General features: G+C 63.6%; 88 protein-coding genes, 2 pseudogenes and 1 riboswitch (1 of these 91 only partly in view). Of the genes and pseudogenes, 61 read left to right on the top strand and 29 right to left on the bottom strand.

Going from position 1 to position 115,343, the window contains the following annotated elements:
* Window positions 1–215: 215 nt before the first annotated feature.
* From GEV38_RS15020 to GEV38_RS15110, 19 genes are all read left to right on the top strand, one after another.
* Window positions 216–965 (top strand): hypothetical protein, encoded by a 750-nt coding sequence (locus GEV38_RS15020; protein ID WP_043936170.1) that lies wholly within the window; start codon window positions 216–218, stop codon window positions 963–965.
* A gap of 64 nt (window positions 966–1,029) precedes the next feature.
* Entirely contained in the window at window positions 1,030–1,569 is a 540-nt protein-coding gene (gene tssB, locus GEV38_RS15025) for a type VI secretion system contractile sheath small subunit (RefSeq protein WP_012272397.1), read from the top strand.
* Between the two features lie 14 nt (window positions 1,570–1,583).
* Window positions 1,584–3,086 carry a type VI secretion system contractile sheath large subunit gene (tssC, locus tag GEV38_RS15030; RefSeq protein ID WP_015270492.1) on the top strand — a complete coding sequence of 501 codons (1,503 nt, stop codon included), beginning with the start codon at window positions 1,584–1,586 and terminating at the stop codon, window positions 3,084–3,086.
* 26 nt (window positions 3,087–3,112) lie between these two features.
* On the top strand, window positions 3,113–3,595 hold the full coding sequence (gene tssE, locus GEV38_RS15035) for a type VI secretion system baseplate subunit TssE (protein WP_013972749.1): 483 nt from the start codon (window positions 3,113–3,115) through the stop codon (window positions 3,593–3,595).
* On the top strand, window positions 3,595–5,415 hold the full coding sequence (gene tssF / locus GEV38_RS15040) for a type VI secretion system baseplate subunit TssF (protein WP_061304500.1): 1,821 nt from the start codon (window positions 3,595–3,597) through the stop codon (window positions 5,413–5,415). Before tssE ends, tssF begins: the two co-directional genes overlap by 1 nt.
* Entirely contained in the window at window positions 5,379–6,449 is a 1,071-nt protein-coding gene (gene tssG / locus GEV38_RS15045) for a type VI secretion system baseplate subunit TssG (protein WP_015270493.1), read from the top strand. Before tssF ends, tssG begins: the two co-directional genes overlap by 37 nt.
* Window positions 6,446–9,043, top strand: a complete 2,598-nt coding sequence (tssH, locus tag GEV38_RS15050; protein ID WP_015270494.1) for a type VI secretion system ATPase TssH — start codon at window positions 6,446–6,448, stop codon at window positions 9,041–9,043. The genes tssG and tssH overlap by 4 nt, the downstream gene beginning before the upstream one ends.
* A gap of 24 nt (window positions 9,044–9,067) precedes the next feature.
* Window positions 9,068–9,790, top strand: coding sequence for a type VI secretion system lipoprotein TssJ (tssJ, locus tag GEV38_RS15055; RefSeq protein WP_015270495.1), 723 nt, complete (start codon window positions 9,068–9,070; stop codon window positions 9,788–9,790).
* Window positions 9,787–11,130, top strand: coding sequence for a type VI secretion system baseplate subunit TssK (tssK, locus tag GEV38_RS15060; protein ID WP_013972754.1), 1,344 nt, complete (start codon window positions 9,787–9,789; stop codon window positions 11,128–11,130). The genes tssJ and tssK overlap by 4 nt, the downstream gene beginning before the upstream one ends.
* Window positions 11,127–11,843 carry a type IVB secretion system protein IcmH/DotU gene (gene icmH, locus GEV38_RS15065; protein ID WP_013972755.1) on the top strand — a complete coding sequence of 239 codons (717 nt, stop codon included), beginning with the start codon at window positions 11,127–11,129 and terminating at the stop codon, window positions 11,841–11,843. Before tssK ends, icmH (GEV38_RS15065) begins: the two co-directional genes overlap by 4 nt.
* 30 nt (window positions 11,844–11,873) lie before the next feature.
* Window positions 11,874–15,677 carry a type VI secretion protein IcmF/TssM N-terminal domain-containing protein gene (locus GEV38_RS15070; RefSeq protein WP_054573235.1) on the top strand — a complete coding sequence of 1,268 codons (3,804 nt, stop codon included), beginning with the start codon at window positions 11,874–11,876 and terminating at the stop codon, window positions 15,675–15,677.
* Window positions 15,674–16,582, top strand: coding sequence for a type VI secretion system-associated protein TagF (tagF, locus tag GEV38_RS15075; RefSeq protein ID WP_039613677.1), 909 nt, complete (start codon window positions 15,674–15,676; stop codon window positions 16,580–16,582). Before GEV38_RS15070 ends, tagF begins: the two co-directional genes overlap by 4 nt.
* Window positions 16,579–19,074 (top strand): type VI secretion system membrane subunit TssM, encoded by a 2,496-nt coding sequence (gene tssM, locus GEV38_RS15080; protein WP_054573234.1) that lies wholly within the window; start codon window positions 16,579–16,581, stop codon window positions 19,072–19,074. Before tagF ends, tssM begins: the two co-directional genes overlap by 4 nt.
* Before the next feature lie 143 nt (window positions 19,075–19,217).
* Window positions 19,218–19,736 carry a type VI secretion system tube protein Hcp gene (locus GEV38_RS15085; protein WP_013972759.1) on the top strand — a complete coding sequence of 173 codons (519 nt, stop codon included), beginning with the start codon at window positions 19,218–19,220 and terminating at the stop codon, window positions 19,734–19,736.
* 95 nt (window positions 19,737–19,831) lie between these two features.
* A complete protein-coding gene (tssA, locus tag GEV38_RS15090; RefSeq protein WP_054573233.1) occupies window positions 19,832–20,929 on the top strand; it encodes a type VI secretion system protein TssA in 1,098 nt (365 codons plus the stop codon).
* Between the two features lie 87 nt (window positions 20,930–21,016).
* Window positions 21,017–23,533: an excinuclease ABC subunit UvrA gene (gene uvrA, locus GEV38_RS15095; RefSeq protein WP_038409691.1), complete on the top strand. Its 2,517-nt coding sequence runs from the start codon at window positions 21,017–21,019 to the stop codon at window positions 23,531–23,533.
* A 159-nt stretch (window positions 23,534–23,692) separates the two neighbouring features.
* Complete coding sequence (locus GEV38_RS15100; protein WP_054573232.1) at window positions 23,693–25,342, top strand: MFS transporter; 1,650 nt, start codon at window positions 23,693–23,695, stop codon at window positions 25,340–25,342.
* Window positions 25,339–26,472, top strand: coding sequence for an HlyD family secretion protein (locus tag GEV38_RS15105; RefSeq protein ID WP_015270502.1), 1,134 nt, complete (start codon window positions 25,339–25,341; stop codon window positions 26,470–26,472). The genes GEV38_RS15100 and GEV38_RS15105 overlap by 4 nt, the downstream gene beginning before the upstream one ends.
* A gap of 415 nt (window positions 26,473–26,887) precedes the next feature.
* Complete coding sequence (locus tag GEV38_RS15110) at window positions 26,888–27,481, top strand: hypothetical protein (protein WP_015270503.1); 594 nt, start codon at window positions 26,888–26,890, stop codon at window positions 27,479–27,481.
* 120 nt (window positions 27,482–27,601) lie between these two features.
* Here the strand turns inward: GEV38_RS15110 and GEV38_RS15115 are convergent, their stop codons facing one another.
* Window positions 27,602–28,477, bottom strand: a complete 876-nt coding sequence (locus GEV38_RS15115; RefSeq protein ID WP_013972763.1) for an AEC family transporter — start codon at window positions 28,475–28,477, stop codon at window positions 27,602–27,604.
* Window positions 28,478–28,997: 520 nt separating this feature from the next.
* Here GEV38_RS15115 and GEV38_RS15120 point away from each other — a divergent pair.
* Window positions 28,998–30,302, top strand: coding sequence for an MFS transporter (locus GEV38_RS15120; protein WP_015270504.1), 1,305 nt, complete (start codon window positions 28,998–29,000; stop codon window positions 30,300–30,302).
* Between the two features lie 76 nt (window positions 30,303–30,378).
* On the opposite strand, the gene GEV38_RS15125 is transcribed toward GEV38_RS15120, so the two are convergent.
* The 8 genes from GEV38_RS15125 to GEV38_RS15160 all read right to left on the bottom strand — a co-directional run bounded on the left by GEV38_RS15125 (window position 30,379) and on the right by GEV38_RS15160 (window position 39,580).
* Entirely contained in the window at window positions 30,379–31,341 is a 963-nt protein-coding gene (locus GEV38_RS15125; protein ID WP_054571846.1) for a D-glycerate dehydrogenase, read from the bottom strand.
* Between the two features lie 11 nt (window positions 31,342–31,352).
* Window positions 31,353–32,645 (bottom strand): MFS transporter, encoded by a 1,293-nt coding sequence (locus GEV38_RS15130; RefSeq protein ID WP_054571847.1) that lies wholly within the window; start codon window positions 32,643–32,645, stop codon window positions 31,353–31,355.
* 58 nt (window positions 32,646–32,703) lie between these two features.
* A complete protein-coding gene (locus GEV38_RS15135; protein WP_054571848.1) occupies window positions 32,704–33,654 on the bottom strand; it encodes a sugar kinase in 951 nt (316 codons plus the stop codon).
* A complete protein-coding gene (locus GEV38_RS15140) occupies window positions 33,647–34,435 on the bottom strand; it encodes a TIM barrel protein (protein WP_054571849.1) in 789 nt (262 codons plus the stop codon). The genes GEV38_RS15135 and GEV38_RS15140 overlap by 8 nt, the downstream gene beginning before the upstream one ends.
* Window positions 34,436–34,502: 67 nt before the next feature.
* Window positions 34,503–35,522: a transcriptional regulator PtxS gene (gene ptxS / locus GEV38_RS15145; RefSeq protein WP_054571850.1), complete on the bottom strand. Its 1,020-nt coding sequence runs from the start codon at window positions 35,520–35,522 to the stop codon at window positions 34,503–34,505.
* A gap of 272 nt (window positions 35,523–35,794) precedes the next feature.
* The gene (locus GEV38_RS15150; protein ID WP_015270509.1) at window positions 35,795–37,039 is read right to left on the bottom strand and encodes a cytochrome c; all 1,245 of its coding nucleotides are present in this window, start codon (window positions 37,037–37,039) and stop codon (window positions 35,795–35,797) included.
* A 12-nt stretch (window positions 37,040–37,051) separates the two neighbouring features.
* Window positions 37,052–38,836, bottom strand: coding sequence for a GMC family oxidoreductase (locus GEV38_RS15155; protein ID WP_054571851.1), 1,785 nt, complete (start codon window positions 38,834–38,836; stop codon window positions 37,052–37,054).
* A gap of 3 nt (window positions 38,837–38,839) precedes the next feature.
* The gene (locus tag GEV38_RS15160) at window positions 38,840–39,580 is read right to left on the bottom strand and encodes a gluconate 2-dehydrogenase subunit 3 family protein (protein WP_054571852.1); all 741 of its coding nucleotides are present in this window, start codon (window positions 39,578–39,580) and stop codon (window positions 38,840–38,842) included.
* 400 nt (window positions 39,581–39,980) lie between these two features.
* On the opposite strand from GEV38_RS15160, the gene icmH (GEV38_RS15165) reads away from it, so the two are divergent.
* The 12 genes and pseudogenes from icmH (GEV38_RS15165) (at window position 39,981) to GEV38_RS15220 (ending at window position 55,441) form a co-directional block, all read left to right on the top strand.
* Window positions 39,981–40,829 (top strand): type IVB secretion system protein IcmH/DotU, encoded by an 849-nt coding sequence (gene icmH / locus GEV38_RS15165; RefSeq protein WP_173895873.1) that lies wholly within the window; start codon window positions 39,981–39,983, stop codon window positions 40,827–40,829.
* Between the two features lie 14 nt (window positions 40,830–40,843).
* Window positions 40,844–43,023, top strand: a pseudogene (locus tag GEV38_RS15170) (type VI secretion system Vgr family protein).
* Window positions 43,023–43,901: a DUF4123 domain-containing protein gene (locus GEV38_RS15175; RefSeq protein WP_054572879.1), complete on the top strand. Its 879-nt coding sequence runs from the start codon at window positions 43,023–43,025 to the stop codon at window positions 43,899–43,901. The pseudogene GEV38_RS15170 and the gene GEV38_RS15175 overlap by 1 nt, the downstream one beginning before the upstream one ends.
* A gap of 11 nt (window positions 43,902–43,912) precedes the next feature.
* Complete coding sequence (locus GEV38_RS15180) at window positions 43,913–46,567, top strand: T6SS effector BTH_I2691 family protein (protein WP_054572882.1); 2,655 nt, start codon at window positions 43,913–43,915, stop codon at window positions 46,565–46,567.
* Complete coding sequence (locus GEV38_RS15185; protein ID WP_054572878.1) at window positions 46,567–47,709, top strand: DUF6708 domain-containing protein; 1,143 nt, start codon at window positions 46,567–46,569, stop codon at window positions 47,707–47,709. Before GEV38_RS15180 ends, GEV38_RS15185 begins: the two co-directional genes overlap by 1 nt.
* 209 nt (window positions 47,710–47,918) lie before the next feature.
* Window positions 47,919–49,247 carry a hypothetical protein gene (locus GEV38_RS15190; RefSeq protein WP_054572877.1) on the top strand — a complete coding sequence of 443 codons (1,329 nt, stop codon included), beginning with the start codon at window positions 47,919–47,921 and terminating at the stop codon, window positions 49,245–49,247.
* A 32-nt stretch (window positions 49,248–49,279) separates the two neighbouring features.
* A complete protein-coding gene (locus GEV38_RS15195; RefSeq protein WP_015270513.1) occupies window positions 49,280–51,511 on the top strand; it encodes an Ig-like domain-containing protein in 2,232 nt (743 codons plus the stop codon).
* 15 nt (window positions 51,512–51,526) lie between these two features.
* Entirely contained in the window at window positions 51,527–52,000 is a 474-nt protein-coding gene (locus tag GEV38_RS15200) for a curlin-associated protein (RefSeq protein ID WP_015270514.1), read from the top strand.
* Window positions 52,001–52,016: 16 nt separating this feature from the next.
* Complete coding sequence (locus GEV38_RS15205; RefSeq protein ID WP_054572876.1) at window positions 52,017–53,462, top strand: curlin; 1,446 nt, start codon at window positions 52,017–52,019, stop codon at window positions 53,460–53,462.
* A gap of 165 nt (window positions 53,463–53,627) precedes the next feature.
* On the top strand, window positions 53,628–54,275 hold the full coding sequence (gene alkB, locus GEV38_RS15210) for a DNA oxidative demethylase AlkB (RefSeq protein WP_054572875.1): 648 nt from the start codon (window positions 53,628–53,630) through the stop codon (window positions 54,273–54,275).
* Between the two features lie 167 nt (window positions 54,276–54,442).
* Window positions 54,443–54,730 carry a hypothetical protein gene (locus tag GEV38_RS15215; RefSeq protein ID WP_013972780.1) on the top strand — a complete coding sequence of 96 codons (288 nt, stop codon included), beginning with the start codon at window positions 54,443–54,445 and terminating at the stop codon, window positions 54,728–54,730.
* A gap of 96 nt (window positions 54,731–54,826) precedes the next feature.
* On the top strand, window positions 54,827–55,441 hold the full coding sequence (locus GEV38_RS15220) for a Yip1 family protein (RefSeq protein ID WP_015270517.1): 615 nt from the start codon (window positions 54,827–54,829) through the stop codon (window positions 55,439–55,441).
* Between the two features lie 19 nt (window positions 55,442–55,460).
* On the opposite strand, the gene GEV38_RS15225 is transcribed toward GEV38_RS15220, so the two are convergent.
* The 5 genes from GEV38_RS15225 to GEV38_RS15245 all read right to left on the bottom strand — a co-directional run bounded on the left by GEV38_RS15225 (window position 55,461) and on the right by GEV38_RS15245 (window position 59,524).
* Window positions 55,461–55,721, bottom strand: coding sequence for a DUF1652 domain-containing protein (locus GEV38_RS15225; RefSeq protein ID WP_043935665.1), 261 nt, complete (start codon window positions 55,719–55,721; stop codon window positions 55,461–55,463).
* 184 nt (window positions 55,722–55,905) lie between these two features.
* The gene (locus GEV38_RS15230) at window positions 55,906–56,835 is read right to left on the bottom strand and encodes a DNA-3-methyladenine glycosylase (protein ID WP_054572874.1); all 930 of its coding nucleotides are present in this window, start codon (window positions 56,833–56,835) and stop codon (window positions 55,906–55,908) included.
* Between the two features lie 154 nt (window positions 56,836–56,989).
* Window positions 56,990–57,877, bottom strand: coding sequence for a pirin family protein (locus GEV38_RS15235; protein WP_054572873.1), 888 nt, complete (start codon window positions 57,875–57,877; stop codon window positions 56,990–56,992).
* Between the two features lie 120 nt (window positions 57,878–57,997).
* Entirely contained in the window at window positions 57,998–58,882 is an 885-nt protein-coding gene (locus GEV38_RS15240) for an alpha/beta fold hydrolase (protein ID WP_015270521.1), read from the bottom strand.
* Window positions 58,883–58,903: 21 nt separating this feature from the next.
* On the bottom strand, window positions 58,904–59,524 hold the full coding sequence (locus GEV38_RS15245) for a LysE family translocator (protein WP_015270522.1): 621 nt from the start codon (window positions 59,522–59,524) through the stop codon (window positions 58,904–58,906).
* A 132-nt stretch (window positions 59,525–59,656) separates the two neighbouring features.
* Between GEV38_RS15245 and GEV38_RS15250 the strand changes: the two genes are divergently transcribed.
* From GEV38_RS15250 to GEV38_RS15285, 8 genes are all read left to right on the top strand, one after another.
* Complete coding sequence (locus GEV38_RS15250) at window positions 59,657–60,136, top strand: GNAT family N-acetyltransferase (RefSeq protein WP_054572872.1); 480 nt, start codon at window positions 59,657–59,659, stop codon at window positions 60,134–60,136.
* Window positions 60,137–60,325: 189 nt separating this feature from the next.
* Window positions 60,326–60,549, top strand: a riboswitch (cobalamin riboswitch).
* A gap of 92 nt (window positions 60,550–60,641) precedes the next feature.
* Window positions 60,642–60,830, top strand: a complete 189-nt coding sequence (locus tag GEV38_RS15255; protein ID WP_003258255.1) for a CbtB domain-containing protein — start codon at window positions 60,642–60,644, stop codon at window positions 60,828–60,830.
* A gap of 10 nt (window positions 60,831–60,840) precedes the next feature.
* The gene (locus GEV38_RS15260) at window positions 60,841–61,527 is read left to right on the top strand and encodes a CbtA family protein (protein ID WP_039613698.1); all 687 of its coding nucleotides are present in this window, start codon (window positions 60,841–60,843) and stop codon (window positions 61,525–61,527) included.
* The gene (locus tag GEV38_RS15265) at window positions 61,527–61,913 is read left to right on the top strand and encodes a cobalamin biosynthesis protein (protein ID WP_054572871.1); all 387 of its coding nucleotides are present in this window, start codon (window positions 61,527–61,529) and stop codon (window positions 61,911–61,913) included. Before GEV38_RS15260 ends, GEV38_RS15265 begins: the two co-directional genes overlap by 1 nt.
* 33 nt (window positions 61,914–61,946) lie before the next feature.
* A complete protein-coding gene (gene cobM / locus GEV38_RS15270) occupies window positions 61,947–62,699 on the top strand; it encodes a precorrin-4 C(11)-methyltransferase (RefSeq protein WP_013972791.1) in 753 nt (250 codons plus the stop codon).
* 66 nt (window positions 62,700–62,765) lie between these two features.
* Complete coding sequence (locus tag GEV38_RS15275) at window positions 62,766–63,008, top strand: DUF1272 domain-containing protein (RefSeq protein WP_013972792.1); 243 nt, start codon at window positions 62,766–62,768, stop codon at window positions 63,006–63,008.
* Window positions 63,009–63,227: 219 nt separating this feature from the next.
* Window positions 63,228–63,842: a response regulator transcription factor gene (locus tag GEV38_RS15280; protein WP_015270527.1), complete on the top strand. Its 615-nt coding sequence runs from the start codon at window positions 63,228–63,230 to the stop codon at window positions 63,840–63,842.
* Window positions 63,843–63,855: 13 nt separating this feature from the next.
* Window positions 63,856–67,128, top strand: coding sequence for a transporter substrate-binding domain-containing protein (locus GEV38_RS15285; RefSeq protein ID WP_054572870.1), 3,273 nt, complete (start codon window positions 63,856–63,858; stop codon window positions 67,126–67,128).
* On the opposite strand, the gene GEV38_RS28040 is transcribed toward GEV38_RS15285, so the two are convergent.
* From GEV38_RS28040 to GEV38_RS15295, 3 genes and pseudogenes are all read right to left on the bottom strand, one after another.
* Window positions 67,103–67,540 carry a methyl-accepting chemotaxis protein gene (locus GEV38_RS28040; RefSeq protein ID WP_239688284.1) on the bottom strand — a complete coding sequence of 146 codons (438 nt, stop codon included), beginning with the start codon at window positions 67,538–67,540 and terminating at the stop codon, window positions 67,103–67,105. The genes GEV38_RS15285 and GEV38_RS28040 overlap by 26 nt on opposite strands.
* Before the next feature lie 99 nt (window positions 67,541–67,639).
* Window positions 67,640–68,458 (bottom strand): annotated as a pseudogene (locus GEV38_RS28045) (PAS domain-containing protein); the annotation flags it as partial.
* Window positions 68,459–68,558: 100 nt separating this feature from the next.
* Window positions 68,559–69,578 carry a LacI family DNA-binding transcriptional regulator gene (locus tag GEV38_RS15295; protein ID WP_054572869.1) on the bottom strand — a complete coding sequence of 340 codons (1,020 nt, stop codon included), beginning with the start codon at window positions 69,576–69,578 and terminating at the stop codon, window positions 68,559–68,561.
* Between the two features lie 206 nt (window positions 69,579–69,784).
* On the opposite strand from GEV38_RS15295, the gene GEV38_RS15300 reads away from it, so the two are divergent.
* The 3 genes from GEV38_RS15300 to GEV38_RS15310 all read left to right on the top strand — a co-directional run bounded on the left by GEV38_RS15300 (window position 69,785) and on the right by GEV38_RS15310 (window position 72,166).
* Window positions 69,785–70,324: a gluconokinase gene (locus GEV38_RS15300; protein ID WP_015270531.1), complete on the top strand. Its 540-nt coding sequence runs from the start codon at window positions 69,785–69,787 to the stop codon at window positions 70,322–70,324.
* A 111-nt stretch (window positions 70,325–70,435) separates the two neighbouring features.
* Entirely contained in the window at window positions 70,436–71,788 is a 1,353-nt protein-coding gene (locus GEV38_RS15305) for a GntP family permease (protein WP_015270532.1), read from the top strand.
* A gap of 84 nt (window positions 71,789–71,872) precedes the next feature.
* A complete protein-coding gene (locus GEV38_RS15310; RefSeq protein WP_015270533.1) occupies window positions 71,873–72,166 on the top strand; it encodes a hypothetical protein in 294 nt (97 codons plus the stop codon).
* A gap of 219 nt (window positions 72,167–72,385) precedes the next feature.
* Here GEV38_RS15310 and GEV38_RS15315 read toward each other — a convergent pair whose 3' ends face one another.
* The 4 genes from GEV38_RS15315 to GEV38_RS15330 all read right to left on the bottom strand — a co-directional run bounded on the left by GEV38_RS15315 (window position 72,386) and on the right by GEV38_RS15330 (window position 77,973).
* Window positions 72,386–73,813, bottom strand: a complete 1,428-nt coding sequence (locus GEV38_RS15315; RefSeq protein WP_015270534.1) for a sigma-54 dependent transcriptional regulator — start codon at window positions 73,811–73,813, stop codon at window positions 72,386–72,388.
* A complete protein-coding gene (locus GEV38_RS15320) occupies window positions 73,782–75,275 on the bottom strand; it encodes a HAMP domain-containing sensor histidine kinase (protein WP_054572881.1) in 1,494 nt (497 codons plus the stop codon). The genes GEV38_RS15315 and GEV38_RS15320 overlap by 32 nt, the downstream gene beginning before the upstream one ends.
* A 297-nt stretch (window positions 75,276–75,572) precedes the next feature.
* Window positions 75,573–77,033 carry a HAMP domain-containing sensor histidine kinase gene (locus tag GEV38_RS15325; protein WP_054572868.1) on the bottom strand — a complete coding sequence of 487 codons (1,461 nt, stop codon included), beginning with the start codon at window positions 77,031–77,033 and terminating at the stop codon, window positions 75,573–75,575.
* Between the two features lie 355 nt (window positions 77,034–77,388).
* Window positions 77,389–77,973 (bottom strand): lytic transglycosylase domain-containing protein, encoded by a 585-nt coding sequence (locus tag GEV38_RS15330; protein ID WP_015270537.1) that lies wholly within the window; start codon window positions 77,971–77,973, stop codon window positions 77,389–77,391.
* Between the two features lie 186 nt (window positions 77,974–78,159).
* Here GEV38_RS15330 and gspG point away from each other — a divergent pair, with 186 nt between their 5' ends.
* The 7 genes from gspG to GEV38_RS15365 all read left to right on the top strand — a co-directional run bounded on the left by gspG (window position 78,160) and on the right by GEV38_RS15365 (window position 88,827).
* Window positions 78,160–78,585, top strand: a complete 426-nt coding sequence (gspG, locus tag GEV38_RS15335) for a type II secretion system major pseudopilin GspG (RefSeq protein ID WP_015270538.1) — start codon at window positions 78,160–78,162, stop codon at window positions 78,583–78,585.
* Between the two features lie 11 nt (window positions 78,586–78,596).
* Window positions 78,597–79,787, top strand: coding sequence for a type II secretion system F family protein (locus tag GEV38_RS15340; RefSeq protein ID WP_015270539.1), 1,191 nt, complete (start codon window positions 78,597–78,599; stop codon window positions 79,785–79,787).
* Window positions 79,788–79,956: 169 nt separating this feature from the next.
* Window positions 79,957–81,198, top strand: coding sequence for a multidrug efflux RND transporter periplasmic adaptor subunit MexE (gene mexE, locus GEV38_RS15345; protein WP_015270540.1), 1,242 nt, complete (start codon window positions 79,957–79,959; stop codon window positions 81,196–81,198).
* Between the two features lie 12 nt (window positions 81,199–81,210).
* Window positions 81,211–84,390, top strand: a complete 3,180-nt coding sequence (locus tag GEV38_RS15350) for an efflux RND transporter permease subunit (protein WP_039614707.1) — start codon at window positions 81,211–81,213, stop codon at window positions 84,388–84,390.
* Window positions 84,387–85,802, top strand: coding sequence for an efflux transporter outer membrane subunit (locus tag GEV38_RS15355; RefSeq protein WP_054572558.1), 1,416 nt, complete (start codon window positions 84,387–84,389; stop codon window positions 85,800–85,802). The genes GEV38_RS15350 and GEV38_RS15355 overlap by 4 nt, the downstream gene beginning before the upstream one ends.
* A 272-nt stretch (window positions 85,803–86,074) precedes the next feature.
* A complete protein-coding gene (locus GEV38_RS15360) occupies window positions 86,075–87,130 on the top strand; it encodes a tetratricopeptide repeat protein (protein ID WP_015270543.1) in 1,056 nt (351 codons plus the stop codon).
* A gap of 80 nt (window positions 87,131–87,210) precedes the next feature.
* Window positions 87,211–88,827, top strand: coding sequence for a response regulator (locus tag GEV38_RS15365; RefSeq protein WP_015270544.1), 1,617 nt, complete (start codon window positions 87,211–87,213; stop codon window positions 88,825–88,827).
* A gap of 6 nt (window positions 88,828–88,833) precedes the next feature.
* Here GEV38_RS15365 and GEV38_RS15370 read toward each other — a convergent pair whose 3' ends face one another.
* Window positions 88,834–90,864, bottom strand: coding sequence for a PAS domain-containing sensor histidine kinase (locus tag GEV38_RS15370; RefSeq protein ID WP_081013951.1), 2,031 nt, complete (start codon window positions 90,862–90,864; stop codon window positions 88,834–88,836).
* Between the two features lie 211 nt (window positions 90,865–91,075).
* Between GEV38_RS15370 and GEV38_RS15375 the strand changes: the two genes are divergently transcribed.
* Both GEV38_RS15375 and GEV38_RS15380 read left to right on the top strand, forming a co-directional pair.
* On the top strand, window positions 91,076–91,762 hold the full coding sequence (locus GEV38_RS15375; protein WP_015270546.1) for a type 1 glutamine amidotransferase domain-containing protein: 687 nt from the start codon (window positions 91,076–91,078) through the stop codon (window positions 91,760–91,762).
* 126 nt (window positions 91,763–91,888) lie between these two features.
* On the top strand, window positions 91,889–92,695 hold the full coding sequence (locus tag GEV38_RS15380) for a CSS-motif domain-containing protein (protein WP_054572560.1): 807 nt from the start codon (window positions 91,889–91,891) through the stop codon (window positions 92,693–92,695).
* A 16-nt stretch (window positions 92,696–92,711) separates the two neighbouring features.
* On the opposite strand, the gene hppD is transcribed toward GEV38_RS15380, so the two are convergent.
* Window positions 92,712–93,788: a 4-hydroxyphenylpyruvate dioxygenase gene (gene hppD / locus GEV38_RS15385; protein ID WP_013972820.1), complete on the bottom strand. Its 1,077-nt coding sequence runs from the start codon at window positions 93,786–93,788 to the stop codon at window positions 92,712–92,714.
* Between the two features lie 300 nt (window positions 93,789–94,088).
* Between hppD and GEV38_RS15390 the strand changes: the two genes are divergently transcribed.
* Both GEV38_RS15390 and rarD read left to right on the top strand, forming a co-directional pair.
* Window positions 94,089–95,675 (top strand): cyclic diguanylate phosphodiesterase, encoded by a 1,587-nt coding sequence (locus GEV38_RS15390; RefSeq protein WP_015270548.1) that lies wholly within the window; start codon window positions 94,089–94,091, stop codon window positions 95,673–95,675.
* 32 nt (window positions 95,676–95,707) lie between these two features.
* Window positions 95,708–96,595 carry an EamA family transporter RarD gene (gene rarD / locus GEV38_RS15395; protein WP_015270549.1) on the top strand — a complete coding sequence of 296 codons (888 nt, stop codon included), beginning with the start codon at window positions 95,708–95,710 and terminating at the stop codon, window positions 96,593–96,595.
* Here rarD and GEV38_RS15400 read toward each other — a convergent pair.
* Window positions 96,558–98,129, bottom strand: coding sequence for a TerC family protein (locus tag GEV38_RS15400; protein ID WP_054572561.1), 1,572 nt, complete (start codon window positions 98,127–98,129; stop codon window positions 96,558–96,560). The two genes, rarD and GEV38_RS15400, sit on opposite strands and share 38 nt — an antisense overlap.
* Window positions 98,130–98,524: 395 nt before the next feature.
* Here GEV38_RS15400 and GEV38_RS15405 point away from each other — a divergent pair, with 395 nt between their 5' ends.
* On the top strand, window positions 98,525–99,106 hold the full coding sequence (locus GEV38_RS15405; RefSeq protein ID WP_015270551.1) for a LysE family translocator: 582 nt from the start codon (window positions 98,525–98,527) through the stop codon (window positions 99,104–99,106).
* A 99-nt stretch (window positions 99,107–99,205) separates the two neighbouring features.
* On the opposite strand, the gene GEV38_RS15410 is transcribed toward GEV38_RS15405, so the two are convergent.
* From GEV38_RS15410 to GEV38_RS15420, 3 genes are all read right to left on the bottom strand, one after another.
* Window positions 99,206–99,988: an AraC family transcriptional regulator gene (locus GEV38_RS15410; protein WP_013972825.1), complete on the bottom strand. Its 783-nt coding sequence runs from the start codon at window positions 99,986–99,988 to the stop codon at window positions 99,206–99,208.
* Window positions 99,989–100,032: 44 nt separating this feature from the next.
* Entirely contained in the window at window positions 100,033–101,151 is a 1,119-nt protein-coding gene (locus GEV38_RS15415) for a glycosyltransferase family 61 protein (protein WP_015270552.1), read from the bottom strand.
* Between the two features lie 72 nt (window positions 101,152–101,223).
* Window positions 101,224–102,378, bottom strand: a complete 1,155-nt coding sequence (locus GEV38_RS15420) for a hypothetical protein (protein ID WP_054572562.1) — start codon at window positions 102,376–102,378, stop codon at window positions 101,224–101,226.
* A 339-nt stretch (window positions 102,379–102,717) separates the two neighbouring features.
* Here GEV38_RS15420 and GEV38_RS15425 point away from each other — a divergent pair, with 339 nt between their 5' ends.
* From GEV38_RS15425 to GEV38_RS15440, 4 genes are all read left to right on the top strand, one after another.
* A complete protein-coding gene (locus GEV38_RS15425; protein WP_054572563.1) occupies window positions 102,718–106,545 on the top strand; it encodes a leucine-rich repeat domain-containing protein in 3,828 nt (1,275 codons plus the stop codon).
* Between the two features lie 148 nt (window positions 106,546–106,693).
* Complete coding sequence (locus GEV38_RS15430; RefSeq protein WP_015270555.1) at window positions 106,694–108,313, top strand: NADP-dependent glyceraldehyde-3-phosphate dehydrogenase; 1,620 nt, start codon at window positions 106,694–106,696, stop codon at window positions 108,311–108,313.
* Between the two features lie 110 nt (window positions 108,314–108,423).
* Entirely contained in the window at window positions 108,424–108,897 is a 474-nt protein-coding gene (locus GEV38_RS15435) for a VOC family protein (protein WP_054572564.1), read from the top strand.
* A 56-nt stretch (window positions 108,898–108,953) separates the two neighbouring features.
* Window positions 108,954–110,135, top strand: a complete 1,182-nt coding sequence (locus tag GEV38_RS15440) for a hypothetical protein (RefSeq protein WP_039614693.1) — start codon at window positions 108,954–108,956, stop codon at window positions 110,133–110,135.
* Between the two features lie 232 nt (window positions 110,136–110,367).
* On the opposite strand, the gene ilvA is transcribed toward GEV38_RS15440, so the two are convergent.
* Both ilvA and GEV38_RS15450 read right to left on the bottom strand, forming a co-directional pair.
* Entirely contained in the window at window positions 110,368–111,927 is a 1,560-nt protein-coding gene (gene ilvA / locus GEV38_RS15445; protein ID WP_081013950.1) for a threonine ammonia-lyase, biosynthetic, read from the bottom strand.
* A 181-nt stretch (window positions 111,928–112,108) separates the two neighbouring features.
* Window positions 112,109–112,540: a PACE efflux transporter gene (locus GEV38_RS15450; protein WP_003259966.1), complete on the bottom strand. Its 432-nt coding sequence runs from the start codon at window positions 112,538–112,540 to the stop codon at window positions 112,109–112,111.
* Window positions 112,541–112,733: 193 nt separating this feature from the next.
* Here GEV38_RS15450 and nrfB point away from each other — a divergent pair, with 193 nt between their 5' ends.
* Window positions 112,734–114,908, top strand: a complete 2,175-nt coding sequence (gene nrfB, locus GEV38_RS15455; protein WP_013972834.1) for a cyclic di-3',5'-guanylate-activated glycosyltransferase NrfB — start codon at window positions 112,734–112,736, stop codon at window positions 114,906–114,908.
* Window positions 114,905–115,343, top strand: the start of a protein-coding gene (locus GEV38_RS15460; RefSeq protein ID WP_015270559.1) for a phage receptor. The gene runs 2,567 nt beyond the window's last position; only the first 439 of its 3,006 coding nucleotides appear in the window; it begins with the start codon at window positions 114,905–114,907; its stop codon lies off the right edge, out of view. The genes nrfB and GEV38_RS15460 overlap by 4 nt, the downstream gene beginning before the upstream one ends.

Genomic DNA, 115,343 nt, shown 5'->3' on the forward strand with positions numbered 1-115,343 from the left:
ATGGCATGGCGCCATCATTGCGTCACATCACAAAACAGGGAAAAAATCGCCCCCCTCGCGGGAACTTCTTCCGCAGCGAGGTGCCCTACTCGGCATTGCTGGCAACACGATATTCATGTGCCAGCACTCAAGTTTGCCGCCGTCGAGAGGCGCAATTTCAGGTCCACGCCATTGGCGTTTCAGGACGATCAAGCAGGCACATGGACGATGCACCGATGACACAGACATTCGATGTCGAAGCACTGATCAAGCTGCGTAGCCAGACGCGGGCGATCTCCGATGCGCTGAAGGCGCAGGCGGCGGATTACCTCGCCACCGTGGCACCGCTGATCCGTCCGCAAACCCTGTTTGGCGAATACCTGCAAGGCGCCCAGCGCAGCAGCGGGCGCGAAACCCAGGGCCACTTCCAGGCCCTGGTCGAACTCTACGAACGTATCGGCTCGGCCGCGCCGTTCCAGCTGGTCACCGAGCTGGAAGTACCGCTGAACCTGATCAGCACCACCCCCGAACTGTTCCCGCTGGAATACGACAAGGCCCTGGAGCACAGCGGCCAGGTCATCCGCATCACCAGCCCGACCCGCTGGGTGGTGGGCTTCCACGCCTTCGACCTGGCGCGGTTTCGCAACGTCATCAAAGACCCCAACCGCAGCAGCGCCGAGCTGTACCGCTTCGTGGTGCACTACCTGGTGCTGTTCTACTGCCTGAGCAAGTCGCCTGGCCTTGGCCGGCTGTTCGAGGGCCTGCGCTACAACCTCAGCTTCGAGCGCCTCAAGGGCTTTGGCGACCTGCCGTTCTGCGTCATCAGCTCGCCGGTGCGCTCTGAACTGCCCGACGACTCGGTCATCCGCAGCAGCACGCAGATTGCCGGCAACACCAGCTTCGAAGAGCTGGTGGGCCGCGACAACATCCTGGAAATGAACGACGAAATCCGTCAGCGCCTGCTGCTGACGATCGAAGGACTGTAACGCGCAGCGCCCGGCAACGGGCCGCGCAATGATTCGCAGCGAATTGCTCGCACTGGAGAACACGATGGCGAAGAAGGAAAGCACTCAGCACAAACTCGACCGCGTTCGCGCGCCTCGGGTCCATATCACCTACGACGTGGACATCGGCGATGCCATCGAGAAAAAGGAGCTGCCCTTCGTCGTCGGCGTACTGGGCGACTTCTCCGGCAACCCGCTGGAGCCCCTGCCCAAGCTCAAGGACCGCAAGTTCGTGTTCATCGACCGCGACAACTTCAACGGCGTGCTCAAGGGCATCAAGCCACGCCTGACCTACCGCGTCGACAACACCCTGGCCAAGAACGGCACCCAGCTGGGCGTGGAGCTGAACTTCAACAGCCTCGAAGACTTCGAGCCACAGAACGTGGTCAAGCAGGTGGAGCCGCTGCGCAAGCTGCTGGAAGTGCGCAACAAGCTGGCCGACCTGCGCAACAAGATGGGCGGCAACGACAAGCTCGAAGAGCTGCTGATGGACGTGCTGCAGAACACCGAGAAGCTCAAGACCCTGGGCAAGGAATTCGGCCGTGAAGCCGAAGTGAAAGACCCATCCAGCAGCGATCGCGCCTGAGCAGGAGCCCGAACATGACCGACAAGCAAACCGCACCGCAACAGGCCGGCGACCTGGTCGAAGTGGAAAACTTCGCGCCACAGGCATCGTTGCTCGACAGCATCATTTCGCAAAGCCGCGTGGCCCGCTCCGACACCGAGCGCAACCGCACCCGCGACCTGATTGGCGAACTGGTGAACCAGGTGCTCGAGGGCGAGATGACCCCGAGCAAGGACCTGATCGCCGTGCTCGATTCGCGTATCGCGGAGATCGATTCGATGCTTTCCGAGCAGATGAACGAAATCATGCACGCCCGTGAGTTCCAGCAGCTGGAAGCCTCCTGGCGCGGCCTGAAATACCAGGTAGACCAGACCGAGACCAGCACCACGCTGAAGATCCACCTGCTCAATGCCTCGAAGAAAGACCTGGTGCGCGACCTTAAGGCCGCCAGCGAATTCGACCAGAGTGCGCTGTTCAAGAAAGTCTACGAAGAAGAGTACGGCACCTTCGGCGGCGCGCCTTTCGGCATGCTGATCGGTGACTACGAGTTCAACCGCAACCCCGAAGACATGTACCTGCTGGAGGAGATCTCGCACGTCGCCGCAGCAGCCCATGCCCCGTTCATTTCGGCCGCCTCCCCCGAGCTGTTCGGCTGGGACTCCTTCACCGAGATGTCCGGCCCGCGTGACCTGGCAAAGATCTTCGACACCGTCGAATACGCCAAGTGGAAGTCGTTCCGCGCTTCGGAAGACTCGCGCTACGTCGGCCTTACCCTGCCGCACGTGCTCGGTCGCCTGCCGTATGGCCCCGATACCACCCCGGTGGAAGAATTCAACTTCGTCGAAAGCGTCGATGGCCGCGACCACAACAAGTACCTGTGGATGAACGCTGCCTATGCCCTCGGCACCCGCGTTACCGATGCCTTCGCCCGCTACGGCTGGTGCGTGGCCATCCGCGGCGTGGAAGGTGGCGGCCTGGTCGAAGGTTTGCCAACCCACACCTTCAAGACCGACGACGGCGAAATCGCCCTCAAGTGCCCGACCGAAATCGCCATCACCGACCGCCGCGAAAAAGAGCTGTCGGACCTGGGCTTCATTCCCCTGGTGCACTGCAAGGGCACCGACTATGCCGCGTTCTTCGGCACCCAGTCGGCGCAGAAGCAGAAGCAGTACAACACCGACATCGCCAACGCCAACGCGCGCCTGTCGGCCCAACTGCAGTACATCTTCGCCACTTCGCGCATCGCCCACTACATGAAGGCCATCATGCGCGACAAGATCGGTAGCTTCGCCTCGCGCATGGATGTGGAGCGCTTCCTCAACCAGTGGCTGGCCAGCTACGTGCTGCTCGACGACACCGCCAGCCAGGAAGCCAAGGCCAAGTTCCCGCTGCGCGAAGCCCGCGCCGAGGTGTTCGAAGTGCCGGGCAAGCCAGGTGTGTACAAGGCCGTGACCTACCTGCGCCCGCACTACCAGCTGGATGAGCTGACCGCTTCGCTGCGCCTGGTTGCCGAGCTGCCACAGGGCGCGCGCGGCTGACAGGCCGGTGTGTACAGGGATGACACATGAGTAACCAGGCCCGCCTGCTGCCCTCGCTGCTCGACCGACTGCTGGACGACCGTCCGTACCAGTCGGCCGAGCCAGCCGTGCAACGCACCTGCTCGTTGAGCGAGTACAAGGCCAGCATCGTCCGTGACCTGGAGGTACTGGTGAACACTCGCCAGAGCCTGGTCGCCGAAGAGCTGGAGGGCTACAGCCAGCTCGGTGGCTCCATCCTCGAATACGGCATGCCCGACTTCATCAGCCGCAGCGTGCTCGACCCGCATGATCGGCGCCTGATCCAGCAGCAACTGGAGCGGGCGATCAGCACAGGGGACCGGCGCTTTCGCCGTGTCCGCGTGCAGCTGCTGGCCCAGCAGAACGGCCACCGCATGTTGACCTTCCGCGTGGACGCCGTGTTGCGTCTGCAGGACATCAGCCGCCAGGTGTCATTCGACGCCGTGCTGCAGGTCAACACCCAGGAATACAAAGTGCAGAACCTCAACTGATGCTCGACGAACTGCTGCCCTACTACGAAAAGGAACTGTCGCACCTGCGCTTCCTCGGCCAGGAGTTTGCCGCGCAGTACCCGAAAATCGCTTCGCGGCTGTTGATCGAGGGTGACAACTGCGAAGACCCGCACACCGAGCGCCTGATCGAAGCGTTCTCGTTCCTGTCTGCGCGGGTGCACAAGAAGCTCGATGACGAGTTTCCGGAAATCGTCGAATCCTTCCTCGAGGTGCTGTACCCACACTACCTGCGCCCTACCCCATCGATGTCGATTGCCGAGCTGAGCCTGGGCAAGCACGAGAAAGTCACCGAAGCCTACCGGGTGGCGCGCCATACCGAGATGCATGCCAATGCCGTGGAAGGTGTGGTGTGCAAGTTCCGCACCTGCTACCCGGTAGAGCTGTGGCCGATTGCCGTGCAGCAGGCCTCGTTCGCCGAACTGGAGCGTTCGGCCTTCAACGGCCACAGCGCCGACCTGGTCGCACGCCTGCGCATCCGCCTGGCAGCCACCGGCGATGCCCTGTTCGGGCAGATGGAACTGGACCGCCTGCGGTTCTTCCTCGACGGCGAGGCGACCCTGATGCTGCAGCTGTACGAGCTGCTGTTCAACAACCTGGCCAAGGCCACCCTGAGCTTCCAGGACCAGGGCCGCAGCCGCGAAGTGGCCTTGCCGGCCGATGCCCTGAAAGCCGTGGGCTACGCCCGTGACGAAGGCCTGGTGGACTACTCCGAGCGCTCGTTCCTGGGCTACCGCCTGCTGCACGAGTACTTCACCTTCCCCGACAAGTTCATGTTCTTCGACCTGAACGGCTTTGCCCGCATCCTGCAGGGCAAGGCCATCGAGCAGGTCGAGATCAACTTCTATTTCTCCGACTACGACCTCAGCGAGCGCCTGGCGCGGCTGACACAGAACATCGGGCGCAACAACTTCAAGCTCAACTGCACACCGATCATCAACCTGTTCCGCCAGCAAGCCGAGCCGATCAAGCTGACCCACACCCAGCACGAATACCCGGTCACTCCCGATACACGGCTGCACAACGCTGCCGAAGTCGTCTCGATCGACCGCGTACGGCGGGTGCGCAAACTCGGCGGCATCGACCAGGTCGCCACCTGCCACCCGTTTTTCGAACCCCGTGGCGAGCAGGACCCGCACAGCAGCTTCTGGGTGGCGCGCCGGCGCATCCAGGGTGACGCCACCGCCATGAGCATCCGCGTGGTCGACCGCGACCTGGAGCTGATCGACGCCAGCAGCGACACCCTCAGCATCGGCCTTACCTGCAGCAACCGCGATGTACCGCTGATGCTGCCGTTCGGGGGCGAACGTGGTGACTTCAACATTCCCGCCAACTCGGTGATCAAGGATATCCGCTGCCTGCGCAAGCCCACCTCCACGGTGCGTGTGCCCCTGGGCAAGGGCCTGATCTGGCGGTTGATCGCCCACCTGTCGCTGAACCATATGTCGCTGGTCAGCCAGGGCCGCGAAGTGCTGCTGGAGCTGTTGTCGCTGTACAACTACCGCAATGTTTCCGCCATTCGCAAACAGATCAACGGCATCAAGGCGATCAGCAGCGAGCCGGTGGTCGCACGCATCGGCCACCCGCGGCCGAACTTCGTACGTGGCGTCGGCATCACGCTGACCCTGGATGAAAGCCAGTTCATCGGCAGTGGCGTGTACCTGTTCGGCATGGTGCTGGACCACTTCTTCGGCCAGTACTGCTCGATGAACAGCTTCACCCAACTGACCCTGCGCACCCAACAACGAGAAAAGAGAGTCGTCCAATGGCCAGCACGCACCGGCGATCAGCCCCTGGTCTGATCGATCAGGCCCGAGCCGAGCCGCACCGATTCGAATTCTTTCAATTGGTGCGCCTGCTCCGCCTGCACTACAGCCGTACCGGGCGCATGGACCTGGCAACCCGGCCGCACGAAGACCCGCTGCGTTTTCGTACCCAGCTGTCGCTGGCGTTCCCGGCCAGCGAGGTCAGCGACCTGCACTTCGAGCGCGAAGGCAAGGTGTCGCCGGCCGGCTTGCCGCTGTCGGAAGTGCAGGTCACCTTCATGGGCCTGGTCGGGCCGTCAGGCGTACTGCCGCGCCCGTATACCGAGCTGCTGCTGGAGCGCCACGTGCAGTATCGCGACGATGCCGCCCACGCGTTTCTCGACATCTTCTCGCACCGCATGACCACGCTGTTCTACGAGGCCTGGCAGAAGTACAAATTTCATATCGAGCACGAGCGCAATGGCACTTCGGGCTTCGATGGCTACCTGCTCAACCTGGTCGGCCTCGGCCCGCGCGCGCAGCAACTCAAGTTCGAGCAGCAACCAACCGCGCTGCGCCGCGAGCTGTTCAGCTACTTTGCCGGCCTGCTCAGCCAGAAGCCGCGCAACGCGCTGAACCTCGAACGCATGCTCGGCTTCTATTTCTCGCTGCCGATCAAGGTCCGCCAGTTCGCCGGGCGCTGGCTGCACCTGCAGCCCGAACAATGCACCCAGCTCGGCCGCCGCAATGCCCAGCTCGGCCACAGCGCCGTAGCCGGCAACCGGGTCTGGGACTACCAGTCGTGCATCCGCATCGAGCTGGGGCCGCTGAGCCTGGCCGATTACCAGCGCTTCCAGCCGGGCACCGCGTGCTACCGCAAGCTGGTCGAGCTGGTGCGCTTCTATATAGGCGCCGAACTGGATTTCGAAATTGCCCCGCGCCTCAAGCGCGAGGCGGTGCCACGCGCCCAGCTGGGCCGCAGTGGCAATGTCGCCCTGGGCTGGCTGGGCTGGCTCAAACGCCCTGGTCGTGACGCGGAGCCTTCGCGTTGCGCCGTCTTCCACATTCCTTACGATGGGGTCGCCTTGTGAACCTGAAGTCTCTGTTCGCCAAGCTCAACGAAACCAGCCGCACGGCCACGGAAAGCGCGGCGGCCCTGTGCCTGTCGGAGCACCATTACGACGTGGAGGTGGAGCATCTGCTGCTGCAGTTGCTCGATAACAGCGACAGCGACCTGGCGCCGATCCTGCGCCACTACGAAGTAGTCGCCGAGCGCTTGCAGGCGCAGCTGGTCACGGCCCTGGGCACCTTCAAGAAAGGTAATACCCGCACCCCGGCGCTGTCGCCGCACATCACCCGCATGATCGAACAGGCCTGGTTGCTGGCGTCGATCGAATACGGCGTCGGCCAGGTGCGCAGCGCTCACCTGCTGCAGGCCCTGCTCGACGATGCCGAACTGCGTCGCGTGGTGATCGCCTCGGCGCCGGAGCTGGAGAAAATCAACGCCGATGACCTGCGCCTGAACCTTGCCGCGCTGGTGGAAGGCAGCGCCGAGTCCCGGCAGGCCAGCCCGCTGGCCAGCCCGGCAGCGCCAGTAAACAGTGCGAGCAAGGCCGGCGGCAAGACCCCGGCGCTGGACCAGTACACGGTCAACCTCACCCAGAGCGCCCGCGAAGGCCGCATCGACCCGGTGCTGGGCCGCGAGTTCGAAGTAAGGCAGATGGTCGATATCCTTACCCGTCGCCGCCAGAACAACCCGATCCTCACGGGCGAGGCCGGGGTCGGCAAAACCGCCGTGGTCGAAGGCCTGGCCCTGCGCATCGCCCAAGGTGACGTGCCGGCGGTGCTCAAGGATGTGGCCCTGCACACCCTCGACCTGGGCCTGCTGCAGGCCGGCGCCGGGGTCAAGGGCGAGTTCGAGAACCGCCTCAAGGCAGTGATCGAAGAGGTCAAACGCAGCCTGCACCCGATCATCCTGTTCATCGACGAAGCCCACACTTTGATCGGTTCCGGTGGCCAAGCCGGGCAGAACGACGCCGCCAACCTGCTCAAACCGGCCCTTGCCCGTGGCGAGCTGCGCACCATCGCCGCCACTACCTGGGCCGAATACAAGAAGTACTTCGAGAAGGACGCCGCCCTCGCCCGCCGCTTCCAGGTGGTCAAGGTGGAAGAACCCGACGAAGACAAGGCCATCCACATGCTGCGCGGCCTGCTCGGCAAGATGCGCGAACACCACAAGGTAGCGGTGATGGACGAAGCGCTGGTGCAGGCCGTGCGCCTGTCCAACCGCTACATCACCGGCCGCCAGCTGCCCGACAAGGCGGTCAGCGTGCTCGATACCGCCTGCGCGCGCATTGCCCTGGCGCAATCGTCGCAACCTGGTGCCCTGGAAGACTGCCGCCGCCAGATTGACAACCTGCAGGCCGAAATCGCCGTGCTCGGCCACGAAGCCGGCAAAGGCCACGACCACACTCGCCGCCTGGGCGAGCTGCAGGCTGCCCTGCAGGCCGAGCAGCAGCGGGAGCAGCAGTTGAACACGCAGTGGCAACAGGAGCTGGAACTGGTCGAACAGCTCAAGGCGCTGGACGCCGCCAGCGAGGCCGATGCCAAGCAGCTCAACGCCCTGCGTGCCGAACTGGCCCGCGTGCAAGGCGACCAGCCTCTGGTCCATGCCCTGGTCGACAGCGGCGCCATCGCCCAGGTCATCAGCGGCTGGACCGGTATCCCGCTGGGCAAGATGCTGCGTGACGAGATCGACACCGTGCAGCGCCTGCCGGCCCTGCTTGGTGAGCGCGTGCTGGGCCAGGACCACGCCCTGCACGAAATCGGCAAGCGCATCAAGATTTCCCGCGCACGCATGGAAGACCCGAACAAACCGATCGGTGTGTTCCTGCTGCTCGGCCCCAGCGGCGTCGGCAAGACCGAAACCGCCCTGGCCCTGGCCGATACCCTGTACGGCGGTGAACGCAACCTCATCACCATCAACATGTCCGAGTACCAGGAAGCCCACACCGTTTCGAGCCTCAAGGGCTCGCCTCCCGGCTATGTCGGCTACGGCGAAGGCGGCGTGCTGACCGAGGCGGTGCGTCGCAAGCCGTACAGCGTGGTGTTGCTCGACGAGGTGGAAAAAGCCCACCCCGACGTGCTCGAACTGTTCTTCCAGGTGTTCGACAAGGGCGTGCTGGACGATGGCGAAGGCCGCGAGATCAATTTCCGCAACACGGTGATCATCCTCACTTCCAATACCGGTACCGAGCGCATCATGCAGACCTGCCTGAACGCCACCGAGCTGCCGACGCCCGCAGCGATCGTCGAAGACCTGCGTGACCAGCTCAACCATGTGTTCAAGCCGGCCTTCCTCGGCCGCCTGAGCATCGTGCCGTTCTACCCGGTGCAGGACCAGATCCTCGAGCGCATCGTCGCCCTCAAGCTCGAACGCATCGCCAAGCGCTTCGCCCGCAACCACCAGGCCGAGCTCAGCTACGACCAGGCGTTGGTCAAGGCCATCGCCGCGCGCTGCACCGAGGTCGACAGCGGTGCCCGCAACATCGACAACATCCTGTCCCAGACCCTGATGCCCGAGCTCGCCCAGCGCGTGCTCGAGCGCATGGCCCAGGACACGCCGATCCAGCGTCTTGCGATCGAGCTGGGCAGCGATGGCGATTTCGCCTATCGCGTGGCCTGACCAGTACACGGAGGTTTTGCCGTCATGCAACACAAGCACACCGCCCTCAAACGCCTGACCACAGCTGCCTTGCTGGTGGCGCTGGCCGGCTGCGGGGTCACCGACCGTATCGGCAAGCGCATGGAAGACAGCTGGGCGGCCGACATGCTGGCCGACAGCGAAAAGGTCATCCTGACCTCCGACGGCGGCAACCAGCTCAACCCCGATGCCGAGGGCAAGCCGCTGTCGGTGGTGATGCGCGTGTACCAGCTGACCGACCTCGAACGCTTCGCCGCGACCGATGCCGAGACCCTGTGGGACACCCCGGAAAAGGCCTTGGGCAACACCCTGGTGGAAGCCCGCGAAATCACCCTGCTGCCGGGCATCGGCCAGATCGACCAATGGCCACTGGCCAAAAGCGCTCGCTACGTCGGCGTGGCAGCTTTCTTCCGCAACGAACAGGACGCGCGCTGGAAGGTCGCCTTCGACGCCAACTCGCTGCGCAAGGACGGTATCTGGTTCTCTTCCGACGGCCTGCGGGTGCTGGTGGACAACACCGAAATCAGCGCCATGCGTGGCGTCGACGTACTGAACAAACCGCCGACTGCCGACCAGCTGGCAGCCGCGCAGAAGGCCCGGGACAACGCACCGACGCTCACCGACAAGGTGCAGGACGCCGTGCTCGACAAGGCCAGCGATGCCGCCAGCAAATCGGCACAGAACACCATGGATTCAACCTTCAACTCTTTAGTGGATAGCGTCAAATGAGCAAGCAGAGCCGGGTGATGTGGTCGGAAGGCATGTTCCTGCTGCCCCAGCACTTCCAGTACCAGGATGAGTTCCACCAGCACCAGCTGGCCGAGGCGACCCTGCGCACCACCCCATTCCATTGGGGTGTGCAGGTACTGCAGGTGGATGAGGACGCCCTGGCCAACGGTTCGCTGCAGCTCAAGCGCCTCAAGCTGGTGTTCCCCGATGGCAGCCTGTACGACGCGCCGCAGCATGACCCGCTGCCGGCTGCCCGCGACCTCAAGGACCTGCTCAAGGCCAACGACCTCAAGGTCCATGCTGCCTTGAAACTGCCCGAGCCATTCGGCCTGAACTATGTCGAGGACGGCCAGGAACACAAGGCCGCGCGGCGTTTCCGCAAGCAGTTCGATACCCTGCCCGACCTCAATGAAGGCGAGCTGGAAAACGAAATCACCAGCCTGCGCCTGAACGTGGTGCTGCTGGTGGACGGTGACAGCCTGGACGGCTACAGCCACTGCCCGCTGGCCAGGCTGACCCGCAACAGCATGGGCGGTTTCAATCTCGACCCGCATTTCGTCCACCCCACTCTGCATCTGGGCAGCCACGAGACCCTGGCCGGCATCGGCAAGCGCCTGCTCGGCGCCCTGCAGGCCAAGAGCAAGGCCCTGTCCGGCCGACGCCGCGAACGCGCCGACCAGATCGCCGAGTTCGGCTCCAGCGACGTAACCCTGTTCTGGCTGCTGAACACCGTCAACCGCGCCCACCCGCAGCTGGCCCATCTGCTGGCGCACCCGCGCCTGCACCCCGAGCGCCTGTACCTGTTCCTCGCCGACCTGGCGGGTGGCCTGCTGACGTTCACCCTGGACACCCAGCTCAGCGACATCCCCGAATACGACCATCACGACCCGGCCGCGTCGCTGGTCAAGCTCGACGAGATGATCCGGGTGATGCTCGACAACGTGGTGCCCAACCAGTGCATCGTCATCAACCTCAACCAGACCAAGCCGTCGTACTGGCAGGGCCAGTTGCACGATCCACGCCTGACCGAGGCCGACTTCTATATCTCGGTCCATGCCGACATGCCTGGTGCCAGCCTGCTGGAGCTGGTACCGCGGGCATTCAAGGTCGGCTCGCCGGAAGACATCGAGGTGGTGGTCAACAGCGCGATGCCCGGCGTCACGCTCAACCATGCCGCACGGCTGCCCAACGCAATACCGGTGCGCCTGGACAACCAGTACTTCGCCATCGAGCCGCATGGCCATGTCTACGAGCGAATGATGAATGCCCAGACCATCTGCTTCTACGCGCCCAGCGCCTTTACCAACCTCAAGCTTGAACTGATGGCGGTGCTCAAATGACCGAAGCCGTATTGCAACAGGGCGCCGTCGCGGCCGCCAACGACAAACCGACGCTCAAGGACCTGGTCCAGGACTTCATCAGCATGGCCCTGATCGTGCGGCGTGGTCGTCAGGTCACCTCGGTGCCGGCCTTCGAAGCCAGCGTGGAACGCTTCTTCGCCAACCTGGAACGCGAAGCCCGCGCTGCCAACTACAGCGCCGAACAGGTCAAGGACACCCAGTACGCGCTGTGTGCCTTCCTCGACGAGAGCGTGCTGCGCGCGAGCGACAACCAGCTGCGCCAGCACTTCGAGCTGCAGCCGCTGCAGTTCCGCTACTTCGGCGTGCACCTGGCGGGTGAAGGCTTCTTCGAGAAGGTCGATGCGCTGCGTGCCGACGTCAAGCAGAACATCGATGTGCTCGAGGTCTACCACCTGTGCCTGGCCTTGGGCTTCGAGGGCAAGTTCAGCCTCGGCCAGAAAGACCAGCTGCGCTACCTGGCCAATACCCTGGGCCAGGATATTGCCCGCTACCGCAAGGCGCCCAAAGCACTGTCACCGGACTGGGCACTGCCCGACCAGGTGTCGCAGATGCTGCGCCACGAGGTGCCGCTGTGGGTTTACCTGGCGCTGATCGCGCTGGTCTGCGTCGCCGTGTACCTGACGCTGGACTGGTTGCTGGACAAGGACGTCGCCGCCCTTTCCGAACAAATCCGCCAGCTGTTCAGTGCCTGAGCAAACGTCAGGTAGCCGAGTCAGGAAGACATGAAAACATTACTGCGCCTTTTGAAGAATTTCTGGTTTCTCCTGCTGCTGCTGTGGCTGGCGAGCCTGTTGACCTGCTGGTTGGTCGCCCCGTTGCTGCCATGGCTGCAACAGCACCTGCCCGAAGCACTGGCAATCATCAGCGCCTGCTTCCTGCTGGTGATCGTGCTGCGCCAATACCAGCGCATTCGCGCCGAGCACAACCTGGAGAACCTGCTGCAGATCGAGGTTGATCGCTCGTGGAATGCCACTGGCGAGTTCCGTGACCAGCAGGTGCTGCGCGAACGCCTCAAGCATGCCATTGCCATGTTGCGCACCGACCGCTCCGCTGGAGGCGGTGGCAAGGCGGCACTGTCCGACTTGCCCTGGTACCTGGTGGTTGGCATGTCGGCAGCCGGCAAGACCTCGCTGCTGACCCATTCCGGCCTGTCGGCCAGCATTGCCACGGCCAACGACAGCGAAAGCGGCACCCAGCACTGCGACTGGTACTTCAGCCCCGACGCGGTAATGATCGACACCGCCGGCCGCTATTTGCGTGATGACCAGTCGGCCAGCGAGTTCTCGGCCTTCCTGCGCATGCTGCGCAAGCAGCGCGGCAAGGCGGCGATCAATGGCCTGGTAATGGTGGTCAGCCTGCCCGAGCTGCTGGCAGCCAACAGCGACGAACGCAATGCCCTGGCGGCCCAGCTGGTGGCGCGGGTGGAAGAATACGCCGAGTGCCTCGACGCCAACCCGCCGGTGTACCTGATGCTGAGCAAGACCGACCAGTTGCCGGGCTTCAGCCAGGCGTTCGACGGCCTTGACCTGCATGAACGCCAGCAACCGCTGGGCATGACCTTCGGCCTGTCGGAAATCCGCAACAACGGCCTGCACGCCGTGCTGCAGACGCGCCTGGGCAACCTGCAGAACCACATTCGCCAGCATGTCGACGCACAGGTGATCGCCCTCGGTGCCGAAGCCGACAGCACCCTGCTGAACTTCCCGCAATACTTCGCCGCACTCAGCGGTGTCCTCGAGCAGTTCCTGGAGCACTTCACCCGCGGCCATCGCGGCGGTGCCCCGCTGCTGCTGCGCGGCCTGTACTTCACCAGCGCCCTGCAGACCGGGCAGCAGCTGGGGCAGGTATACGAAGACGTCATCGCCGACGAATTCGCCCTGCAAGCCGCCTACGATGAGCACACCGAGAACGTCGGCAAGGCCGCGGGCAACCGCAGCTACTTCATCACCGACACCTTCCGCCAGGTGATCTTCCCCGATCGCGACCTGACCCTGTACCAGTCGCGCCTGGGCCGCCAGGCTGCGTTCAGCCCGCTGCTGCTGGGCCTGGCCGCCGCCACCGGGTTGCTGTTCATCGGTTGGCAGGCACTGTCGTTCACCAATAACCGCCAATGGCTGGACAGCCTGCGCGTGCAGCTGGCGCAGATCGAGCAGGCAGAAGACCGCGAGCAGCAGCTGGCCGCTGGCAAGGGCCTGGAAGTGCTGCGCGAACAGATGGCCCGCGTCGAAAACCATCGCCTGCAGGGTGTACCACTGCAGTTGGGGGGTGGCCTGTACCATGGCGAAGCCATCCACCAGGTGACTCGCACCGCCTACCTGGCGCAACTGCGCAGCCAGGCGCTGGAGCCGATCGCACGCAGCCTGCAAGTGCAGATGCGGGCCTTCAACACCTTCGCCAACGGTATCAACCAGGAGCTGGAATTCACCCCGGCCCCGACACCGAAAAAACGCAATGGCAAGCCGCTGGCCCCGGCCATTGCAGCCAAGGCCCAGGCTGCGCTGGGCAACAGCCGCGCCGGTGCCTATGCCGCCAAGGTCAACCTGGCCACCGCCAGCGATGCCGCCGAGCTGTCTGCCACCACCGGTGGCCTGTCACTGTCCGAAGAAATGCTCGGGCGCCTCGACGAACAGCAGGTGGCCTCGATCATCGATGCCTACAACACCCTCAAGCTGTACCTGTTGCTGACCGAGCCCCAAGGCCATCCGGACCCGGCCTTCGTCGCTGCCAACCTGCCCCAGGCCTGGGCCAGCGCCGCCACCGAAGGCACTCCGGCCGACGCAGCCGTGATCGCAGAAAATGCCCCGCTTTACGTACAGTTGCTGGAACAAGGCCAGGCGCCGTCGTTGCCGCGTAACGAACAGCTGATCAACGAAACCCGGCAAAACCTCAAGTCATTCATGATCTCCAGCTCGCTGGTCGATCGCGAGTACCTGCGCCTGCAACTCGAGTCGAGCCGCCAGTTCCCGGCCCTGAGCCTTAACGACCTGGTGCCGCAACCGGGCCGCGCGTTGCTGTATGGCTCCGCTGGCGTACCGGCAATCTATACCCGCCAGGGCTGGGACACCTTCGTCAAGCCGGAACTGATCAAGCTGGTGTCGGGCAACCTGCGCAACGAGTCGGACTGGGTGCTGGACGGTGAAGGCGGCGATGCCATCGTGCAGAAGGCCAACTTCGTGCGCGAGTTCATGACCCGCTACAAGCGCGACTACACCCAGGCCTGGTACAAGATGGTCAGCAGCGTGGGGGTACGCCACTTCGCCGACCTGGCCTCGGCCACCCAGCAGCTGGGGCTGCTCAGCGACGTGCAGAACTCGCCGGTAAAGAACCTGCTGGCGGCGGTCAATGACAACACCCAGTGGGACCTGCCGGTCAAGCACGCCATCCCGGCCCCCGGTAGTACCCGCGAAGACGGCTTCTGGAGCAAGGTCTCCGGCCTGCTCGACACCAAGGACGCCCTGCCCGCCAACGTCGCCCCGGCCCTGCCGGCGGTGGACGACGGCAGCCTGGCCAAGCGCTTCGAACCGGTGGCGCGGGTATTTGCCGAAAACAACGCCGAAGGCGCCGACAGCACCATCATGGACCGCTACCTGGCCGCCTTGCGCAAGCTCAAGGTGCGCATGAACAACATCCAGCGCTCGCAGGATGTGGGCAAGAGCAGCAAGCAGCTGATCAGCGAGACCCTGGAAGGCCAGCCGAGCGAGATCACCACCGTGCGCAACTACGTGGAGAGCAGCGTCGACACCAGCCAGGACGGCCTGTCGCGCTCGCTGCAGGGGCTGTTCAGCCTGCCTATCCAGTATGCCTGGGCGACCCTGCGCGACCCGGCCGGCCAGCAGATCGCCAAGGCCTGGGCGCAGCAGATCGCCAAGCCTTGGGAACAGGTCATGGCGCACCGCTACCCGATTGCCGGCAGCAGCCGCAACGAGGCGTCGGTAAAGGACCTGCAGCGCTTCGTCGACCCCGACAGCGGCCTGCTGCCGGCCTTCAAGCGCAACGAAATCGGCAACCTGGCCGGGGGTGAAGGCCTGGGTGTGGGCGACGGCAAGGCACCGGCGCTGGTCAACCCAGGCATGCTCAACAGCATCGACAAGGCCAGCTCCGTGGGCCAGGTGATCGCCAGCCTGTCGGACCGTGACAACGGCTTCGAAATCATGCTGGAACCTTCTGCCAACTTCACCGACATCGTGTTCACCCTCGATGGCCAGGAACAGCACTACCGCAACGGCCGCAGTAGCTGGAACCGCTTCGCCTGGCCGGGCACCAGCAACGCTCCGGGTGCCCGCCTGGATGTGGTCACCCTCAGTGGCGCGCGGGTCACCGTGTTCGACTTCCCCGGGCGCTGGGGCCTGCTGCGCATGAACGAAAGCGCCCGGGTCGAAGACCTGGACGGCATTCAGCAACGCTTCAGCTGGAACACCGCCAGCGGCCGCGTGAGCCTTGTAGTGCGCAACTTCGGTGGGGTGAAACTGACCGACCTGGGTGATGTCAAGGCGCTGAGCGCCCTCAACGACAGGGGCGCCCAATGATCGGTTGCTTCGGCAAGCTGCCGTCGAGCGCAGACTTCGTCAGCCTGCATGGCGCGGCGGAAGAAGTCTGCGAGTTCGACGCCTGGCTGCAGTCTGCGCTGGCGGCCATGCGCCACCGCGAAGACTGGCAGGCATTGTTCGACGCACTGCCGATGTGCTTCTTCAATTACCGCGCGAGCAACGGCAACTGGCTGCTGGGTGGCCTGCTCAGCTCGCGGGATGCCAGCCAGCGACGCTACCCGTTCTTCATCTTCCAGTTGCTCAAGGGCGAGGGAGCCACGATGCTGGTGAACCCGTTCACCCTCGGCGAGCTGTTCAGCGCGCAGATCAAGCCGATGCTGCACCAGGCGGTGCAGGGCGCTGACTGCGCCAGCCTGTTCGAACGCATCAAGGCCCTGCGGCCGCTGCAGGCCCAGGACCTCGACCTGTTTCGCCAGGTGCACGCCAAATTCCTCAAGGATTTCAGCTTGGCCGATGTCGCCCGCGCCCTGCTGCGCTCCTGGCCGGACTTCAAAAGTGACAAGGCGCTTGCGCTGCTGCAGGCAAGCCGAGCCGTGCTGCACAACGATTTCGCCGGTGGCATCGAGCTGCCCTTGCCGGCCGAACGCGGCCTGAAAAACCCTACCGCCGACCTCTGGCTGACCTGGCTGACCCGCATGAGCCGGCAGCCCGGCGTGCCGGCGGTGAGCCTGCTGGCCGACGACTTCATGAAACCACGGCTGTACTGCCTGCCGTCGCGCCACGCCAACTGTGCCTACCGCCTGCTCAGTGGTTGCGCCGAAGCAGGTCAGCATCTGGAGCCGCTCGACCCGCTGACGGTAGCGCCACGGCTGCACGATTACGACCGATCTCTTGAACATGTCATCGACCAGTTCGTCGATGCGCTGGATGCGACACCTGTATGAACAAGATCAAGTACTACTGCCTGCGCTACCAACCCTACCTGCTGGGAGTGGCGTTCTTCCTGGCGATCTTCCTGGTCTGGGCCATCGGTTGCGCCCTGGGCTTCGCCTCGCTGCATAGCCTGCTGGCCGGGATCGGCGTGTTCCTGATGCTGTCGGCAGGCTATGTACTGCTGCTTTATCGCGGCGCCGGCCAGCACCACAACCTCGAAGGGTTACTGCGCGACGATGCCGACCAGGCGGTACTCAACGCCACCCCCGCCGACCGCGAAGAAGTAAGCCTGCTGCGCGAACGCCTGCTGCAGAGCATCGAGCGCCTGCGCAGCAACACACCTCGTGGCACCTCGGCCAAGGACGCGCTGTACGCCCTGCCCTGGTACCTGGTGATCGGTCAGCCGGCCGCCGGCAAGAGCACGATGATCCTGCAGTCGGGCCTGAACTTCCCCTATGCCGAACGCGAAGGCGCACGGGTTGCGGGGCTTGGCGGCACGCGCAACTGCGACTGGTTCTTCAGCTCCGAAGCCGTGCTGCTGGATACCGCCGGGCGCTACATGAACAGCCCCGAAGAAGCCGGCAAGTGGCGCGGCTTCCTGCAGCTGTTGCGCCAGCATCGCCAACGCCGCCCTCTCAACGGCTTGATCGTCAGCGTCAGCATCGCCGACATCCTGCATGGCTCGGCCGAGGACCAGGACCGCGTGGCCAAGCGCCTGCGTGAACGGATCCAGGAAAGCTGCGCGCTGCTGGAAGTGCGCCTGCCGATCTACCTGGTGTTTACCAAGTGTGACCTGATCCCCGGCTTCACCCCGTTCTACCGCCAGCTGGATGACGCTGCGCGTGGTGAAGTGATGGGCAAGACCTTCTCGCACAAGGGTTACGCGCAGGCCGACTGGGGCCAGCGCTTCGGCAAGGCGATGGACGAACTGACCGGTTACTGGCAGCAGGTGGCGAGCCAGCACCTGGTGCAGCAGGACATTCAGGTCACCCGGCAGAACAACGCTGCCTACCGCTTCCCGCTGGAGCTGGCCGCGCTCAAGCCGCGCCTGCAGCAGTTCGTCGACAGCCTGTTGCGTGCCAACCCGTACCAGAATGCCGAAATGCTGCGCGGGTTCTATTTCACTGCCGCACTGCAGGCCGACGAAGCCCTGTGGGGCAGCCACGGCCAGCATGTGGCCGAACGCTTCGCCCTCGAACATGCCGAAGGCACCGCCACTGCCGTCAGCCAGCCGGCGCCGCTGTTCATCAACAGCCTGTTCCGCAAGGTGATCATCCCTGACCAGCACCTGGTGGCGCTGTACACCAGCAACACGCGGGAGCGCCGGCGCAAGGCGGGCTGGGTTGCCGCCACCGGCCTGGCAGCCCTGGTGCTGTGCAGCCTGTGGGGCTGGTCGTACCTGAACAACCGCGCCACCCTGGCCAGCATCGCCGACGAACTGGCCCAGGCCAAGGCCGACGACCAGGCTGCCCGCGGCCAGTACGCCGCCTGGCATAGCCTTGACCGCTTGCGCTTCTGGGCCGAGCACTACTATCAGCAGCACCGCGAACAGGGCGTGCCGCTGGGCATGCGCCTAGGCCTGTACCAGGGCCATGAGGTCGAGCCGCTGCTGCGCAGCCGTTACTTCGCCACGCTGCAGAACGTGATGCTCAAGCCCACGGCAGACAACCTGACCCGCACCCTGTACCTGCTGACCACGATCAAGGTGTACCAGCGCAACACCCGCGAACTGCAGCCTGTGAGCGGCGTGGACAGCGTCGAGGCCGAGGCGCTGCCACATGACAACCGCGCGCAGTCGATCGCCGACTTCGGCAAGGCGGCGCTGGATACCTACGTGATGCTCTCGCCGGCCCGACGCGAAAACGCCGACCCGGCGTTTCTCAAGGCGCACCTGCCCGACTACTGGTACCCGGCCATCGCTCGCCATACCGGCAAGAGCATGGCCGCGGCCGCCAGCGAGGCCGGCGGCAACCAGGACTACCTGTACGCCAGCCGCCAGATCACCTTCTACAGCGACCAGATTCGTGAGCCGGATGTGCCGCGTATCCTCGACAACGCCTTCCTGATGTCCAGTTCGCGCAATTACATCGACAGCCTGCGCGCCCAGTCGCTGCGTTCGATCGAGACCATCACGCTGGAGTCCGACACCCTGTTCGCCTTCGGCCGCGCAGACTTCCAGAGCCTGAAGAGCGAAGGCCAGAGCCAGCTGAGCGCGATCGCCAGCAAACTGCTGAACACGCCCAACATCGGCAAGATCATCATTTCCGGCCACGCCGACCAGCTCGGCGACAGCCAAGGCAACCTGCAGGTTTCGAAACAGCGGGCGCAGACCATTCGCACCTACCTGGTCGGCAAGGGCGTACCTGCCGAACTGGTGGTCGCCCAGGGCGAAGGCAGCCGCAAGCCGCTGGTCAACTGCGACCTGCAGCAACCGCGGGCGCAACTGATCAAGTGCCTGGAGCCCAACCGCCGGGTGGAAATCGAAGTACGCGGGCTCAACTGAAGCCCGCTGCAAGAACCGGCTACCCGGGCCTCACAGGAGGAGGCCCGGGTAGCGGAAAGCTACCTCTGCCGACAGGTTCGGCGAGGTCAAAACCAAGGGGCGCATGAGCAACCCTTTAAATGTTGTTAATGGAGAGTTTCACAATGGCATTTGACGCGTATATCCAAATCGACGGCATCCCGGGCGAAGTACTGGATGCAAAGCACAAGGACTGGATCGAAGTGCTGGGCTACGAGTACGGCGCCACCCAGGCCACCTCGGCTACCGCCAGCTCCTCGGGCGGTGCGTCGTCCGAGCGTGTTGCCCTGAGCGACTTCAAGATCCGCAAGGCGGTCGACAAGGCTTCGGCCAAGCTGTTCGAACACTGCTGCACCGGCAAGCACATCGCCAAGCTGAAGCTGAACGTGAACCGCGCCGGTGGTGACAAGGTCACCTACCTGACCATCGACATGGAAGAAGTCGTGGTCTCCTCGGTGCGCTTCATCGCCGGTGGCAACCAGAACGGTGAAGACAAGGCTGTGAGCGACCTGCCGGTCGAAGAAATCAGCTTCAACTTCGCCCGCATCAAAACTACCTACACCCAGCAGAACCGCACCGACGGCCAGGCTGGCGGCAACATCGTCGGCGGCTGGGACCGCACCGCGAACAAAGTGTTTGCCTGATAACCTGCGTACCCGGGGGCCGCTACGGCGGCCCACATCCCACAGCGTGCCAGGTGACCTGGCACGCTGTTCATCTGCCATGACCAGAGTGTTTTATGCCTGAAATCCTCAATGACCTTTCGCTGGCAACGCTGACCGCACCCATCGAGGGTGGCAGTGGCGAAGACTTGAGCTTCTCTGCCTTGTTCGACCAGATCAAGGAGGCGCGCCGGGCAGACCCTGACTACCTGACCCAGGGCGACTGGCAAACCGACCTGAAGACCGCCGACTGGGAGCAGGTGGTCAACCTGTCGGCCCAAGGGCTGGCGCAGCAAAGCAAGGACCTGATGCTGGTAGCCTGGCTCAGCGAAGGGTTGGCCCAGCGTGAACATTTCGAAGGCATCACCTTTGGCCTTCGGCTGACCGAACAGGTACTGGAAGCATTCTGGGACACGCTGTACCCAACACTCGAAGATGGCCTGGACGAACGCGCTGCGCGGCTGTCCTGGCTGAAGACCACGCTCACCGACATTGCCGGTGGCTTGCCCATTACCCAAGGGCAGAATTTTGGCGTGTTGCGCTATGACGAATCACGCTACGTAGAAAACCTTGCCTTGCAGAACCCCAAGGCAATGCAGACCGCGCTGAACGAAGGCAAGATCAACGCCGAAATCTTCCAGCGCTCGGTGGCGCTTAGCGACACCGAACACCTGCGCACCAAGGCCCTGCAGATCGCCGCCAGCCTGGAGGCCTGCAACGCCCTGCAAGCCAGTGCCGACCGCCTGTTCGGCCATGAGGCGCCCAGCTTTGCCAGCCTTGCCGACATGCTGTCGCGCGCCAGCCAGCTGGCTGAAAAACTGCTCAAGGACCGCGGTGTCGAACTGCACCCCGCCACTGTGGCAGCGGCAGAACCCGAAGCCACTGTTGCCCCCACCAGCGAAGCAGGTGAACCGATGAACACACCCGTCCAGGCCACCACGCCTGCGCCGATGCGCACGACGCCACTGACCCGCGACGAAGCCTTCACCATGCTTGCGGGTATCGCCCAGTTCTTCAAGCAGAGCGAACCGCAAAGCCCGGTGCCTTACCTGATCGAACGCGCCATCAAGTGGGGCAACATGCCGCTGGAAGGCTGGCTGAGCGATGTGATCAAGGACAGCAACGTGGTGGACAACATTCGCGACGTGCTGGGCACCCGCGAGCCAAGATCCTGATGCTGTATCGGCTACCCGCGAAGAGGCCGGTACAGGCACCACAAATACTGCTAACGTGAGTGCTCTCAACCGCCAAGGACCGCTCAGATGCCGCCACGTTCACCCGCCCCCACCGGCTTCATTCGCGTTCGTGGCGCCCGCGAGCACAACCTGAAGAACATCGATGTGGATATCCCTCGCGACGCGCTGGTGGTATTCACGGGGGTGTCCGGCTCGGGCAAGTCCTCGCTGGCCTTCTCCACCCTCTACGCCGAAGCCCAGCGCCGCTACTTCGAATCGGTGGCGCCCTATGCCCGGCGCCTGATCGATCAGGTCGGCGTGCCGGACGTCGACGCCATCGAAGGCCTGCCGCCGGCCGTGGCCCTGCAGCAGCAACGCGGCACGCCGAGTGCACGTTCCTCGGTGGGCAGCGTGACTACACTGTCCAGTTCGATCCGCATGCTCTACTCCCGCGCCGGCAGCTACCCGGCCGGGCAACCGATGTTGCATGCCGAGGACTTCTCGCCCAACACCCCGCAAGGTGCCTGCCCGGAGTGCCATGGGCTGGGGCGGGTCTATGAAGTGAGTGAAGCGACCATGGTCCCCGACCCGTCGCTGACCATCCGCGAACGGGCCGTAGCGGCCTGGCCGATGGCCTGGCAGGGGCAGAACCTGCGGGACATTCTGGTGACCCTGGGCTATGACGTCGATACCCCCTGGCGCGACCTGCCCCAGCAGCAACGCGACTGGATTCTCTACACCGAAGAAACACCCACGGTGCCGGTGTATGCCGGCCTGACCCCGGCGCAGACCCGCGCTGCGCTCAAGCGCAAGCTCGAGCCGAGTTACCAGGGCACCTTCAGCGGTGCCCGGCGCTACGTGCTGCACACCTTCATGCACTCGCAGAGCGCGCAGATGCGCAAGCGTGTGTCGCAGTACATGCGCCCCAGCCCATGCCCGCAGTGCCAGGGCAAGCGCCTCAAGCGTGAGGCGCTGGACGTAACCTTCGCCGGCTGCGACATAGGCGAGCTGTCGCGGTTGTCGTTGCAGGCGCTGGCCGAGGTGTTCCGTCAGGTTGCTGCGCCAGGCTATCTGGAGCAGCACGACGGCAACCTGACCCTGGAAAAACGCCTCGCCGCGCAACGCATCGCCAACGAACTGCTCGAACGCATCGGTCCCCTGCTCGACCTGGGCCTGGGCTACCTGGCCCTGGAGCGCAGCACCCCTACCCTGTCCTCTGGGGAGCTGCAACGCCTGCGCCTGGCCACCCAGCTGAACTCGCAATTGTTCGGCGTGATCTACGTGCTGGACGAGCCGTCGGCCGGCTTGCACCCGGCCGACAGCGAAGCCCTGTTCGAAGCGCTGCAGCGCCTGAAGCAGGCTGGCAATTCGGTGTATGTGGTGGAGCACGACCTGGATACCATGCGTCGCGCCGACTGGCTGGTGGATGTAGGGCCTGCCGCTGGCGAGCATGGCGGCACCATTCTCTACAGCGGGCCGCCCGCCGGCCTGGCCCGGGTCGAGCAGTCATGCACCCGGGCCTACCTGTTCAGTACATTGGCCCAGGCCACGCGCACACCTCGCCAGGCCCGCGACTGGCTGAAGCTCGAAGGCATCAGCCGCAATAACCTGCACGACCTCAGTGCCGCATTCCCGCTGGGTTGCTTTACCGCCGTCACCGGTATTTCCGGCTCGGGCAAGTCGAGCCTGGTCAGCCAGGCTCTGCTGGAGCTGGTGGGGGCGCACCTGGGCCATGCCGACCTGCGCAGCGAGCCTGAGGAGCAGAGCCTGGAAGATGAACCCGAACAGGCCAGCGGCGGGTTTGTCAGCGCCGGCCTTGGCAGCATCAAGCGCCTGGTGCAGGTCGACCAGAAACCGATCGGCCGCACGCCTCGTTCCAACCTGGCCACCTACACCGGCCTGTTCGACCATGTACGCAAGCTGTTCGCTGCCACCGAACAGGCCAAGGCACAAGGCTTCGATGCCGGGCGTTTCTCCTTCAACGTTGCCAAGGGGCGCTGCGAGAACTGCGAGGGCGAAGGCTTCGTCAGTGTCGAGTTGCTGTTCATGCCCAGCGTCTACGCGCCCTGCCCAACCTGCCATGGCGCTCGCTACAACCCGGAAACCCTGGCGGTGAGCTGGCAAGGCATGAACATCGCGCAGGTGCTGCAATTGACCGTCGACCAGGCCCTGCAAGTGTTCGCCGAGCAGCCAGCGGCGCGCCGCTGCCTGCAGGTGCTGCAGGACATCGGCCTGGGCTATCTGCGCCTGGGGCAGCCGGCCACCGAACTGTCCGGCGGCGAGGCGCAGCGCATCAAGCTGGCCACCGAGCTGCAGCGCATGGCCCGCGGGGCGACGCTGTATGTACTGGACGAACCTACCAACGGTTTGCACCCGCAGGACATCGACCGGCTGCTGGTGCAGCTCAACCGCCTGGTCGATGGCGGGCACAGCGTGGTGGTGGTCGAGCATGACATGCGGGTGGTCGCGCAGAGCGACTGGGTGATCGACATCGGGCCTGGGGCCGGGGATGCCGGGGGCCAGGTGGTGGTCAGCGGCACGCCACAGGTGGTGGCCGGGTGTGCTGAAAGCCGCACTGCGGCGTTTCTGGCCAAGGCCTTGTAGCGCCTGCACCGGCCTCTTCGCGGGTAAACCCGCTCCTACAGGTACTTACACAGCTTGCAAGATCTGTGGTGACCCTGTGGGAGCGGGTTTACCCGCGAAGAGGTCGGTGCACGCTGTAGACTGTTTTTTTGCAACGGCCGCTCCAGTACAGTCTGCCCCATGGACAAATACGCCCCACGCCAGTGGCTCCCCCACGAAAAACCCAGCCTGCCGGGCTCCCCCTCCACGCCCCTGCACACACCCGCCAAACGCCTGGCCTACGGCGTGGTCGGGCTGCTGGTGGCGATCACTGGTGGCCTGGGCAACGCGCTGGTCACCGCCAACCTGGTATTCCTGCAGGGTGCGCTGGGCGCAACCACGGCGGAGATGGCCTGGCTGCCGGCCGCCTACGTAATGACCAACGTGTCCATCAACCTGCTGCTGGTGAAGTTTCGCCAGCAGTTCGGCCTGCGCGCGTTCACCGAGGTGTTCCTGGTGCTCTATGCCTTGGTCACCTTCGCCCATCTGCTGGTCAACGACCTCAACTCGGCCATCGCCGTGCGGGCGGCCCATGGCATGGTCGGTGCCGCGCTCAGCTCGCTGGGGCTGTACTACATGATCCAGGCGTTCCCGGCGCAATGGCGGTTGAAGGCTATGGTGCTGGGCCTGGGCGCCTCGCAGCTGGCGTTGCCGCTGGCGCGGATATTTTCCGAAGACCTGCTGCAGATCGCCGAATGGCGCGGCCTGTACCTGTTCGAGCTGGGCCTGGCGCTGGCCGCGCTGGGCTGCGTGCTGATGCTCAAGCTGCCCCCCGGTGACCGCTTCAAGACCTTCGAGCCGCTGGACTTTCTCACCTTCTCGCTGATGGCCAGCGGCACCGCCCTGCTTTGCGCCGTACTGTCACTCGGGCGTATCGACTGGTGGCTGGAGGCTCCCTGGATCGGCATGGGCCTGGCGGCCTCGATCGCGCTGATCTTCAGCGGCCTGGCCATCGAGCACAACCGCCAGAACCCGCTGCTGATGACCCGCTGGCTGGGCAGCGGCGCAATCATTCGCCTGGCCCTGTGCGTGGTGCTGATCCGCATGGTCACCTCGGAGCAGTCCACCGGGGCGGTCGGCTTCCTGCAGGCGCTGAACCTGGGCAGCGAGCAGATGCGCACGCTATACGCGGTCATGCTGCTGGGCGCGGTGGCAGGCCTGGCCAGCAGTGCCCTCACCATCAACCCCAACCACCTGGTGATCCCGCTGTTCATCTCGCTGCTGGCCATGGCCACCGGCGCCTTCATGGACAGCAGCTCGAGCAACCTCACCCGCCCGGCACAGATGTACCTCAGCCAGTTCCTGCTGGCATTCGGCAGCACCTTCTTCCTCGGCCCATCCATGGCCCTTGGCATCAGCCATGTGCGCGCCAACCCGCGCAACCTGGTGAGTTTCTCGGTGCTGTTCGGCATCTGCAACAACCTCGGCGGCCTGATTGGCGCGGCGCTGCTGGGAACCTTCCAGACCTGGCGGGAGAAATTCCATTCCAGCCACCTGATGGACCGCCTCAGCTACCTGGAACCGTTGGTTACGGCCCGCGTGCAAAGTGGCGGTGCCGGCTACGGCGGCATCATTGCCGACCCGGCCCTGCGCAGCGAAGCCGGCATGCGCCTGCTGGCCAGTGCCGCCACCCGCGAGGCGAACATCATGGCCTACAACGATGTGTTCGTGCTGATCGGCAGCATCGCTATCCTGACCATGATCTGGATCTGTATCCGTAGCACCTGGCTCTGGCACACCAAACGCCGGGCCCTTTCCCCTGACTCCACCCCCGGCGCGCCCACCCGATGACCGACAACACCCGCACCACGACCACCACCGCCATCGCCGAAACCCCGGAAGGCGCCACGCCGCCCAGCGAGCCGACCAGCCCGGTGCGTTCGCGGCGGGTGCGTATCCTGTCGTCGATCAGCTTCGCCTGTGTGGCCCTGGCCGGCATTCTGCTGGTGCTGTATGCCTGGCGCCTGCCGCCATTCAGCAGCGCCATCGAAAGCACCGAGAACGCCCTGGTGCGCGGCCAGGTAACCATCATCGGGCCGCAGTTGAGCGGCTATATCGTCGATGTGCCGGTGCATGACTTCCAGTTCGTCAAGGCCGGCGACCTGCTGGTGCAACTGGACGACCGCATCTACAAGCAACGCCTGGCCCAGGCCATCGCCCAGCTGCAGCAACAACAGGCGGCCCTGGCCAACAACCTGCAGCAACGTAACAGTGCCGAAGCCACCATTGCCCAGCGCCAGGCCGCCATCGGCGATGCCGCCGCCCAGGCAACCAAAGCCAGGGCCGACCTCGGCCGCAACCAGGCGTTGGTCAGCGATGGCTCGGTGTCGCGGCGCGACCTGGACCTGGCCCGAGCCAGCGAAGCTGCAGCGGTCGCCAGCCTGGCCCAGGCCAAGGCAGCACTGGAGATCGCCCGCCAGGACCGCGAAACGGTGGTGGTCAACCGGGCCGCGCTGGAGGCCTCGGTGGAAAACGCCAAGGCCGCCGTGGAACTGGCCCGCATCGACCTCGACAACACCCGCGTCACCGCCCCGCGCGACGGCCAGCTGGGGCAGATCGGCACGCGACTGGGGGCCTATGTCAATTCCGGTGCGCAGTTGATGGCGCTGGTGCCCGACACCTTGTGGGTGATCGCAAACATGAAGGAAACCCAGATGGCCAATGTGCGCATTGGCCAGCCGGTGAGTTTCACCGTGGATGCGCTGAACCATCTGAAGCTGCATGGGCATGTGCAGCAGATCTCACCGGCCACTGGCTCGGAGTTCGCCTTGCTGCAGGCGGACAATGCCACCGGCAACTTCGTCAAGATTGCCCAGCGCATACCGGTGCGGATTACCGTGGATGCCGACCAGCCGGAGGCTCGGCGCTTGCGGCCGGGGATGTCGGTGGTGGTCAGTATCGATACCCGTGGCGAACAGTGATGTTGCCTTTACCGGCCCAATCGCCGGCAAGCCAGCTCCCACAGTTACGGTGCAGCTCTCAAGGCCTGTGGTGTACCTGTGGGAGATTGCCCAGCCCTTTGGGCTGCGCTTTCGCGCACAGAACCAATATCGCTCGTCTGACGCGTCCTTTGTAGGAGCAGCCTTGTGCTGCGAAGAGGCCGGTACAGCCAATAGACAGGCTTTGTCAGTACCGGCCTCTTCGCAGCACAAGGCTGCTCCTATAGAACCTCGCCGAACCAATGAGTCATGTGTTGTTCTATGAGAGCTGGCTTGCCGGCGATTGGGCCACAGCAGCCCACACAGAGATGCCGTCTTGCCATGATTGCGCCGCTCTAGCCCGTAGGTTCTAATCGCGCACGACCCGTTTGCCTTTGTCACTCAAGGAAGTGTCACCATGTACAGGAAGATCGTGCCGCTGGCGCTGTTGGCAACGCTGGCCGGTTGCTCGAACAGCGAGGAAACCAGCGAGGCCAGTTTCCAGAAGGCCGCCCAGGCCTACCTCGATACCCAGTACCCACACTGCTTCGTCATCAGTTCATTCCCGACCAAGACCCAGGACTTCGACCTCCATGGCACCAACAAGGCGTTGCATGCCCTGGCCCAGGTAGGTGTGGTCAGCGAAAAGGAGATCTCGCGCACCGAGGTGCCCGCCCGCCTGTGGCAAGCGGCACGCACGGACATCTACTACGCCTATGACCTCACCGACGAAGGCCGCAAGTATTACAAGGCGGATAACGGGCTGTGCTTCGGCAAGGCTCAGGTCACCGCGATCGAGCAGTTCAGTGAGCCGAGCGAGGTGACTGGGCAGAAGATGTCGAATGTGACCTATGCCTACAAGATCACCGGGTTACCGGCTTGGGCCGGGGATGACGGGGTCAAGGCCAGCATTGCCGAACTGGGCAAGGCGGTGGCCAGCAATGACGCACCGCTCAAGGAAACCCGGGCGATGGTGCTGACCAGCCAGGGGTGGCGGTTGCAGGAGAAATAGCCGTGTGCTTTACCGGCCTCTTCGCGGGCTCGCCCGCTCCCACAGGTGCACCACTGGTTTTGAGAGCTGCGCTGTACCTGTGGGAGCGGGCATGCCCGCGAAGAGGCCGGTACAAGCGGCTTACATCCACCAGGCCAGCACCACCGGCAACCAGGCAAACGACAGCACCGTGGAACACATCACCAGGTTCGCTACCTGCTCCGGCTCGCGGTTGGCGCGCACCGCCATCAGGTAATTGAACACCGCCACCGGCATCGCCGACTGCACCACCAGCACCGCACGCTCCAGGTTGCCCATGCCCAGCGCCGCACCTACCGCCCAGCCCACGGCAGCCCCCAGGCCAATGCGCAAGCCGCCCAGCAGCATGCCGCTGCCCACATGGCGCAGGCGAATGCTGGCCAGCGACACGCCCAGTGTCAGCAACATCAGCGGGATGGTCATGCCGCCCAGCAGGTCTGCGGTATTGGCCAGCCAGCGCGGCAACTCGAAATCGAGAAAGATGATCGGCATGGCGCCGGCCAGGCTGATCACGATAGGGTTGCGCAGCAGTGCCTTGAACGAAGCCGCAGTACCGGAAATGGCCATGCCGAGGGTGAACTGCACGATCGACAGGGTCAGGAAGAACGCCACGGCCAAGGCCAGCCCGTGTTCGCCAAAGGCATAAAGGCTGATCGGCAGGCCCATGTTGCCGGTGTTGGGGAACATGAACGCCGGCAACAGCACACGCCAGTGCATGCCCGAAGCGCGGCACACCAGCAAGCCGGCCAGGGCCATGCCCAAGGTGCACAGCAGGCAGGCCATGGCCATGCTGGTGAAGGCGTTCGGGTCCAGCTCGGTGCGGCTGAGCGTGGAGAGCACCAGCGACGGGGTGCCGACGGTCATCACCACCCGGGCGATGAATTCGGTGGGGTAGTCCAGGCCCTTGCGGGCCCAGGCATAGCCGATGCCGGCGACGATGAAAACCGGGGCCAGGACGGCGAACAGCGAAGCGAACATGGGGGCCTTCCTTGGGGGTGGGCCCCGCATTATGCCGCAGTCTTCGGGATTGCCGGGGCTGCTTTGCAGCCCAATCGCCGGCAAGCCGGCTCCCACAGGTACAGCGCCAAGCCTTGAGGTATCACCACCATGCGGGAGTAGCTGTCTTGTGTTGCCTGTTCTGGCCTCATCGCCGGCAAGCCGGCCCCCATAGGTACTGCACAATGCTTGAGGGCGATGCAGTCGAGGTGGGAGCTGGCTTGCCGGCGATTGGGCCGCAAAGCGGCCCCGGGATGTCCGCCCAAGACGCATTCGTGTCGCCCACAGACTGCGGCGTCTCGTCGCACACCCAAGCCCCTTGGGCAAAACCGCGCAAGCCCGTAGAATCGCGCTTCCTTTTCGCCCGTCGCCTTGAACGGTGGCAACCGGCAACGTCGCATCCAGCCCAGGCACATCCGTGCAGCCACTCGGCCCCGTTCGGGTCGAGCCGGTGTGCGCGTCCGAAAAGGCGCTCATTCCGCTCATCCAACTAGAGGTACCTATGTCTCCGCGTTTGCTGGCCATGGCGCTGGCGCCCCTGCTCGGGCTGTTCATCATTGCCCTGGGCAACGGCTTCATGTCTTCCCTTACCACCCTGCGCCTGGGCGCTGCCGGCGAATCAGCCACCACCATCGGTGTGGTCTCCTCGACCTACTTCATCGGCCTGACCCTGGGTGCCATCTTCAACGACCGGCTGATCCTGCGCATCGGCCATATCCGCGCCTATACCAGCTTCGCCTCGCTGATCGCCGTAACCATCCTGCTGCAAGGCCTGTTCTACGACGTCACCTGGTGGTCGGTGCTGCGCCTGATCAACGGCTGGGCGGCAGTGGGCGTGTTCCTGGTGATCGAAAGCTGGCTGCTGCTGGCCGGTGACGCCAAGATCCGCGGCCGCCTGCTGGCGCTGTACATGATCGCCTTCTACGGCGCCGGGGTCATCGCCCAGGCCGGCCTTGGCGAAATCACCCAGATGGGTGACACCGCACCGTTCATGCTGGCCGGCGTGCTCGCCGCCCTGTCGGTACTGCCCATCGTGATCCTGCCGCGGGTGTCGCCACTGCTGGACCAGGTCGAACCGCTCAAGCCGCGCCAGTTGCTGGGCGTTGCGCCGTCGGGCCTGGTCGGCTGCTTCGGTTCGGGTGTGGCCATTGCCGGCATCTATGCCCTGCTGCCGCTGTACCTGCAGCGCATCGGCCTGGATGTGGGCGAGGTCGGCAACATGATGGCCTGGGTAATTCTGGGTGCCATGCTGCTGCAATACCCGGTCGGGCGCTGGTCTGACCGCAAGGACCGCCAGGATGTGCTGATCGCCCTGGCCGGGCTGTGCGTGCTGCTGTCGCTGGTGACGGTGTTCCTGCCGCCTGACTCGATCCTGCTGCCGGCGATGCTGTTCCTGCTGGGTGGTGGCGTGTTCACCCTGTACCCGGTGGCGGTCAGCCATGCGGCCGACCGCGCGCCATCGGATGCACTGGTGCCGATGATCCAGGGCCTGCTGCTGATCAACTCGCTGGGTTCGGCCATGGCGCCGGTGGCGATTTCGCCGATGATGACCGAGTTTGGCGAGGCCGGATTGTTCTGGGCCTTTGCCGTGGTCAACCTGGCCATGGTGTGCTTCTTCATGTGGCGCCGAGGCAAGCGCCCGGCGGCAGAACACCCGGCTCCGTTTACAGCTTCGACCACCTTCTCGCCGACCGGTGCCGAGCTGCGGGTGACCGAAGATCTGATGCACGCGGCGCAGGAGCACCCACCGCTGGAGCCGGTGGAGAGTGCTGCGCCAGCGCAGGCGCAGCGTTCAGAATCGCATTGACTCCGGGGCTGCCTTGCAGCCCTTTCGCAACACAAGGCCGCTCCCACAGGGGCCGCGCAGGTTTGTGGATCTGGCTTTAGCCATTCACCAGGTTGGCCGGGCGCTCACCAGCCAGGGCACTGAGCAGGTTGTCCACCGCACAGCGCGCCATGGCCTGGCGGGTTTCCTCGGTCGCCGAGCCGATATGCGGGGTCGCCACCACGTTGTCCAGCTGCAACAACGGCGACTGCGCCGACAGCGGCTCCTGCACGAACACGTCCAGGCCGGCGCCGCGTATGCGCCGGGCACGCAACGCTTCGATAAGCGCTTGCTCATCCACCACGCGCCCGCGGGAAATGTTCACCAGGATTGCCTGGGGCTTCATCAGCGCCAGCTCCCGCGCGCCGATCAGGCCTTCGGTGCTGGCACTCAGCGGCACGGTCAGGCAAACGAAATCCGCCTGCTGCAACAGCTCGTCCAGGCTGCATTGACGCGCAGCATGGCGCGCCTCCACCTCTGGCTTTGCACGCTGACTGTGATACAGCACACGCATGCCAAAGCCGGCCGCGGCGCGCCGGGCCAGGGCCTCGCCGATGCGGCCCATGCCGACGATGCCCAGCGTCTTGCCGTGCACATCACTGCCGAAATGCGCCGGGCCGAGGTTGGCCTGCCAGTTCCCGTCTCGCACCCAGTTCGCCAGCTCCACCACCCGCCTGGCGGTGGCCAGGATCAAGGCGAAGCCCGTGTCGGCGGTGGTTTCGGTCAGCACGTCGGGCGTGTTGGTCAACATCACGCCACGCCGGCTGAGTTCGGCGATGTCGTAGTTGTCGACACCGACCGAAACGCTGGACACCACTTCAAGCTGTGGCGCCAGGTCGAGCAGGCTGGCGTCCAGGCGCAGGCTGGCCCCCAGCAGCCCGTGCGCACCCGGCAAGGCATCGCGCAGACGGGCCAGGCCATCGCGCTGGGAGGTATCCACCCAGGTCACCTCGACGCGCTCTTGCAGGCGTGCCATCAAGTCGTCGGACAGGCGTTTGTACAGGACGATTCGCTTCTTCATTGCACAGGTTCCTAATGGTTCATAGCCAGACGCGAGTTGCCGCGCTTGGCCCGGCCAGATGTCTGGGAAGTATTGAGCGCGGCGGTAAGCGCCACTGCGGCCAGCAGCGCACCGCACATGAACAGGTAGGAGGCACCAGGCCCGCCGGTGACGCCATTGAGGTAACCCACCAGCCACGAGCCACCGAACGAGCCCAGCGCGCCCATGCTGTTGATCAGTGCCATGGCACCACCGGCGACGTTGGCCGGCAGGATCTCGGGCACGATTGCGAAGAACGGGCCATAGGGTGCGTACATGCAGGCGCCGGCGACCACCAGCAACGCGTACGACAGCCAGAAGTGCTCGCTGCCCAGGGCGTAGGAGCCATAGAACGCAACGGCGGCGATCAGCAGTGGCGGCCAGACGAAACGCTTGCGCTTCTGCAGGCGGTCGGACGCCCACGACACACCCACCATGCCCAGCACCGCCGCCAGGTAAGGTACCGACGACAGCCAGCCGGCCTGCACGATGTCGAGGTTGGCCGCCTGCTTGAGGATCGACGGCAACCACAGCACGAAGCCATACACACCGATGCTCCAGCAGAAGTACTGCAGCGAAAGGATGATCACCTGCGGCGAGCGGAACGCCTCGCGGTAGTTCTTCACCGGCTTGATACCTTGCTGCTCGGCAGCCAGCGCCTGCTCCAGGGCGGCCTTTTCCTGCTCGCTCAGCCAGTTCACCTGGGCCGGGCGGTCATCCACCAGACGCCACCAGAAGAACGCCCAGATGACGGCGGGCAGGCCTTCGATGATGAACATCCAGCGCCAGTCGTAATGCTTGACCAGGTAGCCCGACACCACCGACATCCACAGGATGGTCACCGGGTTGCCGAGGATCAGGAAGGTATTGGCGCGCGAACGCTCGGCGCGGGTGAACCAGTGGCACAGGTACACCAGCATGGCCGGCATCACCGCCGCCTCCACCACCCCGAGCAGGAAGCGGATGCCGATCAGCATGTAGACGTTGCTGACCACGCCGGTGAGCGTGGCAAGGCCGCCCCAGAGTATCAGGCAGACAAAGATCAGCTTCTTCACACTGCGCTTTTCGGCATAGATGGCACCGGGCACCTGGAAGAAGAAGTAACCAAGGAAGAACAGTGCCCCCAGCAGCGAAGACAGTGCGGGGGTGATATGCAGGTCTTCAGCCATGCCGGAAGCGGCGGCGAACCCGTAGTTGGCGCGGTCCAGGTACGCCAGGCTATAGGTGAAGAACACGATCGGGATGATGTACCACCAGCGGCGAGGTGCCAGGCTTTGGCTTTGCATGGTTCGTTTCTCCTGAGCTTGTTGTTTTTGTTGCAACAGGTGTTTCGGGGTCAAGTGTTCAGGCGCTTCTGCGCAGCTCGTGGGCTTGCAGCTCATGGCGCAGCGGCAGCCCTTCCATGTCGCCACGCGACTGCACGGCGCGGCTGCCGCACCAGTTGCCACGCGCCACTGCCTCGGCTACCGGGTGGCCGTCCAGCAGCGCACTGAGCACGCCGACGGCAAAGGCATCGCCGGCGCCAACGGTGTCTACCACCTGGCTGACCGGCACTGGCGCCACCTGGCCTTCGCCCTTGGCGCTGCGGAAGTAGGCACCGGCGTCGCCCAGCTTGATCACCACCAGTTCCACCCCTTGGTCGAGGTAGAAAGCGGCGATGTCTGCCGGGGTGTGCTGCCCGGTCAGCAGGCGGCCCTCTTCCAGGCCTGGCAGCACCCAGTCGGCCTTGGTCGCCAGGGCATTGACTTCGCGCACCATGCTGCTTTGGTCAGGCCACAGCGAGGGGCGCAGGTTGGGGTCGAACGAGATGCTGCGCCCGGCGGCACGCATGGCGTCCATCAACGCATGCGATAGCGCCCGGCAGCCCTCCGACAGCGCCGACGGGATGCCGGTGGCGTGCAAGTGGCGGGCCTGCAGAGAACCCGGGCGCAGCAGCGCCGGCGACAGCCGGCTGGCTGCCGAACCACGGCGAAAGTACTCCACCGCCGGATCGCTGCCGTCATCGCAGCGGGCCTTGAGCTGGAAGCCGGTGGGGTAGCTGGCATCCACTTCGACGCCGGAGCAGTCCAGCCCTTCGCGGCGCAGGCTGTCGAGCACGAAACGGCCCAGCGAATCGTCACCCACCCGGCTCAGCCAGCGGACCTTGAAGCCCAGCCGCGCCAGGCCGATGGCCACGTTGCTGTCGGCGCCGGCAATGCGCTTGCCGAACTGGCCGACACTGGCCAGGTCGCCGGCCTGCTCGGCGACGAACATGGCCATGGTCTCGCCGAAACACAACACGTCATGCTCATGCATGGCTCAGCTCCTCACTCGATACGCACTGCCCCAGCGCCGCCAGGTCGCGCACCTGGGCACGGGTCAGCGCCAGCAGATCGTCGCTCACCAGAGGGTACTCGACAGCGCGTACCACGCCAGGGGTGAACTCGGCCATCAGCTCGGCCCACTCCTGCAGGTCCGATGCCTCTGGCGGTACGGCAACCAGGCGCCCATCGGCCCGGCGCTGCACGGCCTTGCAGTGCACATAGCGCACCCAGCGGCCCAGCTGGCGTGCGGCATGCCGGGCAGGCTCGCCCTGCCACTGCCAGTTACCGATGTCGAAGGTCATGCCCAGGGTCAGCCCGAGCTCGTCGGCGCGCTGGAAAAACTGCTGCAGGGGTTCGATCCGTCCACCTTGCGCGGTCTGGTCGTTCTCCACCAGCAGCAATGGCCCGTGCGCCGGCAACAGCGTCGCCAAGGCCGCGACGTCACAGCCCGCATGGTAGTGGCCCAGGGAAACCTTGAGCGCGACCGCGCCAAGGGCGCGGGCAGTTTCCAGCTTTTGCGCCAATTGCGGGTCAAGTTCGCCTTGTGCGGTCCACAGTTCCAGGGGTGTGGAGTACAGGCACTCCAGGCGTAGCGCGGCAATGGCTGCAGCCAGCGCTGCAGTGTCCGGCGCACGAGTGAACAGTTCTTCGCGCAGCTCCACGCGGGTAACGCCGGCGGCAGCCAGCAGGTCAAGGAACTGCTGCTGGCCACGTTGCCGGACAAAGTCGGCACCGTAGCTGGAGAGGCTGATGGAAACGGGGTTCGAGTGCATTGTTTTTGTCCTTATGAAACCGGTTTCATTTTTTGATGACAGCAGGCGCGCAGGTGCCTGCCTGTGATTACTGTGGCTGGGTTGAACCTCGGATGATCAGCTCGGCCTTGAAGTCGATGCGCCGGGCTGCCCCGCTGTCGCCGCGCAGGCGGCCAAGCAGGCTCTCGAATGCCGCCACGCCGATTCGCTCGGTGGGCTGGGCCAGTGCAGTGATGCCGCTGCCGACCAAGGGGTACCAGTCGAGGTCGTCGAGGGCGATCAGCCCGACGTCCACGAACAGATTGCGCCCTGCTTCGTGCAGGGCCCGGGTCACGGCCAGGGTGGCGACACCGTTGAAGGTGAAGATGGCCTGCGGGCCATGGCCGTTGCCGGCGAGGAACGCAGCCAACTGCTCATCAAGCCCGGTGCCGGTCTCCAGCACCTGTTGGCGCATGCCGGGCCGACGGCTGACCGAGGATCCGAACGCCTGTACTCGCTCCAGGCGCGAGCTGGTGCCATCGAGGGGTTCGGTTACCGCCAGGATGTCGCGGTAGCCTTGAGCTTGCAGGTGGTCGAGGGCCTGCTCGACAGCGTCGGCATTGTCCAGGCCCACCAGGTCGACATTCAGTTCGGGCAACTGGCGGTCGACCAGCACCATGGGGATGTCGCGCTGCAGGTTGAGCAATTCGCCGGGGTGATGGCCAAGCGTGTTCACGATCAGCCCTTCGACGTTGTAGGACTGCAGGGCCACAAGATGGTGACGCTCCTGCTCGTCGTCGCGGTTGGTGTTGCACACCACCAGGCTGTAGCCGTGCTGGCGGCAGGCTGTTTCCACGCCATGCATCACGGCCACTGAATAGGGGTTGAGGATATCGGCCACCAGCATGCCGATCAGGCGCGTCTGGCCGCGCTTCAGGCCACGGGCCATCTGGTTGGGGCGGTAACCGAGGCGCTCGATGACCCCTTCCAGGCGCTTGGCGGTGGCTTCGGCGAGCAACTGGCGGTCACCGCCGATGTAACGGGAGACGGTGGCCTTGGAAACGCCAGCGACACGCGCTACTTCGCTGATGGTGACCCGTTCGCGGGCATGGGCAGGCGCGTCGGTCATGGGCTGTCCTTATGATTGTTGTGATAGCGATGAAACCGGTTTCAATACAGCAAAATCGCACGCGCTCGTCAACATGCCGTTGGTCGGGAGTGCGATATCCATGCATAGTAAATGCAATAAGAATGCTCTTTAACTAACTGATAAATATAGAAAAGTAAATGCAAAACTCTGTGGGAGCGGGTTCACCCGCGAATGCGATTTTGAATGTGCCGACGCATTCGCGGGTAGACCCGCTCCCACAGTGGATTGGGGGTGCAGACAGAGGGATGCAGTTAACGGAGGGATTTCACGTCACTGGCAGTGACGGCACTGCCCTGGTTACCCCAACTGGTGCGAATGAAGTTCACCACCTCGGCAACCTCCTGGTCACTCAGGCGCCAGCCGAACGCCGGCATGGTGAAGTTCGACGGTGCCGCGTGCGTCGCTGGCACCGTGCCCCCCGCCAATACCACGTGGATCAGCGATGTGGCATCCGCCGTCTGCACCACCGGGTTGCCGGCCAGGGCCGGGAACACGCGGGTATAGCCCTGGCCATCGGTACGGTGGCAGGCCGCGCAATTGTCGATGTACACCGCCGCCCCGGGCTTGCTGTCGTCACCCTTCCATAGCGCATCCGCCACCTGTTTGTCGTACACGTGCGGCTGGTCGTCAGGGTTGCTCGGTGGCAGCGTCTTCAGGTAGCGGGCGATGGCGGTCAGGTCGGCGTCGCTCATGTGTTGCATGCTGTGCTCGACCACGTCGCTCATGCCACCGAACACGGCGCTGCGGTCGCTACGGCCAGTCTTGAGAAACTGCACCAGCTGCTCTTCGCTCCAGCTACCCAGGCCGTCCTTGTGGTCGCCACGCAGGTTCTTGGCAATCCAGCCTTCCAGCGGTGCACTGCCGGCCAGGAACTGCTCGCCATCCTGTGGGCTCAGTGCCTTTTCCTGCATGGTCAGCGCCCGCGGTGTATGGCACGCACCACAGTGCCCCAGGCCCTCGACCAGGTAGGCACCGCGGTTGACCACCGGGTCGGCTGCCGCCGATGCCTGCCAGGGCTTGGCCTCTGGCGCGAACAACCCGCGCCAGACCGCCAGCGGCCAGCGCATGCTCAGCGGCCAAGGGATATCGGTGGCCTTGTTCGGCTGCTCGACCGGTTCCACGCCCTTCATGAAGTAGGCATACAGCGCTTGCATGTCCTGCTCGCTGACGCGTGCATAAGACGGATATGGCATGGCGGGATACAGGGTGCTGCCGTCCTTGCCGATACCCTTGCGCACCGCCCGGTCGAAGTCTTCGAAGCTGTACTGGCCGATACCACTGGCCGCCGGGGTGATGTTGGTGGAGTACACCGTGCCGATCGGTGTCTCCATCGGCAGCCCACCGGCGAACGGCTTGCCGCCCTTGGCGGTATGGCAGGCGACGCAGTCGCCGGCGCGGGCCAGGTACTCGCCCTGGCGCACCTGCGCATCGTCATTCGGCGCAGCCTGTGCAGCCACGCTGGCACCCAGCAGGGTTGCGATCAACATTGTCTTCATGCGCATCGCTCCTCAAGCCTGAACCAGCGGGCCAGGGTTTTTCAGGTACTGCTCGCGGATGGCGCGGGCCGACCAGTAGGTCAGCGCAGCCACCAGCCCGGTCGGGTTGTAGCCCAGCCCTTGGGGGAACGCCGAAGCCCCCGGAACGAACACGTTGTGCACGTCCCAGCTCTGCAGGTAGCGGTTCAACGCACTGGTTTTCGGGTCGGTGCCCATGATCGCGCCGCCGTTCAGGTGGGTGGTCTGGTAGCTGGCGGTGTTGAAGTGGTCCTTGACCTTCTTGCCCAGCACGGCAATGGTCTTGGGGTTCATCGCCTGGGCGATCTTGCTCAGCTTGTCGACCATGAACTGGTTCATCCTGATGTCGTTTTCCTGCCAGTCGAAGGTCATGCGCAGCAGTGGCTGGCCGTAGGCGTCGCGGTAGGTCGGGTCGAGGTCCAGGTAGTTGCCACGGTAGGACTGGTGGGCGCCGTGGGCGTCCATCGACACCTGGTGGGTGTAGTAATCGGCGGTGGCCTTCTTCCAGGCGCTGCCCCAGGCCGGTGTGCCAGGCGGGGTGGCGCCGCCGGCAATCGGCCGTGTGCCGGCCTGGTTCACCCACATCGGCGAGCCACCGACGAAGCCGTGCGGGCCATGGTCGAAGTTGTCGGCGTTGAAGTCATCGATGGCGATGCCGTTGCCACCGGCGCCGATGAAGTTGTTGGTGTAGGTGTCCTTGTCGAAGAACGCCTTGACCGTGCCCATGTTCTGGTAGGCGAAGTTACGCCCGACCACGCCTTCGTTCCTGATGGGGTCGTACGGTTTGCCGATGCCGGACAGCAGCATCAGGCGTACGTTGTTGAACTGGAACGCCGCCAGGATCACCAGGTCCGCCGGCTGCTCCACTTCCCGCCCCTGGGCGTCGATGTAGGTGACGCCGGTGGCCTTGCGCTTGCTGTCGTCCAGGTTCACCCGCAGCACATGGGCGTTGGGCCGCAATTCGAAGTTCGGCACCTGGCGCAGCGCCGGCAGGATGTTCACGTTGGGCGAGGCCTTGGAGTACATGTAGCACACGTAGCCGCTGCAGAAACCGCAGAAGTTGCATGGCCCCATCTGCGCCCCGTACGGGTTGGTGTACGAGCCAGAGGTGTTGGCAGAGGGCAGGTTGTAGGGCTTGTAGCCCAGGCTGGCCGCCGCCTTTTCGAACAGCCTGGCCGACACCACGTTTTTCTGCGAAGGCAGCGGGAACGGGCTGGAACGGTCCGGCGCATAGGGGTTGCCGCCCTTCCCTTCACCAACGACCTGGCCGTTGACGGTCCAGGCCTGGCCAGAGGTACCGAATACCTTTTCGGCAAAGTCGAAGTGCGGTTCCAGTTCTTCGTAGCTGACCCCGAAGTCCTGGATCGTCATGTCTTCGGGGATGAACTTGCGCCCGTAGCGTTCTTCGTAGTGGCTGCGCATGCGCAGCTCCATCGGGTCTACCCGGAAGTGCACGCCCGACCAGTGCAGGCCTGCGCCACCTACACCTTTGCCCGGCAGGAAGGCACCGAGCTGGCGATTGGGCAGCGCCACGTCGTTTATGCCATGGCGGATGGTGACGGTCTCTTTCGACACATCGACGAACAGCTTCTTGCGCACGCTGTAGGTCAGCTCGTCGATCACCTGCGGGTAGCTGCCTTCCGGGTAGGTGTCCTGCATCGGCCCCCGCTCCAGGGCCAGCACTTGCAGCCCCGCCTCGGTCAGTTCCTTGGCCATGATCGCGCCGGCCCAGCCGAAGCCCACGATCACCGCGTCCACTTTCTTCATCACGGTCGTCATGCCTCAGGCCCTCTCGCCACGGATCGAAACAGCGGGGAACGGGTAAGGCTCGTTGCGCTCGACCCAATCCATGAAATCGGCGCGGGCGCCGGGGAAGCCGATCTGGGTCCAGCCGACCATGCCTTTGTTGCCGCCATGGATCGGGTCGCAGAAGAACCCTTCACGGGTGTTCTGCACCAGCAAGCTGAAGAACACCTTGGCCGGCACGGTGTCGAAAACCAGCTCTCCAGCCTCGACCTTGCTGAGAATGCGGTCTCGGGTAGCGCTATCTTGCGCAGCAAAAACTTGCCCGGAATTGGCCTTGCACCAGCCGTCCACGGCGGCGATGCCCAGGCGGTAGATCTGTTGCGGGCTGAGTTGCAGCTGGTAACCCAGTTCGGGCGCGGCGTCGGCCTTGAACGGGCCCTGCATGTACCACTGCGCGCCGGTTGCGTAGGGGGTGTTCATCTGCCGGTCGATGAATTCGGCAGCGCCTGCTTCAAGTGCACCGGGACCAAGCTCGTCGGCCGGGATGATGCGCGAGACGGCCGCCTGCACGAAGGCCCACTCCTCGGCAGTGAAGAACGTCGGCTGGTAGTTGCCCGCTGGCGGCGTGGCCGGCACTTTGGGCTCGTGTTGCGGGGCCGCAAGCAGCTGACTGGCACCCACGCCAAGCCCCGTGCTGGCCACGGTGACCACGGGGATCAAGGTCAAGGTCTTGCGCAGAAAGTCCCTGCGCGGGTTGTCGGGGGCATGCTCAGGCATTGCGAATCCTCATCGGCTGTGTGCGGCCTTGAAAAGCGCCATCTGATTTTCAATATGGGGGGTGGTCTTGATGGGCCATCAAGAAAACAGCCGGATAATCTAGCGCGTTCAGAAATGTTTTGAAACCGGTTTCATGCCGTGCTTGCCTGCCATGAAAGATGCTCCTAAGCCTATGCATCCAGCCAAGGGTATTTTTCACACTAAGGACGCTTTGAGCTGCATCTTCAGATTCTGAAATGCACAAAGGAAGAATCTTCCTACGATCGCATCGGACGTTTCGGGATTCCCGATAGATTGATTCCTGGTTTACGTTCGGGCTTCAGCCAAATGCCTGCGACTAGCCGCGTGGATACTCCATGCCACCATGCAGCGATGGCGCGCCGACAAACGAGGATTAAGGATGTCCGATGAGCCCGATGTAACTGTGAAAACACTACACAGGAAGAAAAAGCCGGTCCTGCTGGAGGATATCCAAGGGAACCCGCTACCTCGCTCCAGCACCGAATCTGGGCAAGCCATGGATCTTCCTGGCTACTCAGCCGACCCGGACTTCCAGCTACGCGGCGGCTTCGCCAACCTGATGCTCGACGCGGCCAACCCGCTGTTCGGCCTGGTCATACGCCTGCGTACGCTGGATGACCTGCCCAACATCGAACATGTGCACAAGACCCTGCAGATTCAGGTCAGCACAATCCGCGAGGAAATACAGCAGCACGGTTATTCCTCTGTGCACCTCGAAGCCTATTCCTATGCCTTGTGCCTTTACCTGGACGAGGCCGTGATGAGTCGCCCCTGGGGGAACAATTCGTGCTGGAGCCACGAACCGCTGCTCAGCATCTTCCATGGCGAAACCCAGGGTGGCGAGAAGATCTTCGTGTTGCTGGAGCGGTTGATGCAGTCTCCGGAGGAGTTCCAGGATGTGCTGGAGTTCCTGTACTTCTGCTTTTGCCTGGGCCTGAAGGGCAAGTACGCCCTGGACCCGAAGTGCGATGAAATCATCAACGCCCTGATTTCGCGGATGCACAAGGTCATTCGTGAACTGCGCGGCCCCACGCCGGAATTCCCGGGCGATCCCTATACCAACGTGGTCCCTCGCCCCCACCGTATGCGGCGTCGGGAATGGCCCTGGTGGAGCCCGTTGGTGATCTCCGCCATCGCCATGGTCTGCGCCTACTGCTACTACAGCTACCGCCTGAGCTTGATCACCGCCGAGGTGCTGGAGTCGCTCAACGGCATTTTGCAGCAGTAGCAAAGGGGATCCGCATGCCTAGCCAATCCGACTTGCGCTTCACCTTCCAGCCGCTGGCTGGCCAGATTGACTTCGAAGTGGTTTCGTTCGAACTCGACGAAATGATCAGCTCACCGTTCCAGCTGAAACTGGAACTGATCAGTTTTGAAGACGAGGTCGACTTCGGCCAGTTGCTCGACCAGCCAGTGCTTTTCACGATCTGGCGCGGTGAGCGCCCCCTGCGCTATGTGCACGGCCTGGTCAGCAGTTTCAGCCAGGGTGAAACGGGGTTCTATCGCACCCGTTACCGCGCCTTGGTCGAACCCGTGCTGGCCCGTGCCGGCTTGCGTTCGAACTGGCGCATCTTCCAGCAGAAACCGTGCCGCAGATTCTCGAATTGATGCTCAGGCGCCAGGGCATTGCCCGTTTCGAAATCAACAGCATGGGCGAGCATCAGGTGCGCGAGTTCTGCGTACAGGCCGGTGAAACGGACCTCGATTTCATCGCCCGCCTGGCGGGGGAAGAGGGTTTCGTCTATCGCTTCGAGCACACGCCGAAACATCACCAACTGGTCATCACCGACCGATTGCTGGCGCTGGGACAGATCAGCAGGAGCGCGATCAAGGCCGACGACGAGGATGAAGACTTCTTCGACGAAGACGACATCGGCCCCGACCAGGTGCTGTACCGTGCCAACAGCGGTGGCGACCAGGCCAGGCCTTGCCTGCGCCGCCTGCGTTACAGCGAACAGGTGCGCACTGCACGTCAGGTGCAGCGGGACTACACCTTCACCAACCCGCAGTACCGGCAGGAACACCGCGCAGGTGACAGTGGCATCACCCATCAGTCCCGGGACTACGAGCGCTTCGACTACCCCGGCCGTTACAAGCGTGATGCGGTCGGAGTACCCTTCACCGCCACGCGCTTGACGGCTCTGCGCCATGACGCCCGTATTGCCGAAGTCGAGGGTGACGATGTGCGGCTGCAACCGGGGCTGAGCTTTACCCTCATCGAACACCCGCGCAAAGACCTCAACGCCCATTGGCGTGTGATGCGTGTACATCACGAGGGCAGCCAGTTCACCAGCCTGCAAGAAGAAGCTGCCGGGGCCGAACAAGGAACGCGCTACTCGCAGGAAGCCGTGCTGGTGCCCGGCCGAATCGAATGGCGCCCGGCGCCGTTGCCCAAGCCACGCATCGACGGCCCGCACATGGCCACGGTCGTCGGGCCGCCCGGGGAAGAGATCTACTGCGACGAGTGGGGCCGGGTCAAGGTGAGCTTCCCCTGGGACCGGGAGAGCGAGAACAACGAGTTCAGCTCCTGCTGGGTGCGCGTGTCGCAAGGCTGGGCCGGTGGTAGCTGGGGTTCGATGGCTATCCCGCGCATCGGCCAGGACGTGATCGTCCAGTACGTCAACGCCGACCCCGACCAGCCGATGATCACCGGGCGTACCTATTGCGGCGACCAACTGCCGCCGTATGACCTGCCCGAACACAAGACCCGGATGACCATCAAGAGCCAGACCCACAAAGGCGATGGTTTCAACGAGCTGCGCTTCGAGGACGAACTGGGACGACAGGAAGTCTTCATCCACGCAGAAAGAGACCAGAACAACATCGTCAAACATGATGAAACCACGCAAGTCGGGAACGACCGCACCGAGCGTGTCGAAAGGGATGAGACCCTTTCGATTGGCCAGGACCGCCGGGAAGAGATTGCCCGGGACGAGTCCGTCAATATCGGCCAGGACCGGACCCACCAAATAGGCAACGACGACACCCTGACCATTGGCCGGACTCATACCATCATCACCGGCCTGGACCGGATCGAACAGGTCGGCAACCACCGCCAGGACGTCACCACAGCCAATCACACGGTAGAAATTGGCGGTCACCTGGAACAGAGCGTGGCCGGTCACAACACCTTGCAGACCGGGGAAGCCATCCGCCACACAACCAAGGTCTATGACATCCAGGTCAGCGAAAGCCTGACTATCAGGAGTCCGGCCGGGTTGCTGCGCATAGATCGTGCCGGTATCACGTTGGACGGACTGGCACTGGCCTTCAAAGGTCCTGTGAGTCAGCAGGCCAAATGCAGCCAGCACATGACATCGACCTTCGGCGTACCAGAGCCCGGCGAGCCCATTTGCCTCAGCTGCTTGCTGAAAGCGATCGCGGATGGCCACAACATGATTCGCATGGAAGGAGCAAGCTGATGCCAAGCCCATTTATCAGAACTATGGTGGAGGTGCTGCGTACCTCCGACCGCTATCGTCTGAGCGCGATCGTGGAAATGGCCAAGCTGACACCCAGCGTGCAGGAAAAGTTGACCCGGCACTATGAGGATCGCTGCTGGCCACTATTGCAACAAACCCAATTCCACAATCTGCGAACAGCAGGCCCTTGGCTGTTCGGGTCGCGGCTAGGCGCCGATGTGTCGGCCCAGTACGATTTTCAATGGCAACTCGAACAGCTTGCTTCGGGCGCGGTTTGCGGCTGGATCGTCAGTGCGTTACCAACTGCCCAACTTGCCCGGCATCTTAGCCACGCCAACATCGTGACGGGAGCAGACGGCCATTTGTACCTCCTGCGTTTCCACAACGCTGCAGCTTTGCGAGTGCTGGATACATATCGTGAGCTGCCAGGGATAAGCGAATGGCTAGCTCCCATCCATCACTGGTGGTCGCCTGTAGCGCACCCGAACAAGCGGTTGTGGCTACAAGTATCCGGTGCTGATCAGCCTCCGCCCCTGCACCTCCCACAAATCACGCTAAACGAAGACTGTTGGGCTGAATTGGCGGGAGACCCGCTGAGCTATCAACTTGCCGAATTGATCAAGGACGAGCCGTCCTGTGCGGCTTTGGCCACTGCTTGCCACGGAACAAGGGTTGGTTTGATCCAACACTACCTGGATCAGGCGCGCGAGCAAGGCTTGGACCGTGAGGAAGACCTCATCAGCTATGTGCTCATACTAGCTCGCCACGGCGAACAACTCAGTAGCTCGCAAGCCTGGCAGGACGCGATTGTCGCAACACGCGAACAGCAAACATCCCTGATGGACAACGTGCAGCGATGCCTGCGCGCCAAGAATTGAGGTACACAGCCATGGACTCGGTCACCGAAACCCTCGAACTTTGCAGACGCATCACCACTGGCTACCGCCCTGCCCTGCGCAACAGCCCTGTCGCCGACTGCACCCGCCGTTTCGAACTGCTGCCCCTGCGCTATGCCGCCGTCGGTGGCAATCCGGCACAACGAACCCGCCTGCCCAAATTGCCGGACTACCTCAGCCCCTTTCAGGATGTCGGCGAGCTGACCCATTCTGGCTATGCTATCCGCCCTTTGCGCGAAGGCTTCCTCTATCTGCTGATCAAGCGCCACAGCGAATCGGCCTATCAATGGCATAGCCAGTACCGCGTTGCCCCCAACGGCTCGCTGCTTTACATCAGCGCAGACGCGCCTTGGGAATCCGCTCCCAACGCCGCTAACCTGGAGGAGACCATTCGCGGCTTTGGCTGGACTATCACTCTTTACGATCTGGATGACATCCAGGAACTGCGCCCTTTGTTCAGCCCCTCCCCACTGACCCCACGTATGCTCGATAACTATCGCCTACTTGAGGACGAATATCGCAGTAGTCTGCCGCCCATCGATATCGCCCGATTAACCCAGCCCTCCAATGCACCGCCGCAAGCCCATGTACTCAAGCACGATCAACTTGGCTGGGTCGCCGATTTCAAAGCCCTGGAGGATTCCGACCTGAAAGCGCTGCTGGACCTGCAGCCGTTCAACAACGACCAGATCGTCTCGCCGCATGCGTCACGACAAGCCCTGGCACCGCCGGTTAATCAAACCAAACCCCGCGGCGCCGCAATCGTCATCGAAGACGCCATCGGTATCACCCAAGAGCTCAATGCCTGGCGCAATGCTGCCGTCGACGACGTAAAGACCAAGTGGCTGCGGCGCGGCGTAGAACCAGGCGTGGATAACGAGCGCAGGCTGCTGGTCGCGCAATCGTTCCTGGAGATCGAGAAGCTCTACCCGCAGATGATGGCCGACCGGATCGTCAAACGCGAAGTCATGGCCGAGACCATTCGCAACCAGCCGGCCACGCCGGTGGAGTTCTATGCATTTTCCGATCGGGCCAGACAACAGGCCGATGCGCATGATGAGAGGATGAGACCACACCTTGAGAAGTTCGAGCGCGGCGTGCGTGCCAAGGTCCAGAACCGTCAGGATACCGGTGAATTCAGCAAGAAGTTCGACCAGAAATACGGCCATCTGGTCGACCGTCAGGCGATGCACGATCAGCTGGAAAGTTTCGAGCAAGCCATGCAACAGGCCCAACAGGAGTCAGAGGATCGGGCCAAGGATCATGCCCGCTGGTTGATCAGTGAACGCCTACTAAAGGCCCTGGACCGTTACGACAATGCTGACCTGATCAATGGCCTGGCCTTTGCCGAGCAGACCGGCCAATGCGTTATCGGCATGGAGCTCAGTGAATGGGGAACGACTGTGCTGGACCACTGGTGGCGTAGTGATGTTGCTGATCGGAGCAACCTGGCGATACGGGGTATTACGTACAACCAGGATGACATTCGTGATGCGCTCGCGGCGCTACGGGAAGCGGCCATGGCCAAACCTCCGTCGGAATCATGGTTCGTGCTGCGTGAGTCACTTGTCCGACAAGCGCACATTGCGGCGAATGCTTTCGGGCGCGCCAACGCTTTATATGAAGAACTGCAGAACAGAAACAGCCACGCCAGCATCGGCCTATACGCCTGGTACGTGGCGCTGGGCCGACAAGTGCTTCGTACCGGAGCCCCCAACAGTGTGGACCGTGCCCTGCACCATGGCCTGCGCCTGACTCTGTTTGCTTCGGTACATGAGACAGCTGTCGACATTCGCCTGAGTGAAGCGGCTCGTAGCGGGCAGCCATTGAATCCGCAGCGCAGCGCTGGCCAGGCAAAACGATACTTGGACCAGGCCTGGGCCGAAGGATTGATGCAAGCCAATAAGAGCGACTTTTACAAAGTGCGTGTCTCCGGTCTTGTATGCCTGCTGGAAGGGATGCTGATGGCGTTCAAGGCCCGCGAACTGCCCGACAGTGATGTACGGATTAAGACCGAACTCATGGCAGCCGCCATGACCACGGCTGCGGCGGGTTTCGAGATTGGGGCCAGCTATGTGGAGCAGGTGGTGACGCGTTACGGCGCAAATAGCGTGTCCGGCAGAGGTGCGGTTGCGACCTTGGGGAGGTTGAAACTCTGGGGAGCCGGATTAGCGGGGACGGGAGGGTTCGTACTGGCTTGGTGGGACTTCGCCGACGGGGTAAAAAATCACACTCAACATAATGTCTCAACGAAATCTTGGACATTGAGTGGGGCCTACTTTACGCGCGCACTGGCTACACTTGCTTTATCTATCGGAGAATTGGGAACTGCTATAGGAATAGCTAAGCCCTTCTTCGATCGCCTTACGATCAACAATCAGAGCAAACTCATACGTCTTGTAGGGCGATCATTAGGTAGCCTGGCTACCAGACTGGGTACGCAGGCGGCTCGTTTGCTGTTAACCAAATTAATTTTAGGAGCGTTCTGGGTAGGCCTGCTACTAACCGCCATTATTTTCTTGCTTGAGGACGATGCGCTAGAAAAGTGGTGCAAGCGGAGCAGCTTTCGCTTGGAAAAGAACTCTAAACCTTACGATGAACGAGAAGAGTTAGCAGCCCTGCATTCAGCTTTCAGCGAGGTCCTTTAATGTATCTTATCGAGCGGGGGCTGTGGCAGATGGCGATTGAATCCGAGGCTAAGCGCAAGAAATTCGACGTGCAAAGGAGCTCGACTGTAGAGCGCGCTGACAAGGATTTCCATGAAGATGACTTGAATAAAGACATACACTTCAACAGTGTCAGCGAAAAACCAAATGCACGCGGCCCCATATTTTCTTTCAACGATACATATATGGAAATGCGCTGCGGCGGGTCAGAAGAAAAACGCGGCATCATCACGATGATGACGCTTGGCAGTTTAGGCCCAATGACTTACGCATGGCTGCACATAACGTTTGGCTCCATCTATATCAATGCGACTCAACCCGATTTCTTTTCTGCGTTCTCGGTCCTATTCAGCGCGTACATGCTATCAATTGGCGGAGCCATTTATTACTTATATGCCAAATACGGATTTCGTTTTACTCGACTTGAAATGCTTACCAGCCGCCATTTGCTCATTCGCTTCAATCGAAAAACCCAGCAAGTTCACCTCCATAGACCAAGCTACTGCGGCGGTATAGCAACATTCCCCTGGAGAACAACCGGAAGCACCGGCGTCAACCCTGAAGGCGACTCCCTCAGCGCGGGCATGAGGCTGTGCTTGGTCTGGCACCCCAGCCGCACTGGCCTCCCTCACATGGAAATGGCCCTACTCGGCAAGCAAGGCCAAGGTGGTAGCGAACTTCGGGACGAGTGGGAGTTCATTCGCCGCTATATGGAAGATGGCCCACATGCCGTCCCCCGCCCCCGTCTGAGCACCCAACTCCCCTCGCCCGTCCAGGCATTCAGCGCCCAGTTCGAAGGATTGGGTCGTTTCTACCGGAAAAGCAGTTGGCTGTTCAAAGTCGTCCTGCTCTTGGTTTGGCCCGCCTTCGTCATTATCGGCACCGGCCATTGGCTGAGCTTGCTGTTGTGCTGGCGACCGCGCTGGCCGAAGGTTATCCGCGAAGCTGGCATGCCCGGTAAGCCCGTCCCAGCGGTGACAGCGCTGAGCGACTACCCACCAGAGATCCAGAAACGCCTGCTCGCCAATGCCGATCGCTGGCAACTCAAACCCGGCAAGCGCTCAGAGAAAAAGCCACGCAAATTACGTACGTCGAGATCGAAGGTGCACCGACCGGGTAGCTGATGCTACGAATGGGTCGGTACCACCTGCCCCAGTCCCCAACCTTGGGGACACGGTGCCCAACGGCAACCCCCTGCAATCGCCCTTGCAAGAGAAATGGATCCCTTGCCCTGCAAGGGCTGCAGCACATTTTTTCCGGCTTGGCACGCCTATTGCCGATCTCCTGCCAGACGCCCCAAGTCCATGGGCCCGTTTGCAGGAGGAAATGACTCATGCACCGACCGATACCCCACCCGCTGGCAGTGGCGATTTTCGCCGGCATGCTCCAGCTCCCGGCGCAGGCTGCCTTGAACGCTGTCGATCCAGGCGCCTATGTTCCCGCCAACGGTGGCTTCCCAGCCTGGTACCAGGACAGTCACGGTCGTACCCTCGACCTGTGCCTGACGAAGGCGGTCAGCTCGCGTGTGCCTGGCGCACCCGGCGCACCTTCGTACATGTGCACGCTGCTGCCCACCCCCGGCGTGTTCGACGATACCCAACCCATCGTCTTCCCCACCAACTTCCCTGACGAGGCGTTCTGGTTCACCGCCGACGCCGCCATCGTAGACGCCACTCGCGGCATCGACCTCAGCTACGGCACCGCGATCGAAGCGGCATTTGCCGCCGAAGAACCGGTCGACGGCGACCAGGTCAGCTTCGCCCGGGTGCGTATCCGGGTCGACGTGCCAACCGCCGGCACCTACGTGGTCACTCACCCCTATGGCGTCGAAGTGTTCGACGTACCTGCGCCCGGGCGCCGGGCGATCAACATGACCCGCGACATCGGCATTGCCGGCGCAGGCGACTTCACCGGCGCCCTGAAAGGCGATGTCGGGCCGTTCCTGCGCAGTGTCAACGGCCCCTACACCGAAGGCAGCGAGCGCTTCATCGGCGACCCGAACCTGGAAGAACGGGTGACCGGCAGCCCCTTCAATACCAACTACGTGCGCATCGAAGGCCCCGGCGGCATCGACCTGCGCACCGAGCTGTTCGCGGTTTCGGGCAAGCTTTCCGAAGTGACCCTGCCAACCCCGCTGATGCCGCAACGCAGTACCTACTCGCGGCATACCGAGAACGGCGACCTGCGCGCCCAGCAGGACATCTTCGTGATGGCCCCGCCGCCACCGGCCAGCGTCACCCTGACCAGCCAGACACCCAACCTGAACCTCACCGAGGCCAACGGTACCGGTGCCTGGTACGCCCAGTCGGTGCTCGACCCGGCCGCCGGGACGATCCTGACGCTGACCGCCGACAACAGCGTGGCGATCCCTGCCAGCAGCCCGACCACCGCCAATGTACCGCTGACCGACCTGGTCGTTATCACCCAGGCCCAGTTCCGTCTGTCCACCGGCGAGCTGACCTTGGTGGCCAGCACCAGCGACGAAACCACGCCGCCAGTGCTCACCGCACACACCGGCAACGGCGCGCTGATCGGCAACCTGAGCGGCACAGGTGCCGTGAAGACGCTGAGCACCAGCCTGTCGCCCATCCCGCCGGCCAAGGTGCAGGTCACCAGTACCAACGGCGGTAGCGACACCGAAGACGTGGTGCTGGTGCCATGAACAGACAAAGGCTCAGCCTTCAAGGAGGCAGCATGAACACTTGGTCGCGCCGTGCGCTGTTGGCCGCCGGTTTCTCCCTTACCGTTACCAGCGCCGCGTTTGCCGCGCTGTCCGATGTCGACCCGGGGCCCTACACCTTCGCCACCGGTGGCTATCCGATGTGGTACAAGGACAGCCTCGACCAGTCCCTGGAGCTGTGCCAGTCCCGTGCTACCAGTACGCGTGCGCCAGGCGCGCCGGGGGCACCGGCCTACATGTGTACCTTGTTGCCCGAGCCTGGCATCTATGACGATGCCCTGCCGCTGGTGTTCCCGGACAACTGGCCGCCCGAGATGTTCTGGTTCCTGGCGGAAACCGCCATTCCGCAGGTCGGCAACAGCGGCTATGAACTGGAGGTTTATGTAGCCGGGGTGGAGGCTGCCTTCGCCGCCGAAAACCCTGTCGATGGTGACCAGCAAAGCTTCGCGCGGATCCGCATCCGTGCTTCGGTTCCAAGTACCGGTACCTACACCATCACCCATCCCTACGGGGTGGAGACGGTCAACGTCACCACGGCGGGGCGTCGTGCGATCAACATCACCCGGGACATTGGCATTGGCGCACCAGGCAACTTCCGGGGAGCGCTGGCGGGGGCGATCGGCCCTTGGCTGAAGGGTGTTGGCGGGCCTTACACCGAGGTCAACCCCGATACCGGCGCCATCGAAACCTACATCGGCGACCCCAATATCACCGAGGCGGTGACCGGTAGCCCCTTCAATACCAATTTCGTGCGCATTCAAGGCCCCGCTGGCACCATCCAGACCAACACCTTCACTGTTTCAGGCAAGGTACTCGACCAACGGGCCCAGACCCCGGTCAGCCTGGAACGCGCCACCTATTCGCGCAATGCCACCGGCACTCGTACGGAAGTGTTCGCCAAGGCGCCCAGCGCAGCCAGCCTGTGCATGCGCAATGGCATTGCCCTGGTCGGCACCCCGCCCTCGCCGTGCCAGTACACCCTCACCGCCGACAACAACGGGCTGTTCTTCCACCAGCAGTTCGGCCAGGAAGCACCGCCTGCAGTGGTGGTGGTCACCGCCAGCGACAGCGCCGGCGGTACCCAGCCAACCGCGCTGTCGAGCAAGCTCACCGACGTGGTCAAGGTCGGCACCGCACGCTACGACTGGGCCAACAAGCGCCTGTTGATCGAGGCCAGTTCCAGTGACGAAGTGGCGGTCCCGGACCTGATCGCCCAAGGCTACGGTCGCCTGTCCAAGGCGGGCACGCTGCAGAGCCTGACCGTCAACGACGTGCCGCAGCCACCAGCCACCATCACGGTGAAGTCGGCACGCGGCGGCAGCGATGTCGAACCGGTAGTCGTGGTCGGCAACGCGCCGGTCGAGGCGGCCAACCAGCCGCCGCTGGCCCAGGCCGATACCGGCAGTACCAGCGTGGGCATCCCGATCACCCTCAACCTGCTGCAGAACGACAGCGACCCGGATGGCAACGTACCGCTTACCATCAGCGACCTCACCCAGCCCGGTACCGGTCTTGGCGGCGTGGTGATGAACGGCACCACCTCGGTCACCTACACCCCGCCAGCCGGGGCCACGCAACCCGTGGTGGCCACTTTCAGCTACCGGGCGGTGGACGCCAAGGGCCTGAAGTCGGAACCGGCCACGGTCACCATCAATGTGGCGCCCAACCAGGCCCCGACCGCCAACCCGGAAACGGTCGCCACCCTGGGCGTGCCTTTGACCATCAACGTGCTGGCCAACGACACCGATCCGGAAGGCAACGTACCGCTGAGCGTTGCTGCCGTCACCCAGCCGGCTGCCGGCCGGGGCACCGTCAGTACCGACGGCACCACGGTGACCTACACCCCACCGGCCACGGTGACCACGGCCTTCACCACTACCTTCACCTACCAGGCTCGTGACTCGCTGGGGGCCCTGTCCAACGCCGGCACCGTCACCGTCAACGTATCGCCACGGCCCGCCGCCGAAACCTTCACGGTCACGACCGCCACGGTCACGGCACGCTCCAACAACCGTTACAACTGGGACCTCAGCGGTACCTCGTCGGTCACCACCGGCAATACCGTCACCGTGCGGGTAACCACCACTACCGGCGTGCAGACCCTTGGCACCGCCACGGTGGCGCTGACCGGCCGCTGGCGCCTGGCGGTGAGCAATAGCACCACGATCATCCCGACTGCGGCACCGACGGCGACGATCACCACCAGCCAGGGCACCACACGCACCGTCAACGTAACCGTGCAGTAAAGGCCGGAGGTTGCAATGAGACGCCTGTACTCCCTGCTGCTCGGCCTGGCCGTGGTGGGCCAGGCCTGCTGGGCCGAGGACCTGCTGGACAATGCCGACCTCGCACCCGGCAACGACCTCGGCGAACCGGTGATCATCCGCCTGCTGCCGGCCAGCGCCGGCCAGGCTGCGGTGATCGAGCAGCAAGGCGCGGGCAACCGCGCCGCCCTCGACCAGAACGGCCAGGCCCTGCTGGGCCGCATCGTCCAGGCCGGTGGCGCGCAGGAAGCGTACATCTTGCAGGAAGGCAGTGACCTGATGGCCCTCATCAGCCAACAGGGGAATGGCAACAGCGCGTCGATCCGCCAGACCGGCAGCAGCAACAGTGCGGCCATCGAGCAGATCGGCAACGACAACAGCGCCAGCATCGTGCAGTCCGGCACAGGCCTGAACAGCTCCGTGACCCAGGCCGGCAATGGCCAGCACGTGCAGATAACCCAATACCGATAGACCTGGAGGCCCCCCCATGTACAAGCTCGCTCCGTTAAGTGCCGCTATCGTCCTGGCCCTCGCAGGTCAGGCCATGGCTGCTGACAGCACCTCGTCCCAGACCCAGGATGGCAAGGAAAACATCGCTGAAGTCAGCCAGTCCCTGGCGCCATTCGCTTCGGCTACCCAGACCCAGACCGGCAAGGGCAACAACCACCTGGCGGTGCAATCGGATAGCACCAGCGATATCCAGCAGAGCGCCAACGGCCAATACAACGCAGGCTACGCCGACCAGCTGTTCGAGAACGGCAGCCAGGTCACCCAGCACGCAAGCGGCAGCTACAACGATGCCTTCGCCAGCCAGTCACTGGGCTTGGGCAACCAGTCGCTGCAAACCCAGCAAGGCGCGCAAAACGCCTCGACCGTATGGCAGGAAAGCCAGGAAGGCAGCAAGGCCACCTCCTGGCAATCCGGCCAGCGCAACGAAGCTTTCATCGAGCAGATCTTTGGTGGCAGCAACAACCGCAGCAGCATCAACCAGACCGGCCAGGAAAACTACGCCGCCGCCGAGCACCTGAGCTACGTCGATGGTGATATCCAGGTCTACCAGGATGGCACGGGCAACTGGGCGTATGGCGACCAGCGCGACGGCACCGGCGGCACCATCGGCATTGGCCAGTACGGTGGCGGCAACTCGGTGGAAGTGTGGCAGGACAACCAGACCGCCAGCCAGGCATCAGTGACCCAGTCCGGCCAGATGAACGAAGGCTATATCGACCAGAGCTTCGGCATGAACAACAAGGTCAGCCTGTCGCAACAGGGCACGGCCAACGCCAGCTGGTCGGACCAGTTCGAGACCAGCAACTCGACCACCACCATCACCCAGACTGGTAGCAACAACGTGCATTTCACCTACCAGAACGGTGAAAACCTCAACCTGACCATCAACACCAAGGGCACTGGCAACAGCGTCACCGCCAGCAACTGGAAAGGCGCCAAGATGGGCGGCCAGTTCGGTACCAACCAGACTGCCACCATCAACCAGAATGGCAATGGCAACGGCGTCAACCTGACCCAGAACGGTGACAACCAGCTGGCCACGCTGACCCAGAAAGGCACCGGCAACCAAATGGAGACCAAGCAGGCCGACATGAACAACGAGCTGTACTTCGAACAGAACGGCACCGACAACATCCTGATCGCCGACCAGCGTGGCACCGACAACTATGCCTACGGCAACAGCCAGGGCAACGGCAACGTCATCAACCTGGACCAGTCCGGCTACAGCAACCAGAGCTACACCAACCAGCTGTACGGTAGCGGCAACGAAGCCAACATCAAGCAGGTTGACAGTTACAACATTGCCTACGTGACCCAGGGAGGCCAGGGCAACAAGGCGTATGTCGACCAGAGCGGTGTGACGCAGACCGCGACCATCAGCCAACTGGGCAGTGCGAACGTGGCCACTGTGACCCAGCAGTAGATCGCTCCCCCCTTGAACCGCGGTGCTCCTCTCCCTGGTGCCGCGGTTCCTTTTTATTCCTGTCAGAACTTCTTTTCTTGCCGGCCTGTTCGCGGGCATGTCCGCGAATAGGCCAAGCCTGCCAAGCGCATTACAATAGTCCACACCCCAACCGATGCCTGCCCCATGATCCAGTCCGACCTCGACCTGTTCGGCCCCCAGCCGCAACGCCTGGCCAGCCATACCGTGCTGCTGCCCGGCTTCGCCCTGGCCGAGATCGAGGCCCTGCTCGATGCCCTGCGCCCGGTGCTGCGTGCCGCGCCGTTCCGGCACATGCACACCCCGGCCGGCCTGCGCATGGCGGTAGGGCTGACCAACTGCGGCACGCTGGGTTGGGTCAGTGACGAACACGGCTACCGCTACACCCCCTGCGACCCGCTCAGCGGCAAACCTTGGCCCGCCCTGCCCCCCGTGTTGCTCGAACTGGCCGCCCGCGCTGCGACCATGGCCGGGTTCGACGGTTTCGTGCCGGATGCCTGCCTGGTCAACCATTACCTGCCGGGCACCCGCCTGAGCCTGCACCAGGACCGCGACGAGCAGGACTTCGGCCAGCCGATCGTGTCGGTGTCGCTGGGCTTGCCGGCGGTGTTCCTGTTCGGTGGCCTGCAGCGCACCGACAAGACCCAGCGCATCCCGCTGAGCCATGGCGATGTGCTGGTCTGGGGTGGCGAGGACCGCCTGCGCTTTCACGGCGTGCTCCCGATCAAGCCTGGCGTGCATCCGCGCCTGGGTGAACGGCGGATCAACCTGACCTTGCGCAAGGCCGGTGGCTGAAGCGGCCAACGGCCCGTAACCGGCGCAAACAGGATGAACGCGCATGAAACAGGTTGAACATCTTGGCCTGGCAAGCTTCAAACGATATGCCATGCCCTGTTCAGCCTGGAGCCCGCCATGCCCTACCAGCCCTGTTCCCCGCCCTCTCAAAGCGGAGCCGCGCGCCCATGAAAATGCCCTGCCGCGCGCCCAATGCCTCACTACAGCTCGATTACGTACGCGACACCCTGTTCGGCCCGGTGGCGCAAAGCGTGGAGTGCCAGTGCCAACTCGCCGCCCTCGACCTGCAAGGCCGCCCCGGCCTGCGCCTGCACATCTGCCCGCCCCTGCCCGACAAGGTCGACCGCGCCCACAGCGTGGCCTTCGTCTGGGACGGGCGCAGTTACCACGGAGTGGTCCGCGACCAGGGCAAGTGCGGTGATGGCGGCCTGAACCTGCTGCTGGAGCTGCTGTAAGACGATCAACGGCGATCAACCCGGCTGAACCCACCGGGCGCGTCACGTCTCCATAGCAAAAGGGCCCATGCCTGCCGAAGAACGCGGAGAACGTCAATGAACAGTCCGTTGCTCAAGCTCTTCACTCACCCCGCCGACGCCTGGCTGGAAATCCGCCGGGCCGAGGAAGACCACCCGCAGCAATATCTGCCGCGCCTGTTGGCCCTGGCACTGATCCCCGCTGTGTGCCTGTTCGTCGGCACGACCACCTTCGGCTGGAGCCTGGCGGCCGAGGAACGGGTGCGCCTGAGCATGACCAGCGCCGCCCAACTGGCGGGCTTGCTCTACGCCACTACGGTCGTCGGAGTAATGTTGATGGGCACGATGATCCGCTGGATGTCGCGCGGTTTCGATGCACAGCCCAGCCTCAACCAGTGCATCGGCTTTGCCGCCTACTGCGCAACACCATGGTTCTTTGCCGGGGTGGTCGGCCTGCTACCGATCCGCTGGCTGGCGCTGGCGGCACTGCTGGCTGCCTCGGCGTATGCCAGCGTGTTGCTGTATGGCGGATTGCAGACCTTCCTGCGGCTGAAGAAGGAACAGGCCATGCTGTTCGCGACCTGCGTGTGGGGGGTGGGGTTACTGCTGCTGGTCACCATCCTGGTGGCGATGATCCTGTTCTGGTTCAACGGCCTGATGCCGGAATATGTGCGCCCGGCCAGCGTGGGCTGACCGGGGCGCGGCAGGCGCCTCAGGCAATCGCCTTGAGTGTCGCCGGGTGGCTGGCACGCAGCGCGTGCAGCTGTCCCACCAGGTTGACCAGGTCACGGCAACTGTTGAGGCTTTGCAGGGGGACCCCGCTCAGGGTCACGCCCTCGTCAAGGCTCTGGCCCTGACCCAGGCGTATGGTCAGGTTGGCGCCATCCGTGCAGCTGACTTCGCAACGGTCGGGCAGGCAGGCCTGCTCGATCATCTGCCGCATTTCTAGCATCGAAACTCCTATCAACGACATGGTACGACCCTCTCTTTGGGATGGCCTGTTGTGTGAGTACGCCTTTGTCGGGCGAGGTGCCAATTGATATTGCGCATGCCGGGGCAGGCGCTCATGCGCCTGGGCAATGATCATGCAGGGAATCCTCTAGCACCTTAGTGGAAGATTGCCTGCGCGGGCTGGGCGTTCGAACGCAATGGCAGACTTAGCGACGAGCGGTCCCGGCAGGCCCCAGCGATGCCCAAAGATGCTGTGCCGCATAGGCTCGCCACGGTCGCCACGCCAGGGCTCGTTGCGCAAGTTGGGCATCCTCGCCTTCGAGCAGGCGCAACGCCTTAATCAGCGCCACATCGCCCAGCGGCAAGGCATCGGCCGCGCCGGCCTGGCGCAATGCCAGGTAGTGCGCACTCCAGGGGCCGATACCCTTGAGCTGGCACAGGTTGCGCAGCAGTTCATCCAGCACCTGCCCGCGGCGCAGCAACCTGGGCTCGGCGAGCAATGCATTGGCCAGCGTGCCCAGGGTGGCGGCGCGCGCTCGCGGCATGCCCATGCCATCGAATTTCGCAGCTGCCAATACCGGCAACGCCGGGAATACGTGGCTCAGGCCGGGTGCGGGCCAGCGCAAGGGCACGCCGTGGCGTTGCACCAGGCGGCCGGCCAAAGTCATGGCCCCGGCCACACTGACTTGCTGGCCCAGCACAGTGCGCATTGCCTGTTCGCAGGCGTCCCAGCCTTGTGGCACCCGCAAGCCTGGACGCTCCCGTAGCAGGCGCGCCATCAGTGGATCGCGGGACAGTTCGGCATTGATGCGCACGGGATCGGCGTCGAGGTCGAAAAATCGCCTCAGTCTGGCGGTCAGGCCGGGTAGCGCGTGGGCCGGGACGCCTTCAAGGCGGACCCGCAGGTACTGGCTGCCCGAAGGTGTGGCGTGCACGACGGCGTGGCGGCCGGCAATTACCAGGGTACGGCGGTAGGTGCCGTCGAGGCAGGTCTCGATGCCGGGGATGCAGCGGGCAGCGAGGAAGGCCAGGGTCGAGGGCCAGTGGTAAGGGGCACGGTAGCGCAGCCACAAGGTGTGGTGGCTGGGGGTGGGCAATGATCGGCGTACGGCGTGCAGGGGGGTGAGCTTTGGCATGGCTGCATCATGCCAGCAAAAGTAAAACCTGTACCGGCCCTATCGCCGGCAAGCCAGCTCCCACAGGTACAGCGTTGCTCTCGAGATTGTCGCTGTACCTGTGGGAGCTGGCTTGCCGGCGATAGGGCCGGACAAGCCATTCAATCAACTAGGATCAATGCGCCGCACCGTCCCGCGCTTCCTGCATCTGCCCGAACCGCCCGGCATGGAAGTCGTCGAACGACTCGGCAATTTCCGCCTGGCTGTTCATCACGAACGGGCCATAGCCCACGATCGGCTCATCGATCGGTTCACCGCTTAGCAGCAGCAAGCTGGCACCTTCCAGCGCTTCGATAGCGACATCCTCGCCGCCCCGGTCAAACAGCACCAGGCTGGATGGGCCGGCTTCTCGCTCGCCGTTGATCCGCACTTTGCCACGCAACACCACCAGCGCCGCATTGCGCCCAGCGGCGACCGGCAGTTGCAAGGCTGCACCGGCATTCAGGCGCAGGTCCCAGACATCCATCGCAGTGAAGGTCCGCGCCGGCCCCGAATGCCCACGATAGTCACCGGCAATCACTCGCAGGCTGCCGCCCTCGTCGTCCAGCGTCACCACCGGGATGTCCTTGGCCAGCAGCGTCTGGTAGCCGGCTGCTGCGCGCTTGTCCCGCGCCGGCAGGTTGACCCACAGCTGAACCATCTCCAGCGTACCGCCAGAACGGGCGAAACCTGGGGAATGGAACTCTTCGTGGATGATGCCATTGGCAGCAGTCATCCACTGCACGTCGCCAGGGCCGATCAAGCCGCCAGCGCCGGTGGAGTCACGGTGTTCCAGTTCGCCCTGGTAGACGATGGTCACGGTCTCGAAGCCGCGGTGCGGGTGCTGGCCAACGCCACGCCGCGCACTGGTCGGGGTGAAGTCATGAGGGCCGGCATAGTCCAGCAGCAGGAACGGGCTGATCTTGCTGGCCAGGTTGTCGTAGGTGAACAGGCTGCGCACCGGGAAACCATCACCTACCCAGTGGGCGTGGGGACTGCGGTGAATACCCAGAATCGTTTTCATGAGAAGGCTCCTCTCTTGGTTGAGATAACCTTACCAGTGAGACCAATCAGGCAATAGCCGACTAAAATGGCATGCATCGTCTCATTTAAAGGACAATCCACAGCCAGCTGTCTGGAAAAACTATCCCGCCGGTCCCTGCAGCAGGAAGGCCTGCACTTCTTCGGCACACGCCTCAGGATGCTCCTGCATGAAGCAGTGCCCACCTGCAACCTGCCTGCCGCTGACCTTAGGGTTGAGCGCCACCAGGCGATTTACCGAATGCGGTACGAAGGGGTAGGTGTGCTCGCCGTACAGCACCCGCGTGGGCGTTCGGATTGCCGCCAGGCTCGCCCACATGCGCTTGGGGAACGAACTGAATATTTCCACTTCGCGGCTAGGCCGGCACTTGAGCACCACCGCTTCGCCACAGTCGCCAATGGCATGCTCCACGTAAGCCCGCAGCGCCGCATCGGTCCACCCCTTGAAGATACCCCGCCCATGCAGCGAAGCCAGGGCTGCCTCGCGGTCGGGCCAGTGGCTGCGACGGCTGGCAGCCTTGCGCGCCAGGGCATGGCGCTGGTGCAAGCCGACCAGGGCTGCCATCCCCATCACACCCAGCATGCGCCGGCTGAACAGTACCGGGTCGAGCAGCACGGCACGCGTGAACAGTTGCGGTTCACTGGCCAGGATCAGGCCGGTGAGCACGCCACCGAAACTGTGCCCGACGGCAAAGCGCGGTACGTCACCATACTCGCCTCGCCCGGCTGCAAAAGCCTCCACCGCCAGCGCAGCGGTCCGGTTCCAGCCACGGAACACCCCGCCATGGTCGCTGTCACCATGGCCCTGCACATCGCTGAGCCACAGGTCGAAATGTTCGCCCAGGCGCATCAGCAATGGCTGGTAGGCCAGGCAACAGAAGCCGTTGCCGTGCAGAAAATGCAGTAACGGCTTGCCACTGGCCGGGGTTCGCCAGCCCCGCAGGGTGAAGCCTTCGGCGCATTCGTGAGACCAGGGGATCAACTGCATCGGCTTACCGTACTCGCGGGGTCAGGAAAACGCTGATTCTACAAACAGCAGCGGGTACAGTGAAATCACCAGCAACAAGGCCATCAGGACATTGAACAGCATCAGCCAGCGCGGGTTCTGCAACAAGTTGCGCAGGGCGCTGCCGAACATCACCCACACCCCGACGCTCGGCAGGTTGACCAGGGCGAACAAGGCAGCAATGACAATGACGTTGGTCACATAGCCCTGCGCCGGCGTGTAGGTGGTGATTGCCCCGACTGCCATCACCCAGGCCTTGGGGTTGACCCACTGGAATGCCGCCGCTCCCCAGAAGCCCAGCGGTTTGCGGGCACTGGACGAAGCTGTGCCGACCGGCCCGGAGGTGGCGATCTTCCAGGCCAGGTACAGCAGGTAGGCGGCACCGGTGTAACGCAATACCGTATACAGCGCCGGCCAGGCCTTGAACACCTCGCCCAGGCCCAGGCCGACAGCCAGCACCATCACCATGAAACCGACACTGATGCCCAGGGCGTGCGGGATCGAGCGACGCACACCGAAATTCACCCCGGAGGCAAGCAGCATGGTGTTGTTGGGGCCAGGAGTGATGGAAGACACGAAGGCGAACAGCACGAAGGCGGTCAGCAGGTCGGCAGAGGCAAGCATGGCAGGCAATCCACTTTTTTATGGGTGCTGTCACACTAACGGAGTCGCCCTCCTCTGCGACCGGTACAGTTTAACGAAATTGTGTAGATACACATCGCTGTACCGCTACCCTCAGATCAAGGAAGCCGTCCCATGAGCCTCACCATCCGTCCTGCCGTTCGCGCCGACGCCGAGCAGATACTTGCCTTCATCACCGAGCTGGCAGAGTACGAACGCGCCCGCCACGAGGTGATCGCGAGCGTTGCCGATATCGAGCACAGCCTTTTTGGCGAGGGCAGCACCGTGCATAGCCTGATGTGCGAGCGCAATGGCCGGGCAATCGGCTTTGCCGTGTATTTCTATAGCTACTCGACCTGGCTCGGGCGCAACGGCATCTACCTGGAAGACCTGTACATAACGCCCGAGCAGCGCGGCGACGGTGCCGGGCGGCAATTGCTGCGGCACATCGCCCGCGAGGCGGTGGCGAAGAATTGCGGACGGCTTGAATGGAGCGTACTGGACTGGAACGAGCCGGCTATCGGCTTCTATCAGAAGCTGGGGGCCGAAGCGCAGGATGAGTGGGTGCGCTACCGGCTGGATGGCGAGAAGCTGGCGGCGTTTGCCCGGGGCTGACCGGGTGGATGCTCACGGCATAGACCACTACAGGCCGAACCGGCTTACATGAGGGCTTGAGTGCGCATGCCTTGAGCTTTTCAGCGCCTGTGAGATCGAGCGCCGCGCGGGCGGCGCTCGATCTCCCAGGCACTGCAAAACCAAAGCCCTACCATCAGGGCAATTGACGCCAGCCCCGCCCCATGGTCTCCTTATGCCTCGCGTTCAGGTGCCCCCGATGGGGGTGAAACGGGAAACCGGTGCGTCACAGGCCCTCCAGCAGGGCCGGACAAGGCCGGTGCTGCCCCCGCAACGGTAAGCGAGCGAAGCGTCTGTACCACTGTGCCTGATCCCCGGCATGGGAAGGTGACGCTTTCCAGGAGCCTGGCTCCTCCTCGCAAGCCCGGAGACCGGCCTGGCGTTCATGAACACCCCGCGGTGGGCGGGCGCTGTTGCATTCCCCTGGGCTGCCACGCTCGGGGCTGCCGCGCTTGCCCGTTGCCCACAAAAAGCAGAGGAACGCGTCATGCCCGTCACCAGCGCCAAGCAACACAGCATTACCACCCCCGTCACCCTCAGCCAGCGTGTCGTCATCGCCATCGGCGCCAGCCTGCTGGGCCTGTGCCTGGTGTACTTCGCCGGCTTTTCGCACATCGAGGCCGTGCACAACGCCGCCCACGACACCCGCCACAGCGCCGCATTCCCCTGCCACTGAGTACAACCCGATGATCACACGCATTGCCCGTACCGCGGGCTTCAGCGGGTTGCTGGCGGCCTTGCTGCTGACCTTGCTGCAGAGCTTTTGGGTCGCCCCGCTGATTCTCGAGGCAGAAACCTACGAATCCTCGGCCCCCGTCGCCGAGCACGAGCATGCCGGCGAAGTGGCAGCGCATGAACACAGCGCCGAGGCCTGGGCACCTGAAGACGGCTGGCAGCGAGTGCTGTCCACCACCGGCGGCAACCTGGTGGTCGCGGTCGGCTTCGCCCTGATTCTCACCGCCCTGTACAGCCTGCGTGAACCCAAGCGAGCCGGCACCGGCGCACTCTGGGGCCTGGCCGGCTTCGCCGTGTTCTGCCTGGCCCCGACCCTGGGCCTGCCGCCGGAACTGCCAGGTACTGCCGCAGCCGACCTGGGGCAACGCCAGGCCTGGTGGATCGGCACCGCCAGTGCCACCGCGCTGGGCCTGGCCCTGTTGGTGTTCGCTCGCCACTGGTTGCTGAAGGCGCTGGGCGCTGTGCTGCTGGTCATTCCCCATGTGATCGGTGCGCCGCAACCCGAGGTGCACGAGAGCCTGGCCCCCGCCGCCTTGGAAACCCAGTTCAAAGTGGCCTCCTGGCTGACCAACGCCGCATTCTGGCTGGCCCTGGGCCTGCTCAGCGCCTGGCTGTTCCGGCGCTCCAGCCAGGCCTGATGCCTGCCTTCTACGCCGGCTTCGGCTGTCGTCGGGGTTGCCCGGCGGATACGCTGGAAATCTTGCTGCGCCAGGCCCTGGCCACCCAGGGCCTGGCGTTGGCCGACCTGCAAGGCATCGCCAGCATCAGCCTGAAGGCCGACGAGCCCGGCTTGCAGCAACTGGCCGAACGTCTCGGCCTGCCTTTGGTGTTGTACGATACCGCGCAGTTGCAACCCTACGAACTCCAGCTCAGCCACCGCTCCGCCGCTGCCCATGCCCACTGTGGCTGCTGGGGCGTGGCGGAGAGTGCGGCACTGGCCCTGGCCAGCCAGCGGCTCGGCACGGCCAGGTTGCTGCTGACGCGCCAGGTACTGGGCCCGGCTACTCTCGCCCTGGCCTGTTGAACGTTTCACCCCTCTTTCCTGCAAGGACTTACCATGACGGTCTACTTCATCGGCGCCGGCCCCGGCGACCCGGAACTGATCACGGTCAAGGGCCAACGGCTCATCCGCCAGTGCCCGGTGATCATCTATGCCGGCTCGCTGGTGCCGGCCGCCGTGCTCGAGGGCCACCAGGCCGAGACCGTGATCAACAGTGCCGAACTGCACCTGGAGCAGATCATCGCCGCCATGCGCAGTGCGCATGAGCAAGGCCAGGATGTGGCTCGGGTACACAGTGGCGACCCCAGCCTGTACGGCGCCATCGGCGAGCAGATCCGCCATCTGCAAACGCTGGGCATCGATTACCAGATCATCCCCGGGGTCACCGCTACAGCGGCCAGCGCCGCCCTGCTCGGCTGCGAACTGACCCTGCCCCAGGTAGCGCAGACCGTTATCCTCACACGCTATGGTGACAGCTCGCCGATGCCGCCCGGCGAGCAGCTGGGCGACCTGGCGCGCCATGGCAGCACCCTGGCGATTCACCTGGGGGTCAAGCACCTGTCGCGTATCGTCGAAGAACTGCTGCCGCACTACGGCACGCACTGCCCGGTGGCGGTGGTGCATCGTGCCACCTGGCCGGACCAGGACTGGGTGCGCGGTACCCTCGGCGATATCGTGGAACGCGTCGCGGCCAAGGATTTCCGGCGCACGGCGCTTATCCTTGTGGGCCATGTGCTGGGCGACACACCGTTTGCCGAATCGGCCTTGTATCGCGCCGGGCACGCCCACCTGTATCGCCCTGGCGACTGAGCATTGCCAGGTTCGCCGCAGGCGTAGCAGACTCCGGTTTCCCGCCTGCAAACAGGAGTCATGCCCATGCTGGACCTACGCCCAAACTGCGAGTGCTGCGATACCGATCTGCCGGGTGACAGCCCCGATGCGCTGATCTGCTCCTTCGAATGCACCTTCTGCCGCACCTGCGCCGAAACCCGTTTCCAGGGCCGCTGCCCGAACTGCACCGGCCAGTTGGTGGCACGCCCGACACGGGTCGGCCAGGCACTGGCCAACAACCCCGCCTCAACCCAGCGCGTGAGCAAATCACACTCCGCCTGCGCATGACGACTACAAAAACAGGCATCGCCGCTTTGCCAGGGTGATGTCTTTCCCACTTTTTGTAGGACTTTTCAACAACAAGCACGTGGACTTTCAACACTTCTATACTCGGCATTACCAAATTTCGGGAATGGTCGTATCGTGCAGCGCTTCCGATAACCCCACTTGCAGACGTATTCCTGAGTGATCCAGGAAGCGGACCACATCCTGACAGGAGTTTTCTTCATGACTACCGTGCTGATCGTCGACGACCACCCCATCGTCCGGCTGTCCTTGCGCATGTTGCTCGAACGCGAGCGCTTCCGTGTTGTCGGCGAGGTCGGCAATGGCAGCGAGGTGGCGCAGGTGGCCCGCGACCTGCGACCGGATGTGGTAATTCTCGACATCGGCCTGCCCGGCCTGGATGGCATGGAAGTGATAAAGCGCCTGCAATGCCTGGAGCCGGCGCCCAAGATCATGGTGCTGACCGGCCAGGCCACCGACCTGTATGTGCGGCGCTGCCTGGATGCTGGCATCGGCGCTTTTGTCACCAAGGAAGAAGACCACGAGGCGTTGCTGTTTGCCCTGAAAGCGCTGGTCAAGGGCTACTCGACCTTCCCGCAGATGTCGGTCAACAGCAACTCGCTGGAAAGCGAGCCAGTGCGCCTGTCCAGCCTGTCCAACCGGGAAATGGAGGTGCTGCGGCGCCTGGCGCGCGGCGAGAACAACAAGAATATCGGCACCTGCATGAACCTCAGCGCCAAGACCATAAGCACCTACCGGGGCCGCATCATGGAAAAGCTCAAGACCGAATCACTGGTTGAAATGGTCGACCTGGCCAAGCGCAACAGCGTCTACTGAGCGCTCGATGACAATGAAGCGCCTGCTGGCAAGCGCCCTACTGGTCATCGGCCTGGCCGGTTCCGGCGCGCTGCTGGCAAACAGCGAACCTCGCCAGTTGCTGGCACGCTCGGTCAGCGCCGCGGCCCCGCTTGCGCTGTCCAGCGAAGAGCGGCATTGGCTACAGCGACGCCAGCACCTGGTACTTGGCAGTTCGCGCCCCGACTACCCACCGCTGGAGATCAATGTCAGCCAGCACGACTACGAAGGCCTCAGCGCCGATTACGCTGGCATCATCGCAGAACAGCTGGGTACAACCATCGAAGTACGACGCTTCGACAGCCGCCACGAAGCCATCGCTGCGCTGCGCGACGGCCGTATCGACCTGCTGGGCAGCTCCAACGCCTTCGAGGCAGCGGATGCCCAGCTCAGCCTCAGTTCAAGCTACGCCGACGATCTGCCAGTCATCGTCACACGCGAGGGGCGCAGCCTGAAGAACACCCCCGACCTCGCCGGCCTGCGCCTGGCCATGGTCGATCATTACCTGCCGGCCAGCAGCGTCCGCCGCCTGTACCCCAAGGCGCAATTGAGCCTGTATCGCTCGACCCTGGCCGGGTTGGCCGCCGTCGAACTGGGCGAGGCCGACGCCTATCTGGGCGATGCCATCAGTACCGACTTCGCGATTGGCAAGAGTTACCAGGGCACACTGAAGATCGACCACTTCTGTCAGGTTGCCCCTGGCGCGTTTGCCTTTGCCATGGCCAGTGACAACCCGCGCCTGCAACAGTTGGTCAACAAGGCGCTGGCGCGTATCAGCGAAAGCGAACGCCTGAATATCCTGCGCCGCTGGAGCAGTGGCAACACCAGCCTGCTGCTGCAGCGCCACCTCACCGCCCTGACCGCCGAAGAAGAAGCCTGGATAGCTGCCAACCCCAACGTCAGCGTGCTGGTCAACACTTCGCTGGCGCCACTGACCTTCAACGACACCAAGCATCGCCCCAGCGGCATCACCCTCGAGCTGCTCAAGCAGATCTCGCTGCGCACGGGGCTGCATTTCAAGCCGGTCGAAAGCCCGTCGGCGCAAGCAATGATCGAGCGCCTGGCGCGCGGGGATGCGCAGATGATCGGCGCATTGGGTTACAGCACAGACCGTTCGAAGCAACTGCGTTATACCCGTCCCTACCTGGTCAGCCCACGGGTGCTGGTCACCCGTGGCGACAATGCATTACCGCCGCAGGCCATGGCGCTGGATGGCATGCGCATCGCCCTGGTACGCGGTTCGCCGCAACGGGCCGTGCTGCAACAACGCTATCCGCAGGCCAGGATGGTCGAGGTGGACAACCCGCTCGGCCTGATGGAGGCCGTGGCCAACGGTGCCGCCGACGTCGCCCTGAGCAGCCATATCAATGCCGCCTACTACATCAGCCATGTGTTCAAGGACCGCCTGCGCATTGCCAGCGTGCTCGACGATGACCCGGCCATCGCCGCCTTCGCCGTGGCCGCGGACCAGCCACAGCTGCAGGCAATCCTCGACAAGGCGCTGCTGAGCATTCCACCCGAAGAGCTGGACCAGCTGATCAACCGCTGGCGCACCACCACCCTGGTCAGTGACAGCCCTTGGCGCGACTACCGCACGCTGGCCTTGCAAGTGCTGGTGCTGTCGGCCTTGCTGCTGGCCGGGGTGGTGTTCTGGAACAGCTACCTGCGCAAGCTGATCAACCAGCGCACCGAGGCCCAGCATGCCCTGCAAGCGCAACTGGCGCTTAGCCGCGGCCTGCTTGAACAGCTGCGCCAGGCCAAGGACGACGCCGAACAGGCCAGCCAGACCAAAAGCACCTTCCTGGCCACCATGAGCCATGAAATCCGTACCCCGATGAATGCCGTGATCGGCCTGCTGGAGTTGGCCCTGGAAGACAGCCGCGGCGGCCGCTGCGACACCCAGACCCTGCAGACCGCCCACGATTCGGCCATTGGCCTGCTTGAGCTGATCGGCGATATTCTCGACATTTCCCGTATCGAATCCGGCCATGTCACCCTGCAGCCAGTGCCCACCAACCTGGTAGAACTGGTACGCGCCACCGTGCGGGTATTCGAAGGCAATGCAAGGGCCAAAGGCCTGCACCTGCACAGCGAACTGCCCGCTGCGCCGGTGTGGGTGCTGGCTGATCCGCTGCGCCTCAAGCAGGTCTTGTCCAACCTTATCAGCAACGCCATCAAGTTCACCGACAGCGGTGAAGTCCAGGCCAGCCTGCTACTGCCCTCGCCCACCGACACTGACAGCCTGGCAGTAGAGCTGAGTGTGCGAGACACCGGCATCGGCATCAGCCCTGCCGACCAGGCCCGGTTGTTCAATACCTTCGTCCAGGCCGACGGCCCCCGGGCACGCCAGGGCGCCGGCCTGGGACTGGTCATCAGCCGCACGCTGGCCGAGTTGATGGGCGGTACCTTGAACTTGCAGAGCGTCGAAGGCCTTGGCACCAAGGTGCAGGTCAGCCTGCAGTTGCCCGCCTGCGCTGCACCGGTGCAGGCCGACCAGCACGACCCTGTGCTGGAAACAAGCAGCGGCCCTTTGAACATACTGGTGGTCGACGACTACCCCGCCAACCTGCTGCTGCTGGAGCGGCAACTGCATACCCTGGGGCATCGGGTCACGCTGGCGGAAAACGGGGAAATCGCGCTGGCACGCTGGCAGGCTGCGCGCTTTGACCTGGTAATCACCGACTGCAGCATGCCGGTCATGGACGGCCACGAACTGACCCGCCGCATCCGCAGCCTCGAGGGCGAACGCGGCCTGGCGGCATGCCGCATTCTCGGCGTCACCGCCAACGCCCAAGCCGAGGAGCGTGCCCGCTGCCTGGCCAGCGGCATGGACGAATGCCTGTTCAAACCCATCGGCCTGCGTACGCTCAAGACCCACCTGCCCCACGCCCACCCCCGGCAGCAGCCGACAGCACGGCGCACCAGCGGGTTCAACCTTGGCGAACTGCGCCACCTGACCCAGGACGACGAACAACTGACGCGGAACTTGCTGCAGCAGTTGTCACAAAGCGTCAGCGAAGACCTGGCCACCTTGCGGGCGTTGCCAGCAGAGGCCCCCGGCGAAACTTTGCGCGCCTTGGCTCACCGGATCAAAGGTGGGGCGAAGATGCTCAAGGTACGCACGCTGGTCAAGGATTGCGAAGCCATCGAGCAGGCCCACGACCAAGGCCTGCCGACGATTGACCTTCGCCTGCAACTACAGGCCAGCCTGGAGACCCTGCTGGACGAGCTGGGCGATGTGCTCAGTGCAATTGCAGCGTCGAACTGATCTGGCTGATAGCGTTTACCACGTGCCGTGAACCCTGCTGGATTTCCATGATCACCGTACCGGCTTCGTTGGCCAGTGCCACACCATGGCCGGTACGCTTCAGGCTCGACTGCATGCTGGCCACGGCCAACAGCGACAGGTCGTGGTTCTGCCGCACCACGTCGACGATTTCCAGGGTAGCCTTGCTGGTGCGCGCCGCCAGGCTGCGCACCTCGTCGGCCACCACGGCAAAACCGCGCCCGTGCTCGCCGGCGCGGGCCGCCTCGATGGCTGCGTTCAAAGCCAACAGGTTGGTCTGGTCGGCAATGCCACGGATGGTCAGCACTATCTGCCCGATCACATCCGACTGCTTGCTCACCGCATCGATACTGCGTGCCGCGTCGTTGAGTTCATGGGAAATCTGCTCGATCACCTGTACCGCCTGCTGTACTACTTCGGTGCCCTTGCGCGCGCAGGCATCGGTCTGTACCGAACTGGCATGGGCAGCATCGGCCGCGCTTTGCTGGGTGCTGACCTGGCGGGTGATGTCGCTGGCGAACTTCACCACCTTGTACAAGCGGCCCTTGCTGTCGAAGATCGGGTTGTAGGAGGCCTCCAGATAGACCGTCTGGCCATGTTTGTCGACACGCTCGAAACGGTGCGAGTGGTACTCGCCGCGGTTGAGCGATGCCCAGAACTCGCGGTACTCGGCCGATTCGCGCTCGTGCGCCAGGCAGAACAGCCCGTGATGGCGACCGACCACCTCGTCCAGGCGATAGCCCATGGTGTCGAGGAAGTTCTGGTTGGCCTTGATCACCCGGCCTTGCGGGGTGAATTCGATTACCGCCATGGAGCGGCTGATGGCCTTGAGCAGGCTTTCGCTCTCGTGCTCCTCCATCACTCGCTGGCTGATGTCGGATGCCACCTTGATAACGCTGGTGACCTGGCGCTGCTCGTCCAGTACCGGCATGTAGCTGGCTTCCAGCCAGACTTCGCGTCCGGCCTTGTCGATGCGCTCGAAGGTACCGCTGATGGCCTTGCCCTGCCCCAGTTCACGCCACAATTGCTGGTATTCGGCGCTTTTCGCGTAACCAGGGTCACAGAACAGCCGATGATGCTTGCCGCGCAACTCCTCGGCGCTGTAGCCCATGGCTTGGCAGAAGCGCTCATTGGCATCGAGGATCGTGCCGTCGGGGGTGAACTCGATCATTGCCATGGAGCGGCTGATCGCCGCCAGCTTGGCCTGCAAGCTGGCCAATGCCTGATGACTGCGCTGGATTTCGACCAGATCGGACTTGCGGTGGAAATCGAACATGACGCCGGGCTCCTGTATGCGCGGTGTCCTGAGCATAGATCGTCTGGCGTAGGTCGTGGCTTTTGTGGCGCCTGTGAGATCGAGCGCCGCGCGGGCGGCGCTCGGTCTCGAACCCACCACACCACTCAAGACAAACTCAGGAACTCTCCCGCACCATCAACTCGAAGCCCAGGTCCTGCTGCGCATTCGGCACCCGCTTGCCATCGAGCAGCGCCAGCAGCGCCTGCGCTGCGCCGCGCCCCACAGCGGCGCGAGGCGTGCGAATCGAGGTCAGCCGCGGCACCATGTGCGCCGAAGCCGGCAGGTCGTTGAAACCGACCATCGCCACCTGCCGCGGCACCTCCACCCCTTGGCGCAATGCCTGCAGCACCGCGCCCTGGGCCAGGTCGTCGTTGCAGAAGAAGATACCGTCGACATCCGGCGCCTGCTGGAGCAACTGGCTGAACAACGCGCTGCCCAGGGCAATGGAAGAAGGCTCCGGCGTCAGCACTTCCAACTCGGCCGCCTGCAAGCCGGCCTCGGCCAACGCCTGGCGGAACCCTTCGGCACGCTGCATCACTCGTGGGTCCAGCTGTGCGGCAATGAACCCCAGGCGCTTGCGCCCGCGCTCGATCAGGTGGCGGGCCGCGGCGCGCCCGGCCTGCTGCTGCGAGAAGCCGACCGACAATGCCCCGGCCTCGCCATTCAGTTCCATCATGTGCACACAGGGCACGCCACTGGCCGCCAGCATCTGCCGCGATGCCTCGCTGCGCTCGAAACCGGTCAGCAGCATGCCGCAGGGCTGATAGGCCAGGTAGTTGCGGATGAGGTTCTCCTCTTCGGCAAGATCGTAGTGATAGTTGCCGATCAGCACCTCGAGCCCGCGCGGGCGCATGACCTCATGAATGGCTTCCAGCGTGTCGATGAACAGCTGGTTGGACAGCGACGGGATCAACACCACCACCGACTGGCTGCGCGCCGATGCCAGGGCACGGGCCGCCGGGTTGGCGACATAACCGAGGCTCGCCGCGGCAGCAACGACCTTTTCCACCAGCTCCGGCGCAACCGTGCTGACCCCGCGCAGGGCGCGCGACGCGGTAATCGGGGAAACCCCGGAAAGCCTGGCAACTTCTGCCAGGGTGGGACGACCTGTGGTACGGGAGCCGGTGCGGGACATGGATGTTGTAATTTTACTACTTGCAAGGAAAGGGAACGGCCACTAAGGTAGCGCTGTCTCAGGACGCAGGCAATGTAATCTTTGGTAGCGGCCAACGCGCGCCCGCCGCCAAGCGTCCATACTGCGTAGGGACAAGACCAATAACACCGGGGAGGTGGCTGTTCGTCGACAACGAGACAGCGCTATCTCACCCGCAGGAGGTACTGATGAATTCTCCCCTGTCCGCCATCGTGGTGATGGGCGTGGCCGGTTGCGGCAAAAGCTGCATCGGCGCTGCCATCGCTGCCAGAAGCGGCGGCCGCCTGATCGAAGGTGACGCTTTCCACCCTGCCGAAAACATCCGCAAGATGAGCGCTGGCATCCCCCTGGACGACAGCGACCGTGCCGGTTGGCTGGTGCGTCTTGGTCAGGAGCTGCAAGCCACGACCCAGGCCGGGGAACGTCCGATCCTGACCTGTTCGGCCCTCAAGCGCCGCTATCGCGACTCCCTGCGCGACGCCATGCCCGGACTGGTGTTCGTGTTCCTCGAGCTGTCACCCGCCGAGGCGGAGAAACGCGTGCTGGCCCGCCCCGGGCATTTCATGCCGGCGAGCCTCATCGATAGCCAATTCGCTGCCCTGGAGCCGCCACACGGCGAACCCCTGACCCTTGCGCTCGACGCCACCCAGCCCATCGAAGCGCTTGCCGAAGCGGTCGACAGCTGGCTAAAGGGCCGCAGTGAGCCGGGCCTGGCACAAACCGCCTGACCCTGGCGGTTTTCCCGGCTCACCCAAGACAGCGCTACCCTGCCCCTCAAGCGCAAGCAAATTTGCAAAAAAGCTACGCCAAAACAACGATAAGACCGAGGCCTTCAAACCATGTTCGGACTGGCTACTGATACCTTCCTGCTGCTCGACGCGCTGGTTACCATCGTCGGGCTGATCCTGCTGATCACCCACTTCAAAGTCCATCCCTTCGTCGCACTGACCATCGCGGCCGGCTTCCTTGGCCTCACCTCCGGCATGCCTGTGGCCAAGGTCATGAAATCGTTCCAGGACGGTTTTGGCGGTGTTCTGGGCTTCGTCGGCATCGTGCTCGCCCTGGGCACCATGCTTGGCAAGCTGATGGCCGACTCCGGGGGGGCCGATCAGATCGCGCAAACCCTCATCCGCGCCTTCGGCAAGAAGAACGTGCACTGGGCGATGATGTTCGCCGCCTTCCTGGTGGGTATCCCGCTGTTCTTCGAGATCGGCTTCGTGCTGCTGATCCCGCTGGTGTTCATCGTTGCCCGGCGATCCGGCGTATCGCTGATCAAGATCGGCATTCCGCTGCTGGCCGGCCTGTCGGTGGTGCACGGCCTGGTGCCCCCGCACCCGGGCCCGCTGCTGGCGATCGGCATCTTCCATGCCGACATCGGCAAGACCATTTTCTATGGCCTGATCGTGGCGCTGCCTACCGCCATCATCGCCGGCCCGCTGTTCGGTAATTTCATTTCCCGCTACATCCCGGGCACCCCGTCCCAGGAGCTGATGGACCAAATCGCCAAGGAGTCCGACCAGGGCAATCTGCCGAGCTTCACCATCACCCTGGTCACCGTGCTGCTGCCGGTGGTGCTGATGCTGCTGAAGACCTTCGCCGACGTGGTGCTGCCTGCCGAGCACATCGTGCGCCAGTGGATGGACCTGATCGGCCACCCCATCACCGCCCTGCTCGCTGCCCTGCTGCTGGCCTTCTATACCTTTGGCTCGGCCCGTGGCTTCAACCGCCAGCAGATCATGAAGATGCTCGACCAGAGCCTGGCACCGACTGCGGCGATCGTGCTGATCGTGGGTGCAGGTGGTGGCTTCAAGCAGATGCTGGTAGACACCGGCGTGGGCAACGTGATCGGGCAAATGGCCGTACAGGCGGAGATTTCGCCCATCATGCTGGCCTGGCTGGTAGCAGCGGTAATCCGTATCGCCACCGGTTCCGCCACGGTCGCCACCATCACCGGTGCGGGCATCGTTGCACCGGTGATCGACCTGGTGCCGGGGGTCAACCGTGAGCTGCTGGTGCTGGCCACCGGCGCTGGCTCGTTGATCTTGTCCCACGTCAACGACGCCGGCTTCTGGCTGGTGAAGCAGTACTTCAACATGACCGTGGCGGAAACCTTCAAGACCTGGAGCATGATGGAGACCATCCTGTCGATCGTCGGCATCATCTTCATCATGTTGCTGTCGCTGGTGGTGTAACCGTTGATCGGGGTAATGGCACCTTGAAGCTTCGGGTAGGGCCGAAGGGAAGTATCAGCCCTACCAGAAGCAAAGGAGCCTGCCATGCCCCGCTCAAGCATCCTGCTGATTGCCCTGCTCGCCGCGCCGTTGGCCATTGCTGCCGGCACCGGCCCCACCTACCCCGACGACCCGCACAACCCGGCGCCCAAGCCGGGCGCGGACAGCACCCTCAACCCGATCGAAAAGCCCTTGCCGCGGGACACAGACCCACGCATAAAGGGCAACGACCCGGACAGCCCGCCTGCTGAACAGAATGACAACCGGGATTTGCCAGGGATGGATGGCAGTGGCTCGGAAGGTACCGGGCGGCAGGGAGCAGCCGATAATCAGCGTTGATCAATGCCCCTGAATGCAACTGTTTTGCTCAAATTCCAAAAGTTGCCGCAATCCCTGTAGGAGCGGCCTTGTGTCGCGAAAGGGCCGCAACGCGGCCCCAGGATTGATGCGCAACAGTTGAAATTGCTGGGGCTGCTTTGCAGCCCTTTCGCGACACAAGGCCGCTCCTACAGGTACAGCGACAACCTCGAGGCAATACCGCTCCCGCAAGCCCCTTGCTCACCACTGGCGCTTGTCCGGCCTGGTCAGCCCCAGCTTCTCGATCCGGTACCGCAGCATGTCCCGCGACAGCCCGAGCATGCGCGCCGACTTGGTCACGTTCCAGTCGGTGCGGTCCAGGGTCTTGCATACCAGGTCACGTTCCATGTCCGGCAGGCTGGTGCCGGGCTCCGGTTCGTGCCGAGGCATTTCGAACACCGCAGGCGCCGCCTGCTGCACCAGCGGCTCGTCGATCAATGTCATGCACAGGTTGAGCTGGTGCGCCTGCACCACCTCGTTCGGCGCCAGCAGCACGGTCTGCTCCAGCATGTTGCGCAGTTCGCGCACGTTGCCTGGCCAGCTGTAACCGAGCATCAGGCTTTCCGCCTCGGCGGAAAAACGCAGGTTCGGCTTGCCATAACGCCGGCCATGATGGGCCAGGAAATGCCGCGCCAGCAGCAGCACGTCCTGCCCGCGGGCATACAAGCGCGGCACCTTCAGGGCAATGATACGCAGGCGGAAGAACAGGTCGCGGCGGAACTTGCCCTGCTGCACCATCTGCTCCAGGTTGCAGTTGGTAGCGCTGATCACCCGCAGGTCGACCTTGCGCTCCTTCACCGCGCCGATCCGGCGGATACTGCGGTCTTCCAGCAACTTCAGCAGCTTGGCCTGGAGCACCAGGTCCATCTCGCCAATCTCGTCGAGGAACAAGGTGCCCCCATCGGCAGCCTCCACCAGGCCCACCCTGCGCTCCTTGGCATCGGTAAAGGCGCCCTTCTCGTGGCCAAACAGCTCGGCCTCCAGCAGGTTGGCCGGGATCGAGGCGCAGTTGAACTCGATGAACGGCCCCTTGCTGCGCGAACCATCGAAATGCAGGGCGCGGGCCACCAGCTCCTTGCCGGTACCGGTCTCGCCTTCGATCAGCACCGGTGGCAGGTCGTCGCTGGCCATGCGCCGTTCTGCATCCAGCACTTGGCGCAGGGTGTGCTTGAGGGTGAGCATCGCCGGTGATTCACCGATCAATGCCTGCAACCCGGACTTCTGCGCCTCGCGCTCCTGGTAGAACGACAACGTGCGCTCCATGCGCTCGGCAGCCAGCGCCTTATCCAGGGTCAGCTTGAGCTCGGCCAGCACCACGGGCTTGGTCAGGTAATGGAAGGCGCCCTCCTTCATTGCCTGCACGGCATCTTCCACGTTGCCATAGCCGGTCATCATGATCACTTTCAGGTCCGGCACCTGCGCCACCAAGGTACGCAGCAGGTCGTGCCCGCTCATGCCCGGCAGCGAGTTGTCGGTCAGCACCGCATCGGGCTGGCCCCGCTTTATCTGCTCCAGCGCCAGCTCCGCGCTGTGGCACACGGTGACCTCGAAGCCCTTGAGGCCGAGGTAGGTGCGAATATTGTCGGCGAGAATTTCATCATCCTCGACTACCAGGATGCTGTGCTCCATGGTCCCCTCCCGCTGCGATATTGAATGTGAGGCTGACGCGGGTTCCTTCCTCTTCGCGGCTGCTCAGGCTGACCGAGCCGCCAAAACGCTCCATGATGCGTTTGACCAGGGCCAGGCCAACACCCAGGCCGCCCTGCTTGGTGGTGTAGAACGGCTTGAACACCATCCGCTCCTGCTGTTGGCTCATGCCCTTGCCGGTGTCGCTAAGGACGAACTCTGCACGCTGCCCATCCTGCACATTGACCTGGGCGCACAGCATGCCACCTTCAGGCATGGCTTCCAGGGCATTGGAGAACAGGGTGTTGAGAATCTGCGTGAGCTGTAGCGGCTGGCTGGCCACCCATTGTGACCGGGGGCCTTCGTAGCAGAAGTGCACACCGTTGCGTTCGATCTGCTGGGCGAAGGCCAGGTGGGTGTCCTCGATGGCCGTCACCAGGTCCACGGCCTCGGCATCGTCACTGGTCGGGCGCAGCGACACCAGCAGGTCACGCACCCAGCGCGACATGCGGTCGACCTGGCTGATGATGTCGGTGATGTTCTTCTGCGACGCGGGGTTGGCGATTTCCTGAGCCAGTTCGGCGCTGGAGCGAATGTTGGCCAGCGGGTTGCGCAAGCTATGCGCCACGGCCGAAGACATCTCGCCCAGGGCCACATAGGTTTCACTGGCCACCAGCCGGTCCTGCTGCAGGTGCAGCAGCTGCGCGGCGCGGCGCACGATCCAGAACAGGCCGAAGTAGACCAGCGCCCCGCCCACCAGGGTAGAAGCCCAGATCAGCACATAACCGCGCTGGATGCGCCACACCAGGTCCTGCGGCTCCTTGTAGACTTCCACCATGGCCAGCACCTGTTCGCCCTGGCTGTCGAACAGCGGGATGTAGTTCTCGATGAACAGGAAGCGCGGTTCACGCTGGAACTTCTGCTCTTCGCGGTCATCCTCGGCCTGGTGGTAGCTGGCCGATACCGTCTTGCGCGAGCGGAAGGCGCGGTCCAGGTCACCATCGGCCTCGATTCGCTTGCCGATCAGCTCCCGGTTGGTCGACCAGACAATGGTGCGGTCGCGGGCATAGACGTTGGCCAGCAAGGTGTCCGGCAGGTGCTCCACATGGTCGAGGAACTCGACCCGGGTCGATTCGGCCAGCTCCGGGTTGAACTGCAAGTGCTGCTGGTCCAGGCGCGGGTCAAGCAACTCGCCCATGGTGGTGCCCGGCGGCAACTGCGAATGACGTACTTCGGCCTGGGCCATGGCCTGGATGAACTGGGCGGTGAGCATGGCATCGCGCTCGACGCTGTCGCGCACCACGAAACGCGTCGACACATAACCCAGCCCGCCCGCCACCGAGGCGATGATCAGCAGGCTTATGACCGAAAACCAGCGCAGCAGGTTGAATTCGCGCAATGGCACGGCCACACCGTTGGCGGTAGTACTGGCCTTGTCAGGAACTTCTTTATCCAGCATCTGCATCGCGTGCTTCCCGCCCAGGGCGTCCATTCAGAAATGCATCAAGGCGACAAATAGTAGCCAATTGATAGCACTCCACCCGTGCAGCCGCAGCCGCCATTTGTCGTGTGTTGCGCTCTGCCTGTCACATTGCAAGAACCCAGCCAGCCACCATGCCGATTAACTTTATCCTTGATTATCAATAGCTTGCATACACATCTTAAATTAACTTGGAGGTCTATCCCCCACGTTTGGGGGTATTCACCCAAAAAACTTTAAATCCTTTATAAACAATGAGATACGAGCATTTATTAATGTAAGTCAGGAGCCCTTGACCAGTCGGAAACTCAGCGAAACCCGGGTGCCATGGCCTTCACTGCTGCTGAGGCGGACACTGCCCCCGAAGCGTTCCATGATGCGTTTCACCAACACCATGCCCACGCCCAACCCACCCTGCTTGGTGGTGAAGAAAGGCCGGAAGGCCATGCGCTGCTGCTGTTCGGTCATGCCTTTGCCGTTGTCGGACAGGCGCAGGGTCAGGTTACGCCGGTCATGACGCACCACCTCGACACGCAACCGCCCACCCTGCTCCATCGACTCCAGCGCGTTGGCGATCAGGCTGCTGAAGATCTGCCGCAGTAACACCGGATGCCCCAGCACCTGCACTGCCGGTATCGGTTGCAGGTCAAGGCTCACTCCGCCGCGCGCCAGCGGCACTGCGTAGGTCTGCAGGCTTTCCTGCAATGCCAGCGGCAAATCCACCGCCACGGCCTCATCGTTGAGCGGGCGCAAGGACTGCAACATCTGGCGGATCCACTGCGACATGCGGTCGACCTGGCTGATGATGTCGTTGACGTTGCGCTGCGCCGGGCCATCGTCGAACGCCTGGGCCAACTCGGCACTGGAACGGATGCTGGCCAGCGGGTTGCGCAGGCTATGGGCCACCGCCGAGGACACCTCGCCCAGCGCCACGTAGGTTTCGTTGCTGATCAGCCGCTTCTGCTGCACCGCCAGCAGGCGCGCGGCGCGGTGCATGATGCCGTACAGGCCTACGTAGACCAGCGCGGCACCGATGGTGATCGCCAGCCAGATCAGGATCAGCCCATGCTCGATGCGCACGATCAGGTCATGGGGCTCCTTGTAGATCTCGACCATCGCCGTGACCTGCTCGCCATCGGCATCGAACAGCGGAATATAGTTTTCGATGAACAACTGCTCGGGTGGGATGACGAACTTCTGCTCGACGCGGGCCTGGTCGAAGTTGTGGTAACTGGCCGAGACTCGCATCTTGTACTCGAAAGCCTGCTCCAGGTCCTCGTCGCCTTCGATCAGCTTGCCGACCAGGGCCGGGTTGCTGGACCAGATCACCGTACGGTCCGGGGCATAGATGTTGGCCAGCAGCATGTCGGGCAGGTGCGCAATGTGGTCCAGGAACTCGCCACGCGCCCTGCGCCGGGCGTCCGGGTCGACATCGAGCAGGTTGGCGCGGTCGATGCGCGGGTCAAGCAGTTCACCCATGGTGCGCACATTAGGGATCGACACATGGCGCACTTCGGCATCGGCGATGGAGGTGATGAACTGCGCGGTGAGCAAGGCATCGCGCTCGATGCTCTCGTCGACGATGAAGCGGCTGGAAATCAACCCCAGCCCGACCGCTACCGAGAGGATGATGGCCAGGCTGACCCAGGCGTACCAGCGCAGCAGATTGAACGGCTTGCGTCGGGTGGCCAGTTCGTTACCGGCGGGTCCTTCAATAACGTCGGAACAAGGGGCGATGTCCATGGCGGACTCCACAACTGGGCACCTTCAGAAGGTTATAGCCCAGAGTTGGGGAAACCATCGGGTCAGCTTGGTGGCATCCGCCGAAGGGTATTGTTTCTGTCCTTGCCGAGGGGCGCCTGCAGATGCCGGCTCTCATAGAACAATACATGACTCATTGGTTCGGCGAGGTTCTGTAGGAGCAGCCTTGTGCTGCGAAGAGGCCGGTACTGACAAAGCCTGTCTATTGCTTGTACCGGCCTCTTCGCAGCACAAGGCTGCTCCTACAAAGGACGCGTCAGACGAGCGATATTTGTTCTCTGCGCTACAGCGCAGCCCAAAAGGGATGGGCAATCTCCCACAATGAAAGTTGCAAAGGCTACTCACCCGTCAACCCCTGCAAGCGGCGGTACTCCCGCAGCACGTTGGGCACATAGCGTCGGGTCTCGGCGAACGGCGGTACCGCACCACGGCGCAACACTGCTTCGGGGCCGGCGTTGTACGCCGCCACGGCCAGGGTGATGTCATTGTCGAACAAATTGAGCATGCGCTTGAGGTAGCGGGCCCCTCCCTGCACGTTGTCTTCCGGGTCCAGGCGGTTTTCCACGCCCATCTCGCGGGCAGTATCCGGCATCAATTGCATCAGCCCCACCGCGCCCGCTGGCGAACGCGCCTTGGGGTTGTAACCGGACTCGGCCTTGATCACCGCATGCAGCAACGCCGGGGGAACGTCGTGGGTGCGCGCCGCGGCGGCGACCAGCTTGGCGTAGGGGCGGCCGGTGATGAGCTGCGCGTTGGCCGGGCCGGCCTGGGCCTTAGGCTCGCTGATCACCGTTTCATAGAGGCGCCCGGGTCGATGGACGTTGGTCAGTATGTAGCTGCCTTTGGCGTCGATGGAAATGTACACATCGGCCTGGGCAGCACCTGCCACCAGCCAGATCAAACCGAGAATGAGTCCACGCATGTCGGTCGCCTCTTCGTGGTCTCCCCCGATGTTGGGGGATATACCCCGGAAAACCCGGGGTCGATGACCACGACGCAAGCACTGTGCCGCTTCGCGTGCCGCATGGTGCAAGGCGCCAGCGCAGGCGTGCACGGCTGTTGCATGGAGCCTGCAAAAGCTTGTCCCCATGCAGCGGAGGGCTTCACCATGCAGCGCAGATCCAACCCTCAACGTGGCTTCACCCTGCTCGAACTTTTGGTGGTGCTGGTGGTGCTCGGCCTGTTGGCCGGTATCGTCGCGCCCAAGTACTTCAGCCAGCTCGGCCGCTCCGAAGCCAAGGTGGCGCGGGCGCAGATAGAGGGGCTGAGCAAGGCCCTGGACCTGTACCGCCTGGAAGTCGGCCACTACCCCAGCAGTGAGCAGGGCCTGCAGGCCCTGGTGGTCGCCCCCAATGGCGAAGCGCGCTGGACCGGCCCGTACCTGCAGAAGGCCGTGCCGCAAGACCCGTGGGGCCGCGCATACATCTACCGGCAACCCGGCGAGAACGGCGGCGAGTACGACCTGCTGTCGATGGGCAAGGACGGCCAGCCCGGTGGCGACGGGGAAAACGCCGAAATCACCAGTTGGCAGTAGGGAGAACGGCCATGCGCTACAGCCTCAAGGCCCTGGGCAGGCAGGGTGTGGTGCAGTTGCAGATCGACGCCGAGGACGCCGACCAGGCCCGCCGCCAGGTCGAGGACCAGGGCTTGCGCGTGCTCAGCCTGCGTGGCCACGGCAGCGCCTTGCGCGGCATGGCCTGGCGCCGCGAAGCAAGCTTTGACCTGGTGCTGTTCAGCCAGGAACTTTCGACCCTGCTCAACGCCGGCCTGCCGCTGATCGACGCGCTGGAAAGCCTGGCGGAAAAGGCCCCCGCAGCCGCAGCGCGCAAAGTGCTCGCCGAACTGGTCCGCCAACTGTACGAAGGCCGCTCGCTGTCCCAGGCCCTGGGCCAACAGCCACGGGTGTTCCCGCCGTTATACGTGGCGCTGGTGCAGTCCAGCGAGCGTACCGGCGCGCTCGGCGACGCCCTCGCCCGCTACATAAGCTACCGCCAGCGCCTGGACCTGGTCCGGCAGAAGCTGGTGGGTGCCTCGGTCTACCCGATGCTGCTATTGCTGGTGGGCGGTGGCGTGGTGCTGTTCCTGCTTGGCTACGTGGTGCCGCGTTTCAGCCAGGTGTTCGAGGGCATGGGCACCGAGTTGCCCTGGCTGTCTCGGCTGCTGATGCAGATCGGGCTGTTCCTGCATGCCCAGCAACTACCGCTGGCATTGGGCGCCCTCGGTGCGGCCACTGCGCTGTGGCTGCTGCGCCGCCAGCCATGGGTACGGCGCTGGGCAGCCTGCCAGCTGCGGCGCCTGCCGGCACTTCACCAACGCCTGATGATGTACGAACTGGCGCGCTTCTATCGCTCATTGGGCATCCTGCTGCAAGGCGGTATCCCCATCCTCACCGCCATGGGCATGGCCCGCGGCCTGCTCGGCAGCGCGGCGGCCGAGGGCCTGGAGCACGCCAGCCAGCGGGTCGCCGAAGGGTTGCCGCTGTCCGATGCACTGGAGGCCGGGCAACTGGTGACGCCGGTATCGTTGCGCCTGCTGCGCGCCGGCGAGCAGTCCGGCAACCTGGGCGAGATGCTGGAGCGCTGCGCCGACTTCCATGACCAGGAAATCGGCCGCTGGGTGGAATGGTTCGTCAAGCTGTTCGAACCGCTGCTGATGACCTTCATCGGCCTGCTGATCGGCCTGATCGTGATCCTGATGTACATGCCGATCTTCGAACTGGCCTCGAGCATTCACTGAAATCCCAGGCCCAGGATGAAAGCCCACGACCGAGCTGGCCATGTCTGCAATCGATGAATGATCTGCTCATATCATTCATCGTGATAATAACCTTCGTCCCGTTCGATTCGTGCCTCACGCGCAAGACACTCACACTCCGCCCACTACTAATACATTGGCGGAGTTCTCCATGGAACAATCATTCAAACCCTTGCGCTTCCCCCTCGCTGCCTTGGCAGTGGTGGTGATCAGCGCTTGTGGCCGAACCCCAGACGCAGTGCAGGCTCCCACCGCGCCGAAGGTCAGCGTGGCCAAGGTGATCGAGCAACCGATCAATGAATGGGACGAGTTCACCGGCCGCCTCGAAGCCCCGGAAACCGTCGAGGTACGCCCACGGGTGTCCGGCCAGATCGACCTGGTGGCCTTCACCGAAGGCGCCCAGGTCAAGAAAGGCGACCTGCTGTTCCAGATCGACCCACGCCCGTTCCAGGCAGAGGTCCGCCGCCTCGAAGCCCAACTGCAGCAGGCCAAGGCCACCGCCATTCGCAGCGCCAACGAAGCCCGCCGTGGCGAACGCCTGCGTGACAGCAACGCCATTTCCGCAGAACTGGCCGAATCGCGTAGCAGCGCCGCCGCCGAAGCCCGCGCCGGGGTCGACGCGATCCAGGCCCAGCTCGACCTGGCACGCCTGAACCTCAGCTTCACCCGTGTCACCGCGCCCATCAGCGGCCGTGTCAGCCGCGCCCAGTTCACCGCCGGCAACATCGTCACCGCCGATGTCACCCCGCTGACCAGCGTGGTCTCCACCGACAAGGTCTACGCCTACTTCGACGCCGACGAGCGCGTGTACCTCAAGTACACCCAGCTGGCCCGCGAAGGCCAGCGCGGCCAGAGCACGCCGGTGTACCTGGGCCTGACCAACGAAACCGGCAACCCGCACCTGGGCCAGATGAACTTCGTCGACAACCAGGTCAACCCGCGCACCGGCACCATCCGTGGCCGTGCGGTGTTCGACAACAGCGACGGCCAGTTCACCCCAGGCCTGTATGCACGCCTGAAGCTGGTGGGCAGCGCCCAGTACCAGGCCGTGCTGATCAACGACGAAGCCGTGGGCACCGACCTTGGCAAGAAGTTCGTGCTGGTCATGGACAAGGACAACAAGGCCGCCTACCGCGCCGTGGAGCTGGGGCCGAAGCTGGAAGGCCTGCGCATCGTGCGCAGCGGCCTGGGCAAGGACGACCGCATCGTGGTCAAGGGCCTGCAGCGTGTGCGCCCTGGCTCACCGGTCACCCCGGAAGAGACACCGATGGCCAGCGAACAGACCCTCGCCGCCCTCGCCCAGCAGCGCCAGGCCCTGGAGGCCAGCAACCCGGCGCCGAAGGTGGCGGGCAACAACGTGAAAGTCGCCAGCGCCCAGGCGCCACGCGGTTAAGGGACCACACCGATGAACTTCTCGAAATTCTTCATTACCCGGCCAATCTTCGCCGCGGTGCTGTCGCTGGTGCTGCTGATCGCGGGTTCGATCTCGCTGTTCCAGCTGCCGATCAGCGAATACCCCGAAGTGGTGCCGCCCACCGTGGTGGTGCGCGCCAACTTCCCAGGCGCCAACCCCAAGGTCATCGGCGAAACCGTCGCCGCGCCACTGGAGCAGGCGATTACCGGCGTGGAGAACATGCTGTACATGTCTTCCCAGTCCACCGCTGACGGCAAGCTGACGCTGACCATCACCTTCGCTCTGGGCACCGACCTGGACAACGCCCAGGTGCAGGTGCAGAACCGCGTCACCCGTACCCAGCCCAAGCTGCCCGAGGAAGTGACCCGCATTGGTATCACGGTCGACAAGGCCTCGCCCGACCTGACCATGGTCGTGCACCTGACCTCGCCGGACAACCGCTACGACATGCTCTACCTGTCCAACTACGCCATCCTCAACATCAAGGACGAGCTGGCGCGCCTGGGCGGTGTGGGCGATGTGCAGCTGTTCGGCATGGGCGACTACTCGCTGCGCGTGTGGCTGGACCCGAACAAGACCGCTTCGCGCAACCTCACCGCCAGTGATGTGGTGGCTGCAATCCGCGAGCAGAACCGCCAGGTGGCCGCCGGCCAGCTGGGCGCCCCACCCGCCCCCGGTTCGACCAGCTTCCAGCTGTCGATCAACACCCAGGGTCGCCTGGTCAATGAGGAAGAGTTCGAGAACATCATCATCCGCGCCGGTGCCGATGGCGAAATCACCCGCCTGAAGGACATCGCCCGGGTCGAACTCGGCTCCAGCCAGTACGCCCTGCGTTCGCTGCTGAACAACCAGCCGGCGGTGGCCATCCCGATCTTCCAGCGCCCAGGCTCCAACGCCATCGAGATCTCCGACGAAGTGCGGGCGAAAATGGCCGAGCTGAAGAAGGACTTCCCCGAGGGCATGGACTACAGCATCGTCTATGACCCGACCGTGTTCGTTCGCGGCTCCATCGAGGCCGTGGTGCATACCCTGTTCGAAGCGCTGGTGCTGGTCGTACTGGTCGTCATCCTGTTCCTGCAGACCTGGCGTGCCTCGATCATCCCGCTGATGGCCGTGCCGGTATCGCTGATCGGTACCTTCGCCGTGATGCACCTGTTCGGCTTCTCGCTCAACGCGCTGTCATTGTTCGGCCTGGTCCTGGCCATCGGTATCGTGGTGGACGACGCCATCGTCGTGGTGGAAAACGTCGAGCGCAACATCGGCCTGGGCCTGAAACCGCTGGAAGCCACGCAAAAGGCCATGGGCGAAGTGACCGGCCCGATCATCGCCACCGCCCTGGTGCTGTGCGCGGTGTTCGTACCTGCTGCGTTCATTTCCGGCCTCACCGGGCAGTTCTACAAGCAGTTCGCCCTGACCATCGCGATCTCGACCGTGATCTCGGCGTTCAACTCGCTGACCCTGTCGCCGGCCCTGGCTGCCGTGCTGCTGAAGGACCACCATGCACCCAAGGACCGTTTCTCGCGGTTCCTGGAAAAACTGTTGGGCAGCTGGCTGTTCGCCCCGTTCAACCGCTTCTTCGACCGCGCTTCCAGCCGCTACGTCGGCGGCGTGCGTCGAGTCATCCGCTCCAGCGGCATCGCCCTGTTCGTCTATGCCGGCCTTATGGGCCTGACCTACCTCGGCTTCTCGTCCACCCCGACCGGTTTCGTGCCGGCCCAGGACAAGCAGTACCTGGTGGCGTTCGCCCAGCTGCCTGACGCGGCCAGCCTCGATCGCACCGAAGCGGTGATCAAGCGCATGAGCGAAATCGCCCTGAAGCAGCCAGGCGTCGCCGACTCGGTAGCCTTCCCAGGCCTGTCGATCAACGGCTTCACCAATAGCCCGAACAGCGGCATCGTGTTCACCCCGCTCAAGCCCTTCGACGAGCGCAAGGACCCGAGCCAGTCGGCGGCGGCCATCGCGGCTGCGCTGAATGCCCAGTTCGCCGACATCCAGGACGCCTACATCGCGATCTTCCCGCCACCGCCGGTACAAGGCCTGGGCACCATCGGCGGCTTCCGTCTGCAGATCGAAGACCGTGGCAACCTGGGCTACGAGGCGCTGTACAAGGAAACCCAGAACATCATCGCCAAGAGCCACAACGTGCCGGAACTGGCGGGCCTGTTCACCAGCTACCAGGTCAACGTGCCCCAGGTCGATGCCGCCATCGACCGGGAAAAGGCCAAGACCCACGGCGTGGCGATCACCGACATCTTCGACACCCTGCAGGTCTACCTGGGCTCGCTGTACACCAACGACTTCAACCGCTTTGGCCGTACCTATCAGGTCAACGTCCAGGCCGAGCAGCAGTTCCGCCTCGATGCCGAGCAGATCGGCCAGCTGAAAGTGCGCAACAACCTCGGCGAGATGATCCCGCTGGCGACCTTCCTCAAGGTCAGCGACACCTCCGGGCCTGACCGGGTGATGCACTACAACGGTTTCATCACCGCCGAGATCAACGGCGCCGCGGCACCGGGCTACAGCTCCGGCCAGGCTGAAGCTGCCATCGAGAAGCTGCTGAAGGAGGAACTGCCCAACGGCATGACCTTCGAGTGGACCGACCTGACCTACCAGCAGATCCTTTCGGGCAATACCGCGCTGTTCGTGTTCCCGCTGTGCGTGCTGCTGGCCTTCCTGGTGCTTGCCGCCCAGTACGAAAGCTGGAGCCTGCCGCTGGCAGTGATCCTGATCGTGCCGATGACCCTGTTGTCGGCCATCACCGGGGTGATCGTGTCGGGGGGTGACAACAACATCTTCACCCAGATCGGCCTGATCGTACTGGTGGGCCTGGCGTGCAAGAACGCGATCCTGATCGTCGAGTTCGCCAAGGACGAACAGGCCAAGGGGCTCGACCCGCTGGCTGCGGTACTGGAAGCCTGCCGCCTGCGCCTGCGGCCGATCCTGATGACCTCGATCGCCTTCATCATGGGTGTGGTTCCACTGGTGTTCAGCTCCGGTGCAGGTTCTGAAATGCGCCATGCCATGGGTGTGGCGGTGTTCTCGGGAATGATCGGGGTTACCGTGTTCGGCCTGTTCCTGACCCCGGTGTTCTTCTTCCTGATTCGCCGTTTCGTCGAGCGTCGCCAGGCCCGCAAGGCCGAACGCGCCCAATCGCTGGAGAGCCATGCATGAACCTGCTCAAACCCTTGACCCCGAGCTTGCTGGCGCTCGCCCTGGCGGCCTGTGCAGTAGGCCCGGACTACCAGGCACCGGCCACCGAGCCCGCGCAGCTGGCCAGCGACATACAGGCCAAGGCCTACGACCGTAGCCGTTTCGAAAGCCTGTGGTGGAAGCAGTTCGACGACCCGGTGCTGAACCAGCTGGTGCAGGCTTCGCTGGATGGCAACCGTGACCTGCGCGTGGCCTTCGCCCGCCTGAAGTCGGCCCGTTCGATCCGTGAAGACGCGGAAAACGATCAGTTTCCGGTGGTCACCAGCCGCGCCAGCAGCGACATCGGCAAGGGCCAGATCCCCGGCCAGACCACGCAGCGGGTAAACAGTGAGCGCTACGACCTGGGCCTGGACATGGCCTGGGAGCTTGACCTGTTCGGCCGCATCCAGCGCCAGATCGAAGCCAGCGAAGCCCAGGAAGCAGTAGCCGCGGCCGACCTGCAGCAGCTGCAGGTCAGCCTGATCGCCGAACTGGTGGATGCTTACGGCCATCTGCGTGGCGCGCAGTTGCGCGAGAAGATCGCCCTGGCCAACCTCAAGACCCAGCAGGAATCGCGGGCCATCACCGAAACCCTGCGCGATGCCGGCGTGGGCAACGACCTTGATGTGGTGCGGGCCGACGCGCGCCTGGCCGGGGTCGAAGCCACCGTGCCGCAACTGCAGGCGGAACAGGCACGGGCCCGGCATCGCATCGCCACCCTGCTCGGTCAGCGCCCCGAGGCGCTCAGCGTCGACCTGTCGCCCAAGGCCCTGCCGGCCATCGCCAAGGCGCTACCGGTGGGTGACCCGGGAGAACTGCTGCGCCGCCGCCCGGACATCCGCAGCGCCGAACGCCAGCTGGCGGCTGCCACCGCCAACGTTGGCGTGGCCACGGCCGATTTGTTCCCACGCGTCAGCCTCAGTGGCTTCCTCGGCTTTACTGCTGCACGTGGTTCGCAGATAGGCTCCTCGGCAGCCAATGCCTGGGCGCTGGGCCCGAGCATAACGTGGGCCGCCTTCGACCTGGGCAGCGTGCGCGCCCGACTGCGCGGTGCCAAGGCCGATGCCGAAGGGGCACTGGCCAACTATGAACAGCAGGTGTTGCTGGCCCTGGAAGAATCGGCCAACGCCTTCAGCGACTACGACAAGACCCAACAGCGGCTGTTGTCGCTGATGCGCCAGAGCGACGCCAGCCGCAAGGCGGCGGAACTGGCCTCGATTCGCTATCGCGAGGGTACGGTGGATTACCTGGTGCTGCTCGATGCCGAGCGTGAGCGGCTGAGCGCTGAAGATGCGCAGGCCCAGGGTGAAGTCGAGCTGTACCGGGGCATCGTCTCCATCTACAAGGCCCTGGGCGGCGGTTGGCAACCGGAGACCGTAGCCAGCGCGCGCTGATACACCCGTTTCAACGACTCCTTTGGTTGGCCCCTCCCCCAACCGTTTGCCCCGCAGGCCTTGGTCCGCGGGGCTTTTTTATGTTTTTTTGGGGGGGGTTTGGGGGGCTCGCCACGACATCATCGTTGTCGTCGAGATCGAGCGCCGCCCGCGCGGCGCTCGATTTATGCCCCACCGCAGAACCCGAGGCAGGCACCACGCAACCCTCACTCGGTTGCATTTACCCCCCGGCTAGCCCAAGCTCTGCCCTTCCCGCCGCCCCGGATCGTCCGATGCCCAGACGCAACCGCTACCTGATCGCCCTGCTGCTGTTGATCCTGGTATCGGCCCTGTTCGGCTACCTGTGGCGCGACGCTCCGCCAGCCCCGCCTACCCTGCCTGCGCACAGCTACGCCAAGGCCCTGCGCCAGGCCCATGAGGGCCAACCCGGCGCAGCACGGGTGCTGTACCAGCAACTGCAGCGCACCGACCTGCCACCCATTCGCCGTGCCGCCTTGTATGCCGAACTGCCAAACTACCCTTCGCCCCAGGCATTGAAACTCGCCCGTCAGGACCTCGAGCATGCCGACCCGCAGGTGCGCCGTGCAGCCATTGCCGGTATTCGCCGCCTGCTGCCGGCGGCGCAGCGCAGCCTGGTACTCGGCCCACTGCTGGACGACGACGAGCAAAGCGTGCGCTTTGCCGCGGTAGATGCCCTGCTCGGCCTTGCTCCGGATGACATCGGCCTTTATTTCGGCCCGCTACAGGTCGCCCTGGAGCAATACCAGCAGGCACTCGAGCAACAACCCGAAGACGCCGACGCCCAAGTCCACCTGGCGCGCCTCTACCTGCACGAAAACGACTACACCCTGGCCGACACCGCCCTGCAGCGAGCCCTGGCGGTAGCGCCAGGCAACCTCGACGCACTGGCGACCCAGGTACGCCTGCTGGAGCGCCAGGGCCATCACGACGCCTCGCGTCAGATACTGGGCAAAGCCCTGGCGCTAAGCCCCGATTCGGCCTTTCTGCAGTACGAACTGGGGCTCTGGCTGAACCGCCACGAGCAGCGCGAATACGCCTTGCTGGCCTTGTCCCGCGCGGTCGAGCTGGACCCGGACAACGCCGACTACCGCTATACACTGGCAGTCACCCTGCATGAACTGGAACAACTCGACGCCGCGCAAAAGCAACTGGAAACCGTGCTCAGCCGCCAGCCGGCCAATCGCCGGGCACGGGTGTTGCTGATTAAGTACTGGAAGGAAACCGGCCAGTTGCAGAACGTGCAGGTACTGCTGGCCGAACTGGAGCGGCAGAACCCGGACGACCCCGTGCTGCAACAGGGCCTGTAGGCAACGTCCGAAAATTTGTTGAACCCTGGGGCTGTGCCCAAGGTCCAGTGGATATCAGACCACCCTGCAGGAGAGTCGTTTTGGCCAGTTCGTTGGCGCTGGACGAACGTGCATTGATCCTGGCGCCCCCGCCAATAGCCGCAGATACTGCTCGCCTGCTCGCTTCTGCGGGCATCGACAGCCTGTGCGCGGTCGACCTGGCCAACCTGCAAGCCTGCCTGGCCGAAGGCGCAGGCCTGGCGATCATTGCCGAGCAAGCGTTCAAACAGGGCCCAAGTGCATTGCTGCAAGAATTCATCGACCAGCAACCGTGCTGGTCGGACCTGCCCATCGTGCTGCTCGGTCAAGGGAGCCAAGCGGCCAAGGGCTCGACCAACCTCCCGGTGGGCAACCTGGTCCTGCTGGTCGCACCATTCGAAAACGCCCAGCTGCTGCGCATGACCCAGTCCGCCCTGCGCAACCGGCGTCGGCAGTATCTGGCACGCGACCAGTTGCAAGACCTGCAGCAACGCCTTGACGCCAAGGCCGCACCTCCCGGCGAAGAGCAGCAACGCAGCGAGTTCGTACGCCACCAGACGCGCAAGATGGAGGCCATCGGCCAACTGGCCGGGGGGGTCGCCCACGACTTCAACAACCTGCTCACCAGCATTGGTGGCAGCTTCGAGCTGATTGACCGGCGCTTGCGCCAGGGTCGCAGCGATGGCCTGGACAACGTGCTGCGCATGGGCCGCGAGGCGGTGTCACGCGCCGCGCGCCTGACCCACCGCCTGCTGGCCTTCTCTTCTCGGCAATCGCTGCACACCCAGCAGGTCGACCTGCACGACCTGCTCCAGGCAAAACGCCTGAAGGCTTGCGTGACCCCGACCGTGACCCTGCAGGTGCAAATCGCCAAGAACCTGTGGTCGGTCGAAGCCGATGACCAACAGTTGCAGGAGGCCCTCGACAACCTGTTGATCAATGCCTGCGAAGCCATGCCCAATGGCGGTCAGCTGCGCATCGAGGCAAGTAACCAGCACATCGGCGCCGGGCAATTCGCTGGCGGTGCCCTGTGCGCCGGCGACTATGTACGCCTGCGAGTCATCGATGACGGCCAGGGCATGGCGCAAAGCACGCTGGAGCATGCCTTCGAGCCGTTCTTCAGCACCAAGGCGATCGGCCAGGGCATCGGCCTTGGCCTGTCGATGGTTTACGGCTTCAGCAAGCAATCCCAAGGACATGTCACCCTGCACAGCCAGATCGGCCAAGGGACCCGGGTGGACCTTTATCTGCCGCGCCACGTCGACCAGGGCCAGGCACCGGTCAAACCCGTACAACCCGTGCGAGGTTACCAGGGCCATCACGTGCTGGTAGTCGAGGACGACCCCCATGTACGCCAATTGCTCTGCCAGGCCCTGCGCGAGGATGGCTTCGCCTGCCACAGTGCCGCCGACGCCAATGAGGGCCTTAAGGTACTGCGTTCGACACAACCGGTGGATCTGCTGATCAGCGATGTCGGCTTGCCCGGCATGAATGGCCGCCAGTTGGCCGAGATTGCCCGCAACCTGCGCCCACGCTTGCCAGTACTGTTCATCACCGGCTATGCAGAAACCGCCATGGCCCGCGAGGGCTTCCTGGAGGCGGGGATGCACCTGATCAGCAAGCCCTTCGAGCTGAAGCAGCTGCAGGCCCAGGTGACCCAGATACTGGGCAAGCCCTGAACCGCTTCACTCCTCGAGCATGCGTAGCGCTTCATCCACCAGGTCCGCCAGCGGGAACGGTTTGTTCATCAATGCCGTGCCCGGCTGCTCGAGCAACTGCGCTTCGATCGGCTGACCTGCATAGCCGGTAATGAACAGGATCTTCTGCAACGGCAGCTGCATGCGCATGGCCTTGGCCACCTGGCGGCCACTGAAACCACCCGGCAAGCCGATGTCGGTGATCACCAGGTCGAACGGGCCGTCATGGCGGAAGCGCTCCAGTGCGCTATTGGCGTCGCCCACATCAATGACTTCGAAACCACGTTCGGTCAGGTACTCGCACATCACAGCACGCAAACCGAGCTCGTCATCGACCAGCAACAGGCGCTGCCTCCCGGCCATGCGCTGCGTCCGGTGCACAACCGCAGGCGCCTCGGGTACCGGGTCATGCCACCTTGGAAAAAGCATGCAGACCTTGGTGCCCTGGTTCGGCGCCGACTCGATCCAGGCGTAGCCCCCCGACTGGCCGACAAACCCATACACCATCGACAAACCAAGGCCTGAGCCACGCCCGACCGGCTTGGTGGTGAAGAATGGTTCAAAGGCCCTGGCAATGTCCACGGCCGGCATGCCATGGCCATCATCCTCCACATACAACGCAACGTAGTCGCCTGGTGGCAGGCCGCTCTCATCCGGGAAACACCTTGTCAGCCGCTGGTTGATGCTGCGCAGCGTGACATTGCCGCGATCAAGGCACGCTTCGCGGGCGTTGGTGCAAAGATTGATCAAGGCATTTTCCAGCTGGGAAATATCAAGGTTCACCGCCCACGGCGTGACATCCAGCTGCCAGTGCAAGCGCATCTCGGCGCCCAGCGTGCTCCGCAGCAGTGGTTCGCTCAAGCGCAATTGCCGGTTGAAATCCAGCGGCCTGGGCGCCAAAGGTTGATGACGGGAAAACGCCAGCAGGCGATGGGTCAGCTCCATGGCACGCTGCACCGAATCTCGCGCGACCTCGACATACGCCTCCACCCGCTCCAGCCGTCCTTCCTGCAGGCGCCGCTGAAGCAGTTCGAGGCTGCCACCGATGCCGGACAACAAGTTGTTCAGTTCATGGCCCATGCCCCCGGCCAACTGCCCGACCACCTCCAGACGCTCGTTGTTGCGCATCAGCGCTTCGGATTGACGAGCAGCCTCCTCACGTTCCCCGGTGATATCCCGGCCAACGGCAGTCAGCAGGCTGCCATCGAACCGTGCACTCCAGCGAAAACAGTGGTAATGGCCATCGCGGTGGCGCAGGCGCGTCTCTATCTGCTCGGTATCCCGGTACTGCAGGCACCCGGAAACGGCCACCTCAACCTCAGCGCGATCTGCCGGATGTACCAGATCCAGCACCGGAGTGCCCAGTACCTGCTCTTCGGACCAGCCCAGGATGCGATACCAGGCGGGGTTGGCGGCACACACCTTCATCTCGGGAGTGACCGTCATCATCGCATCACGCGACAGCTGCCAGAACTGCTCGCGCTCCACCAGGTGTCGCTCGACCTGCCGCTGGAATTCTTGCGCCTGCTCCCGCCAGTGGCGATGCGCCTCGACGCTGGCCGTGGTTTCGATCACCGCGTGCAGAAACCCTGCCACGTTGCCCAGTTCATCGTGCAACGGTGTGTAGCCGAACGCACACCACAACGGCTCCCCGCCTTGGCCGCGGCCAATATGCAGTGGTGGGTCCTCGACAAAGCTCGAGCGCCCCTCGAGCGCCTTGAACACCCACGGCCCCATCGCCGGCCATTCATCGCTCCACAGCGCGTCGAAGGGCATGCCCAATGCATTCGGGGCAACCCGCCGCAATGCCCGATAGCCTTCATTGTGGACCACGCTGAGGTCTGGTCCCCAGACCACGGCACACGGAAACGGTGACAATTGCATCATGTCGACGGCAATGCGCAACGAAGCCGGCCAGCGCGGCAGCGGCCCGAGCGGTGTACGCCCCCAGTCGAACCGTGCAATCCGTTCGCCCATGAGGTCAACCGGTGCCAGCACAGACGGCTGCAGGATGACCATCGACGCAGGCTCGCGCGGCGTACCATTTGTGACCACTGTCGTGACTCCAGCATGATTCAGAAAAAGTACAGGCGCTGCGTGAATGTGGTTCACGTTAGCACAACACACGCCACCCAATATGGCGTACTGGCACCTGAGAGCTATGCTCATTAGGTTTTCCCTCGGGCCGGGGGAGCAACGGCCCATTCAGGTTGCCGACGGGAGCGTGGTCATGAGCAAGAAAATGCTGGTGGTGCTGACCAATACAGCCAAGTATCCGACCCTCAAGCGGGCGACCGGCTTGTGGCTGGGGGAAGCGGTGCACTTTGTCGAAAAAGTCGAAAAAGCCGGTTACGAGGTCGATTATGTCAGCCCGCTGGGCGGCTACGTCCCTGTCGACCCGCATAGCCTGCAGATGGCCCCCGACCTGGACTGGCTGTGGTATGACGACAAGCGCTTCATGACCCGCCTGGGCAACACCTTGAGCCCTGGCCAGGTGAAGGCAGAAGAGTACAGCGTCATCTACTACACCGGCGGGCACGGAGTGATGTATGACTTTCCCGACAACCAGCCGCTGCAAGAGCTGGCCCGCCGGGTGTACGAGCACAAGGGCATTGTCGCGGCGGTTTGCCATGGCGTTGTCGGCCTGCTGAACATCAAGCTCAGCGACAACAGCCTGTTGCTCAAGGACCGTCAGGTGACCGGCTTCTCCAATACCGAGGAGAAGCTCGTCGAACTGGACAAGGTGGTCCCCTTCCTGACGGAAACCGAGCTGGGCGCCCGAGGTGGTACCTACAGCAAGCATGAAGACCCGTGGCAGCCGTTCGTGGTGGCCGATGATCGGCTGATCACCGGGCAGAACCCGGCCTCTACGGCCCAGTTGGCCGAAAAAGTGCTCGCCAGGCTGAAGCGAGGCTGACAACGAAGTTCTGCTTTTCTGTAAAACCGCAACACTTTTGGCCTACAGCCGGAGCATCATCAAGCACATAGGATCAGCGCTGACCTGTTCAACCCGAACAGCAAGGTTCAACGGAGCGGCGGTCCTATGGCAGCAATACCGAGTCTCGGCATCAACTGGCGGAAGTTACTGTTGATATTGTCCATCGGCGCAATACCGGTACTGTCCGGGTTACTGATGATGAACTATCAACTGGATAGAAAACTTGAGGAGAATGCCAAGGTTTCTGTTCAAGAGGCGATTTTCAGCATCGACCAGGCACTGGGCCGCATGGAAGGCGATCTGGACCTGATCCTGCCATTGGCAGGCAAGCCCTGTGACGAAGTACTTGGTACGCTGGAGCAGAGAGTCGCCAACAGCCCGCACCTTCGTTCACTGATACTCACCCGCGACCAACAAGCGTATTGTGCGACGGACATGGACCCTTTGGCGTATAACTCGGCTTTTGCCCTGTCCGGACGGCAGACAGAGCTGGCATTCGACGCTCCATCGTCGCCTAACGCGGCGATCATCAAAGTCCAGAGACCGAACAGCGACCCTGGGATAATCGCAACAGCGTACGGTCGGCAGCTGCGTGACGAACTGCGTGCTTTCCAGGACGGCCTGACATTGCTTCTGGAATTTAGCGACCTGTATATCTGGAGCGAGGGAGACAGCCGCGACGCACAACGGCCCTCCCAGGTCGAATTCACCGAGCGATCGGTTTCCCAGAAATATAGTTACGTGGTGATCGGCGGTTACCCCAAAGGATACGCCACCCAGGAGTTTCGCCTATCCCTGCATCAGGTACTGCCCTCGCTGGTACTGGTCGGGGTCGCCAGCATGTTCATCATGTACCTGGGCCTGACCATTTCGGGCAAGAGAAGGGTTGATACCGCCGCCATCGAATCGTGACGGCGGTACCCTGGGGTTACTCGGTGCTCAGCACACCACGACGTACCTGGTCGCGCTCGATGGATTCGAACAGTGCCTTGAAGTTGCCTTCGCCAAAGCCGTCATCCCCCTTGCGCTGGATGAACTCGAAGAACACCGGGCCGAGCAGGGTCTCGGAGAAGATCTGCAGCAGCAGGCGCTTGTCGTCAGGCTGGGAGGCACCATCGAGGAGGATACCGCGTGCTTTCAACTGGTCGACCGGCTCGCCGTGACCTGGCAGGCGCTCTTCGAGCATCTCGTAGTAGGTTTGCGGCGGTGCAGTCATGAAGCGCATGCCGAAGCCCTTGAGGGCGTCCCAGGTCTTGAGCAGGTCATCGGTCAGGAAGGCGACGTGCTGGATGCCTTCGCCGTTGAACTGCATCAGGAACTCTTCGATCTGCCCGGAGCCCTTGGACGATTCTTCGTTCAGCGGGATGCGGATCATGCCATCCGGTGCAGTCATGGCACGCGAAGTCAGGCCGGTGTACTCACCCTTGATGTCGAAATAGCGGATTTCGCGGAAGTTGAACAGCTTCTCGTAGAAGCCAGCCCAGTACGACATGCGCCCGCGATAAACGTTGTGGGTGAGGTGGTCGATGATCTTCAGGCCGGCACCCACCGGGTTGCGGTCCACACCCTCGATGAACTTGAAGTCGATATCGTAGATCGAGCTGCCTTCCTCGAAACGGTCGATCAGATACAACGGCGCACCGCCGATGCCCTTGATCGCCGGCAGGCGCAGTTCCATCGGGCCGGTTTCGATTTCCACCGGCTGGGCGCCCAGTTCCAGGGCGCGGGCATAGGCCTCATGGGCATTGCGCACGCGGAACGCCATGCCGCATACCGACGGGCCGTGTTCGGCAGCGAAGTACGAGGCGATGCTCTTGGGTTCGTTGTTCAGGATCAGGTTGATGTCACCCTGGCGATACAGGTGCACATCCTTGGAACGGTGGGTAGCGACCTTGGTGAAGCCCAGCATCTGGAATACCGGCTCGAGCACGCCAGGGGTCGGCGAAGCCAGTTCGATGAATTCAAAGCCCATCAGGCCCATCGGATTGTCGAAGATATCAGCCATGTTCGTGTCCTCATCTGCAGCGAAAGATTATTGATTGCGTGGGATGTGGAACGGAAACGGCGGGGAGCACGGGATACCCCGCACGCTGCGGGCGAGGAAATCACCTATTATCAGCTTGAACCCATGGTATGTCATATGGACCCATTCTCGGCGGGCTTGATCCTTCGGCATCGAAGGACCTTATTGTTGTATTCGTAAATGGATTCTACATTGCGTAAAATGGTTTGTCGCCCTTTAGTTGCTCACCGGTCCCGACAAGCGGCTATCCTCTCGTAATCCTTTATACAGATCAGGGTCAGCATGCCCCTTACCGTCAAACGCCGCGCCGGCCTCGGCTGGCGCACCCTGTTGCCCTGGGTCGTCGGCGTGCTGCCCGTGGCATGCGGCCTGGCCGTGATGAACTGGCAGATCGAGCGTGAAATGCACGCCAGCAGCCAGGCTACCACCCGCCAGGTGGTGGAGCACGTCGAGCGCATTCTCGACAATCTGTCCAGCGCTGCCCATGCTCTGCTGCCGCTTGTCGACAGCCCGTGCGACGAGGTCCAGCTCATGCTGCGCGCCCAGGTCACGCGCAACGCCTTCGTGCGCTCGACCAACCTGTTCCGGCACAACGCCCTTTATTGCACCTCGCTGTTCGGCGCATTCGACGAGCCGGTCAACCCCGGCGACTACATCGACGGCAAGCTGTGGCTGATGGACGGCAACTCGGTCACCCCTGGCCACCCGCTGCTGGTGTATCGGGCCAGCGATGGCGACCGCGGCGCGATCAGTACGGTCGATGGTGAACACCTGCTGACGGCGCTGCGCCTGATCGGCCCCGATGAAGAGCTGCAGATCCGCGTGGGCGATGCCTGGCTGGGCAAGGATGGCATCGTGCACAAGGGCGTGCCCCCTGCCGCGGCCAGCGCGAATGTGCAGCTGGGCTCGACCCGTTACCCGTTCAGCGTGCATGGCGGCTACGGCGCCGACAAGCAGGGCCAGCTGTGGCTCAGCCACTATCCCGCCCTGTTCGGTCTGCTGCTGATACTGGGCGCGGTGGCCGGCCTGGTGTGCCGCTGGCAGGTTCGCCGCGCCACCTCGCCCCGTGCCGAACTGCGCCGGGCCCTGGAGGCCGACGAGTTCCTGCCGTACTTCCAGCCGGTAGTGCGCAAGGGCGACTACCGCTGGGCCGGCGCCGAAGTGCTGATGCGCTGGAACCACCCGCGCGAAGGCCTGGTGCGCCCCGACCTGTTCATCCCCTACGCCGAACACAGCGGGCAGATCGTCGCCATGACCCGTGCGCTGATGATGCACACCGCGCAGAGCCTGGCTCCCTTTGCCGGGCTGCTGGAGGACGGTTTCCATATCGGCATCAACATCACCGCCGACCACTGCCGCGACTTCAGCCTGCTGGACGATTGCCGGACCTTCCTCCAGCACTTCCCGCCAGGCCGGGTGGTGCTGACCCTGGAGCTGACCGAGCGCAAGCTGATCGAGCCCACGCCGGTGGCCCTGGAGCTGTTCGAGAAGCTCGACGTCATGGGTGTGAAGATCGCCCTGGACGACTTCGGCACCGGCCAGTCAAGCCTCAACTACCTGCGCCAGTTCAAGGTCGATTACCTGAAGATAGACCAGAGCTTCGTGGCCATGATCGGTGGCGATGCGCTGTCGGTGCACATCCTCGAGACCATCATCGAGCTATCGGCCAAGCTGGGCCTGGGCATCGTTGCCGAGGGCGTGGAAACAGAAGCCCAGCGCGACTACCTGGCCCGTCACGAGGTGGACTTCCAGCAAGGCTACCTGTTCGCCAGGCCCATGCCGGCTGCCCAGTTCCTCGAAGCGCTGGCCGCACGCCCGGCTGCGTCGCGGTTGCCGCAAGCCGCGCCCCCTGAGATCATGCGCGGCTGATCCACCTGCTCAATTCCCTATTCGAGGCATTCGTGTCAAAAGGCATTCTTTCGTCGGTCATGGCGTCCTGTCTGTTCGCCGTGATGTACTTCTACACCTCTCTGCTCACGCCGCTCGATGGCGAGGAGATCTTTGGCTGGCGCACCCTGTTGACGCTGCCCTGCCTGACCCTGTTCATGCTTGTCTCGAAAGACTGGAAACGGGTGGGCGAACTGCTCGCCCGGGTAAAACACACGCCGCTGCTGTTGCTGGGCATGGTCGGCACATCGTGGCTGATGGGCGTGCAGCTGTGGCTGTTCCTCTGGGCGCCCCTGCACGGGCGCAGCCTGGAAGTGTCGATGGGCTATTTCCTGCTGCCGCTGGCCATGGTCCTGACCGGGCGACTTGTGTATGGCGAGCGCCTGTCACGCCTGCAGAAGGTGGCCGTGGCCTGCGCTGCTCTCGGCGTGGGCCACGAGCTGTATCAGCATGGCAGTTTCGCCTGGGAAACCCTGGTGGTGACGATCGGCTACCCGATCTATTTCGTGTTGCGCAAGCGCTGCCGCACCGACCATTTGGGAGGTTTGTGGTGCGACATGTGCCTGCTGTTGCCCTGGGCGCTGTATTTCGTGATCCAGGGCCCGCTTTCCCCTGCGGATCTGCAGGCACACCCTGGGCTGTATGCGTTGATCCCGATCCTCGGGGCGATCAGCGCCTCGGCCCTGATCGCCTACGTGCTGGCCAGCCGCCTGCTGCCTTTCAGCCTGTTCGGCCTGCTCAGCTACGTCGAGCCAGTGCTGCTGGTAGGCGTTGCGCTGTTGCTGGGCGAAACCATCGGCCCGGATCAGTGGCTGACCTACCTTCCGATCTGGGCCGCGGTGCTGGTACTGGTGATCGAGGGTTTCAAGCACCTGCTGCGTCAACGTCGCCGTTCGGTGTAAGCCGAACCTGACGCACCCGCCGCTCCTCGACCGCCTCCACGGTCAGCGTCCAGCCATTCCAGGCCAGGCGGTCACCAACCATAGGCAGGCGGTCGAGCAGGCTCATCACCAGGCCCGCGAGGGTCTGGTAGTCCTCGGTGGCTCGGGCGCAGAAGCCGGTACGTGCCTGCACCTGCCTCAGGTTCAACGCGCCGCTGACCACAAAGCCTTCACCTTCCTGAACGATGCCCGGGCCTTCGACCTCGCTGGCATCCGGCAACTCGCCGGCAATCGACTCCAGGATATCGGTCATGGTCAGCAGGCCGGTAAAGTCACCGAACTCGTTGACGACGAAAGCAATGTGCGTCGACTGGCCTCGCATCTGCTCCAGGGCATTGAGGATACTGAAGCTCTCCAGCAGGTTCAGCGGTACTCGGGCCATGCCTTCCAGATCGGGCTGGTTGCCCGACAGCAGCTCCTTGAGCAGTTCCTTCTTGTGCACGAAGCCCAGTGGCTCGTCCACGCGGCCATCGCGGATCAGCGGCAGGCGCGAGTACGGCGAATTGGCCAGGGCCTGGGCAATGGCGTCGGCCGGCTGCGCCAGGTCGATCACATCGACCTCGGCGCGGGCGGTCATCACCGTGCGGATAGGCCGCTCGGCCAGGTTCAGCACGCCACTGATCATCACCCGCTCACGGCGGTCGAACAGCACCTGCTCCTCACCGCCTTCGACCAGGTCAGCGATTTCCTCGCCCACCTCGTCAGCCTCGACCCGGCGGCCACCCAGCAGGCGCAGCACGGCATGCGCGGTGCGCTCACGCAGCGGCCGGTGCTGCTGCAGGCTGCGCTTGCGGCGGGCACGGGCCAGCTGGTTGAACAGCTCGATCAGGATCGAGAAGCCGATGGCCGCGTACAGGTAGCCTTTGGGGATATGGAAGCCCAGGCCTTCGGCGGTGAGGCTGAAGCCGATCATCATCAGGAAGCCCAGGCACAGCATGATCACCGTGGGGTGGGCGTTGACGAAGCGGGTCAGCGGCTTGCTGGCAACGATCATGATGCCGATCGAGAAGATCACCGCGATCATCATCACCGACAACTGCTCGACCATGCCAACCGCGGTGATCACCGCGTCCAGCGAGAACACCGCATCAAGCACCACGATCTGCGCGACGATCGGCCAGAACGCAGCGTGGCGTACCGTGCCGCTGGCCTGGGCCACGTGGCCTTCCAGGCGTTCGTGCAGCTCCATGGTGGCCTTGAACAGCAGGAACACGCCACCGAACAGCATGATCAGGTCGCGGCCCGAGAAGCTCTTTTCGAACAACTCGAACAACGGCGCGGTCAGGGTGACCATCCACGAGATACTGGCCAACAGGCCAAGGCGCATGATCAACGCCAGGCTCAGGCCAATGACCCGTGCGCGGTCGCGCTGATGCGGCGGCAGTTTGTCGGCGAGGATGGCGATGAACACCAGGTTGTCGATACCCAGCACCAGCTCGAGGACGATAAGCGTCAACAGGCCCAGCCAGGCCGTGGGGTCGGCTAGCCATTCCATTAGCGGGTACTCACGAGGGCAGCGTCACGAGGACGGGTGAAAGAAGGCCGGGAAGACCGGGGACTGGGGGGCTCCGCGAAGGTGCTCATATAGACCTTGTTAGCAAATTGGGAAAATGATCCTACAAGCTCAGCAGCTTTCCGTAATAGCGCAAAACTATTACAAAACCTGTAACAACCTTGTAGGAGCGGCCTTGTGTCGCGATCGGGCCGCACAGCGCCCCCCGGGGTTCAGGAGCGCTGCATTAACAGCTGGGGCCGCTCTGCGGCCCGATCGCGACACAAGGCCGCTCCTACACAAAAATGCGCTGGCCGTGCGTGAGGTACTTTTCTTCAATACCGCAGGCTGTCAATGCCCGAGCATGAAGGCCCACCTCAACCAAACGGATCCCCCTCATGAGTCTGTCCCTGTCCATGGCCGCTTTCGCACTGGCGGCCTCGATCTCCCCCGGCCCGGTCAACATCGTTGCGCTGGGCAGCGGTGCCCGCCATGGCCTGCGTGCCAGCCTGGCACATGTGGCTGGCGCCACGCTGGGCTTCTGCCTGCTGCTGGTGCTGGTCGGGCTGGGCCTGCATCAATTGTTGCTGCGCTGGCCTTTGCTGGGCCTGCTTTTGCACTGGGGCGGCGTGGCGTTCCTGCTGTACATGGCATGGAAGCTGGCCAGCGACGATGGGCAACTGGGCAGTGCCCATCCCACCCAGGCTCCCTCGGCCTGGCACGGCGCGGCGATGCAATGGCTCAATCCCAAGGCATGGCTGGCAGCGGTGGCCGGGGTTGGTGCCTATACCGCCGGTGAGCAGCAGCTGCTGTGGCTGTTTGCCTGGATCTACGGGCCGATCTGCTTCATTTCAGTGGCCAGCTGGGCGTGGGCCGGGAGCGTGGTTCGCCAGTATCTGGGCAACCCACGGCACATGCGCCTGCTGAATCGGGGCTTGGCGCTGCTGCTCGTGGGCAGTGCGGTCTACCTGGTCATTTGAGCCTGGCTGCACCGACCCTATCGCTGCCCTCAAGACCTGCGCAGTACCTGTGGGAGCTGGGTTGCCGGCGATAGGGCCACCACCGCCAAAAATGGCAATTCAGCCGAATGCATTGCGGTAATGCCCCGGTGTCGCCGCCAGGTGCTGCTTGAAGGCCCGCTGCAGGTGCGCCTGGTCGGCAAACCCGGCCTCCTGCGCAACCTCGGCAATAGCCCGGCCCTGACGCAATTGCGCCCTGGCCAGCTGCACGCGCTGGTCGAGCAGGTAACCATGCGGCGTCAGGCCGAAGCGTTGGCGGAACGCGCGAATCAGGTAGGAACGCGACAGGCCGCACGCCGCGCAGATGTCGTCCAGGCTCAGCGGGTCGCCACGATGGGCGCGAATGAACGCTGCCGCCGTGTCCAGTCGTGGGTTGCCCTCGTCGTTGACGCTGGCATCGCCGCCAAGCAAACCTGGAAGTGCGCCAAACAGCGCCGCCAGGCGCCCTTCCCGGTCTGGCACGCCGGCGTCGAACAGGTCGGCAAAGGCCTGCAACAGGCTCCGGTACAACACCGGCGAGCTACTCCAGGGCCGGGCCGGCAAGGTGAACCCCAGTGCCTGCAACCAAGGCATATCGACGAACATCATCAGGTAGGACCAGTGTTCCCCGTCGATGGGGTTGCAGGCATGCACCACACCTGGGTTCATCAGCACCGTGGTACCAGCAGCCACCTCTATGCACTGGTCACCGTACAGATAGGAGCTGCGCCCCCCCGTTATCACTCCGATGGAAAAGCTCTCATGGGAATGCGCGGCGTAGCACACCTGGCGCCCGTCCCCTACCCGCCGGGCCTCGACGAAGGGCAACGCCGGGTCGCGCCAGAACCGTGATACCTCGATCATCCCTCACCCCGCTCGCCGCTGCCATGCGCCTGAATACTACACGCCTATCGCGGAAACAGGTCCAGCGTCCGCTCAACTTCGCCGACATCGATCGTGAAACCATCGCCGTCCGGTATCCCGACCACAAAGCCGAAATGCTGGTGGTCTCGGTCCGTCAGGTACTTGTAGTAGCTGACAAACCGATTGGGCGGCTGCAACGTCAGCAGGCAACCACCGGCCTGCAGTACGTTGACCCCATGCACCAACTGGCTACCTTCCACACCGATTACCACCCTCGCCCCGGCGCAGGCCGCGACGATACTCGGCACATCGGACTTCAGCGGGTTGACGATGCGAAAACCGCGGGTGGCGCGCAAATGCTCCGCCAGCGCCAGCTCATTGCGCAGCAGGCGCAGGTCACCATCGCCACCACGCAGCAGGAACACCCCCGGATGTGGCGCATGCGGCACATGCGACAGCAACTTGTCGCCCATGGCCCGGTAGCGGGCATGCCGGCTGCGGTTGTTGGCCTGGTCATCGAACAGCACCAGCTCACGGAAAAACGCACTGCGCAGGCGCAGCGGGTTCATTTCCAGCCAGTCTTCATAGGCCGGGGCCTGGGCAAACAGCGGGTATCTGGCCGAGGGCGCGGTGGTTACCGGTATGCCTTCGTTACAGGCCAGCGCATAGGTCGGACAATCCTCCATCAGCCAGGTACCGAACCACGTGTTGCCGTTTTGCGTGCAATAGATGGCCGCGCGGTCGATTTCGTTTTCCACGACGATGCTCGGAAAGGGGCCCGGCTTCAACGACAGCCAATGGCTGGCCTTGCCCTTGTACAACGCCCCGTCGACCAGCCATACGTCCTTGATCAGGTAGCCGCGGGTTGGCCCTTGCAGTGTGCTGATGCCGCCTTCCATGGTACGCGCAGGGTGCACGTAGGGATAGAAACGCTTGCCTTCCCACCCCGTTACTCGCTCCAGCTGGCCTGGCAGGAAAACGGCCGGGGGCGAAACCGTGACTTCCCCCGGGGCAATGTCCCAACTTTTGTCCGCCACGCTCTTGAGGTCGATGCCGCTGTTCCTGCCTAGCCGTTTGCGCGCCATGTAGCGGTAGGCGGCCAGGGTCCAGGTGTGCTGCCTGGCCGCAGGCGATGCACTGAACTTCGAGATGTCGCTCCCCATGAAGCGTCCTCCCTTGATGACAAGGTCAAAAGCCTGGCGCAAGGCGCCAGATCAACGCCTCCTGGCAACCGCTCAGCTGCACGTGACCCTTTCCATGGTGGGTGGTGACCGCAGGTTGGCGTAACGGTGACGCAGGCTTTCCACGAACGTTTCGCCCGTACCGTTGCCCCCATAGAAGTAGATCTTGTGCAGGCCGCCAAACACCATTTCCTGATAGCGGCTGGCAACTTCCTCGTCACTCGCGCCCTCGGGCAACCCCAGGTGCAGCGTGAGCTTGTCGCCTTCGACCGCGAACATCGGTGTGTCCCAGAGGAACTTCGCCGTGCCGGTTCTGGGCAAGCGGACAAACAGGTAGGCATGGTTACCCAGCGAGTCGATATCGCCACCGCGGCGGCGCTTCCACTTCAACAAACCGTCATCCGGGCGCGCCAGGCAAAGGCCGATATCGTAATAGTCGAAGCCCTGCTCCAGTGCCCACTCCAGGGCCATGAAGGTGGTGATCGAATTTACCTCGCGCAACTTCCGTGCATCGGTGAACACCGCCTCGCAATAGCCGAAACGCAGGGTGCTCCAATAACGCTTGCCACCACGCACCACTTCACAGCCCAGGTGGCAGCCGATCACTTCATCGCCCAAGGTGATCAAGTCGAGCCGACCGACGCCCCTGGCAATGCGGAACACTTCTTCAGTGGGAAACTGCGCGGCATGGATACCTTGCCTGGCGCTGGCATAAGGGCGCAGCAGGTAGCGGTCGGCCATGGCGATCTCGTCATCCGACCGGGCCTGGCGCATCTGGTACAGCGGCCGGTTCTTGCGGATGCTGCGCCGCAACTCGCTGTCGTAGCGCGCGGTGATATCCTCCAGCGAGCGCCCCAGCGGCACCACGGCGCTCAGGTAATGCGGTACCGACAATGCCCCCGACGTCGGCATTTCGCTGACCACCACCACGTGGTTGGCTGCTACCGTCGCGCTTGCGCTGTCAACAATTGCAGCATTGCCCGAACCCTTGCCGGCAATCAGCAGCTTGGCCATTTCCCGTTGCTGCTTCCGGCCGATATAGATGATTTCGTAGGGGCTTTCCTGCTGCAACCTGAACCTGGCGATTTCCCAGCGCCAGAAACAGGCACGCGCCATCGCTTCAGACACCTTGCTGGCCAGGTGTCTGATTTCGTAGCGTATGGAGGGCGAGACGAGTTTCCTCGCCGCTGCCGTCAAGGTCGCTTTCATTTCTTCTTCGACGTCCTTTGAGACACAGCATGGTCAATCGGAAAAGGACAGCAATTCAGTAAAAAGCACGTATCATGTTGATATTCGGAAATTATCCAGAAACCCCCATATCAATTAACAATTTAAGGTGCGCCCAAACACTTTATCAAGTGGCACTTTGATTGCATTTCCTTAAAGCTTCCTCACGCCATGTAAAGTTTCATGACGTCAAATTTCCTGCATGAATGGCCGATTCAGACAGCGAATTTCCATCCATATATCCAAGCCGCGTTATCCCATTACCACTCGCCTGTCTGGAATTGACGTTTGATGCCCCCTTTGCCTGAAAGGAGCGTCGACATGCCAGCCATCAATCCCCATCAACCCCTGCTTCAGGCGCAGCTGCCGCACTGGGCTCGCCAGGTAACGCCCAATCAGTGGGCCGCGTTGAAGCGAACCCAGGTCGCCCCGTGGAAGAGGCAGGACTGGTTCGCCAATGCTGCCCCCGACCTGCGTGAAGCAGCGTGTGCCAGCCAGGCGCGCCTGATGCAGGCGCAAGCAGCCTTGGCCAACTCACTCAAAGGCCTGAAACAAATCACAGAATTTGCCGAGCCATTGCTGCAACGGCGTCTTGCCGAACACGGCTTCCACGCGCAGCTGCGCAATAGCCAGCTATTGCGGGTCGAGCGCAACTGGCACTGGGCCGCCCTGCGCTATCTATTCAGCCATCGACGCGACAACTTGCTGCAGGCCGCGCTGCAGAACTTCGCCAGCGACGAGGTGTTCACTGCTGAAAGTGCCATTGCCCTGGGCGATAACATTCACGTCACGCCGATTCAGATACAAGGCGCCGTCCCTGTTGGCATGCAAGTGCCCATCGCCCACTTTCCATTGCAGTCGGAGCACTACCAGGTGGAACGGCTGCCACTCGCACCGGCCGCTTTCGCCACCCTGTGCCGTGACCTGGACCTGGGCAAGGCTTACCAGGCCCACCTGGAACAGCACCTCGCCCAACCCGCCATACGGGGCTTGGCCATCAGGGTGCAGAAAGACCGCCTGCGCCTGGCGGCCGACCTTGCCTATATGCGGCACCTGCTTGATGGCAGCACCCTTGACCAGATCGAACGGCTGTTGCAGGGTGGCACCGTACCGTGCTGGCAACTGGCGCTGTTCGGCACGCCCCTGCACGAGGTCATGCTGATCGATGCCGGCGGTGCGGGGCTGGCGCTGTATCTGCCCGGCCATGACCCGGCCCTGCGCCAATGCAGCAACCTGGACGCGGTACACGACACGCTGGCGACCTTGCTGCTGGAGCCCGATGCCCGCCAAGCCTTCACGGCCTACATCAGGCAGGACCAGCGCACGCACTTTCTCGACCTGTTGCAGCAGAACCTCGACGCCACAGGCAATACTGCCTATGACCGCCCTTGGCAGCGCGCAGCGCAAGCGGACCTGCGTCCCACACGCGTGGCCATCACGGCCGAGCCTTTCGGCCACTACCAGGACCTGCACCTGGCCCGCCTCAAGCACGAAGCCAGCCTGCTGGCGGTCCCCACCGCGATGGCCGATGCCAACGCGCGGGCCAGGCGCCTGGATGAGTGGGAAAACCTTGGCCTGGATGCACTGAATATTGCCGCGTTCTTCATCCCAGGTGCAGGCACCCTGATGCTGGCCGTCACGGCCTGCCAACTGCTCGGCGAGGCCTTCGAAGGCTACCAGGCCTGGCATGAAGGCGACCGTCACCTGGCGCTGCGCCACCTGGAGGCGGTTGGCCTGAACCTGGCCCTGATCGGCGGCTTCGTGGCGGCGGGCAAGGTGGTACCCAAGCTGTTCAACAGCCCGTTGATGGAAAGCCTGCAGCAGGTACGCGGCAGCGACGGGCGCTACCGGCTCTGGAATGAAGACCTCACCCCCTACCGCAGTGCCGTGACACTGCCGCAAACCCTGCAGCCCAATGCACTTGGCCAGTACCTGTACCAGGGCCGGTATTTCATCCGCATGGACGGCCAGCTCTTCGAACAACGCTTTGACCACAACCTGCAGCAATGGCGGGCCATTCACCCCGACACGCCCGATGCCTGGCAGCCACCGCTGGCGCACAATGCCCAAGGTGCCTGGCGCGGCCAGCATGAACAACCCGGCCAGTGGCCATTCGCGAAGCTGGCGCGCCGTCTTGGCGAGGCGTATGCCGCGTTCACACCAGAACAGCTGGCTAAGGCAGGGCGCCTCTGCGGCATCGACACCGCGCGCTTGCGCCGGGTGCACCTGGAAGGCCAACCAACGCCCCCGCTGTTGCTCGATGCCCTGCAACGCATGGCGGCACAGGCCGAGGTCGAGGCGTTGGCCGACAAGGCCACGCCGGGCCTGTTCGAGCGCCTCTACAACGGCAGCGCGCCCACCACCCCGTCAACGCAGAAACTGCTCGCTGCCTATCCGCGGCTTTCCCCTGCCCTGGCCACGTGTTTGCTGACACCGCTGGGCGAGGCTGAATCGCTCGCCTGGCAACAGCAGGGTCAGCTACCCATTCAGGTTCGCCAGGCACTGGAACAGGTGCACAGCGAGCTGCCCCTGGTACGCGCCCTGGAGGGTGTGCTTCAGCCGGCCCGAGCCAGCAGCGACAGCGAACGCCTGCTGTTCAGCGCCCTGGATGCCATGCCCGACTGGCCTGCGGACCTGCGCCTGGAGCTGCATGGCGCAAGCCCCCAAGGCCCTTTGCTGGAGCATGTCGGCAGCGACCAGGCCAGCACACTGCGCCGTGTGATCAAAACGACCGAAGGCTATGAGGTCGACCGGGGCGAGCGCCCTGCACCTGGACCGCGTGATCCGGACCTCTGCCGTGCCATAGAGCAGGCACTGCCACGCTCGCATCGCGATACGCTGGGTTTCCCGACGGCCGATGGCAGCTCGCTACGCCAGCGCGTACTGGGTTGGGTCGACCTGCACAGGCAGACACTGGCCCAACGCCTCTGGGGTCATCGCGCGCTGCTGCGCAAGCCCATGGGCAGCTTGCGCGGCGGTCGGCCGCTTGACCCCGAACCGCCTCAGCCGCGCCTGGCAGGCTCGCTGGCCGGGGCCTATCGGCGCTTGTTCCCCGACGCCACCGACTGGGAATTCGAAAACTGGCTCGGCAACGACGAGGACAACCCGTACGTCGATGACATTCGCTCACCCACACAGCGGCTGCACGACCTGCAGCAGCGTCTGGATACTTTGCGCCGCGACCTGCATGAATGGGCCCGGCCCGATCCGCAGCGCCCTCACCAGCGGCACCTGGCCATCCGCCCCATCCTCAACGCCTGGCGGCGGCTGTCGACCGTAGCGCTTGAAGGGGGTGGCAGCCTGCACAGCCTGGACCTGTCCGGCCTGGAGCTGGACAACCAGGACTTGGCCAGCCTGGCCTTGCCAGACGACTTCACCCATGTGCAGCACCTGTCACTCAGCTACAACCGTTCGCTCAGCCAGTTGCCAACCGGGTTCTACGAGCGCTTCCCCAACCTCAATCGCCTGCTGCTGGCCGACTGCCGGTTCGACACCGTGCCCCGCCTGGGTAACACTGAGCACCTCGCCTGGGTGGATCTGGAAGGCAACCGCATTACCTGGAGTAGCCAAGCCCAGCAGGCACTGAACCGCTGCTCCGGGCTTGTAGTACTGGACCTTTCGGGCAACCCACTGCTGCAGGCCCCGGACCTGCGCGGGCTGGCCTACCTGAGGACGCTGTTCCTGAACCACTGTGCGCTCAGCGAATTGCCGCAAGGCCTGGATCAGATGATCGAGCCCATCATCCTGGACATTGGCGACAACCAGCTGCTGCGGCTGCCTGACGGTTTCAACGTACCACGGCCAGTCGCAAACGCCCTGCGTCTGGAAAGCGAATGGCTGGGTTCACCAGTGCTTGCGCAGATCGAGGCCTACAACGCGATGCACCAAGTGGACCTGCTGGTGTGCGAAGGCGACTACCTGGAATTCTTCGAACAGACCGGCCCGGCCGAAATGGCCCTGTGGCAGCGATTGCCGCTGCAGTATCGGCGCGACCTCAGGCCCTTGCTTGAACTTGAACCGTTCGTGTCCCGCCCACGGCAAGCCCGTGCAGAGTTCTGGCGGCGCCTGGCCCTGATCGACGCAGACCCGGCCCTGCGCCAGCAATGGTTGACGCACCCACCCTATGACCTGTTCAACCTCCCGCTTTGACAGGGATACCGATGCCTGCCTGTCCAACAGGCAGGCGCGGGTGGTCATGTTAGGCCAGACTGGTGTTTTTCCGGCGAGCGGTGCATGCTCGCTGCTGAAGCGTTTCACCCAGCTCGAAACCCACCCAGCAATGTGAGGTGCAGTACCCATGGACCGTCTGCTCGATTCACTCTTCCCCAGCGCCGAGGACATCCCGGAAACCTGGCGCCTGGAAGCCCCCCTGGAACAACGCGACTACCTGGTGAACGGTGAGCTCAGGCGGTGGGACGGCCCACTGGCCACAGTGCGCAGCCCGGTCTGGCTCAAGGAAGGCGACGATGAGCACCAGGTGGTGTTGGGCAGCGCTCCACTGCTCGATGCCGACACCGCGCTCACCGCCCTCGATGCCGCCGTGCAGGCGTACGACAAAGGCCGTGGCGCCTGGCCGAACATGCGCGTGGCCGAGCGAATCCAGCATGTCGAAACCTTCCTGGCGCGCATGCGCGAGCAGCGCCAGGCCGTGGTCAAGCTGCTGATGTGGGAAATCGGCAAGAACCTCAAGGACTCGGAAAAGGAATTCGACCGCACCTGCGACTACATCGTCGATACCATCAACGCCCTCAAGGACCTCGACCGCCGTTCCAGCCGCTTCGAGCTGGAACAGGGCACGCTCGGCCAGATCCGCCGAGCACCGCTGGGCGTGGCCCTGTGCATGGGCCCATACAACTACCCGCTGAACGAGACCTTCACCACGCTGATCCCGGCGCTGATCATGGGCAACACCGTGGTGTTCAAGCCGGCCAAGTTCGGCGTGCTGCTGATTCGGCCGTTGCTCGAAGCCTTCCGCGACAGCTTCCCGCCGGGGGTGATCAACGTCATCTACGGCCGTGGCCGGGAAACGGTGAGTGCGCTGATGGCCAGCGGCAAGGTCGATGTGTTCGCCTTCATCGGCACGCACAAGGCCGCCAGCGACCTGAAGAAACTGCACCCGCGCCCGCACCGGTTGCGCGCCGCGCTGGGGCTGGATGCCAAGAACCCGGGCATCGTGCTGCCCCAGGTGGACCTCGACAACGCCGTCGAAGAGGCCGTCACTGGTGCGCTGTCGTTCAATGGCCAACGCTGCACGGCGCTGAAGATCCTGTTCGTGCACGAGGATGTGGTCGATGCGTTCCTCGACAAGTTCCAGCGCAAGCTGGCCGCGCTCAAGCCTGGCATGCCTTGGGAGCCTGGCGTGGCGCTGACACCGCTGCCCGAGCCCGGCAAGGTCGACTACCTCGATGGCCTGGTCGCCGATGCCACCGCCAAGGGCGCCCGCGTGCTCAACGAACGCGGCGGGCACAGCCGTGGCTCGTTCTTCTACCCCGCCGTGCTGTACCCGGTGAAGAGCGACATGCGCGTGTACCACGAGGAGCAGTTCGGCCCGCTGGTGCCGATAGTGCCCTACCGCGACCTGCAGACAGTGATCGACTATGTGCTGGACTCCGACTACGGCCAGCAACTGAGCCTGTTCGGCAATGACCCGGCGACCATCGGCAGCCTGGTCGACATCTTTGCCAACCAGGTCGGGCGCATCAACATCAATGCGCAATGTCAGCGCGGCCCCGACACCTACCCGTTCAACGGCCGCAAGAACAGCGCCGAAGGCACCCTGTCGGTACACGACGCCCTGCGAGTGTTCTCTATCCGCACGCTGGTCGCGACGCGCTTCCAGGAGGCCAACAAGGAACTGATCAGCGAGATCATTCGCAACCGGCAGTCGACCTTCCTGACCACCGACTACATCTTCTGACCGCCACGCTTATAGAGAATCGATCTATCACCCCTGTCGATTTTCCATCTGCGCAAACGACTCTAAGCAAAAGGGCGCCAACCGGCGCCCACTTCCAAGGAGAGTCGAACATGGCAGCCAAACCCATTCCCGAAGGCCAGCACAGCATTACGCCCTACCTGGCCATCAACGACGCCGCCCAGGCTATCGAGTTCTACAAGAAGGCCTTTGGCGCGGTGGAAATGTTCCGCCTCGATGCCCCTGGCGGCCGCGTTGGCCATGCCGAGCTGAAAATCGGCGATTCGTCGCTGATGCTGGGCGACCCCTGCGACATGGAAGGCGGCCTCACCGCCAGCCAGAAGCTCAGCGGCGCCAGCGTAGGCCTGCACCTGTATGTCGAGAACTGCGACAAGGTCTATGCCCAGGCCCTGACGGCCGGCGCCACCCAGCTGCGTGCAGTGACGGACCAGTTCTACGGCGACCGCAGCGGCACCCTGAAAGACCCCTTCGGCAACATCTGGTTCGTTTCCACCCACAAGGAGGACCTGACCCCCGATGAAATTCGCGCCCGTGCTGCGAAGATGTTCGCTGGCACTGCGCAGTAAGTTGAAAGCGGCGCCACTTTGCTTGAAGCTTGGGGCTCGTAGCTGGGAGCTGCTTCATGCGAATCATCGACAAAACCGCCGCACAGGTCCGTAGCCTGACCCCTGCAGAAGAAGAGCTGCTGGTCGGCTTTGCCACCGGCAGCCTCACCGGCCCGCGCCTGCTGCAGGCCAACCAGTTGCTGATGAAGGTGCGCAACGCCAACCAGTGGCTGGCCTGCGATTGCCGCAACGATGCCTTGCCGGTGCTGAATGTCACCCTCAACGGCAGCACCGGTACGCTGTTTCTCAAGAACAACCCGGGAACTGCCGAACACGCGCCTGGCTGCCCGTTCACCAAGGACGAGCGCGAAGCGACCGAGCGCGAGAACGACCCCGCGCCACCTGCTGCCTGGCTACCGCCCGACACACCGTTGCGCCTGATTGGTGATTTCCGCAGCAGCACCACCAGCAGTGGTGGCGACGGCAGCGAACGGCGTGAACAACAGCGCCTGCTGTCACTGTTGCTGACCTGGATCGAGACCAGCGGCCTGAACCTGTATGCCACGCACCTGAAAAAGGACCTGACCGGGCAGTTTGCCGAGTTGCGCAGCGTTGCCAGCCGCTATCCGCTGCTGGAACGGGTGCCCGCAAGCAACTACCTGGAAACCCGCCTGGACATGAAGCACATGATGATGCTCAAGTCCCGCCTGCGTGAAGCCACGGTGTTCGGCAACCACCGCCGCCACGGCCTGCTGCTGGATTGCGTGGACCAGATCAAAGGGCGCAAGCTGTTCAATAACCGAAGTGAAGACGGCTTCGACTTCCAGGGGCACCACCTCTACTGGGGCGGCAACCGCACCAGCGGGCCATTGCTGGCGCTGATGCTCTATTCACCGACCAGTGCCGGCAGCCATTACTACGAACTGATCCATGTGGCCAGCGTGCCGGTGCTATCGCGTGCTCATCTGTTCCCGGTTTACCGCGATGAAGAACGCGAGCCGCTCAAGGCCCTGGTGTCGCTGGTCGACTGGATGGCCGGCAAAGGCGTGAAAGTGCAGATGCGCCGGCCGGTGATCGGCGGCCAGGTGATGGACGAACTGGTAATGACCTCGGACCAGGACCGGGTGTTGTCGGTATCGTTGCTGGAGCAGCCAATCGGCCCCGAACCGGATACCGAGAACTTCAAGCGCTACGCCGACTTCAAGAGCCTGGAAACCTTCCGCAAATTCGTCGCCGGCTTCTTCATGCGTGAGCGCTGAGCCCCCTCTACCGGCACACACAAAACCTTGTAGGAGCGGCCTTGTGTCGCGATGGGCTGCAAAGCAGCCCCTGCCATTCATGCACTAGTGCTGAAACCCAGGGGCCGCTTCGCGGCCCATCGCCGGCAAGCCAGCTCCCACCTGGACCGCACCAACCTCAAGCCATGCGCCGTCCCTGTGGGAGCGGGCGTGCCCGCGAAGAGGCCCATACAGGCTGCATGAGGTTTGCGTATCAACCCAGGAACAGCTTGTAAGCCGGGTTGTCGGTCTCATCCCAGTACCGGTACCCCATCTCATCCAGCGCCAGCGGCAACCCCGCCAACTCATCCCCCGGTACTTCCAGCGCCGCAAATACCCGTGCTTCTGCCGCGCCATGGTTGCGGTAATGGAACAAGCTGATATTCCAGCGCTTGCCAAGCCGTTCCAGAAAGCCCAGCAAAGCACCCGGGCGCTCGGGGAATTCGAAGCGCAGCACCCGCTCGTCAGCCCCGGGCGCGGCATGGCCGCCAACGGTATGGCGCACATGCAGCTTGGCCAGTTCGTTGTCGGTCAGGTCCAGCACGCTGTAGCCCTGCTCACGCAGGCTGGCCAGCAACTGCTCACGCGGGTCGTGTAGTGGGTGTGTCTGCACCCCAACGAACAGCCGCGCCTCCTTGCCAGGGTAATAGCGGTAGTTGAACTCGGTGATCTGCCGCTTGCCCAGGGCCTGGCAGAAGGCGCGGAAGCTGCCCGGCTGCTCCGGAATGGTGACAGCGATGATCGCCTCGCGCTGCTCGCCCAGTTCGGCACGCTCGGCCACATGGCGCAGGCGGTCGAAATTGACGTTGGCCCCGGAGTCGATGGCCACCAGGGTCTGCCCCTGCACGCCGTCGCGCGCCACATATTTCTTGATCCCCGCCACGGCCAGGGCGCCTGACGGCTCGGTGATCGAGCGGGTATCGTCGTAGATGTCCTTGATCGCCGCGCACAGCTCGTCGCTGCTCACGGTCACCACTTCATCAACGAAGTGCCGGCACAACTCGAAGCAATGGGCGCCGATCTGCGCTACCGCCACGCCATCTGCGAAGGTGCCGACCTGCGGCAGGATCACCCGCTCACCGGCCGCCATGGCAGCCTGCAGGCAGTTGGAGTCCTCCGGCTCGACGCCGATCACCTTCACCTCCGGGCGCAGGTACTTCACATAAGCGGCAATACCCGCGATCAGACCACCACCGCCCACTGGCACGAAGATGGCGTCCAGCGCACCCGGGCGCTGGCGCAGGATTTCCATGGCCACGGTGCCCTGCCCGGCGATCACATCCGGGTCGTCGAACGGTGGCACGAAGGTGGCGCCTTCGCTGTCGGCCAGTTTCAGCGCATGGGCCAAGGCATGGGGGAAGCTCTCGCCGTGCAGCACAACATGGCCACCTCGCGAACGTACCCCTTCCACCTTCAGCGACGGCGTGGTGGTAGGCATGACGATGGTGGCCTTCATGCCCAGGTGCGATGCCGCCAGGGCCACGCCCTGGGCATGGTTGCCCGCAGAGGCGGTGATCACCCCGCGCTCGCGCTGCAGGGTACTCAGCCGTGACAGGCGGGTATACGCACCGCGGATCTTGAACGAAAAGGTAGGCTGCAGGTCTTCCCGCTTCAGCAATACCTGGTTGCCCAGGCTGGCAGACAACGCAGGCGCAACTTGCAAAGGCGTTTCGATGGCCAGGTCGTACACCGGGGCGGCAAGAATGCGCCGCACCTGCTCCGACAGCAGTTGCTGGGGGGTGACGGTAGAACGAGGGCTGACGAAGCTGGTCATCGATGACTCCTTGGCTGTGTTCACGTTGCCCAGGAGTCAGAGAGAAGAAACCCGCCTCCAGGGCGGGTTCGGTGCACGTACGCGCTAGCCCGCCAAACTGATAATGGCGGTAATAATAATGGCGTTGACGTGCTGGAAAGTTTTCATGGGGTAGGAACTTAGCCGGTAGCGCAGCACAAAGTCAACACTTGGCCTGCTGCGCCGAAAGCGGCACATCGAACACCTTGTCGAAGCCCCACTGGAAGACAAACGCATAAACGAAGAAAAACACGAACAACGCCAGGTTGGTCAGCAACGCCGCCCACAGGCTGACATCCAGCCAGTACGCCACCAGCGGCAGCAGGATCAGCACCAGCCCGCCCTCGAAGCCCAGCGCATGCAGCAGACGCCGCAGGAAAGTGCGCTCACGCCGGTGCTGGCGCGCTTCCCAGCGTTCGAACACCCAGTTGTAGGCCATGTTCCAGCTCATCGCGATGCCCGACATCAGCACCGACAGCACGGTCGACTGCGCCATGCCGGCACCGAACGCCAGCTCCAGCGCGGGCGCCACGCAGGCGACGGCGATGGCCTCGTAAAGGATGGCCTGGACGATCTTGCGTGCCTTGCCTTGCATGTTCAGCTCCCTGGGTAAACGACCTGTAAAACTACAAGAAGTGGCCCACAAGAAAAAGCCTGAAATTTGGACAACCCCGCGTTCGGCTGCTTGTATCTATCCAGTACAAACGGCAGCAAGTCGTACAACTTCGTCCAGGGAATCGAACGAGGATAAAGACGATGGCCCACCCCTTCCTGTCGGTGACCGGCAAATGAGCCTGGTATTCATCGACTTCCTCACCTACGTGCTGTTCGGCCTGAAGATCCTCGCGATCATCCTGGCCTCGCTGATGTTCCTGCTGGGTCTGGATGATCTGTTCATCGACCTGTGCTACTGGGGCCGCAAGCTGATCCGGCGCTTTCGCATCTACGACAAGTACGAGAAAGCCGACGAAAAACGCCTGTTCGAGGTACCGGAGAAACCGCTGGCCATCATGGTCCCGGCCTGGAACGAAGTGGGCGTGGTGGGCGAGATGGCGCGCCTGGCTGCCTCGACCATCGACTACGAGAACTACCAGATCTTCGTCGGCACCTACCCCAACGACCCGCAAACCCAGGCCGATGTCGACGCCGTGTGCCTGCACTACCCCAACGTGCACAAGGTGGTCTGCGCCCGCCCCGGCCCCACCAGCAAGGCCGACTGCCTGAACAACATCATCGACGCGCTGCTGCGCTTCCAGCAGGACGCCGGCATCGAGTTTGCCGGTTTCATCCTGCACGACGCCGAGGACGTGATCTCGCCCATGGAGCTGCGCCTGTTCAACTACCTGCTGCCGAACAAGGACATGATCCAGATCCCGGTGTACCCCTACGCACCGGAATGGAAAGGCTTCACCGCCGGCCACTATGTCGACGAGTTCGCCGAAAACCACGGCAAGGACGTGATCGTGCGCGAGGCCCTGACCGGCCAGGTGCCCAGCGCCGGGGTCGGCACCTGCTTCAGCCGCCGCGCCATCAGCGCGCTGCTCGAGGACGGCGACGGCATCGCCTTCGACGTACAGAGCCTCACCGAAGACTACGACATCGGCTTCCGCCTGAAGCAGAAGGGCATGAAGTGCATTTTCGCCCGCTACTCCATCACCGACCCGGCGCTGACCCTGAAGCAGGAATGGCGCCCGGGCATGAGCCGCGAATTTTCCCAGGTGATCTGCGTGCGCGAGCACTTCCCGCGCGACTGGCAGCATGCCATCCGACAAAAGTCGCGGTGGATCGTCGGCATCGTGTTCCAGGGCACCAGCAACCTCGGCTGGAGTCGCAAGGGCGCGCTCAACTACTTCCTCTGGCGCGACCGCCGCGGCCTGTTCGCCTACCTGCTGAGTTTCCTGGTCAACCTGTTGCTGCTGGTGTTGCTGGCCATGTGGCTGGTCACGGTGATTGCGCCGGAGTCGTGGCGCTTCATGTCGATCCTCAGCGACAGCTGGCTGCTGACCACCTTGCTGTGGCTGAACGGGCTGATGCTGTTCAACCGCTTGTTCCAGCGCGCCTGGTTCGTCACCCGCTTCTATGGCATCGGCGAAGGGCTGCTGTCGGCACCGCGGATGATGTGGAGCAACTTCGTCAACTTCTTCGCCAACCTGCGTGCCCTGCGCCAGGTGATGGAAATGGGTGACTCGCGGCGCGTGGCCTGGGACAAGACCACCCACGAATTCCCCGCCATCGCTGCCCCCGCCCGCACGCCGCTGGGTCAGCGCCTGGTGGCCAAGGGCCTGATCAGCGACGAACAACTGCAACAGGCGATCACCAGCCCGGTACGCCGGCGCCTGGGCCGCGAGCTGCTGCTGCGCGGCTGGCTGAATAGCGAACAGCTGGTCGCCACCCTGGCTGAGCAGATGGACCTGCCCTGGGCGCCGCTGAACCCGTTCAAGCTCGACCCGCAGCTGATCGCCAAACTGCCGCGCAAGCTGGCGACGCACTATGGCGTGCTGCCGGTGGCCGAAGACGGCGACACGCTGGTACTGGCCAGCGAAAGCCCGGTGAGCCAGGTGTCGCTGGGGGTAATCAGCCGCCACCTGAAGCGCCCGGTCAGCGCCCGCCTGGCGCCCCAGGGCCGGGTGACCCTGGGCCTGCGCTACCACTACCCAAGCCCCTGGCAGAAGCCGGAAACCCGCGACATGCTGGCCATCCTCGAGCGTCACCAGGACGACGAAGTGCTGCTGGAACAGGTCAGCCATCACCAGGTAATGCTCGGCGCCCTGCTGCAGGTGCGCGGCATGGTCCCGGTCACTTTGTTCAACCAGGCGCTGATCGACTTCGACCCGGAACACCAGAGCCTCGGCGAGCACCTGATCGCCCGCGGCATCATCACCGAGCAGGTGCTGCAGCAGGCGCTGATCGAACAGGCCAGCGAACAGCAGGCCGCCTTTGACCTGACCCGGGAGGTGGCATGAAGCCGCGCTTTTCCCTCACCTTCACTGGCTTGTTGCTGTGTTCCGCCGCCCTGCCCTGCGCCGCTTCGGCGCCGATGACCGACTTTCAGCGGTTCACCAGTTACCCGTTCATGGAGCGCAGCTACCGCGAAGCGAAGAAGGACAACTGGGCCGAGGTCGAACGCCTGACCCGCCACGTGCTGGGCCGGGTGCCGAACAACGACGAAGCGCGTGCACTGCTGGTGGAGGCACTGGCTCATCAGCGCCGCTACAAGGAGGCCGAAGCCCTTGCCGAACAACTGGGTGACAGCCCCGAACACGCCAACGCCCTGCTGGAACTACGCTTGACCTGGATCGAACAGGACCCACCGCCGGCCAGCCAGGTGGAACAATGGCTGGCCAGCAGCGACGGCGCTCAACGGGTTCGCCTGTGGCAGGCCTACAGCCTGAGCCTGG

Source organism: Pseudomonas sp. 13159349 (genome assembly GCF_013305685.1).
In the GTDB taxonomy this organism is placed as follows: domain Bacteria; phylum Pseudomonadota; class Gammaproteobacteria; order Pseudomonadales; family Pseudomonadaceae; genus Aquipseudomonas; species Aquipseudomonas asiatica.

Coding starts and splice junctions, on each gene's coding strand:
- tssG (WP_015270493.1), top strand. CDS start 5,379: ATGGCCAGCACGCACCGGCGATCAGCCCCTGGTCTGATCGATCAGGCC.
- GEV38_RS15300 (WP_015270531.1), top strand. CDS start 69,785: ATGAATTCTCCCCTGTCCGCCATCGTGGTGATGGGCGTGGCCGGTTGC.
- GEV38_RS15360 (WP_015270543.1), top strand. CDS start 86,075: ATGCCCAGACGCAACCGCTACCTGATCGCCCTGCTGCTGTTGATCCTG.
- GEV38_RS15285 (WP_054572870.1), top strand. CDS start 63,856: ATGAAGCGCCTGCTGGCAAGCGCCCTACTGGTCATCGGCCTGGCCGGT.
- GEV38_RS15275 (WP_013972792.1), top strand. CDS start 62,766: ATGCTGGACCTACGCCCAAACTGCGAGTGCTGCGATACCGATCTGCCG.
- nrfB (WP_013972834.1), top strand. CDS start 112,734: ATGAGCCTGGTATTCATCGACTTCCTCACCTACGTGCTGTTCGGCCTG.
- GEV38_RS15125 (WP_054571846.1), bottom strand. CDS start 31,341: ATGAAGAAGCGAATCGTCCTGTACAAACGCCTGTCCGACGACTTGATG.
- GEV38_RS15160 (WP_054571852.1), bottom strand. CDS start 39,580: ATGCCTGAGCATGCCCCCGACAACCCGCGCAGGGACTTTCTGCGCAAG.
- GEV38_RS15420 (WP_054572562.1), bottom strand. CDS start 102,378: ATGAAAGCGACCTTGACGGCAGCGGCGAGGAAACTCGTCTCGCCCTCC.
- GEV38_RS15255 (WP_003258255.1), top strand. CDS start 60,642: ATGCCCGTCACCAGCGCCAAGCAACACAGCATTACCACCCCCGTCACC.
- GEV38_RS15130 (WP_054571847.1), bottom strand. CDS start 32,645: ATGCAAAGCCAAAGCCTGGCACCTCGCCGCTGGTGGTACATCATCCCG.
- icmH (WP_013972755.1), top strand. CDS start 11,127: ATGACCGAAGCCGTATTGCAACAGGGCGCCGTCGCGGCCGCCAACGAC.
- cobM (WP_013972791.1), top strand. CDS start 61,947: ATGACGGTCTACTTCATCGGCGCCGGCCCCGGCGACCCGGAACTGATC.
- GEV38_RS15085 (WP_013972759.1), top strand. CDS start 19,218: ATGGCATTTGACGCGTATATCCAAATCGACGGCATCCCGGGCGAAGTA.
- GEV38_RS15070 (WP_054573235.1), top strand. CDS start 11,874: ATGAAAACATTACTGCGCCTTTTGAAGAATTTCTGGTTTCTCCTGCTG.
- GEV38_RS15430 (WP_015270555.1), top strand. CDS start 106,694: ATGGACCGTCTGCTCGATTCACTCTTCCCCAGCGCCGAGGACATCCCG.
- uvrA (WP_038409691.1), top strand. CDS start 21,017: ATGCCGCCACGTTCACCCGCCCCCACCGGCTTCATTCGCGTTCGTGGC.
- GEV38_RS15400 (WP_054572561.1), bottom strand. CDS start 98,129: ATGGAATGGCTAGCCGACCCCACGGCCTGGCTGGGCCTGTTGACGCTT.
- GEV38_RS15180 (WP_054572882.1), top strand. CDS start 43,913: ATGGACTCGGTCACCGAAACCCTCGAACTTTGCAGACGCATCACCACT.
- icmH (WP_173895873.1), top strand. CDS start 39,981: ATGTCCGATGAGCCCGATGTAACTGTGAAAACACTACACAGGAAGAAA.
- GEV38_RS15185 (WP_054572878.1), top strand. CDS start 46,567: ATGTATCTTATCGAGCGGGGGCTGTGGCAGATGGCGATTGAATCCGAG.
- tssE (WP_013972749.1), top strand. CDS start 3,113: ATGAGTAACCAGGCCCGCCTGCTGCCCTCGCTGCTCGACCGACTGCTG.
- GEV38_RS15230 (WP_054572874.1), bottom strand. CDS start 56,835: ATGCCAAAGCTCACCCCCCTGCACGCCGTACGCCGATCATTGCCCACC.
- mexE (WP_015270540.1), top strand. CDS start 79,957: ATGGAACAATCATTCAAACCCTTGCGCTTCCCCCTCGCTGCCTTGGCA.
- GEV38_RS15220 (WP_015270517.1), top strand. CDS start 54,827: ATGAACAGTCCGTTGCTCAAGCTCTTCACTCACCCCGCCGACGCCTGG.
- tssJ (WP_015270495.1), top strand. CDS start 9,068: ATGCAACACAAGCACACCGCCCTCAAACGCCTGACCACAGCTGCCTTG.
- hppD (WP_013972820.1), bottom strand. CDS start 93,788: ATGGCTGATATCTTCGACAATCCGATGGGCCTGATGGGCTTTGAATTC.
- GEV38_RS15330 (WP_015270537.1), bottom strand. CDS start 77,973: ATGCGTGGACTCATTCTCGGTTTGATCTGGCTGGTGGCAGGTGCTGCC.
- GEV38_RS15310 (WP_015270533.1), top strand. CDS start 71,873: ATGCCCCGCTCAAGCATCCTGCTGATTGCCCTGCTCGCCGCGCCGTTG.
- GEV38_RS15100 (WP_054573232.1), top strand. CDS start 23,693: ATGGACAAATACGCCCCACGCCAGTGGCTCCCCCACGAAAAACCCAGC.
- GEV38_RS15150 (WP_015270509.1), bottom strand. CDS start 37,039: ATGAAGACAATGTTGATCGCAACCCTGCTGGGTGCCAGCGTGGCTGCA.
- GEV38_RS15190 (WP_054572877.1), top strand. CDS start 47,919: ATGCACCGACCGATACCCCACCCGCTGGCAGTGGCGATTTTCGCCGGC.
- GEV38_RS15390 (WP_015270548.1), top strand. CDS start 94,089: ATGCCCCTTACCGTCAAACGCCGCGCCGGCCTCGGCTGGCGCACCCTG.
- tssA (WP_054573233.1), top strand. CDS start 19,832: ATGCCTGAAATCCTCAATGACCTTTCGCTGGCAACGCTGACCGCACCC.
- GEV38_RS15115 (WP_013972763.1), bottom strand. CDS start 28,477: ATGTTCGCTTCGCTGTTCGCCGTCCTGGCCCCGGTTTTCATCGTCGCC.
- GEV38_RS15205 (WP_054572876.1), top strand. CDS start 52,017: ATGTACAAGCTCGCTCCGTTAAGTGCCGCTATCGTCCTGGCCCTCGCA.
- ptxS (WP_054571850.1), bottom strand. CDS start 35,522: ATGACCGACGCGCCTGCCCATGCCCGCGAACGGGTCACCATCAGCGAA.
- GEV38_RS15340 (WP_015270539.1), top strand. CDS start 78,597: ATGCGCTACAGCCTCAAGGCCCTGGGCAGGCAGGGTGTGGTGCAGTTG.
- GEV38_RS15415 (WP_015270552.1), bottom strand. CDS start 101,151: ATGGGGAGCGACATCTCGAAGTTCAGTGCATCGCCTGCGGCCAGGCAG.
- GEV38_RS15245 (WP_015270522.1), bottom strand. CDS start 59,524: ATGCTTGCCTCTGCCGACCTGCTGACCGCCTTCGTGCTGTTCGCCTTC.
- tssK (WP_013972754.1), top strand. CDS start 9,787: ATGAGCAAGCAGAGCCGGGTGATGTGGTCGGAAGGCATGTTCCTGCTG.
- GEV38_RS15370 (WP_081013951.1), bottom strand. CDS start 90,864: ATGGTCATCCTGCAGCCGTCTGTGCTGGCACCGGTTGACCTCATGGGC.
- GEV38_RS15425 (WP_054572563.1), top strand. CDS start 102,718: ATGCCAGCCATCAATCCCCATCAACCCCTGCTTCAGGCGCAGCTGCCG.
- GEV38_RS15350 (WP_039614707.1), top strand. CDS start 81,211: ATGAACTTCTCGAAATTCTTCATTACCCGGCCAATCTTCGCCGCGGTG.
- GEV38_RS15435 (WP_054572564.1), top strand. CDS start 108,424: ATGGCAGCCAAACCCATTCCCGAAGGCCAGCACAGCATTACGCCCTAC.
- GEV38_RS15320 (WP_054572881.1), bottom strand. CDS start 75,275: ATGCAGATGCTGGATAAAGAAGTTCCTGACAAGGCCAGTACTACCGCC.
- tssB (WP_012272397.1), top strand. CDS start 1,030: ATGGCGAAGAAGGAAAGCACTCAGCACAAACTCGACCGCGTTCGCGCG.
- GEV38_RS15380 (WP_054572560.1), top strand. CDS start 91,889: ATGGCAGCAATACCGAGTCTCGGCATCAACTGGCGGAAGTTACTGTTG.
- GEV38_RS15295 (WP_054572869.1), bottom strand. CDS start 69,578: ATGTCCCGCACCGGCTCCCGTACCACAGGTCGTCCCACCCTGGCAGAA.
- GEV38_RS15140 (WP_054571849.1), bottom strand. CDS start 34,435: ATGCACTCGAACCCCGTTTCCATCAGCCTCTCCAGCTACGGTGCCGAC.
- GEV38_RS15280 (WP_015270527.1), top strand. CDS start 63,228: ATGACTACCGTGCTGATCGTCGACGACCACCCCATCGTCCGGCTGTCC.
- tssC (WP_015270492.1), top strand. CDS start 1,584: ATGACCGACAAGCAAACCGCACCGCAACAGGCCGGCGACCTGGTCGAA.
- GEV38_RS15355 (WP_054572558.1), top strand. CDS start 84,387: ATGAACCTGCTCAAACCCTTGACCCCGAGCTTGCTGGCGCTCGCCCTG.
- GEV38_RS15240 (WP_015270521.1), bottom strand. CDS start 58,882: ATGCAGTTGATCCCCTGGTCTCACGAATGCGCCGAAGGCTTCACCCTG.
- tssF (WP_061304500.1), top strand. CDS start 3,595: ATGCTCGACGAACTGCTGCCCTACTACGAAAAGGAACTGTCGCACCTG.
- GEV38_RS15195 (WP_015270513.1), top strand. CDS start 49,280: ATGAACACTTGGTCGCGCCGTGCGCTGTTGGCCGCCGGTTTCTCCCTT.
- GEV38_RS15235 (WP_054572873.1), bottom strand. CDS start 57,877: ATGAAAACGATTCTGGGTATTCACCGCAGTCCCCACGCCCACTGGGTA.
- GEV38_RS15105 (WP_015270502.1), top strand. CDS start 25,339: ATGACCGACAACACCCGCACCACGACCACCACCGCCATCGCCGAAACC.
- GEV38_RS15135 (WP_054571848.1), bottom strand. CDS start 33,654: ATGCATGAGCATGACGTGTTGTGTTTCGGCGAGACCATGGCCATGTTC.
- tssM (WP_054573234.1), top strand. CDS start 16,579: ATGAACAAGATCAAGTACTACTGCCTGCGCTACCAACCCTACCTGCTG.
- tagF (WP_039613677.1), top strand. CDS start 15,674: ATGATCGGTTGCTTCGGCAAGCTGCCGTCGAGCGCAGACTTCGTCAGC.
- GEV38_RS15410 (WP_013972825.1), bottom strand. CDS start 99,988: ATGATCGAGGTATCACGGTTCTGGCGCGACCCGGCGTTGCCCTTCGTC.
- GEV38_RS15305 (WP_015270532.1), top strand. CDS start 70,436: ATGTTCGGACTGGCTACTGATACCTTCCTGCTGCTCGACGCGCTGGTT.
- GEV38_RS15200 (WP_015270514.1), top strand. CDS start 51,527: ATGAGACGCCTGTACTCCCTGCTGCTCGGCCTGGCCGTGGTGGGCCAG.
- GEV38_RS15225 (WP_043935665.1), bottom strand. CDS start 55,721: ATGTCGTTGATAGGAGTTTCGATGCTAGAAATGCGGCAGATGATCGAG.
- GEV38_RS15440 (WP_039614693.1), top strand. CDS start 108,954: ATGCGAATCATCGACAAAACCGCCGCACAGGTCCGTAGCCTGACCCCT.
- GEV38_RS15405 (WP_015270551.1), top strand. CDS start 98,525: ATGAGTCTGTCCCTGTCCATGGCCGCTTTCGCACTGGCGGCCTCGATC.
- GEV38_RS15375 (WP_015270546.1), top strand. CDS start 91,076: ATGAGCAAGAAAATGCTGGTGGTGCTGACCAATACAGCCAAGTATCCG.
- GEV38_RS15260 (WP_039613698.1), top strand. CDS start 60,841: ATGATCACACGCATTGCCCGTACCGCGGGCTTCAGCGGGTTGCTGGCG.
- ilvA (WP_081013950.1), bottom strand. CDS start 111,927: ATGACCAGCTTCGTCAGCCCTCGTTCTACCGTCACCCCCCAGCAACTG.
- GEV38_RS15110 (WP_015270503.1), top strand. CDS start 26,888: ATGTACAGGAAGATCGTGCCGCTGGCGCTGTTGGCAACGCTGGCCGGT.
- GEV38_RS15325 (WP_054572868.1), bottom strand. CDS start 77,033: ATGGACATCGCCCCTTGTTCCGACGTTATTGAAGGACCCGCCGGTAAC.
- GEV38_RS15450 (WP_003259966.1), bottom strand. CDS start 112,540: ATGCAAGGCAAGGCACGCAAGATCGTCCAGGCCATCCTTTACGAGGCC.
- GEV38_RS15250 (WP_054572872.1), top strand. CDS start 59,657: ATGAGCCTCACCATCCGTCCTGCCGTTCGCGCCGACGCCGAGCAGATA.
- gspG (WP_015270538.1), top strand. CDS start 78,160: ATGCAGCGCAGATCCAACCCTCAACGTGGCTTCACCCTGCTCGAACTT.
- GEV38_RS15155 (WP_054571851.1), bottom strand. CDS start 38,836: ATGACGACCGTGATGAAGAAAGTGGACGCGGTGATCGTGGGCTTCGGC.
- GEV38_RS15215 (WP_013972780.1), top strand. CDS start 54,443: ATGAAAATGCCCTGCCGCGCGCCCAATGCCTCACTACAGCTCGATTAC.
- alkB (WP_054572875.1), top strand. CDS start 53,628: ATGATCCAGTCCGACCTCGACCTGTTCGGCCCCCAGCCGCAACGCCTG.
- GEV38_RS15020 (WP_043936170.1), top strand. CDS start 216: ATGACACAGACATTCGATGTCGAAGCACTGATCAAGCTGCGTAGCCAG.
- GEV38_RS15175 (WP_054572879.1), top strand. CDS start 43,023: ATGCCAAGCCCATTTATCAGAACTATGGTGGAGGTGCTGCGTACCTCC.
- GEV38_RS15120 (WP_015270504.1), top strand. CDS start 28,998: ATGTCTCCGCGTTTGCTGGCCATGGCGCTGGCGCCCCTGCTCGGGCTG.
- GEV38_RS15315 (WP_015270534.1), bottom strand. CDS start 73,813: ATGGAGCACAGCATCCTGGTAGTCGAGGATGATGAAATTCTCGCCGAC.
- GEV38_RS15265 (WP_054572871.1), top strand. CDS start 61,527: ATGCCTGCCTTCTACGCCGGCTTCGGCTGTCGTCGGGGTTGCCCGGCG.